89 protein-coding genes, 2 rRNA genes and 4 pseudogenes (2 of these 95 running past the window's edge) are annotated in these 103,143 nt (G+C 74.2%); 61 read left to right on the top strand and 34 right to left on the bottom strand.

Annotation, left to right across the window (positions count from 1 at the left end; translation table 11 throughout):
* Both EMA09_RS03740 and rrf read left to right on the top strand, forming a co-directional pair.
* A 23S ribosomal RNA gene (locus EMA09_RS03740) occupies positions 1-2,935 on the top strand (it extends 165 nt beyond the left edge of the window).
* Between the two features lie 115 nt (positions 2,936-3,050).
* Positions 3,051-3,167, top strand: a 5S ribosomal RNA gene (gene rrf / locus EMA09_RS03735).
* 99 nt (positions 3,168-3,266) lie between these two features.
* On the opposite strand, the gene EMA09_RS29410 is transcribed toward rrf, so the two are convergent.
* Entirely contained in the window at positions 3,267-4,451 is a 1,185-nt protein-coding gene (locus EMA09_RS29410; RefSeq protein WP_168220591.1) for a hypothetical protein, read from the bottom strand.
* Between the two features lie 87 nt (positions 4,452-4,538).
* Here EMA09_RS29410 and EMA09_RS03730 point away from each other — a divergent pair, with 87 nt between their 5' ends.
* Positions 4,539-5,429 (top strand): hypothetical protein, encoded by an 891-nt coding sequence (locus tag EMA09_RS03730; RefSeq protein ID WP_240796619.1) that lies wholly within the window; start codon positions 4,539-4,541, stop codon positions 5,427-5,429.
* Here EMA09_RS03730 and EMA09_RS03725 read toward each other — a convergent pair.
* From EMA09_RS03725 to EMA09_RS03715, 3 genes are read right to left on the bottom strand one after another with little or no spacing between them, the layout of a single operon-like run.
* The gene (locus EMA09_RS03725; protein WP_276324153.1) at positions 5,420-7,234 is read right to left on the bottom strand and encodes an IucA/IucC family siderophore biosynthesis protein; all 1,815 of its coding nucleotides are present in this window, start codon (positions 7,232-7,234) and stop codon (positions 5,420-5,422) included. The two genes, EMA09_RS03730 and EMA09_RS03725, sit on opposite strands and share 10 nt — an antisense overlap.
* A gap of 2 nt (positions 7,235-7,236) precedes the next feature.
* Positions 7,237-7,815, bottom strand: a complete 579-nt coding sequence (locus EMA09_RS03720; protein WP_129838853.1) for a GNAT family N-acetyltransferase — start codon at positions 7,813-7,815, stop codon at positions 7,237-7,239.
* A 52-nt stretch (positions 7,816-7,867) separates the two neighbouring features.
* Positions 7,868-9,142 carry a DUF1015 domain-containing protein gene (locus tag EMA09_RS03715; RefSeq protein WP_129838851.1) on the bottom strand — a complete coding sequence of 425 codons (1,275 nt, stop codon included), beginning with the start codon at positions 9,140-9,142 and terminating at the stop codon, positions 7,868-7,870.
* Between the two features lie 61 nt (positions 9,143-9,203).
* Here EMA09_RS03715 and EMA09_RS03710 point away from each other — a divergent pair, with 61 nt between their 5' ends.
* Together EMA09_RS03710 and EMA09_RS28170 are read left to right on the top strand one after the other, a co-directional pair.
* Complete coding sequence (locus tag EMA09_RS03710) at positions 9,204-10,292, top strand: HAD hydrolase-like protein (protein ID WP_129838849.1); 1,089 nt, start codon at positions 9,204-9,206, stop codon at positions 10,290-10,292.
* Positions 10,293-10,296: 4 nt separating this feature from the next.
* Complete coding sequence (locus EMA09_RS28170; protein ID WP_240796217.1) at positions 10,297-10,452, top strand: hypothetical protein; 156 nt, start codon at positions 10,297-10,299, stop codon at positions 10,450-10,452.
* A gap of 38 nt (positions 10,453-10,490) precedes the next feature.
* On the opposite strand, the gene EMA09_RS03705 is transcribed toward EMA09_RS28170, so the two are convergent.
* Together EMA09_RS03705 and EMA09_RS03700 are read right to left on the bottom strand one after the other, a co-directional pair.
* Positions 10,491-11,348 (bottom strand): aldo/keto reductase, encoded by an 858-nt coding sequence (locus EMA09_RS03705; protein ID WP_129838847.1) that lies wholly within the window; start codon positions 11,346-11,348, stop codon positions 10,491-10,493.
* 72 nt (positions 11,349-11,420) lie between these two features.
* Complete coding sequence (locus tag EMA09_RS03700) at positions 11,421-12,245, bottom strand: siderophore-interacting protein (protein WP_129838845.1); 825 nt, start codon at positions 12,243-12,245, stop codon at positions 11,421-11,423.
* Between the two features lie 265 nt (positions 12,246-12,510).
* Between EMA09_RS03700 and EMA09_RS03695 the strand changes: the two genes are divergently transcribed.
* From EMA09_RS03695 to EMA09_RS03670, 6 genes are all read left to right on the top strand, one after another.
* Complete coding sequence (locus EMA09_RS03695) at positions 12,511-13,353, top strand: ABC transporter ATP-binding protein (RefSeq protein ID WP_129838843.1); 843 nt, start codon at positions 12,511-12,513, stop codon at positions 13,351-13,353.
* 10 nt (positions 13,354-13,363) lie between these two features.
* Positions 13,364-13,651, top strand: coding sequence for a hypothetical protein (locus tag EMA09_RS03690; RefSeq protein WP_129838841.1), 288 nt, complete (start codon positions 13,364-13,366; stop codon positions 13,649-13,651).
* 4 nt (positions 13,652-13,655) lie between these two features.
* On the top strand, positions 13,656-14,477 hold the full coding sequence (locus EMA09_RS03685) for a TlyA family RNA methyltransferase (protein WP_129838839.1): 822 nt from the start codon (positions 13,656-13,658) through the stop codon (positions 14,475-14,477).
* On the top strand, positions 14,474-15,424 hold the full coding sequence (locus EMA09_RS03680; RefSeq protein WP_129838837.1) for an NAD kinase: 951 nt from the start codon (positions 14,474-14,476) through the stop codon (positions 15,422-15,424). The genes EMA09_RS03685 and EMA09_RS03680 overlap by 4 nt, the downstream gene beginning before the upstream one ends.
* A gap of 75 nt (positions 15,425-15,499) precedes the next feature.
* Entirely contained in the window at positions 15,500-17,287 is a 1,788-nt protein-coding gene (recN, locus tag EMA09_RS03675) for a DNA repair protein RecN (protein WP_129838835.1), read from the top strand.
* Between the two features lie 173 nt (positions 17,288-17,460).
* The gene (locus tag EMA09_RS03670; protein ID WP_129838833.1) at positions 17,461-18,576 is read left to right on the top strand and encodes a glycosyltransferase family 4 protein; all 1,116 of its coding nucleotides are present in this window, start codon (positions 17,461-17,463) and stop codon (positions 18,574-18,576) included.
* Positions 18,577-18,681: 105 nt separating this feature from the next.
* Here the strand turns inward: EMA09_RS03670 and EMA09_RS03665 are convergent, their stop codons facing one another.
* Positions 18,682-20,487, bottom strand: coding sequence for a glycoside hydrolase family 15 protein (locus tag EMA09_RS03665; protein WP_129838831.1), 1,806 nt, complete (start codon positions 20,485-20,487; stop codon positions 18,682-18,684).
* A 380-nt stretch (positions 20,488-20,867) separates the two neighbouring features.
* On the opposite strand from EMA09_RS03665, the gene EMA09_RS03660 reads away from it, so the two are divergent.
* The 13 genes from EMA09_RS03660 to der all read left to right on the top strand — a co-directional run bounded on the left by EMA09_RS03660 (position 20,868) and on the right by der (position 35,710).
* A complete protein-coding gene (locus EMA09_RS03660) occupies positions 20,868-22,547 on the top strand; it encodes a CTP synthase (RefSeq protein WP_129843815.1) in 1,680 nt (559 codons plus the stop codon).
* A gap of 13 nt (positions 22,548-22,560) precedes the next feature.
* A complete protein-coding gene (locus tag EMA09_RS03655; RefSeq protein WP_129838829.1) occupies positions 22,561-23,205 on the top strand; it encodes an NUDIX hydrolase in 645 nt (214 codons plus the stop codon).
* A gap of 46 nt (positions 23,206-23,251) precedes the next feature.
* Complete coding sequence (locus EMA09_RS03650; RefSeq protein ID WP_240796216.1) at positions 23,252-25,420, top strand: tetratricopeptide repeat protein; 2,169 nt, start codon at positions 23,252-23,254, stop codon at positions 25,418-25,420.
* A 97-nt stretch (positions 25,421-25,517) separates the two neighbouring features.
* Positions 25,518-26,633 (top strand): alanine dehydrogenase, encoded by a 1,116-nt coding sequence (gene ald / locus EMA09_RS03645; RefSeq protein ID WP_129843813.1) that lies wholly within the window; start codon positions 25,518-25,520, stop codon positions 26,631-26,633.
* A gap of 480 nt (positions 26,634-27,113) precedes the next feature.
* Positions 27,114-28,121, top strand: coding sequence for a ParA family protein (locus EMA09_RS03640; RefSeq protein WP_240796215.1), 1,008 nt, complete (start codon positions 27,114-27,116; stop codon positions 28,119-28,121).
* Positions 28,106-28,711 carry a hypothetical protein gene (locus EMA09_RS03635; RefSeq protein ID WP_240796214.1) on the top strand — a complete coding sequence of 202 codons (606 nt, stop codon included), beginning with the start codon at positions 28,106-28,108 and terminating at the stop codon, positions 28,709-28,711. Before EMA09_RS03640 ends, EMA09_RS03635 begins: the two co-directional genes overlap by 16 nt.
* 77 nt (positions 28,712-28,788) lie before the next feature.
* Positions 28,789-29,868 (top strand): segregation/condensation protein A, encoded by a 1,080-nt coding sequence (locus EMA09_RS03630; protein ID WP_129838827.1) that lies wholly within the window; start codon positions 28,789-28,791, stop codon positions 29,866-29,868.
* Complete coding sequence (gene scpB / locus EMA09_RS03625) at positions 29,865-30,626, top strand: SMC-Scp complex subunit ScpB (protein ID WP_129838825.1); 762 nt, start codon at positions 29,865-29,867, stop codon at positions 30,624-30,626. Before EMA09_RS03630 ends, scpB begins: the two co-directional genes overlap by 4 nt.
* Complete coding sequence (locus EMA09_RS03620) at positions 30,538-31,587, top strand: pseudouridine synthase (protein ID WP_129838823.1); 1,050 nt, start codon at positions 30,538-30,540, stop codon at positions 31,585-31,587. The genes scpB and EMA09_RS03620 overlap by 89 nt, the downstream gene beginning before the upstream one ends.
* A complete protein-coding gene (locus EMA09_RS03615; protein WP_129838821.1) occupies positions 31,587-32,672 on the top strand; it encodes a prephenate dehydrogenase in 1,086 nt (361 codons plus the stop codon). The genes EMA09_RS03620 and EMA09_RS03615 overlap by 1 nt, the downstream gene beginning before the upstream one ends.
* A gap of 103 nt (positions 32,673-32,775) precedes the next feature.
* Positions 32,776-33,474 carry a (d)CMP kinase gene (cmk, locus tag EMA09_RS03610; RefSeq protein ID WP_129838819.1) on the top strand — a complete coding sequence of 233 codons (699 nt, stop codon included), beginning with the start codon at positions 32,776-32,778 and terminating at the stop codon, positions 33,472-33,474.
* Positions 33,471-34,121 (top strand): lysophospholipid acyltransferase family protein, encoded by a 651-nt coding sequence (locus tag EMA09_RS03605; protein ID WP_129838817.1) that lies wholly within the window; start codon positions 33,471-33,473, stop codon positions 34,119-34,121. The genes cmk and EMA09_RS03605 overlap by 4 nt, the downstream gene beginning before the upstream one ends.
* 137 nt (positions 34,122-34,258) lie before the next feature.
* On the top strand, positions 34,259-35,710 hold the full coding sequence (gene der / locus EMA09_RS03600) for a ribosome biogenesis GTPase Der (RefSeq protein WP_129838815.1): 1,452 nt from the start codon (positions 34,259-34,261) through the stop codon (positions 35,708-35,710).
* A 64-nt stretch (positions 35,711-35,774) separates the two neighbouring features.
* Here the strand turns inward: der and EMA09_RS03595 are convergent, their stop codons facing one another.
* Positions 35,775-36,083 (bottom strand): hypothetical protein, encoded by a 309-nt coding sequence (locus EMA09_RS03595; RefSeq protein ID WP_129838813.1) that lies wholly within the window; start codon positions 36,081-36,083, stop codon positions 35,775-35,777.
* A 211-nt stretch (positions 36,084-36,294) separates the two neighbouring features.
* Positions 36,295-37,083, bottom strand: a complete 789-nt coding sequence (locus tag EMA09_RS03590) for a hypothetical protein (RefSeq protein ID WP_129838811.1) — start codon at positions 37,081-37,083, stop codon at positions 36,295-36,297.
* 554 nt (positions 37,084-37,637) lie between these two features.
* Here EMA09_RS03590 and EMA09_RS03585 point away from each other — a divergent pair.
* Positions 37,638-37,742: an I78 family peptidase inhibitor gene (locus tag EMA09_RS03585; protein ID WP_346655803.1), complete on the top strand. Its 105-nt coding sequence runs from the start codon at positions 37,638-37,640 to the stop codon at positions 37,740-37,742.
* 3 nt (positions 37,743-37,745) lie between these two features.
* Here EMA09_RS03585 and EMA09_RS03580 read toward each other — a convergent pair whose 3' ends face one another.
* On the bottom strand, positions 37,746-38,705 hold the full coding sequence (locus EMA09_RS03580; protein ID WP_129838807.1) for a phosphatase PAP2 family protein: 960 nt from the start codon (positions 38,703-38,705) through the stop codon (positions 37,746-37,748).
* Between the two features lie 443 nt (positions 38,706-39,148).
* Here EMA09_RS03580 and EMA09_RS03575 point away from each other — a divergent pair, with 443 nt between their 5' ends.
* Positions 39,149-40,759 carry an MFS transporter gene (locus EMA09_RS03575; RefSeq protein WP_129838805.1) on the top strand — a complete coding sequence of 537 codons (1,611 nt, stop codon included), beginning with the start codon at positions 39,149-39,151 and terminating at the stop codon, positions 40,757-40,759.
* A 161-nt stretch (positions 40,760-40,920) separates the two neighbouring features.
* On the opposite strand, the gene sepF is transcribed toward EMA09_RS03575, so the two are convergent.
* Positions 40,921-41,364 (bottom strand): cell division protein SepF, encoded by a 444-nt coding sequence (gene sepF / locus EMA09_RS03570; RefSeq protein ID WP_129838803.1) that lies wholly within the window; start codon positions 41,362-41,364, stop codon positions 40,921-40,923.
* A gap of 435 nt (positions 41,365-41,799) precedes the next feature.
* Here sepF and EMA09_RS03565 point away from each other — a divergent pair.
* The 3 genes and pseudogenes from EMA09_RS03565 to EMA09_RS03555 all read left to right on the top strand — a co-directional run.
* Positions 41,800-42,684 (top strand): annotated as a pseudogene (locus EMA09_RS03565) (S1 family peptidase); the annotation flags it as partial.
* 479 nt (positions 42,685-43,163) lie between these two features.
* The gene (locus EMA09_RS03560; RefSeq protein ID WP_129838799.1) at positions 43,164-44,255 is read left to right on the top strand and encodes a S1 family peptidase; all 1,092 of its coding nucleotides are present in this window, start codon (positions 43,164-43,166) and stop codon (positions 44,253-44,255) included.
* 88 nt (positions 44,256-44,343) lie between these two features.
* Positions 44,344-45,543 (top strand): DUF5685 family protein, encoded by a 1,200-nt coding sequence (locus EMA09_RS03555; RefSeq protein WP_129838797.1) that lies wholly within the window; start codon positions 44,344-44,346, stop codon positions 45,541-45,543.
* An 87-nt stretch (positions 45,544-45,630) separates the two neighbouring features.
* Here EMA09_RS03555 and EMA09_RS03550 read toward each other — a convergent pair whose 3' ends face one another.
* Both EMA09_RS03550 and EMA09_RS03545 read right to left on the bottom strand, forming a co-directional pair.
* Positions 45,631-46,656, bottom strand: a complete 1,026-nt coding sequence (locus EMA09_RS03550) for an aspartate-semialdehyde dehydrogenase (protein ID WP_129838795.1) — start codon at positions 46,654-46,656, stop codon at positions 45,631-45,633.
* A 117-nt stretch (positions 46,657-46,773) separates the two neighbouring features.
* Positions 46,774-47,460 carry an HAD family hydrolase gene (locus EMA09_RS03545; RefSeq protein ID WP_129838793.1) on the bottom strand — a complete coding sequence of 229 codons (687 nt, stop codon included), beginning with the start codon at positions 47,458-47,460 and terminating at the stop codon, positions 46,774-46,776.
* 196 nt (positions 47,461-47,656) lie between these two features.
* On the opposite strand from EMA09_RS03545, the gene dnaE reads away from it, so the two are divergent.
* The gene (gene dnaE / locus EMA09_RS03540; RefSeq protein WP_129838792.1) at positions 47,657-51,127 is read left to right on the top strand and encodes a DNA polymerase III subunit alpha; all 3,471 of its coding nucleotides are present in this window, start codon (positions 47,657-47,659) and stop codon (positions 51,125-51,127) included.
* Positions 51,124-52,143, top strand: a complete 1,020-nt coding sequence (locus EMA09_RS03535) for a helix-hairpin-helix domain-containing protein (RefSeq protein ID WP_129838790.1) — start codon at positions 51,124-51,126, stop codon at positions 52,141-52,143. Before dnaE ends, EMA09_RS03535 begins: the two co-directional genes overlap by 4 nt.
* A gap of 23 nt (positions 52,144-52,166) precedes the next feature.
* On the opposite strand, the gene EMA09_RS03530 is transcribed toward EMA09_RS03535, so the two are convergent.
* Positions 52,167-52,751, bottom strand: a complete 585-nt coding sequence (locus tag EMA09_RS03530) for a TetR/AcrR family transcriptional regulator (RefSeq protein ID WP_129838788.1) — start codon at positions 52,749-52,751, stop codon at positions 52,167-52,169.
* A gap of 123 nt (positions 52,752-52,874) precedes the next feature.
* Between EMA09_RS03530 and EMA09_RS03525 the strand changes: the two genes are divergently transcribed.
* The 6 genes from EMA09_RS03525 to EMA09_RS03500 all read left to right on the top strand — a co-directional run bounded on the left by EMA09_RS03525 (position 52,875) and on the right by EMA09_RS03500 (position 59,321).
* The gene (locus tag EMA09_RS03525) at positions 52,875-53,858 is read left to right on the top strand and encodes an alpha/beta hydrolase (protein WP_129838786.1); all 984 of its coding nucleotides are present in this window, start codon (positions 52,875-52,877) and stop codon (positions 53,856-53,858) included.
* 10 nt (positions 53,859-53,868) lie between these two features.
* Positions 53,869-54,345, top strand: coding sequence for an Rrf2 family transcriptional regulator (locus tag EMA09_RS03520; RefSeq protein ID WP_129838784.1), 477 nt, complete (start codon positions 53,869-53,871; stop codon positions 54,343-54,345).
* A gap of 64 nt (positions 54,346-54,409) precedes the next feature.
* Complete coding sequence (locus EMA09_RS03515) at positions 54,410-55,612, top strand: MFS transporter (protein WP_129838782.1); 1,203 nt, start codon at positions 54,410-54,412, stop codon at positions 55,610-55,612.
* Positions 55,613-55,969: 357 nt separating this feature from the next.
* Positions 55,970-57,496, top strand: coding sequence for a pyridoxal-dependent decarboxylase (locus tag EMA09_RS03510; RefSeq protein ID WP_206305891.1), 1,527 nt, complete (start codon positions 55,970-55,972; stop codon positions 57,494-57,496).
* Positions 57,493-58,842 (top strand): SidA/IucD/PvdA family monooxygenase, encoded by a 1,350-nt coding sequence (locus tag EMA09_RS03505; RefSeq protein ID WP_129838780.1) that lies wholly within the window; start codon positions 57,493-57,495, stop codon positions 58,840-58,842. Before EMA09_RS03510 ends, EMA09_RS03505 begins: the two co-directional genes overlap by 4 nt.
* Positions 58,843-58,943: 101 nt before the next feature.
* Positions 58,944-59,321 carry a GntR family transcriptional regulator gene (locus tag EMA09_RS03500; protein WP_129843809.1) on the top strand — a complete coding sequence of 126 codons (378 nt, stop codon included), beginning with the start codon at positions 58,944-58,946 and terminating at the stop codon, positions 59,319-59,321.
* An 18-nt stretch (positions 59,322-59,339) separates the two neighbouring features.
* Here EMA09_RS03500 and EMA09_RS03495 read toward each other — a convergent pair whose 3' ends face one another.
* A complete protein-coding gene (locus EMA09_RS03495) occupies positions 59,340-61,004 on the bottom strand; it encodes a glycoside hydrolase family 13 protein (RefSeq protein WP_129843810.1) in 1,665 nt (554 codons plus the stop codon).
* 69 nt (positions 61,005-61,073) lie between these two features.
* A complete protein-coding gene (locus EMA09_RS03490; protein WP_129838778.1) occupies positions 61,074-62,156 on the bottom strand; it encodes a LacI family DNA-binding transcriptional regulator in 1,083 nt (360 codons plus the stop codon).
* 231 nt (positions 62,157-62,387) lie between these two features.
* Between EMA09_RS03490 and EMA09_RS03485 the strand changes: the two genes are divergently transcribed.
* Complete coding sequence (locus tag EMA09_RS03485) at positions 62,388-63,350, top strand: pirin family protein (protein WP_129838776.1); 963 nt, start codon at positions 62,388-62,390, stop codon at positions 63,348-63,350.
* Between the two features lie 117 nt (positions 63,351-63,467).
* Positions 63,468-63,680, top strand: a complete 213-nt coding sequence (locus tag EMA09_RS03480; protein ID WP_129838774.1) for a hypothetical protein — start codon at positions 63,468-63,470, stop codon at positions 63,678-63,680.
* Between the two features lie 86 nt (positions 63,681-63,766).
* Here EMA09_RS03480 and EMA09_RS03475 read toward each other — a convergent pair whose 3' ends face one another.
* Positions 63,767-64,789, bottom strand: coding sequence for a LacI family DNA-binding transcriptional regulator (locus EMA09_RS03475; RefSeq protein ID WP_129838772.1), 1,023 nt, complete (start codon positions 64,787-64,789; stop codon positions 63,767-63,769).
* A gap of 160 nt (positions 64,790-64,949) precedes the next feature.
* On the opposite strand from EMA09_RS03475, the gene EMA09_RS03470 reads away from it, so the two are divergent.
* Positions 64,950-66,974 carry a beta-galactosidase gene (locus tag EMA09_RS03470; RefSeq protein ID WP_129838770.1) on the top strand — a complete coding sequence of 675 codons (2,025 nt, stop codon included), beginning with the start codon at positions 64,950-64,952 and terminating at the stop codon, positions 66,972-66,974.
* A gap of 278 nt (positions 66,975-67,252) precedes the next feature.
* A complete protein-coding gene (locus EMA09_RS03465; RefSeq protein ID WP_129838768.1) occupies positions 67,253-67,519 on the top strand; it encodes a hypothetical protein in 267 nt (88 codons plus the stop codon).
* Positions 67,520-67,604: 85 nt separating this feature from the next.
* On the opposite strand, the gene EMA09_RS03460 is transcribed toward EMA09_RS03465, so the two are convergent.
* Together EMA09_RS03460 and EMA09_RS03455 are read right to left on the bottom strand one after the other, a co-directional pair.
* Positions 67,605-68,966 (bottom strand): hypothetical protein, encoded by a 1,362-nt coding sequence (locus EMA09_RS03460; protein WP_129838766.1) that lies wholly within the window; start codon positions 68,964-68,966, stop codon positions 67,605-67,607.
* A 342-nt stretch (positions 68,967-69,308) separates the two neighbouring features.
* Positions 69,309-69,770, bottom strand: a complete 462-nt coding sequence (locus tag EMA09_RS03455) for a MaoC family dehydratase (protein WP_129838764.1) — start codon at positions 69,768-69,770, stop codon at positions 69,309-69,311.
* A gap of 222 nt (positions 69,771-69,992) precedes the next feature.
* Between EMA09_RS03455 and EMA09_RS03450 the strand changes: the two genes are divergently transcribed.
* Complete coding sequence (locus tag EMA09_RS03450; RefSeq protein ID WP_129838762.1) at positions 69,993-70,868, top strand: alpha/beta hydrolase; 876 nt, start codon at positions 69,993-69,995, stop codon at positions 70,866-70,868.
* Between the two features lie 212 nt (positions 70,869-71,080).
* On the opposite strand, the gene EMA09_RS03445 is transcribed toward EMA09_RS03450, so the two are convergent.
* Together EMA09_RS03445 and EMA09_RS03440 are read right to left on the bottom strand one after the other, a co-directional pair.
* The gene (locus EMA09_RS03445) at positions 71,081-71,383 is read right to left on the bottom strand and encodes a DUF202 domain-containing protein (RefSeq protein ID WP_129838760.1); all 303 of its coding nucleotides are present in this window, start codon (positions 71,381-71,383) and stop codon (positions 71,081-71,083) included.
* On the bottom strand, positions 71,380-71,769 hold the full coding sequence (locus EMA09_RS03440; RefSeq protein WP_129838758.1) for a DUF202 domain-containing protein: 390 nt from the start codon (positions 71,767-71,769) through the stop codon (positions 71,380-71,382). The genes EMA09_RS03445 and EMA09_RS03440 overlap by 4 nt, the downstream gene beginning before the upstream one ends.
* A 207-nt stretch (positions 71,770-71,976) precedes the next feature.
* On the opposite strand from EMA09_RS03440, the pseudogene EMA09_RS03435 reads away from it, so the two are divergent.
* The 6 genes and pseudogenes from EMA09_RS03435 to solA all read left to right on the top strand — a co-directional run bounded on the left by EMA09_RS03435 (position 71,977) and on the right by solA (position 78,633).
* Positions 71,977-73,229, top strand: a pseudogene (locus tag EMA09_RS03435) (SLC13 family permease).
* Between the two features lie 72 nt (positions 73,230-73,301).
* The gene (locus EMA09_RS03430; RefSeq protein ID WP_206305890.1) at positions 73,302-74,072 is read left to right on the top strand and encodes a 5-oxoprolinase subunit PxpA; all 771 of its coding nucleotides are present in this window, start codon (positions 73,302-73,304) and stop codon (positions 74,070-74,072) included.
* Entirely contained in the window at positions 74,069-74,713 is a 645-nt protein-coding gene (locus tag EMA09_RS03425; RefSeq protein ID WP_129838755.1) for an allophanate hydrolase subunit 1, read from the top strand. Before EMA09_RS03430 ends, EMA09_RS03425 begins: the two co-directional genes overlap by 4 nt.
* The gene (locus EMA09_RS03420; protein WP_129838753.1) at positions 74,710-75,585 is read left to right on the top strand and encodes a biotin-dependent carboxyltransferase family protein; all 876 of its coding nucleotides are present in this window, start codon (positions 74,710-74,712) and stop codon (positions 75,583-75,585) included. Before EMA09_RS03425 ends, EMA09_RS03420 begins: the two co-directional genes overlap by 4 nt.
* A 128-nt stretch (positions 75,586-75,713) precedes the next feature.
* Positions 75,714-77,375: an FAD-binding dehydrogenase gene (locus EMA09_RS03415; protein ID WP_129838751.1), complete on the top strand. Its 1,662-nt coding sequence runs from the start codon at positions 75,714-75,716 to the stop codon at positions 77,373-77,375.
* Between the two features lie 79 nt (positions 77,376-77,454).
* The gene (gene solA / locus EMA09_RS03410; RefSeq protein ID WP_129838749.1) at positions 77,455-78,633 is read left to right on the top strand and encodes an N-methyl-L-tryptophan oxidase; all 1,179 of its coding nucleotides are present in this window, start codon (positions 77,455-77,457) and stop codon (positions 78,631-78,633) included.
* 66 nt (positions 78,634-78,699) lie between these two features.
* On the opposite strand, the gene EMA09_RS03405 is transcribed toward solA, so the two are convergent.
* The gene (locus EMA09_RS03405) at positions 78,700-80,403 is read right to left on the bottom strand and encodes a BCCT family transporter (RefSeq protein ID WP_240796616.1); all 1,704 of its coding nucleotides are present in this window, start codon (positions 80,401-80,403) and stop codon (positions 78,700-78,702) included.
* A 303-nt stretch (positions 80,404-80,706) separates the two neighbouring features.
* Between EMA09_RS03405 and EMA09_RS03400 the strand changes: the two genes are divergently transcribed.
* Together EMA09_RS03400 and EMA09_RS03395 are read left to right on the top strand one after the other, a co-directional pair.
* On the top strand, positions 80,707-81,381 hold the full coding sequence (locus EMA09_RS03400) for an O-methyltransferase (protein WP_129838745.1): 675 nt from the start codon (positions 80,707-80,709) through the stop codon (positions 81,379-81,381).
* A gap of 130 nt (positions 81,382-81,511) precedes the next feature.
* A complete protein-coding gene (locus EMA09_RS03395; RefSeq protein WP_129838743.1) occupies positions 81,512-83,170 on the top strand; it encodes a SpoIIE family protein phosphatase in 1,659 nt (552 codons plus the stop codon).
* 171 nt (positions 83,171-83,341) lie between these two features.
* Here the strand turns inward: EMA09_RS03395 and EMA09_RS03390 are convergent, their stop codons facing one another.
* The gene (locus EMA09_RS03390; RefSeq protein WP_168220631.1) at positions 83,342-83,821 is read right to left on the bottom strand and encodes an ATP-binding protein; all 480 of its coding nucleotides are present in this window, start codon (positions 83,819-83,821) and stop codon (positions 83,342-83,344) included.
* Between the two features lie 227 nt (positions 83,822-84,048).
* Here EMA09_RS03390 and EMA09_RS03385 point away from each other — a divergent pair, with 227 nt between their 5' ends.
* Together EMA09_RS03385 and EMA09_RS03380 are read left to right on the top strand one after the other, a co-directional pair.
* Positions 84,049-84,906, top strand: coding sequence for a helix-turn-helix transcriptional regulator (locus tag EMA09_RS03385; protein ID WP_129838739.1), 858 nt, complete (start codon positions 84,049-84,051; stop codon positions 84,904-84,906).
* 5 nt (positions 84,907-84,911) lie between these two features.
* A complete protein-coding gene (locus EMA09_RS03380) occupies positions 84,912-85,172 on the top strand; it encodes a DUF397 domain-containing protein (protein WP_129838737.1) in 261 nt (86 codons plus the stop codon).
* A gap of 93 nt (positions 85,173-85,265) precedes the next feature.
* Here EMA09_RS03380 and EMA09_RS03375 read toward each other — a convergent pair whose 3' ends face one another.
* Both EMA09_RS03375 and EMA09_RS28790 read right to left on the bottom strand, forming a co-directional pair.
* Positions 85,266-86,756: an MDR family MFS transporter gene (locus EMA09_RS03375; protein ID WP_129843808.1), complete on the bottom strand. Its 1,491-nt coding sequence runs from the start codon at positions 86,754-86,756 to the stop codon at positions 85,266-85,268.
* Between the two features lie 214 nt (positions 86,757-86,970).
* Positions 86,971-87,390, bottom strand: coding sequence for a hypothetical protein (locus EMA09_RS28790; RefSeq protein ID WP_240796213.1), 420 nt, complete (start codon positions 87,388-87,390; stop codon positions 86,971-86,973).
* Here EMA09_RS28790 and EMA09_RS03365 point away from each other — a divergent pair.
* Positions 87,389-90,088 (top strand): alpha/beta fold hydrolase, encoded by a 2,700-nt coding sequence (locus tag EMA09_RS03365; RefSeq protein ID WP_129838735.1) that lies wholly within the window; start codon positions 87,389-87,391, stop codon positions 90,086-90,088. The two genes, EMA09_RS28790 and EMA09_RS03365, sit on opposite strands and share 2 nt — an antisense overlap.
* On the top strand, positions 90,085-90,954 hold the full coding sequence (locus EMA09_RS03360; RefSeq protein WP_129838733.1) for an ABC transporter permease subunit: 870 nt from the start codon (positions 90,085-90,087) through the stop codon (positions 90,952-90,954). The genes EMA09_RS03365 and EMA09_RS03360 overlap by 4 nt, the downstream gene beginning before the upstream one ends.
* Before the next feature lie 42 nt (positions 90,955-90,996).
* On the opposite strand, the gene EMA09_RS03355 is transcribed toward EMA09_RS03360, so the two are convergent.
* The 6 genes from EMA09_RS03355 to EMA09_RS03335 form a co-directional block, all read right to left on the bottom strand.
* Positions 90,997-91,350 (bottom strand): hypothetical protein, encoded by a 354-nt coding sequence (locus EMA09_RS03355; protein WP_129838731.1) that lies wholly within the window; start codon positions 91,348-91,350, stop codon positions 90,997-90,999.
* 130 nt (positions 91,351-91,480) lie between these two features.
* Positions 91,481-91,843: a hypothetical protein gene (locus tag EMA09_RS03350; protein ID WP_129838729.1), complete on the bottom strand. Its 363-nt coding sequence runs from the start codon at positions 91,841-91,843 to the stop codon at positions 91,481-91,483.
* Between the two features lie 111 nt (positions 91,844-91,954).
* Positions 91,955-93,193 (bottom strand): glycosyltransferase family 4 protein, encoded by a 1,239-nt coding sequence (locus EMA09_RS03345; protein ID WP_129838727.1) that lies wholly within the window; start codon positions 93,191-93,193, stop codon positions 91,955-91,957.
* Positions 93,190-93,648 (bottom strand): hypothetical protein, encoded by a 459-nt coding sequence (locus tag EMA09_RS28165; RefSeq protein WP_168220630.1) that lies wholly within the window; start codon positions 93,646-93,648, stop codon positions 93,190-93,192. The genes EMA09_RS03345 and EMA09_RS28165 overlap by 4 nt, the downstream gene beginning before the upstream one ends.
* Positions 93,645-94,565, bottom strand: a complete 921-nt coding sequence (locus tag EMA09_RS03340) for a sulfotransferase (RefSeq protein WP_168220629.1) — start codon at positions 94,563-94,565, stop codon at positions 93,645-93,647. Before EMA09_RS03340 ends, EMA09_RS28165 begins: the two co-directional genes overlap by 4 nt.
* A gap of 196 nt (positions 94,566-94,761) precedes the next feature.
* Positions 94,762-95,724, bottom strand: coding sequence for a sporulation protein (locus EMA09_RS03335; protein WP_129838725.1), 963 nt, complete (start codon positions 95,722-95,724; stop codon positions 94,762-94,764).
* Positions 95,725-95,895: 171 nt separating this feature from the next.
* Between EMA09_RS03335 and EMA09_RS03330 the strand changes: the two genes are divergently transcribed.
* From EMA09_RS03330 to EMA09_RS03315, 4 genes are all read left to right on the top strand, one after another.
* Positions 95,896-96,306, top strand: coding sequence for a hypothetical protein (locus tag EMA09_RS03330; RefSeq protein ID WP_129838724.1), 411 nt, complete (start codon positions 95,896-95,898; stop codon positions 96,304-96,306).
* Between the two features lie 76 nt (positions 96,307-96,382).
* Positions 96,383-97,027 (top strand): DUF3105 domain-containing protein, encoded by a 645-nt coding sequence (locus EMA09_RS03325; RefSeq protein ID WP_129838722.1) that lies wholly within the window; start codon positions 96,383-96,385, stop codon positions 97,025-97,027.
* Complete coding sequence (locus tag EMA09_RS03320) at positions 97,024-97,659, top strand: DUF305 domain-containing protein (RefSeq protein WP_240796212.1); 636 nt, start codon at positions 97,024-97,026, stop codon at positions 97,657-97,659. The genes EMA09_RS03325 and EMA09_RS03320 overlap by 4 nt, the downstream gene beginning before the upstream one ends.
* 57 nt (positions 97,660-97,716) lie before the next feature.
* Entirely contained in the window at positions 97,717-98,019 is a 303-nt protein-coding gene (locus EMA09_RS03315; RefSeq protein WP_129838718.1) for a GNAT family N-acetyltransferase, read from the top strand.
* 12 nt (positions 98,020-98,031) lie between these two features.
* On the opposite strand, the pseudogene EMA09_RS03310 reads toward EMA09_RS03315, so the two are convergent.
* Positions 98,032-98,391 (bottom strand): annotated as a pseudogene (locus EMA09_RS03310) (RNA-binding S4 domain-containing protein); the annotation flags it as partial.
* A 216-nt stretch (positions 98,392-98,607) separates the two neighbouring features.
* Between EMA09_RS03310 and EMA09_RS03305 the strand changes: the two are divergent.
* The 3 genes and pseudogenes from EMA09_RS03305 to EMA09_RS03295 form a co-directional block, all read left to right on the top strand.
* Positions 98,608-99,057 carry a hypothetical protein gene (locus EMA09_RS03305; protein ID WP_129838714.1) on the top strand — a complete coding sequence of 150 codons (450 nt, stop codon included), beginning with the start codon at positions 98,608-98,610 and terminating at the stop codon, positions 99,055-99,057.
* Positions 99,058-99,148: 91 nt separating this feature from the next.
* Positions 99,149-99,910: a phytanoyl-CoA dioxygenase family protein gene (locus tag EMA09_RS03300; RefSeq protein WP_129838712.1), complete on the top strand. Its 762-nt coding sequence runs from the start codon at positions 99,149-99,151 to the stop codon at positions 99,908-99,910.
* Between the two features lie 28 nt (positions 99,911-99,938).
* Positions 99,939-100,088: pseudogene (locus tag EMA09_RS03295) on the top strand (DUF397 domain-containing protein); the annotation flags it as partial.
* Between the two features lie 85 nt (positions 100,089-100,173).
* Here the strand turns inward: EMA09_RS03295 and EMA09_RS03290 are convergent.
* The gene (locus EMA09_RS03290; protein WP_129838710.1) at positions 100,174-101,631 is read right to left on the bottom strand and encodes an NAD(P)/FAD-dependent oxidoreductase; all 1,458 of its coding nucleotides are present in this window, start codon (positions 101,629-101,631) and stop codon (positions 100,174-100,176) included.
* A gap of 78 nt (positions 101,632-101,709) precedes the next feature.
* Positions 101,710-103,143, bottom strand: the 3' portion of a protein-coding gene (locus EMA09_RS03285; protein ID WP_129843805.1) for a glycoside hydrolase family 13 protein. It continues 222 nt past the right edge of the window; only the last 1,434 of its 1,656 coding nucleotides appear in the window; its start codon lies off the right edge, out of view; it ends in the stop codon at positions 101,710-101,712.

Raw genomic sequence — 103,143 nt, 5'->3', positions numbered from 1 at the left:
TATAGGCGGTGTGGAGGGAACGCGGGGAAGTGAAACATCTCAGTACCCGCAGGAAGAGAAAACAACCGTGATTCCGGGAGTAGTGGTGAGCGAAACCGGAGGAGGCTAAACCGTTTGTGTGTGATACCCGGCAGGGGTTGCGCAGGCGGGGTTGTGGGAGCGCACTTCAGTTGTCTGCCGGCAGCTGGGGGAGTGAGAAACCATTGTGGTAGTCGAAGGGCATGCGAAAGGCCCGGCGTAGAGGGTAAGACCCCCGTAGGCGAAATCATGATGGCTTCCTTGTGTGTTTCCCAAGTAGCACGGGGCCCGAGAAATCCTGTGTGAATCTGGCGGGACCACCCGTTAAGCCTAAATATTCCCTGGTGACCGATAGTGGATAGTACCGTGAGGGAATGGTGAAAAGTACCGCGGGAGCGGAGTGAAATAGTACCTGAAACCGTGTGCCTACAAGCCGTGGGAGCGTCGCAGCGAGTCACTTGTGGCTTGTTGTCGTGACTGCGTGCCTTTTGAAGAATGAGCCTGCGAGTTTGCGGTGTGTTGCGAGGTTAACCTGTGGTGGGGAGCCGTAGCGAAAGCGAGTCCGAAGAGGGCGTTTGAGTAGCATGCCCTAGACCCGAAGCGGGGTGATCTAGCCATGGGCAGGGTGAAGCGTGGGTAAGACTGCGTGGAGGCCCGAACCCACCAGAGTTGAAAATCTGGGGGATGACCTGTGGTTAGGGGTGAAAGGCCAATCAGACTCCGTGATAGCTGGTTCTCCCCGAAATGCATTTAGGTGCAGCGTCGTTTGTTTCTTGTCGGAGGTAGAGCACTGGATAGGTGATGGGCCTTACCGGGTTACTGACCTTAGCCAAACTCCGAATGCCGGCAAGTGAAGGACGGCAGTGAGACTGTGGGGGATAAGCTCCATGGTCGAGAGGGAAACAGCCCAGAGCATCGACTAAGGCCCCTAAGCGTGTGCTAAGTGGGAAAGGATGTGGAGTCGCAGAGACAGCCAGGAGGTTGGCTTAGAAGCAGCCACCCTTGAAAGAGTGCGTAATAGCTCACTGGTCGAGTGATTCTGCGCCGATAATGTAGCGGGGCTCAAGTACACCGCCGAAGTCGTGTCATCGCGTAAGCGATGGGTAGGGGAGCGTCGTGTGCTGGGTGAAGCGGCCTTGTAAGGGTGTCGTGGACGGTACGCGAGTGAGAATGCAGGCATGAGTAGCGATACGCACGTGAGAAACGTGTGCGCCGATTGACTAAGGGTTCCTGGGTCAAGTTGATCTGCCCAGGGTAAGTCGGGGCCTAAGGCGAGGCCGACAGGCGTAGTCGATGGATAACCGGTTGATATTCCGGTACCCGCTGTGAAGCGCCAGCGCTGAATCTCCTGATGCTAAGCCCGTGAAGCCCCATGTTGCCTTCGGGTGGTGTGGTGGTGGAGCCGGTGGTCCGAGGGGGTAGTAGGTGAGTGATGGGGTGACGCAGGAAGGTAGTCCATCCCGGGCGGTGGTTGTCCCGGGGTAAGGGTGTGGCCCGTCGTGCAGGTAAATCCGTGCGACATACAGGGTGAGGCCTGATGCGGAGCCGATTGTGGTGAAGTGGATGATCCTATGCTGTCGAGAAAAGCCTCTAGCGATGTTTCATGGTGGCCCGTACCCGAAACCGACTCAGGTGGTCAGGTAGAGTATACCGAGGCGTTCGGGTGAACTATGGTTAAGGAACTCGGCAAATTGCCCCCGTAACTTCGGGAGAAGGGGGGCCGCTTCTGGTGAAGACCTTTTCGGTTGGAGCTGGGGGTGGCCGCAGAGACCAGCGAGAAGCGACTGTTTACTAAAAACACAGGTCCGTGCGAAGCTGTAAGGCGATGTATACGGACTGACGCCTGCCCGGTGCTGGAACGTTAAGGGGACCGGTTAGCTCTTTCGGGGGCGAGGCTGGGAACTTAAGCGCCAGTAAACGGCGGTGGTAACTATAACCATCCTAAGGTAGCGAAATTCCTTGTCGGGTAAGTTCCGACCTGCACGAATGGCGTAACGACTTCTCGACTGTCTCAACCATAGGCCCGGTGAAATTGCATTACGAGTAAAGATGCTCGTTTCGCGCAGCAGGACGGAAAGACCCCGGGACCTTTACTATAGCTTGATATTGGTGTTCGGTTCGGCTTGTGTAGGATAGGTGGGAGACTGTGAAGCTTGAGCGCCAGCTTGGGTGGAGTCGTTGTTGAAATACCACTCTGGTCGTGCTGGATGTCTAACCTGGGTCCGTGATCCGGATCGGGGACAGTGTCTGGTGGGTAGTTTAACTGGGGCGGTTGCCTCCTAAAGAGTAACGGAGGCGCCCAAAGGTTCCCTCAGCCTGGTTGGTTATCAGGTGGTGAGTGTAAGTGCACAAGGGAGCTTGACTGTGAGACTGGCGGGTCGAGCAGGTGCGAAAGCAGGGACTAGTGATCCGGCGGTGGCTTGTGGGAGCGCCGTCGCTCATCGGATAAAAGGTACCCCGGGGATAACAGGCTGATCTTCCCCAAGAGTCCGTATCGACGGGATGGTTTGGCACCTCGATGTCGGCTCGTCGCATCCTGGGGCTGGAGTTGGTCCCAAGGGTTGGGCTGTTCGCCCATTAAAGCGGTACGCGAGCTGGGTTTAGAACGTCGTGAGACAGTTCGGTCCCTATCCGCTGTGCGCGTTGGAGTCTTGAGAAGGGCTGTCCCTAGTACGAGAGGACCGGGACGGACGAACCTCTGGTGTGCCAGTTGTCCTGCCAAGGGCATGGCTGGTTGGCTACGTTCGGGAGGGATAACCGCTGAAAGCATCTAAGCGGGAAGCCTGCTTCGAGATGAGGACTCCCACCCACTTTGATGGGGTAAGGCCCCCGTTTGACGAGCGGGTTGATAGGCCGGAGATGGAAGCCCTGTGAGGGGTGGAGTTGACCGGTACTAATAGGCCGAGGGCTTGTCCATAGATGCTCGCGTCCACTGTGCTTTTCGAAGCCGAGTGCTTCGAATCCGAGGGATTGACCTCGGAATTCTTCACAACTGAAGAGTGCGCTTGTTCGCTTTGGAGCACTTTTAGTGTTCCGGTGGTCATGGCGGAGAGGAAACGCCCGGTTACATTCCGAACCCGGAAGCTAAGCTCTCCAGCGCCGATGGTACTGCATGGGGGACCGTGTGGGAGAGTAGGTCACCGCCGGACAATCTGTGATGAGGACCTCTGGTTCTTCAGCGACTTGCTGGAGAACCAGAGGTCCTTTTTTGTTTTTCTCGAAGAGGTAGGAGTCACGTCATGTCGAATTCATCGGAGGACCGGCCGGCACACGCCGACCGAGGTGCGAGGGGACCCAGGCGCGACGATGATCGCGGCGGTTTCCGCCGTGGCGGCGGGAACTGGCGTGACGATCGGCGCGACGACCGGCCCAGGGACGACCGCGGAGGCCGCGACGACCGGCCCCGTGAGGGCGGTTACCGCCGGGACGACCGACCGGGTGGCCGCGACTTCCGTCGCGACGACCGTCCGCGCGGCAGCTACCGCGACGACAACCGGGGCGGCGGCCGGGACTTCCGCCGCGACGACCGCAGGGACGACCGGCCCGGTGGGCGCGACTTCCGTCGTGACGACCGTCCCCGTGAGGGTGGTTACCGTCGCGAGGACAGGCCGCGTGATGACCGGCCGCGTGGTGGGTTCCGTGACGACCACCGGGGTGGCGGCGGTGGCCGCGACTTCCGCCGTGACGACCGTCCCCGTGGCGAGTTCCGTCGTGATGACCGGCCGGGTGGGCGGGAGTTCCGCCGCGACGACCGGGGCGACCGCCCCCGCGAGGGGTTCCGGCGTGACGACCGTCCCCGTGACGGGTTCCGCCGTGACGACCGTCCTCGCGACGGGTTCCGCCGTGACGACCGTCCGGGCGGGCGTGACTTCCGTCGCGACGACCGGCCCAGGGACGACTTCCGCCGCGACGAGCGCCCCCGTGACGGGTTCCGTCGTGACGACAGGCCGCGTGATGACCGGCCGCGTGGTGGGTTCCGTGACGACCACCGGGGTGGCGGCGGTGGCCGCGACTTCCGCCGTGACGACCGTCCCCGTGACGGGTTCCGTCGTGATGACCGGCCGGGTGGGCGGGAGTTCCGCCGCGACGACCGGGGCGACCGCCCCCGCGAGGGGTTCCGGCGTGACGACCGTCCTCGCGACGGGTTCCGCCGTGACGACCGTCCGGGCGGGCGTGACTTCCGTCGCGACGACCGGCCCAGGGACGACTTCCGCCGTGATGACCGTCCCCGTGGCGAGTTCCGTCGTGACGACCGTCCCCGTGGCGAGTTCCGTCGTGATGACCGGCCCGGTGGGCGGGAGTTCCGCCGCGACGACCGGCCGCGGTCCGACCGGCCCGGCGGTGACCGGCGCTGGGGCGACCGGCCCCGGGACGACCGGCGCGGTGGCGGTTTCCGCCACGACGACCGCGGTCCGCGGCGGGAGGGCTTCCACCGCTCCCCGCAGGCCCGCGACGACCGCGAGCGCGTCCGCCGGCTGCCGATCCCGGACGACGTGACCGGCGACGAGATCGACCGCTCCGTGCGGCAGGAGCTGCTGAGCCTGCCGAAGACCCTCGCGGTCGACGTCGCACGGAACCTCGTCATGGTCGCGAAGCTCCTGGACGAGGACCCCGAACGCGCCTACGGCCACTCCCGCGTCGCGCTGCGGCTCGCGTCCCGCGTCGGCGCCGTCCGCGAGGCGGCCGGGTTCGCCTCCTACGGCGTGGAGAAGTACGCCGAGGCGCTGACCGAGTTCCGGGCGGCACGGCGCATGACCGGCTCCGTGCACCTGTGGCCCATCATGGCCGACTGCGAACGCGGCATGGGCCGGCCCGAGCGTGCCCTCACCATGGCCGGTGAACCCGAGGTCCAGCGGCTCGACAGGGCCGGGCAGATCGAGATGCGGCTCGTCGCCGCCGGCGCGCGCCGCGACCTCGGCCAGCCCGACGCCGCCGTCGTCACCCTGGAGTGCCAGGAGCTGGCGTCCACCGCCGTCCACCCGTGGACCGCGAGGCTCAGGTACGCGTACGCCGACGCCCTGCTCGCCGCCGGCCGCGAGGCGGAGGCCCGCACCTGGTTCGCGAAGGCGCTCGACGCCGACCAGGGCGGCGTCACCAACGCCTCCGACCGGCTCGCCGAGCTGGACGGCGTGGAGTTCCTCGACGCCCTCGACCCGGAGGCCGACGACTGGGACGAGCCGGAGACCGCCGGCACCCCGGTGGCCGCGGCGGACGACGGGGACGACGACGGGCAGGAGGACGCGCAGGAGCCGGAGGACGGCGACAGCGCGGACGACCCCGAGGAGCAGGAGGACCACTCCGGTCTCGACGCCGACGACGACGAGCCGGAGGACCGTGACGGCCTCGACGCGGACGGACCCGGTGACGGGGCCGCCGACGCCGAGGACGCCGACGGCCGTGCTCAGGCGTAACGGGCCAGGGGGTTCCTGAGCGACCCGGCGAGCTGCAGTGCGCTCGTCGGGTCGCTCAGGTCCACCATCTGCTTGTTGTCCCGCAGCTGCAGACGGTTCAGGCACGACAGCGGGAACTCGTCCGTGAACAGGTCGAACCGCTTGAACCGGTCGGCCAGGTGCGGCGCCGCGTCCTGGTAGTCCCGCACGCACGCCGCGACCGTCGCCCAGAACGCGTCCTCGCGCAGCACTCCCGTGCCGTCGAGGATGCCGTTCAGGAAGCGCAGGAAGCAGTCGAAGACGTCCGTCAGGACGGCCAGCGGCCACATCTCGTCCGACACCTCGGCCCGTACGCGCTCCACCTCGGGCGGCAGCGGCACGTCCGGGTTCATCACCACGATCTCCTCGGCGATGTCCTTCATCACGACGCGGTTCGGGACGCCGTTCTCCAGCACGAGGATGACGTTCTCCCCGTGCGGCATGAACGCCAGGTCGTGCGCGTACATGCAGTGCACGAGGGGCCGCAGGTACGCGTCGAGGTAGCGGCGCAGCCAGACCTCCGGCGCGAGGCCCGACTCGGCGATCAGCGCCGCCGCGAACGAGCCGCCGTCCTCGTCCACGTGCAGCAGTGACGCCATCGTGGCCAGGCGCTCCCCGGGGCGCAGCATGGGGACCGGGCTCTCGCGCCACAGCGCGGCCAGCATCTTCAGGTAGGGGGAGCCCTTGGCGGTGGCGGCCTCGTAGTGGCGGTGGTGGTAGCCGATGGCGGCGTGCTCGCGGAGGACCGTGAAGCCGGCTCCGGACAGGACGTCGTCGCCCGCGACGAGGTCGGCGAGCCAGTCGTTGATGGCCGGGGTGGCCTCCATGTAGGCGGCGGAGAGGCCGCGTACGAAGCCCATGTTGAGGATGGAGAGTGCCGTCTTCACGTAGTGCCGCCCGGGGTGGGCCGTGTTGAAGAACGTGCGGATGGACTGCTGGGCGCGGTAGGTGTCCTCGCTCTCCCCGAGGAGGACGAGGCGGCGGGCGGCGACCTCGCCGGCGAAGGTGACGGACAGCCGGTTGCGCCACTGCCAGGGATGGACCGGCAGGTAGTAGTGGTCGGCCGGGTCGAGGCCGAGGGCGGTCAGCCGGCCGGCGAACGCGGCGCGGGTCGCGGGGCTCAGCTCCGCCTCGATGAGCCGCTCGTAGTCGATGTCGCTGCAGGCCGTGAACGTGGCGGCGTCGCGGCGCGCGGCCAGCCACAGGAGGCGGACGGGGGCGCCGGTCTCCGGGGCGTAGGCGTGGTACTCCGCCGAGTCGAAGCCGATGCGGCCGTTGTTGGCGACGAAACAGGGATGGCCCTCCGTCATGCCGGCCTCGATAGACTGGAAATCGGCGCGGGCCAGTTCGGCGGCGGTGCGCCGCGGGCGGGCCAGCTTGTAGGCGGCGCCGGCGAGGGTGGAGGTGATCTCCTCCAGGTAGGTGGGCAGGACGGCGTCCGACAGGCCGAGGGTGGCGCGCAGTTCGATGAAGAAGCCGAGGGCGTCCAGGGGCAGCGGGGTGCCGTCCGAGGTGCGTTCGCGACAGACGCGCGCCGCGTCGATGCGCCAGTGGTCGAGGGCGGTGATGTCGGCGGGGAAGCGGTAGGTGACGGTGCCGTCGTCGCTGCGGACGGTGAACCAGCCGTCGCGGCCGTCCGGTTCGGGGGTCAGGAGGCGCTCGTGGGAGAACTCGGCGAGAGCCTTGCGTATGAGGTGGCGTTCGGCGCGTGCCCAGTGCTCGGGGTCCAGGTGGGCGGTGGCGTCGTCGGTGGTGATGGGCTCGGGGGTGAGGGGCGTGGGGCGCATGGTCACTCCTGGGGGACGGCGGCCGTGAATCGCTCGCGGGTGCACAGGCTGAGGAGGGCTTCCTTGCCGGGCAGGCTGACGGTTTCCGCCACCTCGAAGCCGACGGCGGCGTTGAGGGCGTGGACACGGTGGTTGCGGGCGTCCGGCTCGACGACGACGCGGCGGGTCGCCGGATCGTCGAAGAGGAACGCCATGACGGTCGTGATGACGGCGCGCGTGAAGCCGTGGCGCGGTGTGTCGGTGGGTGCGACGAGGAAGTGCATCCCGACGTCGCCGGTGCGGACCTCGTAGGCGGCGCCGACCGGTTCGGCGGCCGGGTCGTAGCGTTCGGTGAGGAACGCGGGGACGCCGTCGTTGAGGCCGATGAACGCGTCGTGCGCCGGGCTGGCTGCGATGCGGCGGTACTCCGCCGCGACGTCGTCGGGGGTGGCCTCGGTCATCAGCCAGAACGCCGACTTCGGGTGGGTGAGCCAGCGGTGCAGCAGCGGCGTGTCCGCGTCCGGGTCGACGGGGCGGAGGGCGAAGGCGCCGAGACGGGGATCGTTCCGGGTGAAGAGCGGTGTGGCGCTCGGTGCGGTCATGACACTCCCAGATACGCGTGGGGGAGAACGGCCGAAGTGAGGTTAGCCTAACCTAAGTGGTCTGCGCGATGCCGTGTGCCGTCTGATCCGCCATCGCACGCAGGACCAGGCCCGACACCGGTTTGGGGCCGAACGACGTCGTCTTCCCCGGCGTGGTGACGCCCTGTCCGGCGAGCGTGCGCACCACGTCCTCCGTGACAGGCCGCAGCAGGACGGCGGTCCCGCCGGACCGCTCCGCCCGGTCGAGCGCCGACGGCGCGTCGTGCAGGTACGAGATGCCGCCCGGCCGGTCGGGCACGCGCCACAGGGCGTTGATCACCGTCGCGTGCAGGACGGTCGTGTCGAGACCGCGCCAGGCGGCGGGGCGGTCGGCCGGGACGGTCCGCGCGATGACGGCGGGGTCGGGGCGGTCGGCGAGGTGGAACGCCCCGCCGCCCCCGATGACGAAGGCCGTGCCGGGTGTCGCGTCCAGGACGCGCAGCGCGGCGCCGGGGTCGGACGCGGGACCGTCCAGGCGCCGTACGCGGAACGCCCCCGCGAGGGCCGCCAGGGCGTCCGCCGGCGGCAGTCCCGGCAGCGCGCGGTGGATGGCCCGGACGTGCAGCGGGTGGCGCGCCGAGTCCACCAGCAGGACCAGCGTCCGGTCCCACGGGGCGCGCCCGCCGTGTTCCCGGCTCACGCGCAGCGCCGTGGCCCACCGGTGGTGGCCGTCCGCGATGAGCGCGCGGTGCGGACGCAGGGCGCGGGCCGCGGTGGCGTGGGCGGCCGGATCGGTGCGGCGCCACAGGCGGTGCGTGATGCCGTCGGCGGCCGTCAGGACCGTGAGCGGCGGGCGGGCCGCCGTGGCGTCGATCAGGGCGGCCAGGGCGGGACCGGCGTCCCGGTAGGACAGGAGGAGGGGTTCGATGTCGGCGGCGGTGGCGCGCAGGAGCGCGGCCCGTTCGGCGACGACGTCGGGCAGCACGTCCTCGTGCGGCAGGACGACGCCCTCGTGCGGCGGCGTGAGCCGCAGCGCGCCGACGAGGCCCCGCTGCAGCACGGCACCGGCCGGGTCGCGCTGCTCGTGGACGTACAGGGCGGGCAGGTCGTCGGGCACGAGGACACCGGTCCGGCGCCAGTCGGCCAGCGTGGCGGCGGCCCGGGCGGGCGTCGGCGGCAGGGTGAGGCGGACGACGTTGTGCGGGTCCGCCGTCTCCAGGGCGCGCTGCCCGTCCGGCCGGACGACGACGTCGTACGGCGGGGAGACGACCCGGGCGGGGCCGGTGATGCGTTCCGCCGCGTACCGCAGGCCGCGGAACGGCGCGAGGTCGAGGCCGGCGGCGTCCATCCCCGCATCGTAGGACGCGGTCGCCGTTCCGCCGAGGTCATGGGGGATGATCGATGGCGAGATGACTGAATCGCTGGCCGGAACCCCGGCACACCCCCCGGCGCCCAGGACGCGCCCCGACGGCTGCGCGCAGGAGCCGCGGGCGGCGTACGACACCGCGCTCCTCGACCTCGACGGCGTCGTCTACGCGGGCGGTGACGCCCTGCCGCACGCCGTCGCCTCGCTGCGCGCCGCCGCGGCGGGCGGCATGCGGCTCGCCTACGTCACCAACAACGCGGCCCGCACGCCCGGCGCCGTCGCCGCCCACCTGACGGAGCTGGGCGTCCCGGCCGACGAGACCGACGTCGTGACCTCCGCGCAGGCCGTGGCGCGGCTCGTCGCCGAGGCGGTGCCCGCCGCGTCGAAGGTGCTGTGCTCGGGCGGTGAGGGGCTGCGTGTCGCGCTGCGGGAGCGCGGCCTCGTGCCGGTGGACTCGGCGGACGACGCGCCCGTCGCCGTCGTGCAGGGGTACGGCGGCCCGGGGATGCCGTGGAGCGTGCTCGCCGAGGCGGCGCTCGCGGTCGGCAGGGGCGCCGTGTGGTTCGCGTCCAACACCGACCTGACCATCCCGAGCGGGCGCGGCATCATGCCGGGCAACGGCGCGGCCGTCGAGGTCGTCCGGATCGCGACGCGGCGCGCGGAGGGGCCGGTCGTCGCCGGGAAGCCGAGGCCGCCCATGCACCGGGAGACGATCCTGCGGACCGGCGCGCGCCGCCCGCTGGTCGTCGGCGACCGGCTCGACACCGACATCGAGGGGGCGCACGCCGGGGGCGTGGACTCGCTGCTGGTTCTCAGCGGGGTGACGGGACCCGCCGAGCTGCTCGCCGCGCGCCCCGACCACCGGCCGTCGTACGTCGCGGCCGACCTGCGGGGGCTGCTCGCGCCGCACCCCGACGTCACGCCGGACGGTGACGGCGGCGCGTACCGCTGCGGGGCGCTGCGTGCCTCGGTGAGCGGGGGGCGTCTCGTGCTGGACGGCGAGGTGCGCGGGCAGGACGACGCGCTCGACGGGCTGCGCGCGCTGTGCGCCGTGGCGTGGACGGAGGCCGGAGAGGGACAGTGCACCCTCGACCCGGCCGACGCGCTGGAGCGGCTGGGGCTCGGCGTCTAGGGCCGTGTGCCTGGGACACACCGCTCGACGTTTCGGGCGTCTCGGCGGTGACGCCCTGGCGCTGGCGGAGTCGCTCGCGGCCGAGGCGGACCCGACGGACGTGGACGGTCGTGCCGTCGACGGCTATGACGACGTCCGGAGCTTCCTGCACCTGTGGTGAGGGCGCCTCCGCCGTCGGTGACGGTGCGGGGGCGGGGCTCAGTCCTCGCCGTCCGTCCGCGTGGTTCCGGAGAGCCGGTCGAGACGGGCGCGCTGTGCCGGGGTGATGACGACGCGTTCCGCCGCCAGGTTCTCCTCCAGGTGATCGATGCGGGCGGTGCCGGGGATCGGCAGGATGACGGGGGAGCGGCCGAGGAGCCAGGCGAGCGCGACCTGCGTGGGACTGGCGCCCAGCTCGGCCGCCACCGCGGCGACCTCCGCACGCGCCCCGGCCCCGCCCCAGGCGACGGGGCGCCACGGCAGGAACGCGATCCCCGCCGCCTCGCAGGCCGCGAGCACGGGCTCGTGCTCGCGGTCGAGGAGGCTGTACCGGTTCTGCACGCTCGCGATGTCGGTGATCCGCCGCGCCCGGTCCAGCTCGGCGACCGTGACCTCGGACAGCCCGATCCGGCCGATCTTGCCCTCGGTCCGCAGGTCCCGCAGCGTGCCGACCTGGTCGGCGAGCGGCGTCTCCGGATCGACGCGGTGCAGCTGCAGAAGCTCGATCCGTTCGACGCGCAGTCGGCGCAGCGCCCGCTCGACCTGGTCCCGCAGCACGGCCGGCCGGCCGTCGAGCCGCCACTCGCCCCCGGGACCCGACTGCTCCACGCCGACCTTCGTGGTGACCACCAGGCCGTCCGGGTAGGGGTGCAGGGCCTCGGCGAGCAGCTCCTCGTTGGCTCCTCCGCCGTACAGGTAGGCCGTGTCGATCAGCGTGATGCCCAGCTCGACGGCCCGCCGGGCGACCGCGACGGACCTCTCGCGGCCGGGGCCCGGGTCCGTGGGCAGGTGCATGGCCCCGAATCCCGACCGCCGCACTGTCAGGTCACCGCCGATGCGGAACACGCTGGACGTCATGGTGTTTCTCCCCCTCGGCCCGTACAGCATTGCCCGTAAGAGTAGTCGGCCGGGAGGAGGCCCTTCGCGCCGTCAGGCGGCCGCGGCGATGGCCTCCTGGATCAGCGTGTCCTCGGACGCGTGCCGGCGCCAGTAGCCGGTGAACGTGATGTGGCGCCTGTCCACGCCCCGTTCGGTGACGAGGTGGCGGCGCAGGGCGCGCACGCAGCTCGCTTCGCCGGCGACCCACGCGTAGGGCGAGGTGCCGGGCAGCGGGTGTGCGCGCAGCGCGGTCAGCAGGGGCTGCGGGTCGTCCGCGGTGGGGGTGAGCCAGGTGGTACGGGCGTCGGCGCGGGTGGCGAGGTCCTGGCGGTCGTCGGGGTGCGTGATCTCGGCGAGGACGGTCACCGGGGTCCCGGCCGGGAGCCAGGCGAGGATGCCGGCGATGGCGGGGAGCGCGGAGGCGTCGCCCGCGAGGAGCACGGAGTCGGTGCCGTCGGGCCGGTGGAAGCCGATGCCCGCGTTCTCGTCCTGCGTGGCGCCGAGGAGGGTGGCCGGATCGCCGGGGCGGACGGTCAGCGCCCAGTCGGCCGCCGGGCCGGGGTGGGGGTGGAGGGCGAAGTCGATGTCGGCCTCCCGCTCCGCGCGGCGCAGCTCACGGATGGTGTAGGTGCGCATGACGGCCCGCTCGGCGGGGTGCATCCGCTGCCAGCCCGTCCACCAGTCGTCGGCGTCGCGCGGCACGGCGATGGCGGAGTGGCCGGCGGCGGGCAGGAACAGCTTGATCCGCTGGTCGCGGCCCCCGTGCCCGAACCCGTCGAGCTGCGGGCCGCCGAGCGTGACGCGGGCGAATCCCGGGCTCAGGGTGGTGGCGCGCACGACGTGCAGGTCGAAGAACGCGAACGGACGGGCGGCCATGGGACGTTTTCCTCTCGGGCGGGGACGGCTGCGGTGCGCTGTGCGTGGGCGGGGGGCCGGCGGGACGGGGGAGGGCCGCGATGCCGTGTTCCGGGGGCGTGCGGAGGAACGCGTGGCGGTACGGCGGCCCTTGGACTCTCATGGACGGTCAAAAACGAGGTTAGGCTAACCTAACCTTAATGTGTGTGGGAGTGCCACCGGGCCTGCCGGCCGTACCGGCGGCACACGGCGCACGTCCACCCGTCGACCCGGAAGGCACAACCCGATGCGCAGCCCCGAGCCCCCGCACGAGACGCCCGGCTCCGGAGCCCGGCTCCTGGCGCGGGACGTCACCCTCGGCTACGAGCGGCGCGTCATCGCGGAACACCTGGACGTCGCGATACCCGACCGCTCGTTCACCGTCATCGTCGGCCCCAACGCCTGCGGCAAGTCCACCCTGCTGCGCGCGCTGTCGCGCATGCTCAAACCGTCCGCGGGGTCCGTCGTCCTGGACGGCCGGGCCATCTCGTCGTATCCGGCGAAGCAGCTCGCCCGCACGCTCGGGCTGCTGCCGCAGTCCCCGATCGCGCCCGACGGCATCACCGTCGGCGACCTCGTGGCGCGCGGCCGGTACCCGCACCAGGGCATGCTGCGCCAGTGGTCGGCCGACGACGAGCGGGTCGTCGAGGAGTCGATGGCCGCCACCGGCGTCGCCCCGCTCGCCGACCGGCTCATCGACGAACTGTCCGGCGGCCAGCGCCAGCGCGTCTGGATCGCCATGGCCCTCGCCCAGGAGACACCGCTGCTCCTGCTGGACGAGCCGACGACGTTCCTCGACATCGCGCACCAGATCGAGGTGCTCGACCTGTGCGCCAGGCTCCACGAGGAGGAGGGCCGCACGCTCGTCGCCGTGCTCCACGACCTCAACCACGCGGCCCGCTACGCCACGCACCTCATCGCGCTGCGGGACGGCCGCGTCGTGGCCGAGGGGGCGCCGGGCGACATCGTCACGGCCGGGCTGGTCGAGGAGGTCTTCGGGCTGCCCTGCCGCGTCATCGACGACCCGGAGACGGGCACCCCGCTCGTCGTTCCGGCGGCGCGGCGGAGAGCGGCGGCGCCCACCGGGTAGCGTCGGGGCCATGCACGAGCCCCGACCGACGCCCGCCGCTCCCGTCCCGCCCGGCCCGCCGCCGGGCGCCGCCCCGTCCCCGCAGGCCCCGGGGCGCCGGCCGCTCGCCGGCGCCGTGCCCGCCGGGGACGACACCGCCCCCGAGCCCACCGGGAACGCCGCCGTCGACGCCGCGCTCGCCCGGCTCGCCGGGACGGAGGGACTCCCCGTGGCCGGCCACACCGCCGTCTACGAGGACGTGCACCGCGCCCTGCGCGACACCCTCGCGGCCCTCGACCGGCCCGCCCCCGGGAAGTGACGCCATGCCTCCCGCCCAGGGCCGTCTCGCCCGCCTCGACGCGGAACTCGTCCGCCGCCGCCTCGCCCGCTCCCGCGAGCACGCCAGGACCCTCATCGAAGCCGGCCGCGTGAGCGTCAACGGCGCGCCCGCCGCCAAGCCGGCGACCCAGGTCGCCACCGGTGCCGCCCTCGTCGTCGCCGAGGACGACGAGGACCCCGGCTACGTCTCCCGCGGCGGCCACAAACTCGCCGGCGCCCTCGCCGCGTTCACCCCGCTCGGGCTGCGCGTCGCCGGCCGCCGCGCCCTCGACGCCGGCGCCTCGACCGGCGGCTTCACCGACGTCCTGCTGCGCGCGGGCGCCGCCCACGTGGTCGCCGTCGACGTCGGCTACGGGCAGCTCGCCTGGTCGCTGCGGGCCGACGCGCGGGTGACCGTCCGCGACCGCACCAACGTCCGTGAGCTGACCCCGGAAGCCCTCGACGGAACGCCGGCCGAACTCGTCGTCGGCGACCTGTCGTTCATCCCCCTCGGCCTCGTCATCCCCGCGCTCGTGCGGTGCAGCGCGCCCGACGCGGACCTCGTCCTCATGGTGAAACCGCAGTTCGAGGTCGGCCGGGAACGCCTCGGCGCCGGCGGCGTGGTGCGCAGCCCGGCGCTGCGCGCCGAGGCGGTCCGCACGGTCGCCGGGCAGGCCGCCGGGCACGGCCTGGGCGTCCGGGGCGTCACGGCAAGCCCGCTGCCGGGTCCCTCGGGCAATGTTGAATACTTCCTGTGGCTGCGCGCCGGGGCACCGCCACTCGACCCGGCCGACCTCGACCGCGCCGTGACAGAGGGACCCCAGTGACCACCAAGCCCACCGACAGCGGCACCCCCGCGGGGCCGCGCACCGTCTTCCTGCTCGCCCACACCGGCAGGCCGGCCGCCATCCGCAGCGCGGAACGCGTCGTCCAAGGGCTCCTCGCGCACGGCATCGGCGTCCGCGTGCTCGCCGAGGAGGCCGCCGACCTCGCCCTGCCCGCTGCCGCCCAGCGCATCGAGAAGGCCGACCACGGCGACGAGCCCGCCGCCCGCGCGGCCGTCGACGGCTGTGAACTCCTCGTCGTCCTCGGCGGCGACGGGACGCTGCTGCGCGGCGCCGAGTTCTCGCACGCGTCCGGCGTCCCCATGCTGGGCGTCAACCTCGGCCGCGTCGGCTTCCTCGCCGAGGCCGAGCGCGACGACCTCGACCAGGTCGTGGACCGCGTCGTGCGCCGCGCCTACGAGGTCGAGGAGCGCATGACGCTCGACGTCGTCGTCCTGGTGGACGGCGACCGCCGGCACACCGACTGGGCACTGAACGAGGTGTCCGTCGAGAAGGCGGCGCGCGAACGCATGCTGGAGGTCGTCACCGAGGTGGACGGCCGCCCCGTCTCCGGATTCGGCGGCGACGGCGTGGTCTGCGCGACGCCGACCGGCTCCACGGCGTACGCGTTCTCCTCCGGCGGCCCCGTCGTGTGGCCCGAGGTCGAGGCGCTGCTGATGGTCCCGATCAGCGCGCACGCCCTCTTCGCGAAGCCCCTGGTCACCGCGCCCGACTCGGTGCTGGCCGTCGAGATCGTGCCGCAGACGAGGCCCGGCGTGCTGTGGGCCGACGGCCGCCGCATGGTCGAGCTGCCGGCCGGCGCCCGCGTCGAAGTGAGACGGGGAACCGTTCCGGTGCGGCTCGCCCGTCTCCACCACGCCCCGTTCACCGACAGGCTGGTGGCCAAGTTCGCGCTGCCGGTGGCGGGTTGGCGCGGCGCACCGCGCTGATCCGGCACCCGCGCCCCACCTGATTTCGTACGCGTGTTCGGGTGGCGACGTCCCCACGCCGCCCGCGAACCTCGTATGGTCGTATCCGTGTTGGAGGAGATGCGGATCAAGGACCTCGGCGTGATCGGTGACGCCGTGGTCGAGCTGTCCACCGGGTTCACCGCCGTCACGGGCGAGACCGGGGCCGGCAAGACCATGGTCGTCACCAGTCTCGGCCTGCTGCTCGGCGGGCGCGCGGACGCCGGCTACGTACGGGCCGGCGCCGCCTCGGCGGTGGTCGAGGGCCGCGTCGCCGTGGACCCGGACGGCCCCGCCGCCCGCCGCGCGGCCGACGCCGGCGCGGAGCTCGACGACGGCGCGCTGCTCATCAGCCGCACCGTCTCGGCCGAGGGCAGGTCCCGCGCCCACGTGGGCGGCCGCTCCGTGCCGGCCGGGCTGCTCGCCGAACTCGGCGAGGAACTCGTCGCCGTCCACGGGCAGACCGACCAGCAGGGCCTGCTGCGGCCCGCCCGGCAGCGCGAGGCGCTCGACCGGTACGCGGGTGACGCCGTCGCCGTACCGCTGGCCGCCTACCGCGCCACCCACCGGCGGCTGCGCGAGGTCGACACCACCCTCGCCGAACTCACCACCCGCGCCAGGGAACGCGCCCAGGAGGCCGACCTCCTCCGCTTCGGCCTCGACGAGATCGCCGCCGCCGCACCCCGCGCCGGCGAGGACACCGACCTCGCCGCCGAGGCCGCGCGGCTCGGCCACGCCGAGTCCCTCGCGTCCGCCGCCGCCCTCGCGCACGGCGCGCTGGCCGGCGACCCGGCCGACCCCGAGGGCGTGGACGCCGGCACCCTCGTCGCCGGAGCCCACCGCGCGCTGAGCGCCGTCAGCGCCCACGACACCGTCCTCGCCGCACTCGCCGACCGCCTCGGCGAGGTCGGCATCCTCCTCGCCGACATCGCCCAGGAACTGGCCGGGTACGCCGACGGCCTGGAGGCCGACCCGCTGCGGCTGGCCGCCGTCGAGGAACGCCGCGCCGCCCTCGCCCACCTCGTCCGCAAGTACGCCGACCCCGCCGCGGCCGGCGAGGACGGCGCCGCCGCCGTCCTCGCCTGGGCCGAACGCGGCGCCACCCGCCTCGCCGAACTCGACGGCGACGACGACCGCGTCGGCGAACTCACTGCCCTCCGCGACAGCCTGCGCGCCGACCTCACCGCCTCCGCGCGCGACCTCACCGCCGCCCGGGCCGAGGCGGCCGAGCGGTTCGCCGACGCCGTCACGGAGGAGCTGGCCCACCTCGCCATGCCCCACGCGCGCGTCCAGGTCGACGTCCGGCAGACCGACGCCGCCCCCGGCGACGACCCGGCCGGCGTCATCGACCTCGACGGACGCGCCGTCACCTTCGGCCCGCACGGTGCCGACGACGTCGAACTCCTCCTCGCCCCCCACCCCGGCGCGCCCGCCCGGCCCATCGCGAAGGGCGCGTCCGGCGGCGAGCTGTCCCGCGTCATGCTCGCCGTCGAGGTGGTGTTCGCCGGCACCGCGCCGGTGCCGACGTACCTGTTCGACGAGGTGGACGCGGGCGTCGGCGGGAAGGCCGCCGTCGAGGTCGGCCGGCGCCTCGCGAAGCTCGCCGAGACGGCACAGGTCGTCGTCGTCACCCATCTGCCGCAGGTCGCCGCGTTCGCGGACCGGCACCTCGTCGTCGAGAAGACCAGCGACGGTTCGGTCACCCGCAGCGGCGTGCGGACCGTCCACGGCGAGGGGCGCGTCCGTGAGCTGTCCCGCATGCTCGCAGGTCAGGAGGACTCCCGGCTCGCCCGCGCCCACGCCGAGGAGCTGCTGGCCACCGCCGCCCGCCTCGGCCGGGAATAGTCCGTGCGAGTGGCCGCGCTACCGCGCCCGCCGTCCGGGCTGGCATCCTGGAGGCCCGGTCCCACCGGCGCCACGGCCCCGGAGACCCCTGCGAACCACACCGGAAGACGAGAGGCCGCCGTGATCCACGCGCGCCCGCGAGCGCGGCTCGACCCCGGCCGGCGGGACACGCCGTGAGCGGCCCGCACGGCCCCGGGCCGCTGCACGTCGTCCAGGTCCTCGGCGGCGGCAGCGCCGGCACCGGCGCCCATGTGCGGTCCCTGTCCGCCGGACTCGTCGCGCGCGGCGTGGACGTCACCGTGTGCGCCCCGCAGTCCGCCCAGCGCCGCTACGACTTCACCGGCGCGGGCGCGCGCTTCGTCCCCCTGCCCGTCGCGACGCGGCGGGCGGGCGTCGGCATCCTGCGGTCCGTCTGCGCGGGCGCCGACCTCGTGCACGCCCACGGCATGCGCGCCGGCCTGCTCGCCACCCTCGCCCGGCGCCGCAGGGACACCCTTCCCCTCGTCGTGAGCTGGCACACACGCTCCACCGCCCCCGGTGTCCGCGCGCGGGTCCGACACGTCACCGAGAGCTGGGTCGCCCGGGCCGCCACCGTCGTCCTCGGCGCCACCTCCGACCTCGTGGACCGGGCACGCCTGCGGGGCGCCCGCGACGCCAGGCTCGCCCCCGTCGGCCTGCCGGGACCGCGGCCGGCCGAACCCGACCCCGCCGACCCGGCGTCCCACAAACTGCGCGCCGAACTCGGCGTCATCGACCGGCCGCTGCTCGTCACCGCGACGCGCCTCGACCGCGACCGCGCGCTCGACGTCCTCCTCACCGCGTCCCGCGCCTGGCGCGGCCGCGCGCCCCGGCCCCTGCTCCTCATCGCGGGGGACGGGCCGGGCCGCACCGCCATCCAGCGCCGCATCGACAGGGAACGCCTGCCCGTCCGGCTCCTCGGCCCCTGCCAGGACCCCGTGGAACTCCTCGGGGCCGCCGACGCCGCGCTCCTCGTCGTCGAGTGGGCGGGCCGCGCGCCGCTCGCGCAGGAGGCGCTGCGGCGGGGCGTGCCCCTCGTCGCCACGGCCGTCGGCGGCGTCCCCGAACTGGTCGGCGAGGCGGCCGTCCTCGTCCCCTACGGCGACGCCGTGGCGCTCGGTGCCGCCGTGCGCGCCCTGCTGGGCGACCCGGACCGCCGCGCCGCGCTGGCCGCCGCCGGCCGGGCGCGCGCGGGGAGCTGGCCGACCGAGGACACGACGGTCGCGCAGGTTCTCAGCGTCTATGACGAACTCGTCCCGCGCACCCAGTGATCCGCCGCTGAACCACGCCGAGGTGACCGGCGCGAGTCACCCCCGGGGGAGCCGTACCACCCGGCCGTGAACCACCCGATCGGGTGACTTCGGCCGGGAGCCGGATCAGCCGCCGTACGCGCCGGACGCCGTCAGGCGCAGCGCCGTGTCGATGAGCGGGACATGGCTGAACGCCTGCGGGAAGTTCCCCACCTGCCGCATCCGGCGCGGGTCCCACTCCTCGGCCAGCAGCCCCAGGTCGTTGCGCAGGGCGAGGAGCTTCTCGAAGAGCTTCCGCGCCTCGTCCACCCGGCCGATCATCGCCAGGTCGTCCGCCAGCCAGAACGAACACGCGAGGAACGCGCCCTCGTCCCCCTCCAGACCGTCCACACCGGCCTGGTCGCCGTTGGTCGGGTAGCGCAGGATGAAGCCGTCCAGCGTCGACAGCTCCCGCTGGATCGCCTCGATCGTGCCGATGACCCGCTTGTCGTCCGGCGGCAGGAACCCCATCTGCGGGATCAGCAGCAGCGAGGCGTCCAGCTCCTTCGAGCCGTACGACTGGGTGAACGTGTTCCGTTCCTTGTCGTAGCCGCGCTCGCACACCTCGCGGTGGATCTCGTCGCGCAGGTCGCGCCACCGCTCCAGCGGCCCGTCCACCTCACCCGACTCGATCAGCCGCACCGTGCGGTCCACCGCGACCCACGCCATCACCTTGGAGTGGACGAAGTGCCGGCGCGGCCCGCGGACCTCCCAGATGCCCTCGTCCGGCTCGGTCCAGTGGTCCTCCAGGTAGCGGATCAGCTTGAGCTGGAGGAGATTGGCGTGATCGTTGCGCGCGAGGCCGGTCATGTGCGCCAGGTGCAGCGCCTCCGTCACCTCGCCGTACACGTCGAGCTGGAGCTGGGCCGCCGCGCCGTTGCCGACGCGCACCGGCTGCGAGTTCTCGTAGCCGGGGAGCCAGCTCAGCTCCGCCTCGGACAGCTCGCGGTCACCCGCGATGCTGTACATGATCTGGAGGTTCTGCGGGTCGCCCGCGACGGCGCGCAGCAGCCACTCGCGCCACGCGCTGGCCTCCTCGCGGTAGCCGGTGCGCAGCAGCGACGACAGGGTGATCGCGGCGTCGCGCAGCCAGGTGAAGCGGTAGTCCCAGTTGCGGGAGCCGCCGATCTCCTCCGGCAGGGACGTCGTCGGGGCGGCGACGATGCCGCCGGTCGGCGCGTAGGTGAGCGCCTTCAGCGTGATGAGGGAGCGGACCACCGCCTCGCGGTACGGCCCGTGGTAGGTGCACTGCGCCACCCAGTCGCGCCAGAACTCCTCCGTCGTGGCGAGGGCCTCCTCCGGCCGGGGCACCGGCGGCGGCTGCTTGTGGGACGGCTGCCAGCTGATCGTGAACGCCACCCGGTCACCGGGCGCGACTGTGAAGTCGGAGTACGTCGTGAGGTTCTTGCCGTACGTCTCCACGCTCGTGTCGAGCCACACGGAGTCGGGGCCGGCGACCGCCACCGTGCGGTCGTCCACCTTGTGCACCCACGGGACGACCCAGCCGTACGAGAAGCGCATCCGCAGCGCCGACCGCATCGGGACGCGGCCGCTCACACCCTCCACGATGCGCACGACCTGCGGCGCGTCCACGCCGCGCGGCGGCATGAAGTCGGTCACCCTGACCGTGCCGCGCGGGGTGTCCCACTCGGACTCCAGGATCAGGGAGTCGCCCCGGTAGCGGCGGCGGCTGGCCGGCGGGGGCGGGGCGTCCTTGCCGTGCGCGGGCCCCAGCCGCCAGAAGCCGTGCTCCTCCGTCCCGAGGAGGCCGGCGAACACGGCATGGGAGTCGAAGCGCGGCAGGCACAACCAGTCGACCGACCCGTCCCGGCAGATCAGCGCGGCGGTCTGCATGTCCCCGACGAGTGCGTAATCCTCGATACGCCCGGCCACTTGCGTCTCCAGTCGAACAGCGCCTCGCCCCCCGTGGGACGTGCGGATTTCCGTCGCCCATTCGAGCGTCCGAGCAGAATACGACGGAGCGGCACCCGGCGCGCGTCGAGCGACGGAGGATGGCCTGAGCCGGTGGGGTGAGCTTGTTCACGTTGCGTGCGATACGCCGGAAACGGGTTCAGCGGACCTTCAGCGGGACGTCAGCGACCGTCCCGGCCCGTCGCCCCGCGCCGTCCGCTGTTACCCTGGTAGCCCGTGGAGCGGAGGGCCGCCGAACCCCCGAATTCCAGCGACCGCACCCCCGGCGAGGGCACGACCCCCGCCGTCCGGGAGCTGTCCCACGCATCCGACCTCGCGACCACGGGAGCCCTCTTTTGGCCATTCCGCCCAGTACCACGACGACCAAGCACATCTTCGTCACCGGCGGGGTCGCCTCCTCGCTGGGCAAGGGGCTCACCGCGTCCAGCCTGGGCGCGCTGCTCAAGGCGCGCGGGTTGCGCGTCACCATGCAGAAGCTCGACCCGTACCTCAACGTCGACCCCGGCACGATGAACCCGTTCCAGCACGGCGAGGTCTTCGTGACCGACGACGGCGCCGAGACCGACCTGGACATCGGGCACTACGAGCGCTTCCTCGACGTCGACCTCGACGGCAGCGCCAACGTCACCACCGGCCAGGTCTACTCCACCGTGATCGCCAAAGAGCGCCGCGGCGAGTACCTGGGCGACACCGTGCAGGTCATCCCGCACATCACCAACGAGATCAAGCACCGCATCCGCCGCATGGCGACCGACGACGTCGACGTCGTGATCACCGAGGTCGGCGGCACGGTCGGCGACATCGAGTCGCTGCCGTTCCTCGAATCCGTGCGGCAGGTGCGGCACGAGGTCGGCCGCGACAACGTCTTCGTCGTCCACATCTCGCTGCTGCCCTACATCGGCCCGTCCGGCGAGCTGAAGACCAAGCCGACCCAGCACTCGGTCGCCGCCCTGCGCAACATCGGCATCCAGCCCGACGCCATCGTGCTGCGCGCCGACCGCGAGGTGCCGGACTCCATCAAGCGCAAGATCTCCCTCATGTGCGACGTGGACGACGCCGCCGTCGTCGCCTGCATCGACGCCAAGTCGATCTACGACATCCCGCGCGTCCTGCACGGCGAGGGCCTCGACGCCTACGTCGTGCGCCGCCTCGACCTGCCCTTCCGCGACGTGGACTGGACCCAGTGGGACGACCTGCTGCGCCGCGTCCACCACCCCGAGCACGAGGTGACGGTCGCGCTGGTCGGCAAGTACATCGACCTGCCCGACGCCTACCTGTCGGTCACGGAGGCGCTGCGGGCCGGCGGCTTCGCGAACAACGCGCGCGTCCGCGTCAAGTGGGTCACCTCCGACGACTGCCGCACCCAGGCCGGCGCCGCCGAGCAGCTCGGCGACGTCGACGCCATCTGCGTGCCCGGCGGCTTCGGCGAGCGCGGTGTCGAGGGCAAGATCTCCGCCATCCGCTTCGCCCGCGAGAACCGCGTCCCGCTGCTCGGCCTGTGCCTCGGCCTGCAGTGCATCGTCATCGAAGCCGCGCGCAACCTCGCCGGCATCGAAGGGGCGGGCTCCACCGAGTTCGACCCGGCGGCGCCGCACCCGGTCATCTCCACGATGGAGGAGCAGCTCGACATCGTCGAGGGCGAGGGCGACATGGGCGGCACCATGCGCCTCGGCCTGTACCCGGCGCGCCTCGCGGAGGGGTCCGTCGTGCGCGAGGCGTACGACGGGGCCGAGATGGTGCACGAGCGCCACCGCCACCGCTACGAGGTGAACAACTCCTACCGCGCCGAGCTGGAGAAGGCGGGCCTCGTGTTCTCCGGCACCTCGCCCGACAACCAGCTCGTCGAGTACGTCGAGTACCCGCGCGAGGTCCACCCCTACCTGGTCGCGACGCAGGCCCACCCCGAGCTGCGGTCGCGCCCGACCCGGCCGCACCCGCTGTTCGCGGGCCTGGTCCGGGCGGCCGTGGTGGCCCGTGGCGCGACGGCCGTGACCGGTCCCGACCGGGCGGAGCAGGCGTAGGAGACTGGGTGCCATGAGCGAGCAGACCGGCGACTTCCTCGCCGACACCCCGGCGCACTGGCCCGTCGCCGCCACGGAGACGCCGTTCACCGGCGCCAAGACCAGCGTCCGCGCCGACGACGTGGTGATGCCCGACGGGTCGACGGCCCGCCGGGACTACCAGGTGCACCCCGGCTCGGTCGCGATCCTGGCCCTGGACGAGCGGGACCAGGTGGTCGTGATCGAGCAGTACCGCCACCCCGTGCGGCACAGGCTGTGGGAGATCCCCGCCGGGCTCCTCGACGTCCCCGGCGAGAACCCGCTGCACGCCGCGCAGCGCGAGCTGTACGAGGAGGCGCACATCAAGGCCGAGGAGTGGCGCGTCCTCGTGGACGTGTACACCTCGCCCGGCGGCTCGGACGAGGCGGTGCGGATCTTCCTCGCGACCGAGCTGTCCGCCGCGCCGGGGGAGCGGTTCGCCGCCGGTGAGGAGGAGGCGGACATGCGGCACGCCCGCGTCCCGGTGGCCGACCTCGTCCGCGCCGTCCTCGCCGGGCGGCTGCACAACTCGTGCCTGACCTACGGGGTGCTCGCGCTCCAGGCCGCCAGGGCGGGGGACGGTGTCGCGGCGCTGCGCCCGGCGGACGCGCCCTGGCCGGCCCGCCCGTTCCCCGCCTGACGTGTCCTGACCTGCCGGTGCCCGGCGCGTGGCATACGCTCGGCCCGTGACGGACGTGACGCACCCAACAGTCACCGACAGGCCACACGCACCCGAGTTCCTGGGGCGCCGCCGCGAGCTGGCGGCGCTCCGTTCCGACATCGACCGGGCCGGTCTCGACACGCTGGCCGGCCGTCCGGCACCGCGCTGCCGCGTCCTGCTCGTCGCGGGCCGGCCGGGCACCGGGCGCAGCGCGCTGGCCGACAAGTTCGCCCGCGACCTGGCCGGCTCCGGCGCGTACCCGGACGGCGCGGTGCGCGCGTGCCTCTCGGAGCCCGGGGGCGTGCCGGTGCCGAGCGGGCGCGCGGCCCGTGAGCTGCTCGACGCCCTGGGCGAGCGGCCGCCGGCCGGCGCGTCGGACGACGAGCTGTGCGATCTCCTGCGCGAGGCCCTCGACCGGTGCCGCGCGGTCGTCGTCCTGGACGACGTGCGCACGGCCGGACAGCTCGCCGACCTCATCCCCGACAGCCGGACCAGCCTGGTCGTCGCTGTGGCACGCGGCCCCCTCACCGGGGTGCCGGACGTGCGGCCGTGCACGCTCGCCGGCCTCGACCGGCCGACGGCGCTGCGGCTGCTCGCGCGCGGCGCGGGGCCGGTGCGGATCACGGTGGACCCGATCGCCGCCGAGAGCCTCGCGGAGGCGTGCGGCGACCTGCCGGCCGCGCTCGTCCTGGCGGCGGGCTGGCTCGCCGCCCACCCGGAGGCCACCGTCTCCGACGCCCTGCACCGCATGGCGGACGACCCGGTCGGCGATCTGCTCGCGCGGCACGTCGCGCCGCCGGCGCCGCCCGCGCCCCGCGCGGGAGGCGGCGACGCCCCCGCGCCGGACGGGGCGGGGGACGACGGGGGTGAGCCGGGCGCCGGCGCGGGGCGGGCGCGCGCCCGCGACACGGCGGACGGCCCGCTGCGCCGCGCGTTCGGCCTCGTCCACTCCGCCCTCCCCGCGCCCGCCGCGCGCATGCTGCGGCTGCTGTCCCTCGCGCCCGCCGGCGTCGTCGACCCCCACACGGCCGCCGCGCTCGCGGGCTGCCCGGTCCCCGCCGCCCGCGCGGCACTCGCGGGGTTCGCGTCCCTCGGACTGCTGCGGGTCACCCCCGATCCGGACCGGTACCGGATCCCGGGCTGTCTCGAGGACATCGTCGGGGCGCTCCTGGACACCCAGGAGCGTCCGGCGGAGGTCGTCCTCGCCCGCGCCCGCATGCTGGAGCGGACCGTGCGCCGGCTGCGGGCCGCCGAGGCCATCGCCGAGCCGCCCGGCAGCCCCGCGCGCAAGTGGCTCTCCCGGCTGCCCGGTGCCCTCCGGTTCGAGACCCGGGCGGCTGCCGCCGACTGGCTGGCCGTCAGTCGTGCCGAGCTGCTGGCCGCCGCCCGCGCCGCCGTCGCCGACGGCGGCCTCGACACCCTCGCCCGCCGCCTCCTCGCCGCCCTCACCCGCGCGCTGGTCGCCCACCGGGGCGCCGCCGGGGCCGCCGTGGACCTCTACCGGCTCCACGAACTCGTCATCGAGGTCGCCCGCCGCCAGCGGCTGCCCCGCGAACTCGCCGCGGCCCACCTGAACCTCGGCGACATCGACGCACGCGCCGGCCGCCACACCGCCGCCCTCGGCCGCTACCGCGCCGCCCTGGAGGCGGCCCGCGGGGAGCGGGACGGCGCCGACCGCGAGACCGTGGGCCGCGCCCTCGCCTCCCTGGGCGACACGTACGCCGAACTCGACGACTGGCAGCGTGCCGCCGACTGGTACGGGCGCGCCCTGTCCCTCGCCCAGGCCCGCGGCGACCTCGCCGACATCGCCCGCCTCCACGCCCGCGTCGGCGACGCCCTGGAGCGCACCGACCAGTTCACCGACGCCCTGCGCGCCTGGCGTGCCGCCGCGGCGGCGCACCGGCGGCTGGGCGACGTGCCCGCGCAGGCCCGCGCGCTCGCCGACGCGGCCCGCGTGCTGGAGCGCGCCGACCGTACGGAGGACGCCGCCCGTACGGCGAGGGACGCCCTGCGGCTCGCGGAACGCGCCGGCGACCCGCGGCTCCAGGCCGCGCTGCGGCTGCGGCTCGCCGAGTGCGCGGACCGGCTCGGCGACACCGCGGCCGCCGACCGCCACCGCGCCGTGGCCGACACGCTCCTGGCCGGGGAGGCCCCCGCCCTGCCGTCCGCCCCGGCTTTCGAAACTCAGACGTAACGACGAATACGCTGGCTGAAACAAAGGCTGCATCAGGTAACGACCTTCAATAGACTGGTTCGCGCAGTGTTTTTCCGAACCGAGGAACGTGATCCCCTTGAAGGTCGGCATCCCCCGCGAGGTCAAGAACAACGAGTTCCGCGTCGCCATCACCCCCGCCGGTGTCCACGAGCTGACCGGCCGGGGCCACACCGTCCTCGTGGAGCGCGGCGCCGGCCTCGGCTCGGCCCTTCCCGACACGGAGTACGCCGCGGCCGGCGCGACCCTGGTGCCGGCGGCCGACGACGTGTGGGCCGACGCCGAACTGCTCCTCAAGGTCAAGGAGCCCGTCGCCGAGGAGTACCACCGCCTGTGCGACGGCCAGACCCTCTTCACCTACCTCCACCTCGCCGCCTCCCGTGCCTGCACCGACGCGCTCCTCGCGGCCAGGACCACGGCGATCGCGTACGAGACCGTGCAGACCGCCGACCGTGCGCTCCCGCTGCTCGCCCCCATGTCCGAGGTGGCGGGCCGCATCGCCCCCCAGGTCGGCGCGTACCACCTCATGCGGTCGGCGGGCGGGCGCGGCGTCCTGCCGGGCGGCGTCCCCGGCACCCCGGCGGCGCGCGCCGTCGTCATCGGCGGCGGGGTCTCCGGGTTCAACGCGACGCAGATCGCCGTCGGCATGGGCTTCGACGTCACGCTGCTTGACACCGACGCGGCCAAGCTGCGGGAGGCCGACCGGATCTTCGGCAACCGCGTGCGGACCAGCGCGTCCAACGCCTACGCCCTGGAGCGCGCCGTGCTCGACGCCGACCTCGTCATCGGCGCGGTCCTGGTGCCCGGCGCCCGCGCGCCGAAGCTGGTGGGCGACGACCTCGTGGCCCGGATGCGCCCCGGAAGTGTCCTTGTCGACATCGCGATCGACCAGGGCGGCTGTTTCGCCGATTCACGCCCCACCACCCACGCCGAGCCGACGTTCCCGGTGCACGGATCGGTCTTCTACTGCGTAGCGAACATGCCGGGAGTCGTCCCGAACACCTCGACCTGGGCGCTGACGAACGCGACCCTGCCGTACGTCGTCCGGCTCGCCGACCGCGGGTGGCGCGACGCGCTGCGCGCCGATCCGTCGCTGGTCAGCGGCCTGAACACCCATGCCGGCGCGGTGTTCTCGGCCCCCGTCGCCGAGGCCCACGGCCTGCCGTGCGCCGAACCGCGTTCCGTGCTCGGGTGACCCGGCGCGGCGCCGGGTCAACTCCCGGCGTCAACATCGGGAATGTCACACACCGCGTGCGGCGCGTCGGCGCGCCGCACGGCGGGTCGTGTTCAGGCCACCTCCCGACACATGGTCAACTCGCCGTGATGATGGCCCTTTGAGCGGTTCGCGGGCCGGTGAAACGTCCCACTGGTGAGCCTTGCGCCGTTGACAGGCGAATGTTCGACGGCCGACACATCCGTGCCGGTCCGGCGGATTGTGTTGCTGTGGACCGCCGACACGCCATAGAGTCGCCAATCGTCGGCATGGTGCAACGCTGACTCTGTCCAGATGTTTCCTGGTCCCCAAGGAGGTAAGACGACTTGTGAATGAGTCGATAATTACTCCCGGGGAGGGCAACCAGAGGTCCCGGCAGGACGACATGGCGCCACGGATCGTCCCGGCGCCCCGGGCTCCGTCGCCGTCCACACCTTCGCAACCCACCAGAGCCAACCGAGCATGACTGCGCATCAGAGCACGGAAGACCGCACGGGCGGCGATGCCGACCGTTTCCCCGACTACGAGGAGCTGCCCGACGGGCAGTTCTACGACCCCGACGCGGAGTACGAGCCGGACCCGGAGTACGCGGCCACCATCGCGCCCGACGCTGCGCGCCAGCGCCGCGAGCGCATCGGCCCCACCGGCCGGCCGCTCCCGTACTTCCCGATTCCCGGCCCCCTCACCGAGCGCGGCCCGGCGAAGATCATCGCCATGTGCAACCAGAAGGGCGGCGTCGGCAAGACCACGTCGGCCATCAACCTGGGCGCCGCCCTCGCCGAGTACGGACGCCGCGTCCTGCTGGTGGACTTCGACCCGCAGGGCGCCCTCTCGGTCGGCCTCGGCGTCAACCCGATGGAGCTCGACCTCACCATCTACAACCTGCTGATGGAGCGGGGCATGGCCCCCGACGAGGTGCTGCTGAAGACCGCCGTCGCCGGCATGGACCTGCTCCCCAGCAACATCGACCTCTCCGCGGCCGAGGTCCAGCTCGTCAGCGAGGTCGCCCGCGAGTCGACGCTCCAGCGCGCCCTCCAGCCGCTGCTCGCCGACTACGACTTCATCATCATCGACTGCCAGCCGTCCCTCGGCCTGCTCACGGTGAACGCGCTGACCGCGGCGCACAAGGTGATCGTGCCGCTGGAGTGCGAGTTCTTCGCGCTGCGCGGTGTCGCGCTGCTGACCGAGACGATCGAGAAGGTCCAGGAGCGGCTGAACCCGCAGCTCAGCCTCGACGGCATCCTGGCGACGATGTACGACTCCCGGACGGTGCACAGCCGCGAGGTCCTCGCCCGGGTGGTCGAGGCGTTCGACGACAACGTGTACCACACCGTCATCGGCCGGACCGTCCGCTTCCCGGAGACCACGGTCGCCGGCGAGCCCATCACCACCTACGCCTCGAACTCCGTCGGTGCCGCCGCCTACCGCCAGCTCGCAAGGGAGGTGCTCGCCCGGTGCCACGCCGAGTGAGTCTCCCGGCGGCTGACGAACTCTTCCGTACCACCGGTGGGGCCGGTGTCCAGTCCTCGACGCCGCAGGAGAGCGGCGGCGCGGCCCAGGAACGCGGCACCGCCGCCCGGCTCCCCGCCCCGGCGGCCGAGCAGCCCGCCGGCCCGGGGACGGACGGCGACGACGGCGCGGCCGGCACCAGTCCCGGCGCGGGCACGTCCGGGCCGGCCCAGGGGACCGGCGACGACGCGCGGGGGCGCCGCCCGGGGCAGGAGCGCGCGTCCGGCGGCGCCGCGGTCCCCGGCCAGCCGAAGCGGGAAGCCGCCGGCGGCAAGGCCGCCCCGGCCCGGAGCACCGCCGCCTCCTCCTCCCGCCGGGGCCGCGCCGCGCGCCGCCCCAGCGGCCGGGAGCGGCACGACGAGAAGATCACGGTCTACGTCTCCGCCGAGGAGCTGATGGACCTCGAACACGCCCGGCTCGTCCTGCGCGGGGAGCACGGCCTCGCCGTCGATCGCGGCCGCATCGTGCGGGAGGCCGTGGCGGTCGTCCTCGCGGACCTGGAGTCCCGGGGCGACGCGAGCATCCTCGTCCGGCGCCTGCGCGGCCGCTGACCCGCGGCGCGGGGACCCGTACGACGCGCGGTGCGGCATGTCCCCGCGCGGGGGCATGAGGGGTAATCTGCCCCGCGATGACCCCGTCCGTTCCCGACCCCCGTCCCCGCCGCCCCCTGGGCCGAGGCCCCGGCGCGGCGCCGGCGCTGCCACGGGACGAGGACGGCGGCGGTACGGGAGAGGCGCCCGCGTCGCCGCCGGAGGGGTCCCCGGCCACCCCCGCGCCCGCGGCCCCGCCACCCGGCCCGTCGGTGGACGGTTCCCCCGACACCCCGAGGGACGCGACGGCCGGCGGGCGCGTGCCGGGCGCCCGCGGCGGCGACGGCGGTTTCACCGTGGTCCTGGAGAACTTCGAGGGGCCGTTCGACCTGCTGCTCCAGCTCATCTCCCGGCACAAGCTCGATGTCACCGAGGTCGCGCTCTCCCGCGTCACCGACGACTTCATGGCGCACATCCGCGCCATGGGACCCGATCTCGACCTGGACCGCACGACCGAGTTCCTCGTCGTCGCCGCCACCCTGCTCGACCTCAAGGCCGCCCGGCTCCTGCCCGCCGCCGAGGTCGAGGACGAGGCCGACCTCGCCCTGCTCGAAGCCCGCGACCTGCTGTTCGCGCGGCTGCTCCAGTACCGGGCGTACAAGAGGGTGGCCGACATCCTCGCCGACCGGATGGCGGCCGAGAGCCTGCGCCACCCCAGGACCGTCGGCCTCGAACCGCACCACGCCGCGCTGCTGCCCGAGGTCGTCATCAGCGTCGGTCCCGAGGGATTCGCCCGGCTCGCGGTGAAGGCGATGCAGCCGAAGCCGAAGCCGCAGGTGTACGTCGACCACATCCACGCCCCGCTGGTCAGCGTCAGGGAGCAGGCCGAGATCGTCGTGGCGCGGCTGCGGGAGCGCGGGCGGGCGGCGTTCACCGAGCTGACCGCCGACGCCCCCGACACCCTCACCGTCGTCGCCCGCTTCCTCGCCCTGCTGGAGCTGTACCGTGAGCGCGCCGTCGCCCTCGACCAGGACGAGGCGCTCGGTCCCCTGCTCGTGCGCTGGACCGGCGGCGCCGAGGACAGCGGCGGCGCCCTGGTCAGCGGCGAGTTCGACCCCGAGCGCGAGGGCCGGGCCGCCGGCCGCGACACCGCACCGCAGGAGGAGCCCGCCCCATGAGCGCCGACGCATCCGCGACCGACACCGCGCCCGCACCGGAGGCCGGGGGCAAAGCCGCCCCCGGAGCGCCGGCCCTCAAGCCCGCGCTCGAAGCGGTCCTCATGGTCGTGGACGAACCCGCCCGCGAGGACCACCTCGCCCGTGTCCTCGGTCACCCCCGCCGCGCGGTGGCCGCCGCCCTGCGGGAGCTGGCCGACGAGTACACCGCCCAGGACCGCGGCTTCGAGCTGCGGCTCGTCGCCGGCGGCTGGCGCTTCTACACGCGGCCCGCGTACGCCGAGGCCGTCGAGGCGTTCGTCCTGGACGGCCAGCACGCCCGCCTCACCCAGGCCGCCCTGGAGACCCTCGCAGTCGTCGCGTACCGGCAGCCCGTCAGCCGCTCGCGGGTGTCCGCGGTGCGCGGTGTCAACTGCGACGGCGTCATGCGGACCCTGCTCCAGCGCGGACTGGTGACCGAGGCGGGCACCGAACCCGAAACAGGTGCGATCCTGTACGGGACGACGCACTACTTCCTGGAACGCATGGGCCTTCGCGACCTGGGGGAGCTCCCCGAGCTCGCGCCCTTCCTCCCCGAGGCGGACCAGGTGGAGGGTGAGAGCCGGGAGGGAGTGCCGTCGTTCAGCGTGGACGAAGATGCAGACGACAGCGGCGACTCCCAACGGATCATTGATGCGAAGCAGCGGCAGGAACAGCGGCAGGAACGGCCAGAGTGGCCAGGGCGGCCGGAACAACCGGGACGACCGGAGCAACCGGAATGACCGGGGCGCCGGCAGCGGCCGGGACGACAGACGGCAGGGCACGGGCCGCCCCCGGCCCGAGGAGCGCCGTCACGGCCGCCCCGGCAGCCCGGCCGGCGGCGGCCGGGGCTCCGGCGGCCGGCGCCCGGGCTCGGGGGGCGGTCCCGTCCGGTCGCGCGAGTACGAGGCGATGATCGAGGAGCGCAACCGGGAACGCCACGACAAGCCCGCCGTCCGCGTCCCCAGGACGTTCGGCGAGCCCGACGGCGAGCGCCTGCAGAAGGTGCTCGCCCGCGCCGGCCTCGGCTCGCGCCGCGCCTGCGAGGAGCTGATCGAGCAGGGCCGCGTCGAGGTCAACGGCAAGCGTGTCACCTCGCAGGGCCGCCGCGTCGACCCCGAGAAGGACGAGATCAAGGTCGACGGGCTGACGGTGGCCGCCCAGACGTACCTCTTCTTCGCGCTGAACAAGCCGGCCGGCGTCGTCTCCTCCATGGAGGACCCCGAGGGCCGCCAGTGCCTCGGCGACTACGTGACGAACCGCGAGACCCGCCTCTTCCACGTCGGCCGGCTCGACACCGAGACGGAGGGCCTCATCCTCCTCACCAACCACGGTGAGCTGGCCCACCGCCTCACCCACCCCCGGTACGGCGTCACCAAGACGTACCTCGCCGCCATCCGCGGCCCCATCCCGCGCGACCTCGGCAAGCGCCTCAAGGACGGCGTGCAGCTGGAGGACGGGTACGCCCGCGCCGACCACTTCCGCGTCGTGGAGAACACCGGCCGCGACTACCTGGTCGAGGTCACCCTGCACGAGGGCCGCAAGCACATCGTCCGCCGGATGCTCGCCGAGACGGGCTTCCCCGTGGACCGGCTCGTGCGCACGCACTTCGGCCCCATCGCGCTCGGCGACCAGAAGTCGGGCTGGCTGCGCCGCATGACGCACACCGAGGTCGGCCGCCTCATGAAGGAGGTCGGCCTGTAATGCGCACCGCACTCGTCGCCGGCACCGGCCTCATCGGCACCTCGATCGCCCTCGCGCTGTCCGCGCGCGGCGTCCGCGTGCACCTGGAGGACCACGACCCCGACCAGCCGAAGACCGCGGCCGCCCTCGGCGCCGGCACCGACGAGCCGCCCGCGGGGCCCGTCGACCTCGCGGTGATCGCCGTCCCGCCCGCGTTCATCGCCGGTGTCACCGCCGCCCTCCAGCGGCGCGGCGCGGCCCGCGGCTACGTGGACGTCGGCAGCGTCAAGGGCGGTCCACGCCGCGAGCTGGCCGACCTGGGCGGCGACCTGGACACCTACCTGGGCACGCACCCGCTGTCCGGGAAGGAACGCTCCGGGCCGCTCGCCGCGACCGCCGACCTCTTCGAGGGCAGGCCGTGGGTCCTCACCCCCACCGCCGGCTGCGACACGGAGGTCCTGAACCTCGCGCTCGAACTGATCGCCCTGTGCCGCGCCGTCCCGATCGTCATGGACGCCGACGCCCACGACCGGGCCGTCGCGCTCGTCTCGCACACCCCGCAGATCGTCTCCAGCCTGGTCGCGGCCCGCCTCGAGTCCGCGCCCGAGTCCGCCGTGCGGCTGTGCGGGCAGGGCATCGGCGACGTCACGCGGATCGCCGCCTCCGACCCCCGCATGTGGCTCGACATCCTCGGCGCCAACCCCGGCCCCGTCGCCGACGTGCTCGCGGAGGTGGCCGCCGACCTGGAGGAGACCGTACGGTCCCTGCGCGCCCTGGAGGCCGCCGACGAGGCCAAGCGCGACGCCGGGATGGCCGGCGTCGAGGACCTCCTGCGGCGCGGCCGCGCGGGCCGGGACCGGGTCCCGGGCAAGCACGGCGCCGCGCCCGCCGCGTACGAGACGGTGTCCGTGCACATCACCGACCGGCCCGGCGAGCTGGCGCGGATCTTCGCCGACGCGGGCGAGGCCGGCGTCAACGTGGAGGACGTCCGCATCGAGCACGCGACCGGCCAGCAGGCGGGGCTCGTCCAGCTCATGGTGGACCCGGGCGCAGCGCCCGGCCTCATCGCCGCGCTCCGCCAGCGGGGCTGGTCCATCCGGCAGTAGGGCACGGGGGCGGGACCGGTACCCTTCTTCCCCGGGGGCGGCCGGTCCCGTCCCCCCGCGCTGTACGACACGCTGGTCGTCCGGGTGGAAAACCGTGAGAAAGGTGCGCACCGCCGTGGCTGAAACCCCTGTCATCGTCGCCATCGATGGCCCTTCCGGCACGGGCAAGTCGAGCACCTCCAAGGCCGTCGCCGACCGCCTCGGCCTCGCGTTCCTCGACACCGGGGCGCAGTACCGCGCGATGACGTGGTGGATGCTGGCCAACGGCGTGGACACCGGTGACCCGGCGGCCGTCGCCGCCGCCGCGGCGAAGCCCGTGATCGTCTCAGGGACCGACCCGCTCGCCCCCACCATCACGGTGGACGGCACGGACGTCGCGGGGCCGATCCGGGAGGAGGCCGTCACCTCCGCCGTCAGCGCCGTGAGCGCCGTCCCCGAGGTGCGCACCCGCATCACCGGACTGCAGCGGACCATCGCGGCCGAGGCGGGCGCCGGCATCGTGGTGGAGGGCCGCGACATCGGCACCACGGTCCTCCCGGACGCCGATGTGAAGATCTTCCTCACCGCGTCCGCCGAGGCCAGGGCCGCGCGCCGGAGCGCCGAGCTGACGGGCGCGGCGGCCGCCGACGTGGCCGCCACCCGGGAGGCGCTCGTGCGCCGTGACACGGCCGACTCGGCCCGCAAGACCTCCCCGCTCGCCAAGGCCGCCGACGCCGTCGAGGTGGACACCACCCACCTCACCCTCGAACAGGTCATCGAGCGCGTCGTCGGCCTGGTCAACGAGAAGCGGCACGATCGGTGACCGAACCCGGCGCCAGGGGCGCGGCGACCGGCCGGCGGATCGCCATCGGTCTCATCAGGGGCGCGTTCAGGCCCCGTGTGCTGGGGGCGTGGCGCGTCCCCGAGCGCGGTCCGGCGATACTGGCCATCAACCACACGCACAACGTCGACGGTCCGGTGCTCATGGGCACGTCCCCCAGGCCCGTGCACTTCCTCATCAAGAAGGAGGCGTTCGTCGGCCCGGTCGGCAGCTTCCTCCGGGGCATCGGACAGGTGCGGGTCGACCGGCAGAGCACCGACCGCGCGGCCGTCACCGGCGCCCTCGACATACTGGCCGGGGGCGGCGTCCTCGGGATATTCCCCGAGGGCACCAGGACGGAGGGGGACTTCGCCGCGCTGCGCGCCGGGCTCGCGTACTTCGCGCTGCGTTCGGCGGCGCCGGTCGTGCCGGTCGCCGTCCTCGGCAGCAACGAGCGGCGCGGGCGGCTCGTGCCCGCGCTGCCGCCGCTGCGGGGGCGGATCGACGTGGTGTTCGGCGACCCGTTCACCGTCGCCGGCGAGGGTCCCGGCGGGCGGCGCACCCGGTCCGCGCTGGACGGCGCGACCGTGCGCATACAGGAGCGGCTGACCGCCCACCTGAAGGACGCCCGCCGGCTCACCGGCCGCTGAGCGACACTGGAGCGACGGGGGCGCGCCGCACGGTGCCTCCCCGCCGCCCCGACCCCGTACCGCACGGGCCGGCCGGCCGCGCGCGGACACCCGCAGACCCGCAGAACGACAGACCCATTAACGAGGTACAGAACTCCATGACCGACCCGAACGAACCGCACGGCGCGCTCGGCGGCGCCGAGTACGAGGAGTTCATGGCCCTCGCCGCCGAGGAGGGGTTCGACGCCGACGAGATCGCCGGGGACCTCGACGCCGCCGCCGCGGGCCCGCTGCCCGTCCTGGCCGTCGTCGGCCGCCCCAATGTCGGCAAGTCGACGCTCGTCAACCGCATCCTCGGCCGCCGTGAGGCCGTCGTCGAGGACCGTCCCGGTGTCACCCGTGACCGCGTCACGTACGAGGCCGAGTGGGCGGGCCGCCGCTTCAAGGTCGTGGACACCGGCGGCTGGGAGCAGGACGTCCTCGGCATCCAGGCGTCCGTCGCGGCGCAGGCCGAGTTCGCGATCGAGGCGGCCGACGCCGTGGTCCTCGTCGTGGACGCGACGGTGGGCGCCACCGACACCGACGAGGCCGTCGTCAAGCTGCTGCGCCGCTCGGGCAAGCCCGTCGTGCTGTGCGCCAACAAGGTCGACGGCTTCTCCATGGAGGGCGAGGCCGCCTATCTGTGGTCCCTCGGCCTCGGCGAGCCGCACCCCGTCTCCGCGCTGCACGGCCGGGGCACGGGCGACATGCTGGACGCCGTCCTCGAGGTCATGCCGGAGGCGCCCCGCGAGACGTTCGGCACGACGCTCGGCGGCCCCCGCAGGATCGCGCTCATCGGCCGCCCCAACGTCGGCAAGTCGTCCCTGCTCAACAAGGTCGCGGGCGAGGACCGGGTCGTCGTGGACGCCACCGCGGGCACCACCCGCGACCCGGTGGACGAGCTGATCGACCTCGGCGGCACGACCTGGCGCTTCGTCGACACCGCCGGCATCAGGCGCCGCGTCCACCTCCAGGACGGCGCCGACTACTACGCGTCCCTGCGGACGGCCGCCGCGCTGGAGAAGGCGGAGGCGGCGATCGTCCTCATCGACGTCACGGAGCCGATCAGCGTCCAGGACACCCGCATCATCACCATGGCGGTGGACGCCGGCCGTGCGCTCGTCATCGCCTACAACAAGTGGGACCAGATCGACGACGAGCGCCGCTTCTACCTGGAGCGCGAGATCGAGCAGGAGCTCGTCCAGGTCCAGTGGGCGCCCCGGGTCAACATCTCGGCGCGCACCGGCCGTCACATGGAGAAGCTGGTGCCCGCCCTGGAGACGGCGCTCGCCGGCTGGGAGAGCCGCGTGCCCACGGGCAAGCTGAACAGCTTCCTCGGCGAGATCGTCGCGTCCAACCCGCACCCGGTGCGGGGCGGCAAGCAGCCGCGCATCCTGTTCGGCACGCAGGCGGGGACGCGGCCGCCGCGGTTCGTGCTGTTCGCCTCCGGCTTCCTGGAGGCCGGCTACCGGCGGTTCGTGGAACGCAGGCTGCGCGAGGAGTTCGGCTTCGAGGGGACCCCGATCCACGTCTCCGTGCGGGTGCGGGAGAAGCGCGGCCGCAAGAAGTGACCACGGCGGGGGCGGGGGCCGCGGACGACGCGCGGTCCCCGCCCCCGGTGCGCCCGCCGCCGGATCAGTGGGCGGTGGAGTGGCCGGACGGTCCTGTGCGCGGCGGGCCTTCCTGGGCACCGCGCACGGGCCGCAGAACGGCCGGGACGAGGACCGCCGGCGCGTGCAGCGCACCCGCGTACCCGTAGCCGTAGGCCGGGAACGCCGTGCCGGAGCCGGTGCCGCGGAACGTGCCGAACGCGACGAAACCCAGATGCTCCTCACCCGAGCGATCCCCCGGCAGCGTCAGGAACAGCCGCCGGTACTCGGCGCACAGCGCGTCGTAGATCGGCGTCTCCGAGCCGGTGGCCGCGTGATCGTACGGCGCGCGCATGGCGGGGATGCCCGCGGGAACCGTGGTGTGCCGGGACGGGTGCTGCGGTCGGGAAGGCTCATAAGGGTGCACGCCAGTCCAACGAGCGGACCGGCCGACGGATGCGGCCCGCGCCGGCCGGGGTCGGGCGGCACGGGCCGCCCGCCGCGTCGCGGCGTGCCCGGCTCCGCCTCCGGACGGCGCGGGGAGCGGTCGTCGGGAGAGCGCCCGATCAGGTGCCCGCGAGCGGCATGGCGGCGGCCACCAGGAGCCCGCCGGCCGCCGCCTTCTCCAGCGCGTCCCGCATCAGGTCCTCGCGCGGCTGCTGCCCGATCGCGCCGGCCGGCGCGCAGTAGACGAGCACGGTGTGCCGCTGGTTGGCGCTGGCACGCCAGCCGTCGGTGACGGCCAGCGGCTGGTGGGCCTGCCACCACGCGCTCGGCGCGCCGCCGGCCGGGGAGCCCTGGAGGACCGCGTGGAGCTGGCCCATGGCGAGCAGCACGGACCAGCCGGGCAGCGTGGCCGGCATCTCCGACACGTCCGTCACCGGCATGAACCCGGCCTCGATCAGCAGCGGCAGGAAGTCGTCGCCCGGACCGTCGGAGCCGGGGCGGGCGATCGGCCCGGTGGGCTCGACCACGATCGCCGGGTACAGGTCGTCCTTGACCAGGATCTGCCCGCAGGTGACGCCGAGGACGGCCTGCTCGGCCTGCTCCGTCCGCCCGTCCGCCCCGGCGGGGCCGTCGCCGACGCCGTCGGAGGTCAGGGAGCGGACGGCGCCCTGGAGCTGCTCCTCGGACACGGACACGACCTGCGAGGGGATGCACGAGGCGTGGGCGAACGCGAGCACGGCCGTCTCCTCGCCCACGAACAGCACGGTGCTGGTGCGCTCCTGCTCGGTGTGGCCCGGGGTGCGGCAGGAGGTGCAGTCGTAGCTGCCCGGGGCGTTCTCGCCGGCGAGCAACCGGTCGGCTTCTTCGTCGCCGATCTCGGCGCGTACGTCGTCGCTGACGTCGAGCAAGGGGACACTGTCGCTCCTCGGTTCGGGCTCTTGTATCGGGGCCACCGGGCCGCGGGGGGCGCGGTGGCCCCGTGCACAACGCCCAAGGCGCCGTTCGGGTCACGCCCGCCGGGCGGCCAATCCCGCGCGCCGTGCCGGGGTGACAGGCGGCGGGGGCGCCCGGGGAGCGGCCCGGAGCAATGTCCGGTCGTTCACCGGCGTTCACCTGGCAGGTGAATCGGCGGTGTTCCGATTCCGCGGGGAAAAGCCTTCCCGGGGGCCGGGAAAAACGGCCGGGAATTCCGTCCGCCGGGCGCCGGCGGGAATGCGGGAAGGGCGCGTCGTCACAGAATGCTCACGTTCGGCCGAACGGGTGGCGCGGCCCTCCGCTGTGACAGAAGCGTGACAGTTCCCCGGCCCGGACGGGACTTCACGGTGGTCCCGCGCCGGCCGTACCGTGGCCGCATGGCACCTCTCCCGCAGCCTCCCAGGACCCCCGGGACGACCCCGACTCCTACCTCGGCCTGCCCGCCGACACCGCCGAACGGCGCGCCCGCGAGCGCGGCTGGTCCCGGGTGCGGTGCCTCGCGCCCGACGCGGTGGTCACCATGGAGTTCATGCCGGGCAGGCTGAACCTCGCCGTCCGGGACGGCGAGGTGGTCCGCTGCTGGCAGGGCTGACGCTCAGCGGCTGCCCACGGGGCGCACGGGTCGCTCGGGGCGCCCCGGCTGGTGCGGACGGCCGGCGGGGGCGTGCGTCCTGACCTTGGCGGCGCGCGCTGGCACCGGGTCGTCCTCCGCGAGCGCGGTCGCGCTCGCGGTGACCGGGCGCGGCGCGAGGTCGGCCTGCGGGACCGGTACCGGCTGGGTCACCGGCCCGGTGCGGCCGGCGGCGGGGCGCGGCCTGCCGGGGGCGCCGAGGACGCGGTCCCACAGCGTCAGCAGCACCGTCTCCACGCGGGTGATGAGCGGCTCGCACCACGGCAGGGCGAGCAGGATCAGCAGCCCCGCGGCCCAGCCGAGCAGTACGTCGCTCACCCAGTGGGTGCCGAGGTAGACGGTGGTGGCGCCCACGCCCAGGGCGCACACGGACGCGATGACCGACAGGGCGCGGCGGGCGCGGTGCGTGGTGGCGAGGTAGGCGAGGATGCCCCAGGTCACGACGGCGTTCGCGGTGTGGCCCGAGGGAAATATGTCGCCGGTGAGCCACATCTCGTTCGAGCCCATGACGGTGGCGTAGTGCGGGCCTTCGCGCCCCATCCCGATCTTCGCGGCGCCGACCGTGAGGTTCAGCAGGAGCAGGGAGCAGCACATCACCAGCAGCGGGCGGGGTGTGCGCTGGCGCCAGGAGCGCCAGCCGAGCCAGGCCGCCACCAGCGCGGCGGTCGGGCCGCGCTGCCCGAGGACGACGAAGTAGTCGAGGAACGCGTGCAGCTCCGGCCACTGCTTGTACGGCCGGAACAGCATCACCTGCCAGTCCAGCCGGACGAGCCAGGAGGTGCTCAGGACCGCCGCCACGACGGCCGCGTAGAACGCCAGGGTCGCGCCCAGCAGTCCGACGCGCACACGGCTCATCACAGGAGCCGGCACGTCGGGTGGCTGAGGCTCCTGTTCGAGGCGGGCGAGGAGTCGGTCGGTACGCACTTTTTCAAGATTACAGCCCGTGATAGCAGGGCTCCCTCGCGGCCCCGTCTTCGTAATGGCGATGTGATGTATGGCGGTTCAATTCACTCGCCCGGTCGGGGTGTGCTTCACGGAATGTACGCGGTCCCGGAATTGCCGTCCGGTGGAATCGCGGCCGCCCGCGGGGAGAATTCCCGGGGAGCGGCCGGCAGGTGAACACCGCCCCGCGGGGGCGCCGCCGGGCTGCCGTAGTCTGTCAGACCACTGTTCGAACGTGAGCGGGTCGCGGCCGTCCGTCCGGGCGCCGGCGCAGGATCGGCCGGGCGTTCGAAGGTCGAATCCGCCACCGGGCAGATCCCCGCCCGCTCCCGTCACCGCGTCCGGCGCCAGCGCACCGCCGGAAGTCCCCCGCGGCGGCGGGGGACCACCGCCGTGCGCAGCCCGACCGGGCAGGAGGTGCGACGATGCCCGGGGCCGTCCCGCCCGGCACCCCGACCGCCGGAACCCCCGCTCCCGCCGGACCACGCAACCGCTGGGTCGTCCTCGTCGTGCTCTGCGTGAGCCTGCTGGTGGTCGCGATCGACGCGACCGTGCTCCATGTCGCCGTCCCCGCGGTCAGCGAGGACCTGCGTCCCGGCGCCGCCGAACTGCTGTGGATCGTCGACGCGTACCCGCTGGTCTGTGCCTCGCTGCTCGTCCTGTTCGGCACGCTCGGCGACCGGGCCGGGCGCCGGCGCGTCCTGCTGATCGGGTACGGCTGCTTCGCGCTCGCCTCGGCCGTCGCCGCGTACGCGCCGGGGCCGGCGGTCCTCATCGGCGCCCGCGCGGCCCTGGGCGCCGCCGGCGCCATGATCATGCCGGCCACGCTCTCCCTGCTGCGGCACGTGTTCCCCGACCGCAGGGAGCGGGCGGTCGCGATCGGGGTGTGGAGCGCCGTCGCCGCCGTCGGCGCGGCGATCGGCCCGCTGGCCGGCGGGCTCCTGCTCGAACACTTCTGGTGGGGGTCGGTCTTCCTCGCCAACCTGCCGCTGATGGCCGTGTGCCTGCCCGCCGGGCGGCTGCTGCTGCCCGAGTCCAGGGGGGACGGTTCGGGGCCGTGGGACGTGGGCGGCGCGGTCCTCGCGGCGGCCGGCCTGTTCGGGGTGATCCTCGCCGTGAAACGGGTGGGCGGCGGGCACCTCATGACGCCCGGGACCGTGCTCGCGGCCGGGGGCGGCGTGCTGCTGCTGTGGCTCTTCGCCCGGCGGCAGTGCCGGCTGGCGGAGCCGCTGATCGATCTGACGGCGTGCCTGCGGCCCGCGTTCGGCACCGCGCTGGCCTGCATCGTGCTGACGGTGCTCGCGCTCGTGGGCCTCGCGCTGGTCGCCGCCCAGTACCTGCAGCTCGTCCTCGACCTGAGCCCGCTGGAGACGGGGCTGCGGCTGCTGCCGCTGAGCGCGGCCGCCGTCGCGGCGGGACTGGCCGGGGCACGCGTGCTGGCCCGGCTCGGGCCGCGCCGCATGGTGACGGCCGGGTTCGTGCTCACGGCGGCCGCCGTCCTCGCGCTGACGGGGCTGCACGGCCACGACAGGCCGGTGCTGATGGCGGCCGGGTTCGTCGCGCTGGGGTTCGGCCTGGAGACGGTGCTGTTCGCGTCGTACGAGTCGATGCTGAGCGATGTCCCCGAGGGGCGGGCCGGCGGGGCGGCCGCGATGGGGGAGACGGCGTACCAGTTCGGCGCGGGGCTCGGGACGGCGGTGCTCGGCAGCGTCATGAACGCGCTCTACGCGCCGGGCGTCCACCGGTTCACGGGGGTGCCGCCCGAGGACCGCGCGGCGGCCGGCCACTCGCTGGGGGAGGCGTACACCGTGGCCGAGCGTGTCGGGGGCGGCGCCGGGGAGGCGCTGCGGCGGACGGCGCGGGACGCGTATGTGCACGCCATGACGGTGACGCTGCTGGTCAGTGCCGCGCTGCTCGTCCTCGGCGCGGTCGCGGCCCGCCGGCTGCCGCGCGGTCCCGTGCGCGGCGGGGAGGGCGGGGCCGGGCATGAGGTGGCCGGCACGCGGGTCCCGCCGGGCGGGAGCGCGGGGGCCTGACGCGGGCGGTGGCGCGGGGAGGGGGCACGGTCCGTCGGCCGGGGTGCCCCGGGAGGCGCGCGGGCGGAAGGCCCGCCGCCTCGGCGCGTTCCGCGGCCGGGTGGTCGGCGGCGCGGACGGACCGGCGGCCGGGGAGCGGATCCCGGCGGCCGCGGAACGCGTCAGCTCTGGTTGAAGAAGCCGCCGTCGGCCGTGCGGTCGTGGTGGGCGGTCACGACCTGGTAGTCGGCGGGCGTGAGGAGGAACACACGGTTGGCCACCCGGTCGATGGTCCCGCGCAGGCCGAAGATCAGGCCGGCGGCGAAGTCCACGACGCGCTTGGCGTCGCCCGAGTCGAGGACCGTGAGGTTCACGACGACGGGGATGCCGTCGCGGAACAGCTCACCGATGCGCCGCGCGTCCCGGAAGCCGTCCGGCGTGACCATGGCGATACGGCCGCCCTGGTCCTGCGCGACCTCGGCGGCCACCCGCACCCTCGGGTCGGTGGCCCACGGTCCCGCGCTGTCGCCCGGCTCGGGGCCTTCCGCGTACTCGTCGTCGTAGTAGCGCATCTCGCGGTCCTCGACGAGACCGAGCCAGGCGCTCGCCTTTCGAACCGATCCCATGGATGCCTCCTCTCTCTCACTCACTTGTGATGCGGCTGGTACCTGACCGCATCCCCCCTATGGTCGTCCATCATGCGGATGAAGCGCCAAGGGAATGCCCATCGGTTCGCGGATTCGTGACGGTTCTGGTGCATTCGATGTGGCCGTTCATCAGCGGCGATGTGGTAGCGGAGTGCTGACGCACAGTAAGTTGCCCGCGCGCGGCCGAACGGGTGATGCCGGGCGGGCGGTGTCCTGAAGGCGTTCTTTCCGCCATGTCCGCCGGTGGGGAGACTCGGAGCAGCGCTTGTCAGGGTCATGGCCATGTGGGGGAACCGCGGCCCCCGCCACGGACACGCTCCTGACCACGCCGCCTCAGCCCACCAGCCGTGGGCTCCGGATTCTCCGACTGGAGGAACAAGTGGGAATGAAGCGCACCGACCCCCACCCCGCACGTCCCGCCGGCTCCGGCTCCTCGCCGCCGCCTCCGGCCTGCTGGCCGCCGTCGCGTTCGCCCTGCCGAACAGCGCGTCGGCCGAACCCGCGGCCGACTACACCACCGCGCAGCTCAGGACCGCCAGTGACGCGGTGCTCGCCGCCGATGTCTCCGGCACCGCGTGGACCGTGGACAAGGCCACGGGCCAGGTCGTCGTGACGGCCGACGAGACCGTCTCGGACGCCGACATCGACCGCATCCGCGGCGGCGCCGGCTCGCTGTCCGGCGCGATCACCGTGGAGCGCGTCGAAGGCAGCTTCGAGCAGTACCTGGCCGGTGGTGACGCCATCTACGCCGACGCCGGGTGGCGCTGCTCCGTCGGCTTCAACGTCCAGATCTCCGGGGCGTACTACTTCCTGACCGCTGGTCACTGCACCGAGGGGTACCCGAACTGGTACACGAACTCCTCGCTCACCGAGTACGTGGGGCCGACCGCCCACAGCAGCTTCCCGGGCAACGACTACGGCCTCGTGCGGTACGCGAACAGCTCCGTCCCGCACCCGGGCACGGTCAACCTGTACAACGGCACCTCCCGTGACATCACCGGCGCCGCGAACGCGACCGTCGGCCTGCGGGTGGAGCGCAGCGGCAGCACCACGGGGCTGCACAGCGGTTCGGTCACCGGGCTCAACTACACGGTGAACTACGGCAACGGCGACATCGTCTCCGGTCTGATCCGCACCAACGTGTGCGCCGAGCCGGGTGACAGCGGCGGTGCGCTCTTCTCGGGGAACACGGCGATCGGGCTCACCTCGGGCGGCAGCGGCAACTGCACCTCGGGCGGCACGACGTTCTTCCAGCCCGTCGTCGAGGCCCTGAACGCCTATGGGGCGACCATCCTCTGACGGTCCGTCCCCAGCCGGGGCCGCCGCGCCCCGTCCGCTCCGCCCCGCCGGTCCGCCGGCGGGGCGGAGTGCTGTGCGGGGCGGGTGGGGTGCCTGTGTGTGACACGGGCCACCGGACATGCGTTCGCCCTGGCGGGGAGGTGGGTGAAAACGGTGGAGCGAACGGTGATTTCCAGACAGGTCCAGACCAGTTGGAACGGTGTCCGCCGGAGCCGGCGGGCGGGTGGGCCGCCGGCCGCCCGGGTGTTCCCCTGTCCGCCCCGCGCGGGAAAGGCCGGAGTGTTCCGGATGGTTTACGCGCATTACGTTTACCGGTGTGTTCATATGTCCGGGGCAAGTTCTCGGTCTTGTGCGGTCCCGGGCCACCTCGGATACTCGCCGGTACCGCTTGGCATGAACGTGACCGGCCCACCGATGGACTGGCCGGGTTCGTGCTCTCTCCGGAGCGCAGGCTCCATCCCCCACAGGAGGAAACGAGCGTGACACACCGACGTACGTCCCACCGGCGGCGGTCCGCGGCAGCGGCGACCGCCGCCGCCGCGCTCCTCGCCGGCCCCCTGGCCGTCCAGGAGGCGACCGCCGACCCGGTGACGGCACCGGCCGCCGCTCCCCGGGTCATGTCGTCCACCGAGGCCGGCACCCTGGCCGCCTCGCTCTCCACCCGCCTCGGCCCCGACACCACCGGCGGCACCTACTACGACGCCGACTCCGGCACCCTCGTCGTCACGGTCGTGGACGAGGCCGCGCTCACCACCGTCCGCGAGGCGGGCGCCGACGCCCGGCTCGTACAGCACAGCCTGACCGAACTCGGCGAGGTCAGGGCGGCGGTCGACGCCCTCGCCGTCCCCGGCACCGCCTGGGCCGTCGACCCGGTGGCCAACGCCGTCCGCGTCACGACGGACGCCACCGTGCGCGGCGCGGCCCTCACCGACCTGCGCACCGCCGTCGCGGAACTCGGCGACGCCGCGACCCTCGACTCCGTCGAGGGCGAGTTCCGCCCGTACCTCGCGGGCGGCGACGCCATCCACAGCTCGGGCTCACGCTGCTCGCTCGGCTTCAACGTGTCCGTGGGCGACACCCCCGCGTTCCTCACCGCCGGGCACTGCGGCAGCGTCGGCAGCACCTGGTCCGACACGGCGGGCGGCGAGGGGGTCGGCACCATGACGCGGGGCGAGTTCCCCGAGTCCGACTACGCGCTCGTCGAGTACGCCGACGCCTCGGCCGAGCACCCGAGCGAGGTGAACCTGTACGACGGCACCGCGCAGGAGATCACCGGTGCCGCCGAGGCGGTCGTCGGCCAGTCGGTGCGGCGCAGCGGCAGCACGACCGGTGTGCACGGCGGCGAGGTGACCGCGGTCGACGTCTCCGTCAGCTATCCGCAGGGCACGGTGTACGGCGTCATCGAGACGACCGTGTGCGCGGAACCCGGCGACAGCGGCGGCGCCCTGTTCGCCGACGGCGACGCGGTCGGCCTCACGTCCGGCGGCAGCGGCGACTGCACGTCCGGCGGCACGACGTTCTTCTACCCCGTGACGGACGCCCTGGAGGCGACGGGAGCTACGATCCCGTAGCCGAGAAGCAGTCAGATCATCGGATGGCGCGGCAGCCCCCGGACCTCCCGGCCGGGGGCTGCCGCGCTGTCCGGGACGGGGAGTGATCGTGTTCGGAATCGTCCGGCCCTGCCGGCACCACCTGCCGGACGGCCTGTTCGCCGAGTGGATGGGGCACCTGTGCGGGCTCTGTCTCGCGCTGCGGAAGGAACGGGGGCAGGCGGCCCGCGTCGCCACCAACTACGACGGCCTGCTGATATCCGTCCTGTACGCCGCCCAGGCGCCCGAGGAGGCACGGGTACGGCGCACGGCGGGTCCCTGCGCGCTGCGCGGCATGCGGACCGCATCGGTCGCGGCCGACCGGGGCGCGCGGCTGGCCGCCGTCGTCTCGCTGGTCCTGGCGTCGGCGAAGCTGCGCGACCACGTCGCCGACCGCGACGGCGTGTGGGCGCGGCCCGTCCTCGCGGGCGCGGCGCGGCGGGTGGCGTCCGGGTGGGACACGGTGGGCACGCGGTCCGGCGCCGACATGGGGTTCGACACGGCCGTGCTGCTCGACGCGGTCGCACGGCAGCCCGGGATCGAACGGCTCGCCGGCCCCGGGACCCCCCTCCTGGTGGTCACCGAGCCCGTCGAGACCGCGACGGCCGCGGCGTTCGCCCACACCGCCGAGCTGGCGGGACGGCCGGGCAACGCCGCGCACCTGACCGAGGCCGGCCGCCTCTTCGGCCGGCTCGCGCACCTCCTCGACGCGGTCGAGGACCTGCGCGAGGACCGGCGCACCGGCGCCTGGAACCCGATCGACGCCACCGGCACCCCGCTGCCCGAGGTGCGGCGGCTGTGCGGCGAGGCCGTCACCGGCATCCGGCTGGCGCTGAAGGACACGGAGTTCACCGACGGCAGGCTCGTGCACCGGCTCCTCGTGCACGAGGTGGAACGGTCCGTCGGGCGGGTGTTCGGCGAGGGCGGGCACCGCCACGGACACGGCGGGGAGCCCGCCCACCTCGGCCCCGGCCCCGACATCGACCCCGACCTGCTGCCCGATCCCGCATGGCTGCCCGACCGCAAGGACAAGAACAAGAAGCGGGGCCTCATCGCCGGCTGCGCCGTGTGGGCCACGATGCTGTGCACCTGCCAGATCTGCTGCCGCGAGGACTACGCCGACCCGTGGACCGGCAAGCAGCGGCACGGCTGCTGCCACTACGGGGACTGCTGCGACTGCGGCTGCAACTGCTGCCAGTGCTGCAGCAGCGGTGACGGTGGCGGTGGCGACGGCGGCTGCTGCGACTGCAACTGCGGCTGCGACTGCTGAGGCCACCGGGCTCCGGCGGACAGGCCGAGGGGGGCGCGGAACCGGGCGTCCGCGCCCCCCTCGTGCGGCTCGTGCCGCTGTGGTGCCTCAGCGTTCGGCCGCGACCAGCTCCGCGATCTGGACGGCGTTCAGCGCGGCGCCCTTGCGGAGGTTGTCGTTGGAGACGAACAGGGCGAGACCGTTCTCCGCGGTCTCGTCCGCCCGGATGCGGCCGACGTAGCTCGCGTCACGGCCGGCGGCCTGCTGCGGCGTCGGGATGTCGGACAGCTCGACGCCCTCGGCGCCGGCCAGCAGCTCGCGGGCGCGCGCCGGGCCGATGGGGCGCTCGAAGCGCGCGTTGATCTGGAGCGAGTGGCCGCTGAAGACGGGGACGCGGACACACGTCCCGGAGACCTTGAGGTCGGGGATCTCCAGGATCTTGCGGCTCTCGTTGCGCAGCTTCTGCTCCTCGTCCGTCTCCTCCAGGCCGTCGTCCACGAGGGAGCCGGCCATCGGCAGGACGTTGAACGCGATGGGGCGCACGTACTGCTTCGGCGCGGGGAAGTCCACGGCCTGGCCGTCGAAGGTGAGGCGCGCCAGATCCTGCCCGACCGCGGAGCGGACCTGGTCCTCCAGTTCGGCGACACCGCTCAGGCCGCTGCCGGACACCGCCTGGTAGGTGGCGACGACGAGCGCCGTCAGCCCCGCCTCCCGGTGAAGGGGGCGCAGCACGGGCATGGCGGCCATCGTGGTGCAGTTGGGGTTGGCGATGATGCCCTTGGGGCGCTGTGCGACGGCGTGCGGGTTGACCTCGGAGACGACGAGCGGGACATCGGGGTCCATGCGCCAGGCGGAGGAGTTGTCGATCACGACGGCGCCGGCGGCCGCGACCTTCTCGGCCAGGGCCTTGGAGGTGCCCTTGCCGGCGGAGAACAGCACGATGTCGAGACCGGAGAAGTCGGCCGTCGCCGCGTCCTCGACGGTCACCGTGCCGTCCTGCCAGGGCAGGACGCTGCCCGCCGAGCGGGCCGAGGCGAACAGCCGGAGCTGGTCGACCGGGAACTTCCGCTCGGCCAGTACGCCGCGCATCACTCCGCCGACCTGTCCGGTGGCTCCGACGATCCCGATCTTCATGAGGCTCCTCACTTGCTCGTGGCGGGGGCGGGGACGCCCCGCCGTCCCGCACCAACCCTGCCCCGTCCGGAGCGCCGGAAGCGAATTCTTTGTCCTGATGATACTTCCGGACGAATGTCACGCCACGGGGCGAGTCCCCGGCCCGGGGAGGCCGAGCAGGGCGGGCAGCTCCCGCATGTCGGAGAAGACCACGGTGTCCCCGCCCGCCAGCCAGGCGGCGGGGGTGAGGCCGCCCGCGTAGCCGAAGGACCGCATCCCGGCCGCGCGCGCGGCGCGGACGCCGTACTGGCTGTCCTCGACGACGGCGCAGCGCTCCGGGGGGACGCCCATGCTCGCCGCGGCGTGGAGGAAGAGGTCGGGTTCCGGTTTGCCGCGCGCGACCTCCGACGCGCTGAAGATGCGGCCGGCGAACCGTTCGTACAGGCCGGTGCGGGTCAGGGTGCGGCGCATCTTCCCGTGGCTGCCGCTTGAGGCGATGCAGTGAAGGAGGGGGCCGTGCGCGTCGAGGGCGTCGAGGACCTCCACGACGCCCTCGACCCCGGCCAGCTCGGTCTCGATGATCCCGGCCAGCCGCAGCCGGTACTGCTCGCTCCAGCGCTCGGCCGCCGCCTCGCCGAGCCGGTCCGCGATCTGGGCGCGGACGGCGCGCTCCGAACGGCCGAGGAAGCGGTCGACGACCTCGTGCTCGGTCAGGGGCCAGCCGAGTTCGGCACCGAGGCCGACGCAGACGCGCAGCGCGAGGGGCTCGCTGTCCACCAGCACGCCGTCGCAGTCGAAGATCACCAGATCAGGGGGGAGCGCCACCCGGGCAGCGTAACGCGTCCCGGGAGGGGCGTGGGGTGGGTTTCGGCCAGTCCCCGGCCAGGTGCGGACGCCCGGGAGCCGCTGACCTGCGCCCAAAAGAGTCGTACGCATGTTCGATGGCTGGTTTATGGTGGACCCGGACCAGTGGTCGCCGGGGGACAGGGGAAGTCGTGACAGGTGTGACGGGAGGTGCGCGATGGCCCCGCGGTTCACGCACCTGCGGGTCGCGTCCGGATTCTCGGTCCGGTACGGCGCCTCGCACCCCGAACGCCTCGCGGAGCGGGCCGCCGAGCGCGGCATGGACGCCATGGCCCTGACCGACCGCGACACCCTCGCGGGCGCCGTCCGGTTCACCCGCGCCTGCGCCGCCGCCGGCGTCCGTCCGCTCTACGGCACCGACCTCGCGGTCGCGCCGGTCACGGGCGGCCCGGCGGCGGGCGGCGCGCACCGGGATGCCGCGAGCCGTCGCCGCACCCCCGTGCGCGGGGGCGCGTTCACCGACGAGTCCGCTCCCCGCGCGGTCTTCCTCGCCCGGGACGGCGCCGCCGGCTGGGCGGCGCTGTGCCGCCTCGTCACCGCCGCCCACGCCGGGACCGGCGGCGCGGGCGGCCGCCCCCTGCTGCCCTGGGCCGAGGTGGCGGCCGGCGGCACGGACGGCCTGACCGTCCTCCTCGGCCCCGACTCGGAGACCGGCCGCGCCCTGGCCGCCGGCCGCCCCGACCTGGCCGCCCGCCTCGTCGCCCCCTGGCGCGAGGTCTGCGGCGACGCCCTCCGCCTCGCCGTGGACGCGAGCGGTCCGCTCCGTACGGCCGCCCGTACGCTCGGCCTCGCCGCCGAGAGCGGGATCACGCCGGTCCTCACGGGCGCCGTCCGGTACGCGGACCCGGGCCAGGGGCCGGTCGCCGACGTCCTGGACGCCGCGCGCCGCCTCGTGCCCATCGACCCGCGCGGCCCGCACGACAGCGGTGAGCGCTGGGTCAAGGACCCCGGGGCCATGGCCCGCGCCGCGCACGCAGCCGCCGAGGCCGCCGGCCTCGGCGCCGGTGCCGCGCGCCGCCTGCTCGACCGCACCGAGGAGACGGCGGCGGCCTGCCGCGTCGATCCGGGCCGCGACCTCGGCATCGGCGGCGTCCACTTCCCCGAGGCCCGCCTCGTCGGCGCGGCCGACCGCACCGCCGACCGCGTGCTGCGCTCCCGCTGCGCGGCGGGGCTGGTCGCCCGCCGCCTCGACCGCGACCGCGCGCGCTGGGACCGCCTGGAGGAGGAGCTGGACGTCATCGCGCGCCTCGGCTACGCCTCGTACTTCCTCACCGTCGCGCAGGTCGTCGGGGACATCCGGGACCTCGGCATCCGGGTCGCGGCGCGCGGATCGGGCGCCGGCTCCCTCGTCAACCACCTCCTCGGCATCGCGCACGCCGACCCGGTCGAGCACGGCCTGCTCATGGAGCGGTTCCTCTCGCCGCGCCGCGCCGTGCTGCCGGACATCGACATCGACGTGGAGTCCGCCCGCCGCCTCGACGCCTACCGGGCGATCTTCGACCGGTTCGGCGAGCGGCGGGTCGCGACCCTCGCGATGCCCGAGACGTACCGCGTGCGGCACGCCGTCCGGGACGTCGGCCTCGCGCTCGGCCTCGACCCGGACCGGACCGGGCGGCTGGCCACGGCGTTCCCGCACATCAGGGCCAGGGACGCGCGCGCCGCCCTCGCCGAGCTGCCCGAGCTGCGCGGCCTGGACACCGGCGCGCTCGACCCGCGCATGTGGGACCTGGTCGAGGCCCTGGACGCCCTGCCGCGCGGCGTGGCCATGCACCCCTGCGGCGTGCTGCTGTCGGACACGTCGCTGCGCGCCCGTACGCCCGTGGTGCCGACGAGCGGCGAGGGGTTCGCCATGTCGCAGTTCGACAAGGAGGACGTGGAGGAGCTCGGCCTCCTCAAGCTGGACGTGCTGGGCGTGCGGATGCAGTCGGCGATGGCGCACGCGGTCGCCGAGACCCGGCGGGCCGGGGCCGGGACGGTCGACCTCGACCGCCTGCCGCCCGGCGACCCCGCCACCTACCGGCTGATCAGGTCGTCCGGGACGCTCGGCTGCTTCCAGATCGAGTCGCCGGGCCAGCGCGACCTGATCGCGCGGCTCCAGCCGGAGACGTTCCACGACCTCGTTGTCGACATATCGCTGTTCCGGCCCGGGCCGGTCGGCGCCGACATGGTGCGCCCGTTCATCGAGGGCAGGTCGGGCCGCCGCCCCCGCTACCCGCACCCCCACCTGGAGCCGATCCTGCGGGAGACCCATGGCGTCGTCGTCTTCCACGAGCAGGTCATCGGCGTCGTGGCCACCCTCACCGGCTGCGACCGCGCGCTGGCCGACGAGGCGCGGCGCGCGCTGTCCGATCCCGAGCGGCGCGAGCGGGTCCGCGACTGGTTCACGGCGGAGGCGGAACGGCGCGGGTACGAGCCCGGCGTGGTGTCCGAGACGTGGGAGATCGTGGCGTCGTTCGGGTCGTTCGGCTTCTGCAAGGCGCACGCCGTCGCGTTCGCCGTGCCGACGTACCAGTCGGCGTGGCTGAAGGCGCACCACCCGGCCGCGTTCTACGCAGGGCTGCTCACCCACGACCCGGGCATGTACCCGAAGCGGCTGCTGCTCGCCGACGCGCGGCGGCGCGGCGTCCCCGTGCTGCCCCTCGACGTCAACGCGTCGGACACCGCCTATCGAATCGAACTGGAGTCCGATTCGAAAGGGGATGGGGGCCGGTGGGGCGTCCGGCTCGGGCTCCAGGACGTCCGGGGCATCAGCGAGGAGGAGGCCGGCCGCATCGCCGCCGGCCGCCCGTACGCCTCCCTGACCGACTTCCTCCACCGTGCCGCGCCCTCCCGCCCGGTCGCGGAACGGCTGGCCACGGTCGGTGCCCTCGACGCCTTCGGCGCCAACCGCCGCGACCTGCTCCTCCACATCGCCGAACTCCACCGGCGCCCCGCCGGCGGCAGCGGCGGCCGGCAGCTCCCCCTCGGCGGCGCCGGCGGCACACCGCCCGCCGGGCTGCCCGACCTCGACGCCGGGGAGCGGGTCGACGCCGAACTCGACGTCCTCGGCATGGAGACCGCGCACCACCTGCTGACCGGCCACCGCGCGTTCCTCCGCGAACTCGGCGTGGTCCCGGCCCACCGGCTGCGCGACGCCGCGCACGGCGAGACCGTCCTCGTCGCCGGGGCCAAGGCCGCCACCCAGACACCGCCGATCCGGTCCGGCAGGCGCGTCATCTTCGCCACCCTGGACGACATGACGGGCCTGGTCGACCTGGCGTTCTTCGAGGACAGCCACGCCGCCTGCGCCCACACCGTGTTCCACTCCTGGCTGCTGCTGGTGCGCGGCACCGTCCAGCGGCGCGGGCCGCGCGCGTTCAGCGTGGTCGGCCGGGCCGCCTGGGACCTCGCCGAACTGGCTGAACTGCGCGGCACCGGCGGCCTCGACGCGGTCGCCGAACGCCTCGCCGCCGGCCCCGGGACGCCCGGCGGCGCCGGGGACGACGGGGCCGGCGACGGCACCGCGCGCCGGATCGAGCTGCCCACCGGCTACGCCCTCCACCCCTGGGCCGACCTCAAGCCCGCCGGCGGCCCGGCCGGGACCCCGCCGCGCAAGCTGTGGCACGCGAGCCCCGGGAGCGCGGGATGACGACGCGACGGCACATCCTCTACGTGCGCGGCCTCTCCGTACGCGCCCTCCCCGGTCACCGCGCCGCCGGGTCCGCGGGCGACCACGACGGGATCCTGGACGTCCTGCGCGACATCACCCCCGTCGTCCAGGCACTGCCGCCCGACGCCGCGCTGGCCGACGTCGGCGGCGCCCTGCGCTACTTCGGCCTCGACGCCGAACGCCTCGCCCGCCTCTTCCGCGTCCGCTGCCTCGCCCTGCACGGCATCGACTGTGCCGTCGGCGTCGCCCCCAATCCGCTGCTCGCCCGGCTCGCCGCGGGACCGGCGGACGCGGGCCCCGGCGTGACGGCGGTCCCCGACGACCCGGCGGCGATCACCGCGTTCCTCGCCGACCGTCCCCCCGCCGCCCTGCACGGCATCGGCCCCGCCACGGCCCGCGCCCTGACCGCGTACGGCCTGGACACCGCCGCACGCGTCGCCGCCGCGCCGCCCGCCACGCTCCAGCGCATCCTGGGCGCGCGGACCGCCCGCCGCGTGCGGGACCTGGTGCGCGGCATCGACCCGACGCCGGTCGTCCCGGGGGCGCCGGCCCGCTCCGCAGCGGCGGAACACCGCTTCGGCCACGACGAACTGGACCCCGGCGTCCGCCGCCGCGCCCTCCTCACCCTGGCCGACGACCTCGGCCACCGTCTGCGCGGCACCGGGCAGTGCGCCCGTGCCCTCACCCTCACCGTCCGGTACGCCGACCGCAGCGTGACCACCCGTCACCGCACCCTGCGCGAACCGACCGCGCACACACCGGTCCTGGTCACGGCCGCCTACGCCCTGCACGACGCCCTGGGGCTCCAGCGCGCCCGCGTCCGGTCGCTCGCGCTGCGCGCCGAGGACCTGGCGGACGCCGCGGACGCGGCGCGCCAGCTCTCGCTCGACCCGTCCGACGACCGGCGCCGCAGGGCCGAGGCGGCGGTGGACCTGGCCCGCGCACGCTTCGGCCCGGACGCCGCCGGTCCCGCCGCCCACCTGCGCGCCGCCTGATCCGGGCTGCGGTACCGGCCTCGTTACGCGCGCACCGTCTGCGACAGAGCGTCGAGGGTCACGCCCACGACGGCCAGGAGCTGTTCCGAATCCGCCCCTGCCCTGCTCATGACGGCGAGCGACTGGTTCACGGCCGCCGCGTGCACGGCGAAGGACTCGGCGTCCCGGTCCGTCAGCCCGCCGGCCTTGAACGCGGCGCGCAGGCGCAGGCACTGGAGGCCGAGCGCCCGCTCGGCGTGCGCCGCGACGTTCGGGCTCAGCACGGGAATCGCCATGGCCGACTGGGCGATCAGACATCCATCGGGCAGTCCGGGATCGGCGATGCGTTCCAGGGTGACGTCGAAGAACGCGCGAAGAGCGGCGACGGGGTCCGAGGCGGCGCACGACAGGGCGGCGTCGTACTTCTCGCCGTAGCGCGCGGTGTAGCGATCCAGGCAGCGCAGGAAGAGCGTGTCCTTGTCGCCGAGGGAGGAGTAGATGGAACTGCGGTTCAGGCCGGTCGCCCGTGACAGGTCGTCCAATGAGGTGTCGGCGTAGCCGTCGCGCCAGAACTGGGTCATCGCGGCGTCGAGCGCTGTATCCATGTCGAACTGCTTCTTGCCTGCCACGCGGGACTTCCTTGCCGATGCGTCGATGGTTCGGTCCGTGCCGCTCGCCATCCTATCTTGAACCAATCGGTCCAAGATGTGTTAGCGTTCGGGACCGCACACCCGACACCGACGGAGGCCCCCGTGACCGGCTCGGCGACCAGCGCTCTCCACGCCTCGGAAGGCAACCCCGTCCGCGGCCTGCCGCTGCGGCACCTGCCCGGATTCACCCACCGCTGGGTCGACGCGGACGGCGTCCGCCTCCACGCCGTCGAGGGCGGACGGCCGGGCGGACCGGCCGTCGTCCTGCTCGCGGGCTTCCCGCAGACCTGGTGGGCCTGGCGCAAGGTGATGCCCGGCCTCGCCCGCCGGTTCCACGTCATCGCGATCGACCTGCCGGGCCAGGGCCATTCCGAGCGTCCGGAGCGCGGCTACGACACGCACACGGTCGCCGCGCACGTCCACGCCGCCGTGAAGGCCCTCGGAGTGCCGGTCTACTCCCTGGTCGCCCACGACATCGGCGCCTGGGTCGCCTTCTCCCTCGCCCTCGGCTTCGGGGGCGACCTGCGCGGGGTCGCGCTGCTCGACGCCGGGATTCCCGGGATCACTCTCCCGGAGGCGATCCCCACCGACCCGGAACGGGCGTGGAAGACCTGGCATTTCGCGTTCCACGTCGTGCCCGGCCTGCCCGAGACGCTGCTCGCAGGCCGCGAGCGCGCGTACGTCGGCTGGTTCCTGAAGGCGAAGGCCCTGTCGCCCGACACGTTCGACGACGCCGAAATCGACCACTACGCGGCCGCCGTCGCCGCCGACGGCGGCCTGCGCGCTTCCCTCGCGTACTACCGGGACGCCGCGGAGTCGGCGCGCAGGAACCGCGAGGCGCTCGAACGGGGGCGCCTCGCCGTGCCCGTCCTCGGGATCTCCAGCAGTCACGGCTCCGTTCCGGACATGGCCGCATCCATCGGTCCCTGGGCCGACGACGTCACCGGGATCGTCGTGCCCGGCGCCGGTCACTTCATCCCCGACGAGCAGCCCGAGGCCGTCGCCGCCGCGGTGACGGACTTCGTCACCGGCGCCGGTCGGCCCCACCGGACCCGGCCGGGCGGGCCACCCAATCGGGAGGTGTAGTATCCCGGATATGCGCATGACCGAAGGCGTGGAGTGGGGTCTGCACTGCTGCCTCGTCCTCGCCTGGCTCGACGACCTGGCACCCCTCCCCGTCGGCCGGCTCGCGGAGGTGTTCGACCTGCCCCCGGAGTACCTGAAGAAGCAGTTGCAACCCCTCGCCAAAGCGGGCATCCTCCGCTCGGAGGCAGGCGCACGCGGCGGCTACCGGCTCGGCCGCGCCCCCGAGGCCATCAGCCTCATGGACGTCGTGACCGCGATCGAGGGCGGCACCGACCCGTTCCAGTGCACCGAGATCCGCCGGCGCGGAGCCGGACGGACCGGGGCACCCGAGGAGTTCGCACACCCCTGCGGCATCTCGATGGCCATGCGGAAGGCCGAACTCGCCTGGCAGCGCCAACTCGCGAACCAGACGCTCGCCGACGTCATCGCCACCACCCCCGCCACGGCCGAGCGGCGCACACGCCGCTTCGTCGAACGCATCGCCTGACTCCGCCCGCACCGCCCGACGCCTTCTGTCGCGTCGGGCTTTTCTTGAAAGGAGAATCGGGACATTGACTATCTCGATAACGGGCAGTGACGCACCGCCGACCGCTCCACGGCGCTCCGGCAGCCAGGTCTCCCTCCTGGCGCTCGGCACGTTCGCCGTGGGGACCGACGCTTTCGTCGTCGCCGGGTTCCTGCCGCAGATGGCGGACGAACTCGGTGTGACCGAGGCGGCGGCGGGCTACTCGGTGACGGTCTTCGCGATCTGCTACGCGGTGTTCTCCCCGCTGCTCGCGACCGTCACCGCCACCGTGCCACGCCGACGCCTGCTGGTGGCGGCGCTGGTCGTTCTCGGTCTCGCCAACCTGGGCACCGCGGTCGCCCCGAACTTCGCGCTCCTGATGACCTCGCGTGTGCTGGCCGCGCTCGGGGCGGCGGCCTATACCCCGAACGCGGGCGCGGTCGCATCGTCGCTCGTGACCGCGGAACGACGCGGACGCGCCCTCGCGCTGGTCGTCAGCGGCCTGACCGTGGCGACGGCGATCGGCGTGCCGCTCGGAAACCTCGCCTCCCGCGTCATGGGGTGGCGGAGCGCCCTCGGGCTGGTCGCGCTGCTGTGCCTGCTGATCGGCGCGGGGCTCGCGGTCCTGCTGTCGAAGCTCCCCGGAGGGAACCGGGTGCCGCTGGCGGCGCGGCTGTCGGTGCTGCGCAATCCCGGCGTGCGGCTGATCCTGCCCGTCACGGTGCTCGGGATGGCCGCCGCGTACACGGCCTACGCCTACGCGATCCCCGCGTTCGACGCCGTCGGGATCTCACCGGACGCGGCTCAGTGGATGCTGTTCCTCTATGGGGTCGGGGCTGTCGCGGGCGCCCAGTCGTCGGGCAGGCTGACCGACAGGTTCGGCGGGACGAGGGTGCTCGTCGTCGGATACGCGGTGATGACGTGCACGCTCGTCGCGTTCGGCACGCTGACCCTGACGAGTGCCGTGCTGCCGGTCCCGGTCGGCGTGCTCGCCTTCGCCTGGGGCGCGAGCAGTTGGTGCCAGACCCCGCCCCAGCAGCACCGCCTCATCGCCGCCGCGCCGAACGAGGCACCGCTCGTGATCGCGCTGAACTCCTCCGGCATCTACATCGGCATCGGGGTCGGCACCCTCGTCGGCGGACTCGCCGGAGCCGGTGACGCGACCTGGATGTTCTTCTCCGGGGCCGTGATCGCCGTGATCGCGGCCGTGCTCCTGGTGGCGACGGGACGAGTCGCACGTCACGGGTGAACGCAGGGTGGTGGCGGACGGGGCTCCCGGGCCGGGGTCGCGCGCCTTCCCCGGGGCGTTCGGTCCTGGTGGGACGGGCCGGACGAACCCCGCGCCCGGTCACGGCACTTCCCCCGTGCCGTCGGCGGGTGATCACGGACGTTCCCGGACAGACTCTCGAACGACCCTCGAACATCCGGTGGATGATCATCGGGCGCTGTTGACATGGTTAGGTATGCCTAACCTAAATTGTTCCGGGTGAACGGCCCGCCGGCCCCACGACGGCGGCCGTCCACCGGTCATCGCGCGCGCCTTTCCCTGTCAGCGACCCGCCACCCCCACACCCACCCACGACACCAAGGGACAGCCACAGAACCCATGAGCATGCCCGGTCACGCACCACTCGCGTCCGCGCCCTCGTCCCTCCTGGAGCCCGACCTCCTGGCCGCCGCACCGGCCGGCCTCACCGAGGTCGGACGGCTCGTCACCGACCTCACCGGAGAAGCCGCGCGCGCCCTGCGGCGGCGCAACGGCCCCCTGCCGCCCCTCAGCCCCGACGAACTGGCACGCCGGATGGACGCCGACCTGCCCGAAGGGCCGCTGCCCGAGACCGGGCGGGGCCGCGCCGCCGTACTGGCCCTGGCCCGCTCGTACGCCGCCGGCACCGTGGACCTGGCCGACCCGCGCGCCGCCGCGCACCTCCAGCCGCCGTCCCTGAGCGTCGCCGCGGCCGCCGACGTCCTCGCCTCCGTGTTCAACGCCTCCGTCGACACCTGGGACAGCGGCCCCTCCGCGGTCGAGCTCGAACGCCGCGTCGTCCGCGCCCTCACCGACCTCGCCGGCTACGGACCGGGCGCCGGCGGCGTCCTCACGCCCGGCGGCAGCACGTCCAACCTCCAGGCACTGCTGATCGCCCGCGACGCCGCGCTGCGCGCCCGCGCGGACATCCGCGGCGCGGGCCTCACCGGGCTCGCCGTCCGGCCCGTCGTCTACTGCTCGGAACTCGCCCACTTCTCCGTCGCCCGCGCCTGCGCGCTGCTCGGCCTCGGCGAGGAAGCCGTCCGCGCCGTGCCCGCCGACGCCGCGCACCGCATGGACCCGGCCGCCCTCGACCGCGCCCTCGCCGCCAGGGCCGCCGACGAGATCCCCGTCGCGGTCGTCGCCACCGCGGGCACCACGGACTACGGCTCCATCGACCCCCTCCCCGAACTCGCCGCCATCGCCCACCGCGAGGGCATCCGGCTGCACGTGGACGCGGCCTACGGCGGCGGCGCCCTGTTCTCCGACCGGCTCCGACCCCTCCTCGGCGGGCTCGACGCGGCCGACAGCATCACGATCGACCTGCACAAGACGGCCTGGCAGCCCGCGGCGGCCAGCGCCCTGCTGGTCCGCGACGCACGCGACTTCGCCGCCACCACGGGACTGCGCGTCGCCTACCTCAACCCCGACGACGACGGCGCCGCCGGCTACGACGGCCTCCTCGGCAACTCCCTCGCCACCACCCGCCGCGCCGACGCCCTCCGGGTCGCCGCCACCTTCCTCGCGCTCGGCCGCCAGGGCATCGGCGCCATGCTCGACGCCTGCCACGACCTCGCCCGCCACGCCGCGGCGGCCGTCACCGCCCACCCCGACCTCGAACTCACCGCCGAACCCGTCCTCACCACGGTCGTGTTCCGCTACCTCCCCGCCCGGCGGGCCGAAGCGGACACCGTGAACGGCGCGCTCCGCCGCCGCCTGCTGCGGCAGGGCACCGCCCTCGTCGGCCGCACCGACCTGCGGGACGGCTCCGTCCGCCTCAAACTCACCCTGCTCAACCCCCAGGCGACCAAGACCGACGTGGACGACCTGTTCGCCGCGGTCATCGCCGCGGGCCGCGCCGTCGAGACCGATGGAGAACCCCAGTGACGCAAGCCCAGGCACCAGGACCGACGGCCCCCGACCCCACCGGCCAGGTCCTCGACCTCGCCGCCATCGGCATCGGCCCGTTCAACCTCGCCCTCACCGCGCTCGCCGACGAGGTGGACGGCCTCGCCCACGCCGCGTACGACCGCCGCCCCGCCTACGACTGGCACCCCGGCCTGATGTTCGACTGGGCGTCCCTCCAGGTCGGGTTCCTCGCCGACCTCGTCACCCTGGTCCGCCCCACCAGCCGCTGGTCGTTCCTCAACTACCTGGCGGAACACGACCGGATGTACCCCTTCTACATCGCCGAACGCTTCCACGTCCCCCGCCGCGAGTACGCCGACTACTGCGCCTGGGCCGCGTCCCGCCTGCCCGGCTGCCACTTCGGCACCGACGTGCCCGCCGTCCACTGGGACGCCGACCGCGCCCTGTGGCGGCTCACGCTCCGCACGCCCGGCACCGGCGCCACCACCACCCGCCACGCACGCAACATCGCCGTCGGCATCGGCACCGAACCCCACGTCCCGCCCGCCCTCGCCCCCCTCGCCGACAGCGCCCCCGACCGCGTCTACCACTCCGGCGACCACCTCCACCGCGTGGACGCCCTCGCCCGCGACGGCGTGCGCGACATCACCGTCGTCGGCTCGGGCCAGTCCGGCGCCGAGGTCTTCCTCGACCTCCTGCGCCGCCAGCGCGACACCGGCTGGTCCCTGACCTGGCTCACCCGCTCCTGGGGCTTCGCGCCCCTCGACTACTCCAAGCTCGTCCTGGAGTACACCACCCCCGCGTACATGCGGTACTTCAACGCCCTCGCCCCCGACGTCCGCGACCGCCTCATCGCCTCGCAGTGGCAGCTCTACAAGGGCATCGACAGCGAGACCATCGACCTCATCCACGCCGAGCTGTACGACCACATGCTCGACGGCGACCGCCCCCCGGTCGCCCTGCACCCCGGCACGGCCCTCCTCGACGCCCGCAGGGACACGGACGGCGCGATCCGCCTCACCACCTCCCACGCCGACACCGGCCGGGAGAGCGAGCGCGCCACCGGCGCCGTCATCGCCGCCACCGGGTACGCCGCCCGCCGCCCCGCCTGCCTCGACCCGGTCGAGAAGCTCATCGCCTGGGACGACAAGGGCCGCTACGACGTGGACGCCGACCACCGCGTACGGACCGTGCCCGAGGTGACCGGCGGCCTGTTCGTCCAGAACGCCGAACTCCACACCCACGGCGCCGCCGCGCCCGACCTCGGCATCGGCGCCTACCGCAGCGCCCTCATCCTCAACCAGGTCACGGGACGGCCGGTGTTCCGCATCCCGCGGCGCACCGCCTTCCAGACCTTCGGCTGACCCACCGGACCACCACCGGCCCCCTGCGGCACAATCGGGACGTGACACCGGACCCGACCCACCGCACCGGACGCGACGGCGCCGCGGACCCCGCCGCCCTCCTGGCGGCACTCGCCGTCGACGCCGCGTCGCCCCTCCCGCCCTACGAGCAGCTCCGCGCCGCCGTCGCCGCCCTGGCGACGGGCGGCGAGCTGCCCGTGGGACACCGGCTGCCGACCGTCCGCGCCCTCGCGGCGGACCTCGGCCTGGCCGCCAACACCGTCGCCAAGGCGTACCGCGCCCTGGAGAGCGACGGGGTCGTCGAGACCCGCGGGCGGCACGGCACCTTCATCGCCGCCGCCGGGGACGCCGCCGCGCGGGAGGCGGCGGCCGCCGCCCACGCCTTCGCCGAACGCGCCCGCCGGCTCGGCCTGGACCGGGACGCGGCCCAGGCCGCCGTGGCGGAGGCGCTGCGGGCCGTCTACGGCACCCGCGCGTGACCGCGCGCCGCGCACGGCCTACCGCGCCGCCGCGCCGCCGCCCCACAGCCAGGCCGCGGTGTCCGGCGGCAGCAGCCCGCCCGTGATGCGGTCACTGGTCAGCAGCACCCCCCAGTCGCGCGGCAACGGCATCGGATCGCCCGAGAAGTTGACCGCGCACCGCAGCACCGGGGAGCGCTCGAACGCCAGCACGCCCTCGGGCGCCTCCAGCCACGTCAGCCGGCCGCCGTCGAACCCGGGCTGCTCGCGCCGCAGCCGCAGCGCGGCCCGGTACAGCTCCAGCATCGACCCCGGCGTCCCCGACTGGACCTGCGCGCTCATGTGCTCCCACGCGGCGGGCTGCGGCAGCCACGGCGCCTCGCCGTCCTTGGGACCGAACCCGAACGGCGATTCGGAACCCGACCACGGCAGCGGCACGCGGCAGCCGTCGCGCCCCCGGACCGTACGGCCGCTGCGCGCCCACGCCGGGTCGCGCAGCACCTCCCCGGGCAGGTCCTCGACCTCCCACAGACCGAGCTCCTCACCCTGGTAGAGGTACGCGCCGCCCGGCAGCGCCAGCATCAGCAGCGCCGCGGCGCGCGCCCGCCGCGTCCCGAGACCGCGGTCGGTCGCCGCGCCCCCGCCGTCCCACCGGCCGAACGCCGTGTCCCCGCGCCCGAACCGTGTGACGTGCCGCGGCACGTCGTGGTTGGACAGCACCCACGTCGGCGGCGCGCCGACCTCCGCGTGCGTGCGCACCGTACGGTCGACGACCTCGCGCAGCGCCCCCGGCTCCCACGCCGAGCGGAGGAAGGCGAAGCTGAACGCCGTGTGCAGCTCGTCGCCGCGCAGGTACAGCGGCAGCCGGTCCTCCCGCACGTGCGCCTCGGCGACGAACACCCGGTCGCCCGCGTATGACTCGGCGACCTTGCGCCACGTCTGGTAGATCTCGTGGACGCCCTCCTGGTCCCAGTGCGGATGGTCCTCCGCGCCGGCCCCGTCCGCGAAGACGGCGTCGTCGGCGATGCCGAGGTCGGGCAGGGCGCGGTCCTTCACCAGGCCGTGCGCCACATCCACACGGAACCCGTCGACGCCCCGGTCGAACCAGAACTGGAGCGTCGACTCGAAGTCGGACCGCACCTCGCGGCTGACCCAGTTGAGGTCCGGCTGCTCGGGCGCGAACAGGTGCAGGTACCACTGGCCGGGCGTGCCGTCCGGCTCCGTGACCCGGGTCCACGCCCGGCCGCCGAACTCGCTGCGCCAGTCGTTCGGCGGCAGGGCGCCGTCCGGGCCCCGGCCGTCGCGGAACACGTACCGGTCGCGCTCGGGCGACCCCGGCGGCGCGGCCAGCGCCTCGGCGAACCAGCGGTGCCGGACGGAGGTGTGGTTCGGGACGATGTCGAGGATGACGCGGACGCCCAGCGCGTGCGCCTCGGCGATCATCTCCTCCGCCTCGGCCAGCGTGCCGAAGACGGGATCGATCGCGCGGTGGTCGGCCACGTCGTAGCCGCCGTCCGCCATGGGGGACGGGTACCAGGGGGTGATCCAGACGGCGTCCACCCCCAGCTCCCGGAGGTAGGGGAGACGGGCGCGGAGACCGGCGATGTCACCGACGCCGTCCCCGTTGCCGTCGGCGAAGCTCCGGAGATAGACCTGATAGACGACCGCGGTGCTCCACCAGGGCGCGGCCGGTTCGTGATGCATGCGGGTGCGGGGCACGTATCTTCCATTCCTCTTGCGAGTTGACCCTGGAAAATGCGCGGCAGGGGCGGCTCACCGCGCGATGGTGCGGCTGTGCTGGTCCGGTTCGGGTCCCGGCCGGTGTGAGGAGGAGTGATACAGGGAGCGCGCGGCACGGGCCGCGCCGGTGGTGCCCCGGACGACGAGCCGGGTCGGCACCACCACCCGGGTCGGCTCCTCGCCCGCCCCGGACAGCGCGTCCAGGATCTGGCGTGCGAGCAGCTCCCCCTGGTGGGCCACGGGTTGGGCGATGGTGGTGAGATCGAGCAGCTCGGCGGCCTCGTGATCGTCGAACCCGATCACGGACACGTCGTCGGGCGCCCTGAGCCCCATCCGGTTCAGCGTGCGCAGCGCGCCGAACGCCATCTGGTCCGACTCGGCGAACACGGCGGTCGGCGGATCGGGCAGGCTGAGCAGCTTGGCCATCGCGGAGGCGCCCTCCTCGATCCCGAGATGGCCGGGGACCTCGAGCCGCGGGTCGTACGCCACGCCGGCCTGCGACAGCACGGTGCGGTACGCGTGCTGCCGCACGATCGGCGTGGTGAACCCCCGCGGGTCCGCCGGGGCACCGGTGATCATCCCGATGCGCCGGTGCCCCAGGTTGACGAGGTGGCGCACGGCGGTGCTCGCCCCCTCGGCGTTGTCGATGGAGACGTGCCAGCAGCCGGGTATGCGGGTGCCGAGCACGGCCATCGGCACCTCCATCGACACCAGCGCCTCGCACTCGGCCGCCGACAGCGGCAGGTTGAGCACGATCAGCGCGTCCACACGGCGGCGCAGCGGCATCCGGGCGAAGAACCGCTCGTGGACCCGCTCGTCGCCGAGGTTGTACAGCAGGACGTCCAGGTCGTTGGCGCGCAGCACCGAGTCGATGCCGGCGACGACCTGGCTGTAGAACCACCGGTTGACGAAGGGCAGGACGACCCCGACCGTGCCGGTACGGCCCGACGCGAGACGCGAGGCGTGCGGCGACGCGGTGTACTGCAGCTCCTCGGCGGCGCGCAGGACCCGTTCCCTGGTCGCGTCCGAGACGTTGGGCAGTCCACGCAGGGCACGGGACACCGTCGCGGTGGACACTTCCGCGCGCCGGGCCACGTCGTTGATGCTGGCGGCCATAACCCTCCGATCACGGCGGTGCGCCGAACGTACTGCCGACCGCGGCGGTGGTGCAATCGCTTACAGGAAAGAATCTTGCGAATGCGCCGAAAAGCGCAGGGAGTTGACCGGTGAGCCGATGGAACCGCAGGTCAGCGCGGTGCGGCACGCGATGTAAACGCATACATCGATTTTTGATGGATCCCGCCCATTGACAGACCCGGCCGCCGGGCGGTGCGGCAGGATCGGGGCATGAGCAATCTCGACACCGCGCCGGTGCCCACCCGCTGCGGCGGTGCGCACGGCCCGGGCCCCGTCCGCGAACTGCACCCCGGCAAGGAGGTGCCGCTCGGGGAGAGCACCGTGGTGCGCCGGCTCCTGCCGAACCTCGGCCGCCGCACGGTCGGCGCCTGGTGCTTCGTCGACCACTACGGCCCCGACGACATCACGGACGAGCCGGGCATGCAGGTGCCCCCGCACCCCCACATGGGCCTCCAGACCGTGAGCTGGCTGCACGCGGGGGAGGTGCTGCACCGCGACAGCCTCGGCAGCCTCCAGACCGTTCGCCCGCGCGAACTCGGCCTCATGACCTCGGGCCACGCGATCGCGCACTCCGAGGAGTCGCCCCGCACGCACAGCTCCGTCCTGCACGGCGCGCAACTGTGGGTCGCGCTCCCCGGCGGGCGCCGGCACGGCCCGGCCGCGTTCGAGCACCACACGGACCTCCCGGTCGTCACCGGCGGCGGCGGGCTGCGCGCCACCGTCATCCTCGGCACCCTCGACGGCGCGACCTCGCCAGGCACCGTCCACACCCCGCTGACCGGCGCCGACGTCGCCCTGGCCGCCGGCACGGACGCCCGTCTCCCGCTGGAGGAGGACTTCGAGTACGCGGCCCTGTCGATGGCCGGCTCCTGCACGGTCGACGGCGTCCCCCTCGGCCCCGGCGCGATGCTGTACCTCGGCACCGGGCGCCGTGAACTGCCCGTCCGCGCCGACACCGACGCCGCGTTCATGCTCCTGGGCGGCACCCCGTTCGAGGAGCGGCTCGTCATGTGGTGGAACTTCGTGGGCCGTTCGCACGAGGAGATCGCACAGGCCCGCGCCGACTGGAACGACGGCACGCGGTTCGGCGAGGTGCGCGGCTACGACGGGCCGCGCCTGACGGCGCCCGCCCTGCCGCCGACGGTCCTGCGGCCGCGGGGCCGCACCCGCTGAACGGCGCGGAGCGCACCCGTGACCGGCCGTAACCAACGGCGGGATCCGGCCGTTCACCCCGGTGACAGTCCCGACCGGCACCACCGTCCGTGCCCGGTCCCGTGACGAGGAGATCCCATGAAGCAGCACACCGCCGCCCGCGCCCGCCGCGCCGTCCGCCGCGCGGTCCCGGCCGCCGCGCTCCTGATGATGGCCGCCGCGGCCACCGCCGCCCACGCCGACCCGCTGCAGGACATCAACGACACCGTCGGCAACGTGAACACGGCCATCGGCAACGTCAACGGCACCGTCGGCAACGTCAACAGCGTCCTGGGCAAGACCGTCAACTAGGCGGGCCGTCAGGCCGCGCCGCACGGCGCCCGCCTCTCCGGCCGGCCCGCGCCCCCGCCCTCCTCGGGGACGCGGGCCGGCGCCGGTCAGGCCGACGCGCGGCGGACCAGCTCGGTGGGCAGGACGACACCCGCCGGCTCCTGCCCGCCGAGCAGGGCCAGCAGCAGCCGCACCATCTCGTGGCTGATGCGGTCCCACGGCTGCCGGACGGTCGTCAGCGGCGGCCGGGACGCCGCGGCGACCGCCGAGTCGTCGAACCCGCCGACCGCCACGTCGTGCGGCACCCGGCGGCCGGCCCGCTCCAGTACCTCCAGAGCGCCCTGGGCCATCAGGTCCGATGCGACGAACAGCGCGTCGACGCCGGGCCGGCGCGCCAGCAGCCGTGCCGTCGCCGCCGCGCCGCCCTCCCGCGTGAAGTCGCCCGTCGCCACGAGCCCCGGGTCCTCGGCGATCCCCGCCTCGGCGAGGACATCGCGGTATCCGGCGAGCCGGTCTACCCCGCCCGGGCTGGCCGGCGGCCCGGTGACCGTGCCGATCCGCCGGCGCCCGCCGGCCAGCAGGTGCCGCACCATGCGCCGCGCGCCGTCCCGGTCGTCCGCCGCCACGTGCGCGAGCCGGCCCGTGAGCCGCCCCATCGGCTTGCCGCACGCCACGACCGGCACGCCCGCCTCGACCAGCCGCGCCGCCACCGGGTCGCCCGCGTGGCTGGAGACCAGCAGCACGCCGTCCACGTGCCCGGCCGTCAGGTAGCGCGTGGTGCGTCGTCCCTCCTCGCGCGAGCCGGCCGTCATGAGCAGCAGCGGGATGTCGTGGACGGCGAGCGCCTGCGTGCAGCCGCGCAGCAGGACGCCGAGGTTCGGATCCTCGAAGAACCGTTCCTGTGGTTCGGACAGCAGGAACGCCACCGACCCCGAGCGGCCCGTGATCAGGCTGCGGGCGTGCCGGTTCACGATGTAGCCGGTGGAGCGGACGGCCGCCCGCACCGCCTCGGCGGCGGCCGGGCTGACGTGGTGGCCGCCGTTCAGGAAGCGGGAGACCGTGCCCCGGGAGACGCCGGCCACCCGTGCGACGTCGTGGATCGTCGGGCGCCGCGGCGCCGGGTTGCTCATGCGGAGGACTCTACGGGCCGTCGCCGCCGGCTGTGCACGCTCACGGCAGCGGCCGGATCTCGCCCGCGTACCCGTCTTGTCAATGCGCGATGTTGTGCGGTTATGTGGGGGCGCAGCACTGTGCACGTGCACAGTCCCGTCCCGCAGAAAGCCGGAGCCCATGCCGAACGCCGCCACCGCCCGCCTCGCCTACGGCGGGGACTACAACCCCGAGCAGTGGCCCGAGGAGGTCTGGCACGAGGACGTCGCCCTCATGCGCGAGGCCGGCGTGACGCTGGTCAGCCTCGGCATCTTCTCCTGGGCGAGACTGGAGCCGCGCGAGGGCGAGTTCGACTTCGCCTGGCTCGACCGCGTCATCGAGCTGCTGCACGCGGCCGGCATCGGCGTCGACCTCGCCACGCCCACCGTCGTGCCGCCCGCCTGGTTCTACCGCGCCCACCCCGAGGCGCTGCCCGTCAGCCGCGAGGGCGTGCGCTGGGAGTTCGGCTCGCGCGGCGCGATATGCCACAGCTCACCCGCCTACCAGCGGGCCGCGGCCCGCATCACCCGCGCCCTCGGCGAACGGTACGGCCGGCACCCCGCCGTCGAGATGTGGCACGTCCACAACGAGTACGGCGTCCCCGTCCTGGAGTGCTACTGCGACACCTCGGCGGCCGACTTCCGCCGCTGGCTGCGCGACACGTACGGCACCCTCGACGCCCTGAACGCCGCCTGGGGCACCGCCTTCTGGGGCCAGGCGTACGGCGAGTGGTCCGAGATCCAGCCGCCCCGCGCCGCCCCCACCACGACCAACCCCGCGCAGCGCCTTGACTTCGCCCGCTTCGCCAGCGACAGCGCCCTCGCCAACTTCCGCCGCGAGCGCGACATCCTGCACGAGCTGTCCCCCGGCGTCCCCGTCACCACCAACTTCATGGTCTCGCCCACCCAGTGCGACACCATCGACTACTGGGCGTGGGGCCGCGAGGTCGACATCGTGACCAACGACCACTACCTCGTCGCCGAGGACGACCGCAACCACATCAACCTGTCCATGGCCGCCGACCTCACCCGGTCCGTCGGCGGCGGCAAGCCGTGGCTGCTCCTGGAGCACTCGACCAGTGCCGTCAACTGGCAGCCGCGGGGCATCGCCAAGCGCCCCGGCGAGATGGCGCGCAACAGCCTCGCGCACGTCGCGCGCGGCTCCGAGGGCGCCATGTTCTTCCAGTGGCGGGCCTCCCGGGCCGGCGCCGAGAAGTTCCACTCCGCGATGGTCCCGCACGCGGGCACGGACAGCCGGATCTGGCGCGAGGCGGTCGACCTCGGCGCGCACCTCGGCGCGCTCGCCGGCGTGCGCGGCACCAGGACCGCCGCCGACGTCGCCATGGTGTGGGACTGGCAGTCCTGGTGGGCGCAGAAGCTCGAGTGGCGCCCGAGCGAGGACCTGGACACCCGGGAGCGGGCCGAGGCGTTCTACGCGGCCCTGTTCGACCGCCATTTCACCGTCGACTTCGCGCACCCCGAGGCGGACCTCACCGCCCATCCGCTCGCCGTCGTGCCCGCGCTCTACCTCACGACCGCCCGCGCCGGGGAGAACCTGCGCCGCTACGTCGAGGCCGGCGGCACCCTCGTCGTCTCGTACTTCTCCGGCATCGTGGACGAGCACGACGCCGTCCACCCCGGCCCGCACCCGGGCGCGCTGCGCGATGTGCTCGGTCTCACAGTGGAGGAGTTCCAGCCGCTCCGCGCGGGGCGCACCGTGACGCTCGACGGGGCGGCCGGTCCGCTGACGGGCGACGTGTGGGCCGAGACGCTGCGGCCCGCCGGCGCCGAGACCGTGTGGAGCTACGCGGACGGGCCGGCGGCCGGCGGTCCCGCGATCACCCGGCACCGGCTCGGCGACGGCACCGCCTGGTACGTGTCCTGCCGCCTCGGCGCCGACGGCCTGGACGCCGTGCTCGCCGCCGCCGGCGCCGACGCGGGCCTGGCGCCGCGCGACGGACTGCCGCGCGACCTGGAACTCGTGCGCCGCGACGGTGAGGGCGGCCGCTACCTGTTCGCCATCAACCACGCGGACGCCGACGCCTCGTTCGACCTGCCCGCGGGCACGGCTGACGGCGCGGCCGAACTCCTCGCCGGCGCGCCCCTCACCGGCGGCCGGCTCACCGTCCCCGCGGGCGCCGTACGGGTCGTGCGCCTCGGCGGCTGAGCGCGCGCGGGCGCGCGGCCGCACCGCCGCCGCGCGCCCGCGGGCCGCTGCCGTGCGCCGGGCCGTGATTCCGCCATGTGGGTGGATGGCGGCCGGGTGCGCCGGGCGCCGGCGCGGCGCTCTGCGCTGCGGCTTTTCGAGGTGAAGGGGTGTCTTGCCGCGTTCGTCAACCCCGTTGCGGGGAAAGGTGAATCATGGGGCCGGGATACCCACGCGCTCTTGTGGGGCGTTAGGGTTACTCTGCCCGGACCGGGTGTCGTTGTACGGGTGGGAGAGTCATGGAGCAGATAACAGCGCGCAGCAGGCCGCCCCGCGTGCCTGCGATCAACTGCGGGAGCGGCGCCAACAGTGCGCGGCTCGACCGTCACCTGAGTGTGCTCTCCGGCCCCGCCGTGCCCCAGCACGAGGCGGAGGAGGCCCAGGTGCTCATGCGGGAGCTGACCCGGCGCGACGAGTCCGCCGCGCGGGCCGGCCGCGGGCCGCGGGTGCGCCTGTTCACGCCGCTGCGGCGGCTGCGGCGCACGCTGTTCGGCGGGCGCGGCTGACGACCGCCGCGGGCGCGGCCACCCCGCGAGGGGCGGCGGCGCACGCGCCGGCGCACGCCGCACCGCCGCGGGACCCCGCTCGACGTCACCCGGGTCGGGCCGTGGTCCTCTCCTCCGCTCCGCCCGTGCCGCCCCTGGGCATCGGCACGGTGCGGGCGAGCAGTTCGGCGGCGGGCTTGCGGTTGCGGTAGGGCCGCAGCGCCTGCCGCATGTCGCGCAGGGCGCGCTCGGCGTCCGCGGAGCGCAGCCGCCCCTGGGCGGCCACGAAGCCGTCCCACACGGCGCACGCCTCCTCCAGGTGCCCCGTGCGCAGCAGCAGTTGGCCGAAGCGCGCCTGGCTCAGCGCACGGCCGCGGAGGTCGCCCGGCGCGCGTTCCGCCGTGGCCCTGCGCAACGCGGCGAGGGCCGGGGACAGTTCCCCGAGGGCCTCCAGCATCGCGGACGTCTGGAAGTGCAGCGCCGCCGCCGGGTAGGTGTCGAACGACGCGCCGCCGCCCGCGCCGTGCGAGCGCTCCGCCGCCTTCTCCGCCCGCTCCATGGCGGCCAGCGCCCCGCGCCGGTCCCCGCCCCGCCCCAGCACGACCGCGAGCTGCGCCTGCACGAACGCCTGGTGCGCCGGGGGAGCGGACCGCGCCCCGGCCGTCGCCGCCTCGGCGAGCTGCAGCGCGGGCGCCAGGTGGCCGAGCCGCAGCGCCTGGGCGCTCATCGCGCGCAGGACGACGCTCCAGGCCGTGCGGTCCCCCGACTCGCCGGCCAGCCGGTGGGCGTACGTGTAGTAGCGCTGGGCGATGCCGTGGAGGAGGCCGTCCTCGTACATCCTGGCCATGAGGAACGCCAGCCGTGACGCGAGGACGAACAGGTCGGCCCGGTGCCGGGCCGGGTGGGGGGCGGCGAGCAGCGGCACCACGTCGTCCGCGAGATAGGCGGTGAGGGCGGTGCGCGCGTGCCGTCCGCCGTGTGCGTCGAGGGAGGCGGTGAAGAAGCCGACGGCGTCGTGCAGGGCGGCCGTCCGTTCGGTGCGGGCGCCCAGGGGCCGCGGGGGGCCGGGGACCTCGGGCCGCGGGGGCGGCGCGGCGTCGGCCACCCGGTAGGGGCGCTGCCGCAGGACGAGGCGGCGGCCCGGGTCGGTGTCGGAACGGCACAGCGCGGCGAACCCGCTGATGACGTCGGCCGGCGCGGGCGCCGGCCCGCTGTGCGGGAAGCCCGCGCCCGCGGGCGTCACGGTGCGGCCGATGCGCCGGGACAGTGCCTCGGCCGCGAGCTGGGGGACGGGATGCCTCGGCCGGGTCCCGGACAGCCAGTGGGCCACGGAGGTGCGGTCGTAGCGCAGGACCGCGCCTATCTCGGTGCCGAGGGTGTTCACGGCACGGGCCAGCGCCTCCTGCGTCCAGCCGGCCTCGATGAGCAGCGCCCGCAACTGGTGGTTCGGGCCGCGCCGGTTCGTCATGCGTCCTGTGGTCTCACGCCGGACGGCGGGCCGACAGGGCGCATGGGGGCGTCGGAGCGCCCGCCTCTGCGCCCGTGTCACACGATCGAGTTGGTTTTCACCCGGTTACGCCATGTCAAGTGGCGTTGTGCGACCGCGTGGTTGACGGTGAGCACATGAATGATCCCTTTGCGTATGCCGCAGTTGTGTTTCCTCCGCGCACGCCGGCGCACACGGCGCACGCGCCGTACCGCACGCGCGAGACGGTCCCCGCGCGCCACCCCGGTGACAGCCCGCAGACGGGCGGGGGAGGTGTGCGCGCGGACGTGATCGCCGGCACGTAGGGCCTGCCGGCCGGCGCGGTCAGAGGTAGTGGCGCGTGACCGTCTCGGCGACGCAGACGGGCTTGTCGCCGCCCTCGCGCTCGACCGTGACGGCCAGCGTGACCTGCACCCCGCCCGGTACGTCGTCCGCCGCGACGATGTGCCCGCCGGCCCGCACGCGCGCGCCCGCGGGCAGCGGGGCGGGGAAACGGACGCGGTTCAGGCCGTAGTTCACGGCCATGCGGGTGCCGGTGACGGTCAGCAGGCCGGGGGAGAGCGCGGGCAGCAGCGCCAGGGTCAGGTGGCCGTGGGCGATCGTCGTCCCGAACGGCCCGTCCGCCGCCCGCGCCGGATCGACGTGCAGCCACTGGTGGTCGCCGGTGGACTCGGCGAAGAGGTCGATGCGGTCCTGCCCGACCGTGAGCCACCCGGTGGGACCCAGGGGTTCGCCGACCGCGGCGCGCAGGGCGGCGGGCGACGCGAAGACACGGGGATCGGCCACCGGCCCACCGTACCGCCGCCTCGACGCCACGCACCCACCCGTGCGTCCCCGCGCCCGGTCGTGGGCGCTGTCACCGCACCGGGACGCCGCCGGCTGACGCGGAGCACTCGTCCGGCGCGACTCGGTGACAGGCGTGGACACATGGCCGCCACCGGGCGGGGCAGAGGAGTCCTGGTGCCACGGGCGTCGGACGCGGCACGTGAGCCGCCACGGGGAGGCCGGGTGTTCGAAGGGTTCGAGACCGCGCGGATCGATGTCGGCGAGGCGTCCGTTTTCGTCCGCTTCGGCGGGGACGGTCCGCCGGTGGTGCTGCTGCACGGGCACCCCCGCACATCGGCGACGTGGCACCGGGTCGCTCCGTTGCTCGTGCGCGCCGGTCACACGGTGGTGTGCCCCGACCTGAGGGGATACGGGCGATCCAGGGGGCCGCGCTTCACGGCGGATCACGCCGGCTATGCGAAGCGCGCGGTGGCCGGGGACGTGGTGGCCGTGATGCGTCATCTCGGACATCGCCGGTTCGCGCTCGTCGGACACGACCGCGGCGGGGCCGTGGCCCTCCGTCTCGCGCTCGACCACCCCGACATCGTCTCCCGGGCGGTGTTCGCGGACTGCCTGCCGCTGACGGAACATCTGTCGCGGATCACCGCCGAGTTCGCCACCCGGTGGTGGCACTGGTTCTTCTTCGCGCAGCCGGGCGTGCCCGAGCGGGTCATCAACGCCGATCCCGACAGCTGGTACCGCGGCGACCCCGGGGCGATGGGACGGGAGAACCACGACGAATGGCGGCGGGCCACACGCGATCCCGATGTGGTGCGGGCGATGCTCGAGGACTACCGCGCCGGCCTCACCGTCGACCGGCGACATGAGGAGGCCGACCGCGCGGCCGGTGCGCGCGTCGCCTGTCCGACGCTGGTCCTCTGGTCGCTCCGGGACGACCTGGAGGATCTGTACGGGGATCCCCGCGTGATCTGGCGCCGGTGGGCGCACGACGTCCGCGGTCACGGCATCGACTCCGGGCACCACGTCGCCGAAGAGGCGCCCGAAGCACTGGCCTCCGCCCTTGCCGGCTTCCTCCGGCCGGGCACGGACCTCTCGTAACGGCCGCCCGCGGAGCACGGCCACGAGGGGTGGGGGCGGGGACACGGATCACCACTCCAGTCCCGAGCCGGCTGCCGGCGGTGCGGTCGGTGGCGTACGCCGGACGTCCCGGTCCGCGCACGACGTGCCTGTGGACGGCCGGGCTTCCATGGCCGGTCGCGGGCACGCCTCGCCGGTGGCCGGCTCGCCGGGTTGGGCCACCGGCCGGCCGGTCAGAGCAGCATCAGGCCCGCGCACACCGCCGTCGCCATGACGGCGCCCGCCGCCGTCACGACCAGTGCGCCGGCCGGTGGGGCCGGGCGGCGGGCGGTGAGGGCGAGCAGCCGCCGGTGCGCCAGTGCGAGGAAACCGACCCACAGCAGCGCGGCCAGCGCCGCCGGCACCCATCCCCGGCCCGTCCTGAGCGCCTCGCGGGCGGCCAGGGCGACGACCACCGCGAACGCCAGGGTGGTGCGGCGCCACGCGAGGCGGGTGCGTTCCGGCTGGGCGCCCGGCGGGGTGGGTGGCGGCGTCACCCGTGCACCACCACGGCCACGATGACGACACCGGCCGTCACGGCCGTGGCGACCGCGAGCACGGCGGGGAAGCGGCTGGCGGGCAGGTCCTCGCCCCGGCGCATCGCGCGCTCGACCCGCGCCCAGTGGTTCACGGCCCGCAGCGCGCACACGGCACCGCCCACCAGGAGGACGACCGCCACGGCCACCCGCAGCGGCCCCGGCAGGCCGGTCAGAAACTGGTCCACCGCTATACCGCCCGCCAGCAGCGCGAGCGCGGTCCGCAGCCACGCGAGGAACGTCCGCTCGTTCGCCAGGGAGAACCGGTAGTCCGGCTGTGTCCCCCCGGCACGCACCGCGTGCGGCGAGAACCACAGCCGCACCGCCTCCCTGGTTCGTCGGATCATGTGACGAGCCTAGGCGCAGGTCGGGGCACGGGCCTGGCAGACTGCCGCCATGCCGGCGCGGCGCACCCGCCGCGCACCGGCGCGTGGCCGCGGGCGCCGGGGCGGTGCCCGCCGGCGGCCGTCGCCGTGCGCCCCCGTCCGTCCCCTCCTCCGTCCGCCTCCGACCGACCCCGCTCCCCGTCACCGCCCAGGGAAGGCCGCCGTCCCCTGAACACCGCGCTCGCCGAAACGATCTCCGCCGTCCTCCTGGCCGCCGTCCTCTTCGGCGCCGTCTTCCGGCCCCGGGGCTGGAGCGAGGCGGTCATCGCCGTGCCCGCGGCCGTCCTCGTGGTCGCCATCGGCGCCGTCCCCGCCGATCACGCGGCCGACGAACTGGCCCGTCTCGGCCCCGTCGTCGGCTTCCTCGCCGCCGTCCTGGTCCTCGCCACGCTCTGCGACGCCGAGGGCCTCTTCCGGGCCTGCGGCGCCTGGATGGCCAGGACGTCGGCGGGCAGCCCGCACCGGCTCCTCGCCCACGTCTTCGCCGCCGCGTCCGTCATCACGGCCGTCCTCAGCCTCGACGCCACGATCGTGCTGCTGACCCCGGTCGTCTTCGCGACGGCGGCCCGCGCCGGCACCGGCGCGCGGCCCCACGCGTACGCCTGCGCCCACCTGGCGAACACCGCCTCCCTCCTGCTGCCGGTCTCCAACCTGACGAACCTGCTCGCCTTCACCGCGAGCGGCCTCGGGTTCGCCCGCTTCGCCGCCCTCATGGCCCTGCCCTGGCTGGCCGCCATCGCCGTCGAGTACGCCGTCCTGCGCCACTTCTTCGCCGCCGACCTCGCCGCGCCCGCCCGCCCGGGGACGCAGGAGGACCCGCGGTGCCGGTCTTCGCGCTCGTCACCGTCCTCGCGACCCTGGCCGGCTTCGTGGCCGGGTCCGCCGTGGGCCTCGAACCGGTGTGGGCCGCCACCGCCGGCGCCGCCGTCATGGCCGTGCGCGCCCTGGCCCGCCGCCGTACGACGCCCGCCGACCTCGTCCGCTCGGCGAGCCCCGCGTTCCTCGCCTTCGTGCTCGCCCTCGGTGTCGTCGTGCGTGCGGTCGTCGACAACGGGCTCGCCGACGCCCTCGGCCACGTCGTCCCCGACGGCTCGTCGCTGCCCGCCCTCCTCGGCCTCGCGGCCCTCGCGGCGCTGCTCGCCAACCTCGTCAACAACCTCCCCGCCGTCCTCGTGCTGCTTCCCCTGGCAGCGCCCGGCGGCCCCGGCGCGATCCTCGCCGTGCTCATCGGCGTCAACATCGGCCCCAACCTCACCTACGCCGGCTCCCTCGCCACCCTCCTGTGGCGCCGCGGCCTGCGCGCGCACGGCACCGACGTGCGGCTCGGCGAGTTCACCCGGCTCGGGCTCCTCACCGTGCCCGCCACGCTCCTGGTGTCGGTGCTCGCCCTGTGGCTCTCCCTCCGCGTCATCGGCACCTGAATCCCGGCTCCCGCCCGGCCGCGCGGCATCATGAACGCGCGCCCCACGCCCCCGCAGAGAACGGCACCGCCCATGCCAGAGCAGCGCCCCGCCATCGACCTCAACGCCGACCTCGGTGAGGGCTTCGGCCGCTGGAGCCTCACCGACGACGACGCCCTCCTCACCGTCGTCACCAGCGCCAACGTCGCCTGCGGCTTCCACGCCGGCGACCCCGCCACCATGCGCCGCGTGTGCGAACTCGCCGCCGCCAGGGGGGTCGCCATCGGCGCCCAGGTCGGCTACCGGGACCTCGCCGGCTTCGGCCGCCGCGCCATGGACGTCCCCGCGCCGGAGCTGGCCGCCGACGTCGCCTACCAGATCGGTGCCCTCGACCTCTTCGCCCGGGCCGCCGGCGCCGGGGTGGCCTATGTGAAACCCCACGGCGCCCTCTACAACCGCGCCGTGCACGACGCCGGACAGGCCGCGGCCGTCGTCGAGGGCATCACCCTGGCGGGCCGGCCCCTGCCCGTCCTCGGCCTGCCGGGCTCCCGCCTCCACGAAGCCGCGGCCGCCGCCGGACTCCCCACGGTGGCCGAGGCGTTCGCCGACCGCGCCTACACCGCCGCCGGCACCCTCGTGCCCCGCACCGAGCCCGGCGCCGTCGTCACCGACCCGGACACCGTCGTCGAACGCTCCATCGGCATCGCGCGTGACCATGTGATCACCTCCCGTGACGGTCAACGGATCGCCGTCCGCGCGGGTTCCCTGTGCCTCCACGGGGACACCGACAGCGCCACCGACCTCGCCCGCCGCGTCCGCGCCGCCCTCACCGCGGCCGGGATCACCCTGGAACGCTTCGCATGAACATCATCCCCTTCGGCGACCACGCCCTCCTCGTCGAACTCGCCACCGCCGGGGAGACGCGCGCCCTCCACGCCGAACTCCTCCGCCGCCGCGCCGCCGGCACCCTGCCGCCCGTCACCGAGATCGTCCCCGCCGCCCGCACCGTCCTCATCGACGGCCTCGCCGACCCCGCCGCCCTCGCGCGCGACCTGCCCCGCCACCCCGTCCCGCCGCACAGCCCGTCCGCCGCCCGCACCGTCGAGATCCCCGTCCGCTACACAGGACCCGACCTCGAAACCGTCGCCGAACTGTGGGGCATGCGCCCGGACGAGGCCGCACGCCGCCACGCCGAGACGGTCCACACCGTCGACTTCTGCGGCTTCGCCCCCGGCTTCGGATACCTCACCGGCCTCCCCGAGCGGTACGCCGTACCCCGCCGCGCCACGCCCAGGACCTCCGTCCCCGCCGGTTCCGTCGCCCTCGCCGGCCCCTACACCGGCGTCTACCCCTCGGCGTCCCCCGGCGGCTGGCAGCTCATCGGCACCACCGACGCCGTCCTGTGGGACACCGGCCGCGACCCGGCCGCCCTCCTCACCCCCGGCACCCGCGTCCGCTTCGTCCCCGTCACGACGCCCGGACAGCACGGAAAGGACGCCGCGTGACTCCGCCCCCAGACCGCTCCTGCACCGTCGTACGCCCCGGCGCCCTCACCACCGTCCAGGACCTCGGCCGCCCCGGCTTCGCCCACCTCGGCGTCCCCCGCTCCGGAGCCCTCGACACGCCCGCCCACCGCCTCGCCAACCGCCTCACCGGCAACCCGCCCGAAGCCGCCACCCTGGAGACCACCCTCACCGGCTGCGCCCTCCGCCCCCACCACCCCGTCACCGCCGCCGTCACCGGCGCCCCCTGCCCCGTCAGCGTCGACGGACGGCCCGCGCCCTGGGGCCTGCCCGTCCACGTCCCCGCCGGCGCGCTGCTCGACATCGGCCCGGCCACCGGCGGCGTACGGTCCTACGTCGCCCTCGCCGGCGGCGTCACGTGCCCGCCGGTCCTCGGCAGCCGCTCCACCGACCTGCTCTCCGGCCTCGGCCCCGCCCCGCTCACCGCCGGAGCGGTCCTGCCCCTCGGCACCCCGGCCGCCCCGCCACCGCCCGCCGACGCCGTCCCGCAGCCCGCGCCGCCCGCCGAACTCGTCCTCCCCCTGCGCCTCGGCCCCCGCGACGACTGGTTCACCCCCGACGCACCCCGCGTCCTCGCCACCGGCCGCTACCGCGTCGCCCCCGCCTCCAACCGGGTCGGCCTGCGCACCGAGGGCCCCGCCCTCACCCGTGCCCGGACCGGTGAACTCCCCAGCGAGCCCATGGTCCTCGGCGCCGTCCAGGTCCCGCCCGACGGCCTGCCCGTCGTCTTCCTCGCCGACCACCCCACCACCGGCGGCTACCCCGTCGTCGGCACCGTCCCGCCCGCCGCACTCGCCGCCGCCGCGCAGGCACCGCCCGGCACCCCGGTCCGCTTCGCGCCGTACCGCCGCTGACCCGCACACCGCACGAACCCGCGTCACGCCCGTTGACGCGGCGCCGCCCGCCCCCCAGGATCGGGTCACGACAGCGCCCCGGCGGGACGGGCACGGGCGGCGGCGGGGGAGAGGGGCGGACGACGGGCATGGCGTACGACGCCGACGTGATCGTGATCGGAGCCGGCCTCGCCGGTCTCGCCGCCACCGCGGAACTCACCGACGCCGGCCGCCGCGTCATCCTCGTCGACCAGGAGCCCGAGGCGTCCCTCGGCGGCCAGGCCCACTGGTCGTTCGGCGGCCTCTTCCTCGTCGGCACGCCCGAACAGCGCCGCCTCGGCGTCCGCGACAGCCACGCCCTCGCCTGGCGCGACTGGCTCGGCACCGCCGGCTTCGACCGCCCCGAGGACCACTGGCCGCGCCGATGGGCCGAGGCCTACGTCGACTTCGCCGCCGGCGAGAAACGCGCCTGGCTGCGCGGCCTCGGCATCCGCTTCTTCCCCGTCGTCGGCTGGGCGGAGCGCGGCGCCGGGGACGCCACCGGACCCGGCAACTCCGTCCCCAGGTTCCACATCACCTGGGGCACGGGGCCCGGCGTCCTCGCGCCGTTCGTCCGCCGCGTCCGCCGGGCCGCCGGCGCCGGCCTCGCCGACCTGCGGTTCCGGCACCGCGTCACCGGCCTCGCGCGGAACGCCGACGGCTCCGTGGACACCGTCACCGGCGACGTCCTCGCGCCCAGCGCCGCCCGCCGCGGCACGGCCAGCAACCGCCGCACCACCGGCGCGTTCGCCCTCCGCGCGCAGGCCGTGATCATCGCCTCGGGCGGCATCGGCGGCAACCACGACCTCGTGCGCGCCCACTGGCCGGCCCGCCTCGGCAGCCCGCCCGCCGACCTGCTCTCCGGCGTGCCAGCGCACGTGGACGGCCGCATGCTCGGCACCGCGGAGGCCGCCGGCGCCCACCTCGTCAACCGCGACCGCATGTGGCACTACACCGAGGGCATCGCCAACTGGGACCCCGTCTGGTCCCACCACGGCATCCGCATCCTGCCCGGCCCGTCGTCCCTGTGGCTCGACGCGGCGGGCAGCCCGCTGCCGCCGCCGCTCTTCCCCGGCTTCGACACCCTCGGGACGCTGGCGCACATCACCCGTACCGGGTGGGACCACACGTGGTTCGTCCTCACCCGCCGCGTGGTCGAGCGGGAATTCGCGCTCTCCGGCTCCGAGCAGAACCCGGATCTGACCGGGAAGCGCATACGAGACGTACTGGGCCGGGCGCGTTCCGGGGCGCCCGGCCCGGTGCGGGCCTTCCTCGACCGGGGCGCCGACTTCGTGGTCGAACGCGACCCCGAGGCCCTCGTCCGCGGCATGAACGCCCTCACCGGCGACCGTCCCCACCTCGACGCCGCCGCCCTGCGCCGCACCCTGGAGGCCCGCGACCGCGGACTCGCCCACCCGTTCGGCAAGGACCTCCAGCTCACCGCCGTCCGCGCCGCCCGCCGCTACCTCGGCGACCGCCTCGTCCGTGTCGCCGCCCCGCACCGGATGCTCGACCCCGCCGCGGGGCCGCTCATCGCGGTCCGCCTGCGCGTCCTCACCCGCAAGACCCTCGGAGGCCTGCACACCGACCTGTCCGGCCGGGTCCTGACACCCGCGGGCGAGCCGCTGCCCGGTCTCTACGCCGCCGGCGAGGCCGCCGGGTTCGGCGGGGGCGGGATGCACGGCTACCGCTCCCTCGAAGGCACGTTCCTCGGCGGCTGCCTCTTCTCCGGACGCATCGCGGGACGCGCCGCCGCACGCGCCGTCTCCTGACCCCGCCCCGCGCGCGCCGGGACCCATCGGCGACCCTGGTGGTCGAACCCCACCCCCGATCACCAGGGAGAACGCCCCGATGGCCCCCGCATCCACCGTCCACGACGTCATCGTGCTGGGCCTCGGCGGCATGGGCAGCGCCGCCGCGGACCACCTCGCCTCCCGGGGCGCCCGCGTCCTCGGCCTCGAACAGTACGAACCGGCGCACGCCCGCGGTTCGAGCCACGGCGGCTCCCGCATGACCCGTCAGTCCTACTTCGAGGGCGCCGCGTACGTCCCCCTCCTCCTGCGTGCCTACGAGTTGTACGAGCGCCTCGAACGCGCCACGGGCCGCTCCATCGCCACACTCTGCGGCGGCCTCATGATCGGCCGCCCCGACAGCCGCACCGTCAGCGGCAGCCGCCACGCCGCCGAGACCTGGGACCTGCCGCACGAGATCCTCGACGCCGGGCAGCTGCGCCGCCGCTTCCCCACCTTCACCCCCCACGACGACGACGTGGCCCTCCTCGAACCGCGCGCGGGCCTGCTGCGTCCCGAGGAGACCGTCCTGGCCCAGCTCGAACACGCCGGCGCGGCCGGCGCCGACCTGCGCTTCGGCGAACCGGTCACCTCCTGGGAATCCCTCTCCGGCGGCCGGGGCGTACGGGTCACCACCCCGCTCGCCACGTACACGGCGGGGCACCTCGTCGTCTGCCCCGGTGCCTGGGCGCCGGACGTCCTCGCCGACCTCGGCGTGCCGCTGACCGTGGAGCGCCAGGTCATGTACTGGTTCCGCCCGTCGGGCGGCACCGCCCCGTACACGCCGGACCGCCACCCCGTCTGGATCCGGGAGGACACCGGAGGCACCCACCTCTACGGCTTCCCCGCCGTCGACGGCCCCGACGGCGGCGCGAAGACCGCCTTCTTCCGCACGGGACCCGTCCGGGCCTGCTCGCCAGGGACGATCGACCGCGCGGTCCACCCGGAGGAGACCGCGGCCATCGCCGCCCACGCGGCCCGGATCCTGCCCACCCTCCCGGGCGGCGGCCTCCTGCGCGCCGCCACCTGCATGTACACGACCACCCCGGACGAGGACTTCGTCATCGCGCCGCATCCCGGCCACCCCGACACCACGGTGGCCTGCGGGTTCTCCGGGCACGGGTTCAAGTTCGTCCCCGTCGTCGGCGAGATCCTGGCCGACCTCGCCCTCACCGGCGGCACGGACCACCCCATCGACCTGTTCCGCCCCGACCGGTTCCGCACCGCACCGGACGCCTGATGGGAGCGGCGCGGCCCCGCGCCCCCTCGCCGGAGGGGACGCGGGGCCGCGCCGTGCCCGGGGGGTTCAGCTCCCCGCAGGCTGCGTCGGGCGGGTGCCCACGCCGGGCGACCCCTCGTCCCCGGTGGTGGGGCCGATGCGGATCTCGAAGTCGCCGTCGTACTTCTCGTTGCCGGCGATCACCGCCATCTCGACGGCCTCCTCGCCCCGCATGCCGCGCACGATCAGCGGATCGTGCCGCAGGTCGCGCATCAGCGCCGCGCACAGTCCGACCATCACGATGGCGAACGGCACGGCGGCCAGGATCGTGAGGTTCTGCAAGCCGTCGAGCGCCGTGGATCCGCCGCCGCCGACCATGAGCATGACCGCGCCGACGGCGCCCGTCAGCACGCCCCAGAAGACGACGACCATGCGGCCGGGCTCCAGCGTGCCGCGCTGCGACAGGGTGCCCATCACGATGGACGCGGCGTCGGCGCCCGACACGAAGAAGATGCCGACCAGGATCATCACGAGGATCGTCGTGAAGCCGGCGATCGGGTACTCGCGCAGGACGGCGAAGAGCTGGCCCTCGGTCGTCGACTCGTCGGTGAGCCCCGCGCCGTTCTCCTCCAGGCGCATCGCCGTGCCGCCGAAGATCACGAACCACACGAGGCTGACGGCGCTCGGCACCAGGATCACGCCGCCGACGAACTGCCGGATCGTGCGGCCCCGGCTGATCCGCGCGATGAACAGGCCGACGAAGGGCGTCCAGGAGATCCACCACGCCCAGTAGAAGACCGTCCAGCCGGACAGCCAGCCGGCCACGCCCTCACCGCCGCTGGCCTCCGTGCGGGCGGCCATCCCCGGCAGGTCGTCGATGAACGACCCGATCGAGGTGGGCAGCAGGTCCAGCATCAGCACGGTCGGGCCGACGACGAACACGAACAGGGCGAGCAGCCCGGCCAGAACCATGTTGATGTTGGACAGCCACTGGATGCCCTTCGCGACACCCGAGACCGCGGACAGGATGAACGCCGCCGTCAGCACCGCGATCAGCGCGACCAGCAGGCCCGTGCCGACGTTGTCGAGCCATCCGAGCTCCTCGATGCCGCTGCCGATCTGCAGCGCGCCGAGACCGAGCGACGCCGCCGACCCGAACAGGGTGGCGAAGATCGCGAGGATGTCGATGACGCGGCCGACCGCGCCGTTCGCGTGCTTCTCGCCGATCAGGGGCGTGAACACGGCGCTGATCGTCTGCCTGCGCTTGCGCCGGTAGGTGCTGTACGCGATGGCCATGCCGACGACCGCGTAGATGGCCCAGGGGTGCAGCGTCCAGTGGAACAGCGTCGTGGCCATGGCGGTGGCCATGCCCTCGCCCGCGTCGTTCGGCGACGTGCCGGGCGGCGGGGACGTGAAGTGGCTCAGCGGCTCGTTCACGCCGTAGAACATCAGCCCGATGCCCATGCCGGCGCTGAACATCATCGCGACCCACGACACGGTCTTGAACTCGGGCTTCTCGCCCTCGGAGCCCAGGGTGATCCGCCCGTACTTGCTGATGGCGAGCCACAGCGCGAACACGACGAACGCCGAGGCGGCGAGCACGAACGCCCACCCGGCGTTGTGGATGATGCTGTCCAGCGCCGACGACGACGCGTCGGCCAGCGAGTCCGTCCCGATCGCCCCCCACAGGACGAACGCGAGCGTGATCGCGGCCGTCACACCGAAGACCACGGGGTCCGTCCGCGGAGTGGTCAGGGACGGACGCCGCGACGACGTCGCAGGACCCCGGATCTCTCTGTCGCCTGGCACGCTGTGGGACCTTTCTCTCGGCCCGTACCGCCACGGATAGCTGTACGGGGAAACGACCTAACGCGTCGCGGCTACCCCGGATCACACGGATCATGCGTGCCAATGCATCGGCCGTTCACCTGCCCTTCTCGCCCAGCGTAGTCACTCGATCGCCCAACGCGTTCGAGGGCCGCGCCGTTCCCGGGCGCCGGAGCGCGCGTTCGGCGGACCACCGCCGGGGCCGTCCGGGGCCGCGCTCGTTAGCCTGGGCGGCGGCAGCCGCACGATCGAGGGAGATGATTCCCGGTGTACGCATCCGAAGAGTCGTGGCGCGAGGTCGACGCCTATTTCGCCGACACCCTCGTCGCCGAGGACGCGGCGCTCGCCGAGGCCCGGGCCTCCGGGGCGCGGACCACGCTCCCGCGGGGCGAGGTGTCCCCGGTCCAGGGCGGGCTGCTCTCCCTCCTGTGCCGCACGGCGGGCGCGACCCGCGTCCTGGAGTTCGGCACCCTGGCCGGCTACAGCACCATCTGGATGGCGCGCGCGGTGGGGGAGGGCGGCCGCGTGACGACGCTGGAGCTGACGGAGCAGAACGCCGCCATAGCCCGCGCCAACCTGGAGCGCGCCGGGGTCGCCGACCGCGTGGAGATCCTCCTCGGCCCGGCGGCCGGGACGGCGCAGCGGCTGATCGAGGCCGGCACGGAGCCGTACGACTTCGTGTTCATCGACGCGGACAAGCCGAGCAACCCGGTCTATCTCCGGGCGGCCCTGGCGCTGACGCGTCCCGGCAGCCTCATCGTCATCGACAACGTCGTGCGCAACGGCGCCGTCACCGACCCCGACACGACGGACGACCGGGTCAGGGGCGTCCGCCAGGCCCTTGCGGACATCGCGGCGAACCCGGACCTGGAGGCGACGGCGCTGCAGACGGTGGGCGTGAAGGGCTGGGACGGCTTCACACTGATCCGCCGCCGCGCCTGACCACCGCACACCGCCTCCCGGCCCCGGACACCCCCGCACAACGGCGGCACCGGGGCCGGTTCCGTACGAGTCGTAGAGCGTCGCGAAACGTGCAAAAGTGGGAGACAAGCCGTCACCCCGAGGTCGCGACATGAGCGAGAGCAGGCGCAATCCGACGTCCCCACCGGCGCCGCTGCCCAAGGACTGGCCGGTCCATCCCGACACCTCCCTCGCCCTCAACCGCATGGGCAGCTTCGACTGGGACCTCGACGCCCACCGCCTGCACCTCGACGACGCGGCCCTCGACGTCTTCGACCTGCGGCCCGAGGAGTACGACTCGCACCCCCAGTCCCTCGCCGGCCGCGTCCCGCGGGCCGAGGCGGAACGGCTCGACGCGCTCCTGCGGCAGGCCATCAGCCAGGGCGACAGCGGTTACGGAGCGTACTTCCGCATCCGGCGCCGTACCGGCGTCACCCAGTGGACCCACACGCAGGGCCACATCGAACGCGACCGCGACGGCCGCCCCCGCCGCATCATCGGGATCGTCCGCGACGCCACCGCCGAGCTGTCCCACGCCGTGGACCGCGAGGCGATCTCCATGCAGCGGCGCAAGCAGACCAGCGTCGTGGAGGAGACGACCCGCGCCATCGCCAACGCCCGCACGGTGCGCGACGTCACCGACATCCTCACCGGCCCGCACGGCCTCGGGCGCATGGGCGACCTGCGGCTGCGGCTCGGCCTCGTCGAGTCGGGCCGGCTGCGCATGGTCGCCGGCGGCCTCGACTCGCCGCCCGAGCTGGAGCACCAGCGGCTGGAGGACGACCTGCCGATGAGCGAGGTCACGCGGAGCCGCGCGCCGCTGTTCCTCTCCTCGCGCGCCGAGTTCGCCACCCGCTTCCCGCGCCTGCGCGACGGCCTGGCCAGGTACAACGTGTCGGCCGCCGCCTATCTGCCGCTCACCGCCCAGGGCACGGCCCTCGGCGGTCTCGGCCTGCTGTTCCACGGGCAGCGCGACTTCCCGCCCGAGGAGCGCAACCTGCTCGTCGCCCTGAGCAGCGGCATCGCGCAGAGCCTCCAGCGCGCCGTCCTGTACGAGCAGGAGCACGACCTGGCCGCCGACCTCCAGCGGGCGATGCTCCCGCGCACGGTGCCCCGCGTGCCGGGTGCCGGAGTCGCCGTCCGCTACCGCTCCGCCCGCATCGGACGCGACATCGGCGGCGACTGGTACGACGTGATCCCCCTGCCCGGCGGGCGCGTCGCCACCGTCATCGGCGACGTCGAGGGCCACGACACCCATGCGACGACCGTCATGGGCCAGGTACGGACCGTCCTGCGCGCCTACGCCGCCGAGGGCCACCCGGCGGGCGTCGTGATGGCACGCGCCTCCGCCTTCCTGAACGGCCTCGACACCGACCGGTTCGCGACGTGCGTGTACGCCGAACTCGCCCCCGCCACCGGCCGCCTGCGCCTCGTCCGGGCCGGGCACCTCGCCCCCGCCCTGCGCACGGCCACGGGCGACTGCACGCTGCTCGACGTCCCCGGCGCCCTGCCCCTCGGGATGGACCTCACCGGCACCGAGACCGAGCACCCCGTGCAGGAACGCGTGCTGGAACGCGGCGAGACCCTGCTCCTGTACACGGACGGCCTCATCGAGCGGCCCGGCTGGGACCTGGACGAGGGCATGGAGCTGCTGACCGACTCCCTGCGCGAGGGGCCGGAGGACCTGCAGGAGCTGGCCGACCACATGTCGGGGATCCACCCGGGACCCGAGGAGGACGACATGGCGCTCGTGCTGCTGCGCCGGCAGTGAACCGGCCCTCAGGGTCTGTCCGGCGGATCCTGCCTGTCTCGCGACGCCGGCCACGGCACCTCGCTGTGGTTGCCGTATCGCGCGAACACGACGGGTATGAACTGCGATCCGGCGCCTTGCGATGCACCGCGTCCGACGCCGCGAGCCGCGCCAGGACCCGCCGGACAGACCCTAGACGCCCCGTACGGCGCCCGCGCCGCGCGTGATCTCGGACCAGACGGTGCAGCCGCCCGCCGCGTCGGGCGACAGGATGCCCCAGCGGTGCGCGAGGGCGTCCAGGAGCAGCAGGCCGCGCCCGCACTCGTCGTCGGCCGGCGGGTGGTGCGGCGCGCGCTCCTCCGGCTCGGGGCCGGCCCCCTCGTCCGTGACCTCGATGCGCAGGGTGTCACCGCGTGTCGCGATGCGGCACACGACCCAGTTGCCCCCCGAGTGCAGGACCGCGTTCGTCACCAGCTCGGAGATGACGAGCAGCGCCGTGTCCCGCGTGTCGCCCCCGATGCCCCACAGCGACAGCCGCTCACCGGCCCGGCCCCGCGCGGCGGCGACGGCGACGGGGAGCGCGGGGAGTTCGAACCGGTCTCTGCGTTCCCGCAGGTCCGCGAGGGGTCCGCGCGGATGCGGAAGCTGCGTCGTGCCGAGCGAAGGGTGCACGGGCGGGTCGCCTTCCAGGAGGCCCGGGGGAGAGCCGGTGTGGACGGGGAGCGGTGTGGGTGTTAACTATGCGCAATGCTGTGGGCAGAGCGCAAGAGGAGTTCTGCAATTCGCAGAGCGCGAAATCACATCTGTCGATGCCGCTACGGGGTGTGGCAAACTTTGCCCGGAACCGGGAGCTGACCACCCGGTGGCACAGGACGCGAACGGGCCGCAGGGGAGGCGACGTGGCAGAAGCACGGTCGGGGCCGACGGTCGGGCAGATCGTCCTCGGACTGCGCCTGCGGGACCTGCGCGAGCGCGCGGGCTGCACCTTCGCCGACGCCGCGAACGCCCTCAGCGTCAACACGACGACGGTCCGGCGCATGGAGAAGGCGGAGGTCGGCCTCAAGCCGCTGTACGTCAAGGCCCTTCTGGAGCGCTACGGCGTCCCCGCCGACGAGGCCGCGTCCTTCCTGCGCCTCGTGGAGGAGGCCAACAGGCCGGGCTGGTGGCACCGCTTCCGCGACGTCCTGCCCGACTGGTTCAGCCTGTACGTGAGCCTGGAGAACGAGGCGAGCCTCATCCGGGCCTACGAGCCGCACTGTGTCCCCGGTCTCCTGCAGACCCCCGACTACGCGCGTGCCCTCCTGCGCACCGGTTTCGCCGGCGCGCCCGACAAGGAGATCGAACGCCGGGTCGACCTGCGCATGGAGCGTCAGGACCTCCTCGACCGCCCCCGCGCACCGCTGCTGTGGGCCGTCATCGAGGAGCACGTCCTGCGCCGCCGCGTCGGGTCGCCCGCGATCATGCGCGCGCAGATCGACCGGCTGATCGCGGCGACGGCGCTGCCGAACGTCACGCTGCAGGTCATGCCTCTCAACGCGGGTCCGCATCCCGGCATGTTCGGGCCGTTCCAGCTCTTCAGGTTCGAGATCCCGGAGCTGCCCGACATCATCTACGCCGAGAGCCTGACCGGCGCGGTCTACCTCGACGAACGGCCCGACACCGTGGCCTACCTCGAGGTGCTCGACCGCATGGGTGCGCAGGCCGCACCCGTACAGGACACCGAGGCCCTCCTCGGTGCGATTCGCAAGGAGCTCTGACACCCATGGGTCATGAGAAACGCCGCTCGGCGGTGGGCATATACAACGGCATGCCGGCGAGGGAGCTGGGCAGCGAGGGCTGGCACAAGCCGTGGAGCGGCCCCAACGGCGGCAACTGCGTCGAGGCCATGAAGCTGGCCGACGGGCGCGTGGCCCTGCGCCAGTCCACCGATCCGGACGGGCCGGCGCTGATCTACACCCTCCGCGAGATCGAGACGTTCATCCGTGGCGCGAAGCGCGGCGAGGCGGACTTCCTGCTCGCCTGACGCGGGCACGGCGCCGCGCCACCGCGGACGAGACGTGACGGACCCCCCGGCCCGAAGGAGGCCGGGGGGTCCGTCGCTGTCCGCGCCCGCCGCTCAGTGGTGCGTGCGGAGCGCCACTTCCCGCACGAACAGGGTGAGCAGCAGCGCCACGAGCGCCGCGGGGGCGGCGAACAGGAAGATGTCCGCCACGCCGTGCCCGTACGCGCTCTCCAGGACGGTGCGCACCGGCCCGGGCAGCGTGTCCATGTCGGGGATGCTGCCGCCGGTGCCCGACTGCGCCGGGTTGATGCCCAGGGTGCGCAGGCCGTCCTCGCTGTAGGAGGTGACACGGTTGGCCAGCAGCGCGCCGAGCGCCGAGACGCCGATCGCGCCGCCGAAGGAGCGGAAGAACGCGACGACGGAGCTGGCGACGCCGAGGTCCTTCGGCTCGACCTGGTTCTGCGTGGCGAGGACGAGGTTCTGCATCATCATGCCGACGCCGAGCCCCATCAGGGCCATGAACAGCGCGACGTGCCAGTACGGGGTGTCGTAGCGGATCGAGCTGAGCAGGCCGAGGGCGGCGGTCAGGAACACGCCGCCGGTGACGAGCCAGTACTTCCACCGGCCGGTGCGGGTGATGACCTGCCCGGAGACGGTGGAGGAGACGAACAGGCCGGCGATCATCGGGATCGTCATCACGCCGGACATCGTCGCGCTCTGGTCACGGGCGAGCTGGAAGAACTGCCCGAAGAACACGGTGCCGCTGAACATCGCTACACCCACGAACAGCGAGGCGACCGACGTCAGCGTGATCGTGCGGACGCGGAACAGCCGCAGCGGGATGATCGGGTCGCTCGCCCTGCTCTCCACGACGAGGAACAGCACGGCCAGCGCGATCGACCCGCCGACCATCAGCGCGGTCTCCACGGACGCCCACGCGTACTGGTCACCGGCCAGCGTGACCCAGATCAGCAGCAGCGAGACGGCGGCGGTGATCAGCAGCGCGCCCGCCCAGTCGATCCGGACCTCGCGGCGGACCGTGGGGAGCCGCAGCGTGCGGTGCAGCACGATGAGGGCGAGGACGGCGAACGGCACGCCGATGTAGAAGCACCAGCGCCATCCGAGACCGGGCGTGTCCGTGAGCACACCGCCGATCAGCGGGCCGCTGACCGTCGCGACGGCGAACGTGGCGCCGAGGTAGCCGCTGTACCGGCCGCGCTCGCGGGGCGGAATCATCGCGGCGAGGATGATCTGCGACAGCCCCGTCAGCCCGCCGACGCCGAGACCCTGCACGACCCGGACCGCGATGAGCATGCCGGAGTTCTGCGAGAGACCGGCGACGATCGATCCGGCCACGTAGATGATCAGCGAGATCTGGATCAGCGTCTTCTTGCTGTACAGGTCAGCGAGCTTGCCCCAGATCGGCATCGACGCGGTCATCGACAGCAGCGTGGCGGTGACGACCCAAGTGTAGGCGGACTGGCTGCCACCCAGGTCGCTCACGATCTGCGGCAGCGCGTTGGTGACGATCGTCGAGGAGAGGATGGCGGTGAACATGCCGAGCAGCAGCCCGGACAGTGCCCGCATGATCTCCGAGTGCGTCATCGCCACCGCACCGCTCGGAGGCGTACGGGCTATGTCGGCCGGCGTGGTGGCATCCTTACTGTGCGTGGTCACTTTCTCCCAATCGGTAGCAATCCCGGCTCCGACGATACGACAAGGTGCTTACTACACGTAAACGAATTGGGGAAAGCTTTAGTCAACGTGAACGCGGGTGTTGAATAACCGGCGCCACTCGGCTACGGTCCGCGCCGCCCGGTCACGCTTCGAAGAACGTCGCCGAGAGCACCGCCGCCACCTTGCGCGCCTGCTCCTCCGACAGCTCCACGACGGCCGTCGGCTCGGCCTCCGCCGACGCGAAGACGTACAGGTCCCGCGTGCCCCCGTTCCTGACCACCACGGCGATCCGCCGCTGCGGACCGGCCAGCTCGATGTCGTACCGCTTGCCCACGCCCGGCAGGTCCTCGACCCGCACCTCGTCGCCCGCACCGCCCACGACCGGCTCCTCTCCACCGCCCGCCGGGACGACCCGCTCGTCCCGGAACGCCCCGATTCTGCCGCGCGACGCCGCCGGATCCCCGTCGCGCCGCGCCCCCCTGACGGTCCGCCGGCCGGGCGCGTCGTACCCCTTCGATACGGTGGGACCCCGGTCACCGCCCAGGAAGGACGGTCCGCCCATGCGACTCCCACGCCCCCGGCGGCGCGTACGGCTCCTCGCGGCCGTCGGCGCGCTGCTGGTCCTCGCGGGCGCCGCCACCTGGGCCGTCCGCAGCGGGGACGCACCCGCCGTGCACCGGGCCGACCGGGTCATGGAGCTGCCGGAGAGCCCGGGCAGCGACCGCACCGTCCGTATCGACACCTCCTTCTTCACCGCGGGGGACGACGGCGCCCGCCGGCCCGCCGTCCTCATCGGCCACGGCCTCGGCGGCAGCAAGGACGACGTGCGGGAGGAGGCCGAGGACCTCGCCCGCGCCGGCTACGCCGTGCTCACCTGGTCCGCCCGCGGCTTCGGCGACTCCACCGGCCGCATCGGCCTGAACGACCCGGACGCCGAGGTCGCCGACGTCCGTCACCTCATCGACTGGCTCGCCGGCCGGCCCGAGGTCGGGCTCGACGGCGAGGGCGACCCGCGCGTCGGCATCACCGGCTCCTCCTACGGCGGCGCCGTCGCCCTCCTCGCCGCCGGCCACGACGACCGCGTCGACGCCATCGCCCCCCGCGTCACGTACTGGGACCTCGCCGACGCCCTCTTCCCCGGCGGCGTCTTCAAACGTCTGTGGGCCGGCATCCTCTTCACCACCGGGACCACCGACACCACCACCGACCCCGACACCGCCGGCGACTCCGGCACCGACCCCGGCTGCGGCCGCTTCACCGACGAGCTGTGCGCCCTCTACGAACGCGTCGCCACCGCCGGCGCTCCCGACCGGGAGGCCACCGACCTCCTCACCGCCCGGAGCCCCGCCGCCGTCGCCGACCGCATCGACGTCCCCACACTCATCACCCAGGGCCAGCACGACTCCCTCTTCCCGCTCGACCAGGCGGACGCCATGGCCGACGCCATCGCTGCCAACGGCGCGCCCGTCGCCGTGGACTGGGTGTGGGCCGGACACGACGGCGGCGTCTCCGAGGCCGACCGCACCGAGGGCCGCGTCACCGACTGGTTCGACCGCTACCTGCGCGACGACCCCGGGGCCGACACCGGCCCCGCGTTCCGCGTCACCCGCGTCACCGGCTTCGACTCCACCAACGGGGACACGCTCCTGCGCAGCGCGTCCGCCGACACCTACCCCGGGCTCGCCGGCACCGACAGCGTGACGATCCCCCTCACCGGCGACGCCCGCACCATCGCCACCCCGCCCGGCGGCGCACCGCCCGCCGTCTCCGCCGTCCCCGGCCTCACCGGCGCGCTCGGCCGCCTCGCCGCACCTGGCCTCGGCATCACCCTCGACTTCCCCGGCCAGTACGCCAAGTTCGACTCCGAGCCGCTCACCGAGGCCGTCCGCGTCACCGGCGCCCCCACGGTCCGCGTCCGCGTCACCTCCGACGCGCCGTCCGCCGTCCTGTTCGCCAAGGTCTACGACGTGGCGCCCGACGGCGGCGCCGAATCCCTGCCGGCCCAGCTCGTCGCCCCCGTCCGCCTCGACGGCACCGACACCGGCCGCACCGCCGAGATCACTCTCCCCGCCATCGACCACCCCTTCGAGGCCGGCCACCGCATGCGCCTCGTCATCGCCACCACGGACATGGGGTACGCGTCGCCCGCCGAACCCGCCACCCACACGGTCGCCCTCGCCGGCGACGGCCTCACCGTCCCCACCGCATCGGCCGTCACCACCACCGGCACCGGCCTCCCAGCGTGGACCTGGGGCCTCCCCCTCGCCGGCGCCGCGCTCGCCGCCGCGCTGCTGCTCACCGGCCGCCGCCCCACCGCCGCGCCCGCGCCCGACCCGCTCCTCGCCGGCACACCGCTGCGCATCACCGGCCTCACCAAGCGGTACGCGGGCTCCGCCGACCGGTACGCCGTGCACGACGTGTCGTTCGAGGTCGCCCGCGGCCAGATCCTCGGCCTCCTCGGCCCGAACGGCGCGGGCAAGACCACCACGCTGCGCATGCTCATGGGCCTCATCACCCCCGACGCCGGGGAGATCCGGATCTTCGGGCAGGCGGTGCGCCCCGGCGCGCCCGTCCTCTCACGGGTCGGCGCGTTCGTCGAGGGAGCCGGCTTCCTGCCGCACCTCACCGGCCGCGCCAACCTGGAGCTGTACTGGCGCGCCACGGGCCGCCCGGCCGCCGACGCCCACCTGGCGGAGGCCCTGGAGATCGCGGGGCTCGGCGGCGCGCTGGAGCGCCCCGTCCGCACCTACTCGCAGGGGATGCGTCAGCGGCTGGCCATCGCGCAGGCCATGCTGGGCCTGCCGGACCTCCTCATCCTCGACGAGCCGACGAACGGCCTCGACCCGCCCCAGATCCGCGCCATGCGCGAGGTGATGACCCGGTACGCCGCCGGCGGCCGCACCGTCATCGTCTCCAGCCACCTCCTCGCCGAGGTCGAGCAGACCTGCACGCACCTGGTCGTCATGGACGGCGGACGGCTCGTGCAGGCCGGGCCGGCCGGCGAGATCGCGGGCTCGGGCGACACCCTCCTCATCGGCACGGACGAGCCCGTCACCGGGGAGCTGACCGCGCGGGTGCGGGAGCTGCCCGGTGTCGCCGCCGCCGAGCCGGTGGACGAGGGGCTCGTCGTCACCCTCGACGGCCTGTCCGCCGCCGGCCTCGTCGCGAAACTGGTCGGGCTCGGCGTCCCCGTCCGCAGCGCGGGGCCGTACCGCCGCCTGGAGGACGCGTTCCTCACACTGATCGGAGGTGCCGGGTGACGCCCCCGCCCGCCGCCACGTCCGTGCCGGACGCCGCCCCGGGGTACGTGCCCCGGCGGACCCTGCCGGTACGGGTCGAGGCCGTGCGGCAGCTCCGGCGCCGCCGCACCCTCGTCATCGGCGCCCTGCTGGTGCTGCTGCCCGCTGTCGTGGCCGTCGCGTTCGCCGTGGGCGGCGGCCCGGACGACACCGGCGCGACCTCGCTGGTCGACACCGGCACCGTCTCCGGCCTCAACTTCGCCGCGACCTGCGTGTTCCTGTCCGCGGGATTCCTGCTCGTCGTGCCCGTCGCCCTGTTCTGCGGGGACACCGTCGCCGCTGAGGCGGGGTGGTCGTCGCTGCGTTACCTGCTCGCCGCGCCCGTGCCCCGGTCCCGGCTCCTGCTGGTCAAGCTGTGGGTGGCGCTGCTGTTCAGCCTCGCCGCCATGGTCCTGCTGCCGTTGTCCGCCCTCGCCGTCGGGACCGCCGCGTACGGCTGGGGTCCTCTCGACCTGCCCACCGGCGGCGGCCTGCCGCCCGGCGAGGCCATCGGCCGCCTGGCCGTCACCGTCGCGTACGTGTTCGTCTCGCAACTGGTGACCGCCGGACTGGCCTTCTGGCTCTCGACCGTGACCGACGCGCCGCTCGGCGCGGTCGGCGGTGCGCTGGGCCTCACCATCGTGGGGTCCATCCTCGACGCCGTCACGGCGCTGGGGGAGTGGCGGGAGTTCCTGCCCGCCCACTGGCAGTTCGCGTGGACCGACGCCTTCGGGTCACAGCCGGAGTGGGGCGCCATGACGCGGGGCGCCGCCGTGTCGGTCGCGTACGCGCTGGTGCTGTTCGCCCTCGCGTTCCGGAGCTTCCGCACCAAGGACATCGTGTCGTGAGCGCGCCGCCCCCGGCGCCGCGCGGGACGGCCCGGCCGGCCGTCAGTCCACCCGGCCGCCACCGGCCTCGATGAGTTCGAGCAGCTCCTCCGCTGCCTGCTCCACCGCCTCGGGACGCCCCGGCCGCACGAGCTTGCCGGCGCGGTCGCCGTACTTCGGGGAGACGTTGTAGCGGGAGCCGTTGACCCGCATCGCGAGCGTCATCCCGCCGGAGAAGCGGGCCTTGCTCGCCTTGACCCGCTCCACGGGCGCGCTCTCGATCAGGTGGCGGTCGGACCCCAGCAGGTTCAGGACGCCGTCGTCGACGGTGACGTATCCGTGCTGCGCGACCGGCCGGATGCCCTTGCCGATCTGCACCTCGTCGAAGACCCGTTCACTCGTTCCGTTGGTGGTCATACCCTTTCTCCGATCTTCCGTCGCGTGGAACTACGGTTACCCGGGTCCACGCCGCACAACCGGTACGAAAGGGCATCCACCGTACGCGCGCCGCCGCTTGATGTCGGATCAGTCCGGTCGGCCGCGCCCGTCACAGCAGGGCGTGTCCGCCCTCCTGGTCCTCCTGACCGGGCTCGACGGGCGGCCGGAACGCCCCCGACAGCTCCCGCCCGCCGCCGGACAGCGTGAACGACCCGTCCGCGTGCACCGTCACATCCACCACGAGCCGCCCGTCCGCCGGGTACGCCCAGGTCTCCTGCGCCGTCCCCGCCTGGATCTCCAGCACGCCGCGACCGTCCACCAGGTGCACGACCCCGAGCGTGCCGACCGCGAGCCGCGCGAGCCCGCCGCCCGTCCCGAGCCCGTCCCCGCGCACCCGCGTCCCGGCCGCCACCGGGAACTGGACGACGAGGGGGAACCGCGCGTGGTTGCTGATCGTCCCGAAAGCCCACATGCCGTATCGCCTCCTGCCCCCGACCGGTCCCGCACCGGCGGGCAGCGACCAGCCTGCCCGGCCCGCGCGGCCCGGCCGCGGCCCCGTGCGCGCCCGCCGCGCCGGATCACCTCACCGGCCGTACGCGGGACCCGTCCGGCCGATCACCGGCGGCGCCGGTTCCGCCGCCCGCGCGCCGGCGAGCAGCTCCGTGAACAGGTCGGCCCAGCGCCGCCCGACGACCTCGGGCGCGTACTCGCGCACGGTGGCCAGCGCCGCGTCGCCCATCCGCGCCCGCAGCGCCTCGTCCGCCATGAGGCGGCGCAGCGCGTCCGTGAGCCCCTCGGTGTCCCCGGTCGGCACGAGCAGCCCGTCCCGGCCGTGCGTCAGCACCTCGCCAGGACCGGTCGGGCAGTCGAAGCTGACCACGGGAAGGCCGTGCGACATGGCCTCCAGCATCACCATCGGAAGACCTTCGGCCCGGGAACTCAGCACATAGACGGACGCTTTCGCGAGTTCGTCGTCGAGCCGGTCGCTGCGGCCCATGAGAAGCACGTGGTTGTACAGATGGTGTTCCTCGACGAGGCGGCGCAGTTGGCGTTTCCGGTCGCCCGTGCCGTAAATGCGGAGCTGCCAGTCCGGGAATTCGTCGACGAGCCGCCCGAAGGCCGGGATCAGGAGGTCGAATCCCTTCTGCGGCCGCAGTCTCCCGGCCGCCACGACGACGTGCTGTGCGCAGGAGGACGGTTTCTGCCGCAGAGAATGCACCGCGTTGGGAATGCGCACGACGCGCGCGCCCGGGGCGGCCTCGCGGTAGTCGTCCTCGTCCTGCCGCGTGAGGACGCCGATCGCCTCCACACGCGGGTACCAGCGGGCGATCGCGGCGCGCACGTCGGGCTGGTGGACGTGCAGGTTCATGTGCTCCTGGGCGACGCGCACCACGCCGCGGGTGGCGAAGCGGGCGGACAGGAGGTTCAGCGAGGGGCGGGTCGTGACGAGCACCCCGTCCGTGAGCTGCCCGAGGTAGGCGATGAGGGTGCGCTCCAGCGCCCGGCTGATCGCGGCGCGGCCGCTCTCGCCCTCCGGCACGTGGCGGGGCGGCCGGCCGGCGAGCCACGTCTCGTGCCGGGCGCGCAGTCGCCCCGCGAGGCCCCGGCGGCGCGCCGGCGGTTCCGTGCCGGGCCGCAGGTCGGCGAGCGCGGTGAGCCGTACGCGCGGGTCGAGGGGGAAGTACGGGCGGTCCGCGCGCCGTACGGCGCTCACGACGCGCACGTCGTGGCCCGCGGCGGCGAGGGCGTTGGCCTGGGTGAAGACGGTGCGGATCGTGCCGCCCATTCCGTAGGCGTGCAGCAGCAGGTAGCGGATCTTCATCGTGCGGGCAGCACCTCGACCGACAGGTTGTCGTTGACCGTGTAGTACGGGCGCACGAGGACCGACGACCTGCCGCGTGGCACCGGCTGGCCGGGGAAGACCATGACGTGCTTCTTGTCCGGCACGCCGTCGAGCCGCCGGCCGGCGCGCAGCCGTCCTTCCCCGCAGGACAGCCACACGTCCCAGTACGCCGGGACGTGAAGGCCGTCCGGCGCCAGGTCCGTCACGGGCAGCGACACGTCGAAACGGGTGTCGCGCAGGTCGGCCGGACAGCGCAGGCGCCAGGGCCGGCCGCGGTCGTTGCGCAGGATCAGGAGGAGGGACCAGCCGGCGGGGGCCGGGGCGCGCAGGCGGCCGACGAGCCCGCCCGCGCGCCGGTGGCCGTGCAGGTCGCCGACGAGCCGCAGCCGCCCGTCGCGCGGCCAGACCTGCGCGATCTCGGCGTGTCCCCTCACCGCGCGGCTTCCCTGGCGGCGTACGGGTAGCCCCAGGCTTCGCAGATGTCGTGCAGGACGGCCGGGACGCGGCCGGGCTCGGGGGCGTCCCGGCCGGGCTGCACGCGACCGGAGCGGATCTTGTCCTTCCAGTCGCCGAGCCCCTTCTCCAGCCGGTCGAGGTCGCGGGCGCGGCCGCTGCCGTAGTCGATCATGCCGGGCTCGAAGCCGACGCCGAGGAACGCGCACAGGTCGCGCAGCGCGGCCTCGGGGTCGCCGGTCAGCTCCTCGTAGCGGACGGTGTGGCCGGGCAGGGCGCGGCGGGCGCGCTCGACGGCGCGGAGATAGCGCAGGGCGTCGTGGGCGGCCTGGTCGGGGTCGCGCTTCACCGGGTCCGCCTCGTGCCAGGAACGGGCGACGGCGGCCGGGTGGCGCAGCAGGAAGACGAACTGCGCGTCCGGCCAGCAGGCGGCGATCCGCTCGTGGACGAACGCGTTGCTCGGCGTCTTCTCGATGATGCGGGACTTGCCCGACCTGACCAGCTCGCGGTGCAGGACCCGGTCCCACAGGAGATGTTCGAGGTCGCCGCGCTCCAGGCCGAGGACGGAGATCGCGCGTTCGGCGAGGCGGGTGGAGCAGTGGACCTCCAGGCGGCGGAAGTGCAGCTCGTGCGGCGCGTGGAGGGCGGAGTGGGCGTTCAGCGTCATGCGCAGCAGCGTGGAGCCCGAACGCACGGGCGCGATGATGAACACGGGGCGCCGCAGGAGCCGGTCGCGCGCCGGATCGGCGGGGGGCCGGTACTCCGGGGGAGCGGGCCGCCGGTCGGCGGGGCGCGCGCGGACCGGGGCGGGCTTCGGGGCCTGCCGGGGTACGGCCCGGCGCACCTGGAATCCGGTCGCTGAACCGAGGGCGTTGTTGATTTTCCGGAGGAGTCTCATCGAAGACCGAACACCAACTGGGGCCGGGAACAAGGAATGTGATGCAGGGTTTGTTCATACACCAGAAATAGTTCCGGCCGGAAATCGCCGAGCCGTCCGGCGCGTTGGGGCGGACGTTTCCGGTACGAAAAAAAGCTCACTCGCGCGAGTGTTTCCTCGCGCGAGTGAGCGGTGTTCCCGGGGGTCCGGGGCGGGGTCAGTCGTCGCCCTCGAACGCGTCGCCGATCTCGTCGATGATCTCCGCCGCGACGAAACCGCCGACGACGCCGGCCGCCACACCGGCGACCACGGCACCGGCGCCGATGCCGCCGTGGCCGTGGTGGTCGTCGTGGTCACCGTGCCCGTGGTGGTGGCCGCCGTGCCCGTACGCCGCGCCGTGATCGCCGCGCCTGCTGCCGGTGAGCTGCGCCACCCAGGAGTCCACGAGGCCCGTGAAGTCCGCGCGCCCGACGTCCCCGTGCGCGACGGTGTGCCGGTGCACCACGTCGTGGCCGGACGAGAAGATGCCGCCGCGCTTGTCCGCCTCAAGCACGACCTCGAGGCCCGAGGGGGACGCGATCAGCGACACCTCGACCTCGTTCATCACGTGCCCGTACTGCGGCGGCGGGATCAGCTCGATCTCCTGGTAGAACGGCAGCGTCTGCCCCGTCCCGGAGATCCGGCCCAGCTCCAGGTCGGCCGACCTGAAGCCGAACCCGAGCTGCCCGAACGCCTCGAGGACGGCCTCCTGCACCGGCATCGGACGCACCAGCAGCGGATCCAGGTCGCCCTTGTCCACCGCGCTCGCGACCGCAAGCTCCGTCCGCACGCCCAGCGCGATGCCGAGCGGCTGCCCGTACAGCTCGGTGATGGGCGTCTCCCACGGCACCGGCACGGAGAACGGCACCTCGAACCGCTCGCCCTCGGCCAGCCGGAACGCCCCGCCCACCTGGGCGCGGTGGAACGCGACCGTGCCGTCGCTCTCGCCCTCCTCGTGCTCCCGCTCGACGCGGGCGATGAAGTCGAGGGTGATGCGCTCGATCTCCACGTCCATCGAGCCGCCCTCGACCAGCACCCGGCCGGTCAGCACGCCGCCTGGGACGACGGCCCCGCCGTCGAGCACCGTGTCCACCGAGGGGCCGCCGACCCCGAGGGCACCCAGAAACCGTTTGAACACCACTGCGGTGTCTCCTTCACGTCGTCGCTGTGCGTTCCGCCGTCACTGCACCGTCGCAACGTCCGGGCGGCGCACGGCGGTTCCCACGCTACCCGCGTACGGCCCCGGCGCCCCGGCCCGGCACCGTGCGCGCGGGGCTCCCCGGAGCATCGCGCATGAGTACGATGACGCTCGATGAGCCGAACGGGTGACGGACGGGAGCGGTGCGCCGCGGGTGACGGCGACAGCCGCGCCCGCGGTGCCGCCGCCGTGCGCGTCCTGCTCGCCCTGGTCGTCCTCCTGCTGTCCGCCGCGGGTGTCTGCGCGCCCGCGGCCCACGCCCTGGCGGACGCCCCCAGGGCCGCCGTCGCAGAGGAGACGCGCGACCTGCCGCCGACCGACTGGGACGCCCCGGGCGACACCTGCCGCAGTGGCCCCGTCACCGGGGTCAACTCGCTGCCCCCCGTCCCCGTCGCGCTGCACGTCCCGCCCGACGACCCGCCGCCGCCGGCCGTCCGGCCGGCGGCGCCGCGCGGCATCGGCGGCCCGCTCCACGACGCGGCCCCCGCCGTGGACCTGCACCGGCTCCAGGTGCACCGGACGTGACGGGCGGCCGCGCGCCGTCCCCGACCGGGCCGGCGCGGAAGCCGTTCCCCCCGACTCCCCGTCACAAGGACTTTTCATGGGCACCAGCAAGACGAAGAAGGGCGCCGCCGCCGACCGGCGCGCCAAGATAGCCGAGGCGCGCCGCCTCGAACGCGCGCGCGACCGCCGCTACCGGATCATCACGATCACCGCCTGCACGGTCATCCTCGCCGCCATCGTCGGCGGCGGCGCGTGGTTCGTCGTCACGAGCGACGACGACGACTCCGGCGCCACGGTCGAGGCGGCCGTCGACGGCGAGCGCACGTACGCCGACCTGTCCAGCACGCACGTCTCGGAGACCGTGGACTACCCGCAGACCCCGCCCGTCGGCGGCAACCACAACCCGGTGTGGATGAACTGCGACGGCGACGTCTACACCGAGGCCATCCCCAACGAGAACGCCGTCCACTCCCTGGAGCACGGCGCGGTCTGGGTCACCTACAACGACGCCGCCGCCGGCGAGGACATCGACGTCCTCGCCGAGCGCGTCAGCACCACCCCCTACTCGCTGATGAGCCCGGTCGCCGAGCAGGCGAGCCCGATCACCCTCACCGCCTGGGGCCACCAGCTCGCCCTCGACAGCGCGTCGGACCCGCGGGTCGCCCAGTTCTTCGAGGAGTACGTGCAGGGGCCGCAGACCCTGGAGCCGGGCGCCGCGTGCAGCGGCGGAATGGCCCAGTGACGTTCACCGGACGGCGTCTGCTGGCGGTGGCGAGCGGCCTGCTCGCCACCGCCGCCCTCCTGCTGCTCGCCGTCACCGCGTTCGCCCGCGCGGAGTCGGGGGACGACACCCCGGGGAAGGGCTCGGCGGACGTCGGGTTCGCCCAGGACATGGCCGTGCACCACCAGCAGGCGGTGGAGATGTCGTTCATCGTCCGCGACCGCACCGACGACGAGGCCGTGCGGCTGCTCGCGTACGACATCATCAACACACAGGCCAACCAGCGCGGCATGATGCTCGGCTGGCTGCGGAGCTGGGACGCCCCCGTCACCCCGGGCGGCCCGCCGATGACCTGGATGCCCGGGGACCACGCCCACGGGACGCCGGACGGCGCGCTCATGCCCGGCATGGCCACCGACGAGCAGGTGGCCGAGCTCGGCGCCGCGTCCGGGCGCAACGCCGAGATCCTCTACCTGCGGCTCATGACGACGCACCACCGCGCCGGCGCCGAGATGGCCGACGCGGGCGCCGAGCTGGCGGCGACCGACGAGATCCGGGACCTCGCCGCCGGCATGGCCGAGGCGCAGCGCGCCGAGATCGAGCTGATGACGGACATGCTCGCCGAACGCGGCGCCGAACCCCCGCCCGCCTGACCCGGCCGGTCCGCGTCCTGCCCCCGGGCGCCGTGCTCCCGGGGGCAGGATGGTGTCATGAGCATCACGGTCACGGACAACGGTGCCGCCCGCCGCTTCGAGGCGCGGGACGGCGACACGGTGGCGGGGTTCGCCGACTACCTGCGGGACGACCGGCAGGTGATCTACCCGCACACCCAGGTGGACCACGCCTACGAGGGACGCGGTGTCGGCAGCGCGCTCGCCCGCGCCGCCCTGGACGACGCGCGCGAACGGGGCCTCACGGCGATCGCCGCCTGCCCGTTCATCGCGGCATGGCTGGACCGGCACCCCGAGTACGCCGACACCGCGCGACGGCCCGACAGCGACGTGACGGACTGACCGCCCGGCCGGTCAGGCGCCGCGCAGCCGGTCGAGCTGGCGGCGCTCCCGCTTGGTCGGACGGCCCGCGCCCCGGTCGCGCAGCCCGACCGGGGCGGGCGCCTCGACGCGGGGCGGGGGCGGCGGGCTGTTGTCCACGTACGCCTCGACCGCGACCGGGGCGCCGACCCGCTTGCTGAGCAGCCGCTTCACGAACACGATCCGCTCCCGCTCGCCCTGCCGGACGCGGACCTCGTCGCCGACCCGGACGGGCTGCGCGGGCTTGACCCGCTCCCCGTTGACCTTGACGTGTCCGCCACGGCAGGCGGAGGCGGCGGCGGAACGGGTCTTCGCCAGGCGTACGGACCAGACCCAGCTGTCGACCCGCACGCTGCTCGCATCGGTGTGCCCCGGCTCGGGGCGCGGACGGTCCGCGGGAGCTGCCATGCGTCCGACTCTAAGCGGTGCCACCGACAACCGGCGCCCGGAGCGCATGCTCTCCCGCCGGTGCGGTCCGCGTGGATGTCCTGTGGGGGCGGCGGACGTGGGGCGCGCCGTCTGACAGAGTGACGTGCGGACAGATGATCCGACCCCGCGCGGAGGGATCGTATGCGCACGCGCACAAGGACGTTGGGGCTGGCGACGGCCCTCCTGCTGGGCACAGCCGCCTGCGGTGGCGTGGCCGCGCAGGACCCGGACGGCGGGGACGCCGCTCCCGCGCCGTCGGCCGGGGTCGACGCCCCGGAGCCGGACACGGACCTCACCCGGCCGTCGCCCGACGCCGGCCTGACCGACCCGCTGCCCACCGGCGACGAGGTCCCGTCCGGCGGGACCACCGACCAGGTCCCGGGCACGGACGACCTCCGCGACGACAGCGAGGACGGCGGCGGCGCGGAAACGGAGGACCCCGGCGGCGACGTGCTCCCCGAACTCCCGACGATCCCGCCCGACTCGGACGCAGGGGAGGCGATGCAGACGTTCTGCGAGATCGCCCGGCTGTACGGGGACGACCTGGACGACACGGTCGAGGACCTGTGCGCGCCCTACCTGGACGAGTGACGCTCGGCCGCCCGTACGAAAAACCGTTGCGCCGCCCCCGCCACGGCGTCACGCTCGCGGGTACGTATCCCCACCCGCGCGAGGAGCGCCGATGCTGACGGACGACGACGTCGAGACGTTCGTTCGGGACGGTTTCGTCCATCTGCCGGGGGCCGTCCCGGCCGACCTCGTCGACGCGTGCCGCGCCGAGCTGTGGCACGCGACCGGCTGCGACCCGGACGATCCCGCCACCTGGACGGAACCCGTCGTCCGGCTCGGCGGGTTCGCCACCCCGCCGTTCCGCGCCGCGGCCAACATGCCGGTCCTGCACGCGGCGTTCGACCGGCTCGTCGGCCCGGGCCGGTGGGTGGCGCCCGGCGGGATCGGCACGTTCCCCGTCCGCTTCCCCAGCGCACAGCCGCCGGGCGACGACGGCTGGCACCTGGAGGGCAGCTTCGCCGGCGACGCGGGGGAGCCGCGCGTGAGCATCGACTCGCGCGGCCGGGCGCTGCTGATGCTGTTCCTGTTCTCCGACGTCGGCCCGGACGACGCCCCGACCCGCGTCAGGGTCGGCTCCCACCTGGACGTCCCGCCGTTCCTCGCGGACGCGGGCACGGCGGGACGGCCGTGGTTCCCGCTGTGCGGCGACGTGGTGCCCGCGACCGAGGGCCGACCCGAGGTGACGGCCACCGGCGCGGCGGGCGACGTGTTCCTGTGCCACCCCTTCCTGGTGCACGCGGCACAGCCGCACCACGGCACGGTGCCACGCTTCATGGGCCAGCCACCCCTGCTGCCGACGGGCACACTCGACCTGTCCGGAACCGACCCGACCCCCATCGAACGCGCGATCCTCCTCGGCCTGCAGCCCTCCTGACGACCCGCTCACCACGTACACGGAGTGGCTGTACGGGAACGCCGGTGGTCAGGGCGACAGTTGCGTCGATGTCGCGTTCGCCGCGCGGGCTGTCCATGTGCGGGATTCCAAGGACGTGGGTCGCCCGGCCTTCGTGGTCGGTCGCGCGGACTGGTCGGCGTTCGTGCGGTTCGCCTCGCGGCACGGCGGGTGCACGCTTCCGCCGGCGGCCCCCTTCCCGACCGCGTGGATGCGGTGAGGAAGAGGGCCGGCGGGCTTGGCGGTCAGGAGTCGCGGTAGGTCTCCAGCAGGCGCAGCCACACCTCGTTCACCGTCGGGAATGCCGGGACCGCGTGCCACAGGTCGTCGATCGTCACCTCGCCGACGATCGCGATCGTCGCCGCGTGCAGCAGTTCGCCCGCGTCCGGGCCGGTGAAGGTCGCGCCGATCAGCACCTCGTGGTCCTCGTCCACCACGATGCGCGCCCGGCCCGTGTAGCCGTCGGCGCGCAGGGCGGCGCCCGAGACGCTGCCGAGGTCGTAGTCCACACACCGGAACCGGCGGCCCGCCGCCTTCGCCGCCTCGGCCGTCAGGCCCACGGACGCCACCTCCGGCTCGGTGAAGACGACCTGCGGCACCGCGAACGCGTCGGCCCGCGCCGTCGCCGGGACCGGACGGCCCTGCGCGCGGGCCGCGATCGCGTCACCCGCGATCCGGGCCTGGTACTTGCCCTGGTGGGTGAGGAGCGCGCGGTGGTTCACGTCGCCCGCCGCGTACAGCCAGGTGCCGTCCACGCCGTCCACGAGGAGCGTGTCGTCCACCGTCAGCCAGGATCCCGGTTCGAGGCCGACGCTCTCCAGCCCGAGCGTGCCGGTGCGCGGCGCCCGGCCGGTCGCGAACAGCACCTCGTCGGCGACCAGTTCGCCGCCGTCCCCGCCGTCCCCGCTGTCCAGGATCAGCGTCACCGGCCCCGCCGGGTCGGGGCGGCGCACCTCCGTCACCGACGTGCCGGGCCGCACGTCCACGCCGCGCGCCGTCAGCCCGCCGGCCACCAGGTCGCCGGCGAACCGCTCCATGCGCGGCAGCGGGCGCTCACCGCGCATCAGCAGCGTCACCTTCGACCCGAGGCCGGCCCACGCGGCGGCCATCTCCGCGCCGACGACACCCCCGCCGACGACGGCGAGCCGGCCCGGGACGTCCTTCGCCGACGTCGCCTCGCGGCTCGTCCACGGCCGCGCGTCCGCGAGCCCCGGGATCGACGGGAGCCGCGCCTCGCTGCCCGGGCAGACGGCCACGGCGTGCCGGGCCGTCAGCGTCCGGTCGCCCACGACGACCCGGCGCGGGCCGGCCAGCCGCGCCTCGCCCCGGATCAGCTCGATCCCGGCCGAGCCGAGCCACTCGACCTGCCCGTCGTCACGCCACCCGCTGGTGAAGCTGTCGCGCCGGGCCAGGACCGCCGCCGCGTCGAGCCGCCCGTCGCCCACCGCCTCCCGCGCACCTGGCACGGCGCGGGCCGCGTCCAGGGCGGCCGAGGGCCGCAGCAGCGCCTTGCTCGGGATGCACGCCCAGTACGAGCACTCGCCGCCGACCAGCTCGCGTTCCACGATCGCCGTGCGCAGGCCGGCGGCGCTCGTGCGGTCGGCCACGTTCTCCCCGACCGGGCCGGCGCCGACGACGATCACGTCCCACGTGTCGCCGTCACCGCCCCCGCCGCGTTCCGTGTGACTGTCCCTGTCGCTCATCCGGCTCTCCCGCGCTGTCGCTCACTTGTGCTGACGGACCGTCCCCACCGTAGGCGAGACGGCCCGCCGGCGCGCGGCTCAGCGGGCGGGGTGCTGCCCCTCGGCAAGCCAAACGGCCGTGTCCGGCGGCAGCTCGGGACCGCCCGGGCCGTCCGCGAGCGGCCCGCTGGCCAGCAGCGGACGCTCGCCGGCGGGCAGCGGCAGGGGCGCCGCGCCGAAGTTGACCCGGCACACGAGCCAGGCGCCCTTGCGGAACGCCAGCTCCCCGTCCCGCGCGGGCAGCCAGGTGAACGACACGTCGCCGCGCGCCGCACGCCGCAGCCGCAGCGCCTCCCGGTACAGCTCCAGGAACGACCCGTCCCGCCCGGTCTGCGCGGCCACCGACCGCTCGCCCCAGCCCGGGGGCTGCGGCAGCCAGCTCACCGCGCCGGGACCGAAGCCGTACGACGGGCCGTCCGCCGTCCACGGCAGCGGTACGCGGCAGCCGTCGCGCCCCTTCACCCGGTGGCCGGTGCGCTCCCACATCGGGTCGCGCAGGGCGTCCGGCGGGAGGTCGGTGACCTCCGGCAGCCCCAGTTCCTCGCCCTGGTAGAGGTAGCCGGTGCCGGGCAGCGCGAGGCACAGCAGCGCGGCGGCGCGCGCCCGGCGCTCCCCGAGGGCCGTGTCGGGGGCCGGCTCCCGCCCGCCGTTCGCCAGCCACGCCGCGTGGTCGGTGCCCGCGGGGAGGGCGTAGCGGGAGGTGTGGCGGACCACGTCGTGGTTGGACAGGACCCAGGTGGGCAGCGTCCCGACGGCGCGGGCGCCGTCGAGGGACGTCCCGATGACCTCGCGGAAGTCGTCGGCGCCCCAGGGACAGCGCAGGAAGAAGAAATTGAACGCCTGGTGCAGCTCGTCCTGCCGGGTGTACAGGGGCAGCCGCCGCGCGCTCACCCCGGCCTCGGCGACCATGATCCGCTCGGGCTCGTAGGTGTCGGTGAGCTTGCGCCAGGCGCGGTAGATCTCGTGCACCTCGTCGCGGTCCCAGAACGGGTGGTCGCCGCCCTCCGGCGGGGCGTTGAGCGGCGCGCTGTCCCGGCCGTACGTGTCGCGCAGCGGCGGTACGAGGTCCTTGCGCAGGCCGTGCGCCACATCGACGCGGAACCCGTCGACGCCGAGGTCGAGCCAGAACCGCAGGATGTCGGCGAACTCGGCGGCGACGTCCGGGTTCTCCCAGTTCAGGTCGGGCTGCTCGGCGGCGAAGATGTGCAGGTACCACTGGCCGTCGGGCACACGGGTCCACGCGGGGCCGCCGAACTTGGACTGCCAGTCGGCCGGCGGCAGTTCACCGTGCTCGCCGCGGCCGTCGCGGAACACGAACCGGTCGCGCGCGGGCGAGCCGGGCGGCGCGGCCAGCGCCTCGCGGAACCACGGATGCCGGTCGGAACAGTGGTTGGGCACGATGTCGACGATGACGCGCAGCCCCAGGTCGTGCGCCCGCGCGAGGAGGGCGCGGAAGTCGTCCAGCGTGCCGTG

Source organism: Streptomyces sp. RFCAC02 (genome assembly GCF_004193175.1).
Classification (GTDB): Bacteria; Actinomycetota; Actinomycetes; order Streptomycetales; family Streptomycetaceae; genus Streptomyces.
The sequence above is the reverse complement of the archived record's forward strand: the minus strand, read 5'-3'. Positions and strand labels throughout refer to the sequence as shown.

Bases quoted from the DNA above. Each gene is read 5' to 3' on its own strand.
- EMA09_RS03480 (WP_129838774.1), top strand. From the start codon at position 63,468: ATGAAGCAGCACACCGCCGCCCGCGCCCGCCGCGCCGTCCGCCGCGCG.
- EMA09_RS03325 (WP_129838722.1), top strand. From the start codon at position 96,383: ATGGGCACCAGCAAGACGAAGAAGGGCGCCGCCGCCGACCGGCGCGCC.
- EMA09_RS03355 (WP_129838731.1), bottom strand. From the start codon at position 91,350: ATGACCACCAACGGAACGAGTGAACGGGTCTTCGACGAGGTGCAGATC.
- EMA09_RS03490 (WP_129838778.1), bottom strand. From the start codon at position 62,156: ATGGCCGCCAGCATCAACGACGTGGCCCGGCGCGCGGAAGTGTCCACC.
- EMA09_RS03305 (WP_129838714.1), top strand. From the start codon at position 98,608: ATGCGCACGCGCACAAGGACGTTGGGGCTGGCGACGGCCCTCCTGCTG.
- EMA09_RS03290 (WP_129838710.1), bottom strand. From the start codon at position 101,631: ATGAGCGACAGGGACAGTCACACGGAACGCGGCGGGGGCGGTGACGGC.
- EMA09_RS03300 (WP_129838712.1), top strand. From the start codon at position 99,149: ATGCTGACGGACGACGACGTCGAGACGTTCGTTCGGGACGGTTTCGTC.
- EMA09_RS03595 (WP_129838813.1), bottom strand. From the start codon at position 36,083: ATGCGCGCGCCGTACGATCACGCGGCCACCGGCTCGGAGACGCCGATC.
- EMA09_RS03495 (WP_129843810.1), bottom strand. From the start codon at position 61,004: ATGCATCACGAACCGGCCGCGCCCTGGTGGAGCACCGCGGTCGTCTAT.
- sepF (WP_129838803.1), bottom strand. From the start codon at position 41,364: ATGGGATCGGTTCGAAAGGCGAGCGCCTGGCTCGGTCTCGTCGAGGAC.
- EMA09_RS03440 (WP_129838758.1), bottom strand. From the start codon at position 71,769: ATGATCCGACGAACCAGGGAGGCGGTGCGGCTGTGGTTCTCGCCGCAC.
- EMA09_RS03375 (WP_129843808.1), bottom strand. From the start codon at position 86,756: ATGACGCACTCGGAGATCATGCGGGCACTGTCCGGGCTGCTGCTCGGC.
- EMA09_RS03395 (WP_129838743.1), top strand. From the start codon at position 81,512: ATGAGCGAGAGCAGGCGCAATCCGACGTCCCCACCGGCGCCGCTGCCC.
- EMA09_RS03630 (WP_129838827.1), top strand. From the start codon at position 28,789: ATGACCCCGTCCGTTCCCGACCCCCGTCCCCGCCGCCCCCTGGGCCGA.
- EMA09_RS03520 (WP_129838784.1), top strand. From the start codon at position 53,869: ATGCGCATGACCGAAGGCGTGGAGTGGGGTCTGCACTGCTGCCTCGTC.
- EMA09_RS03655 (WP_129838829.1), top strand. From the start codon at position 22,561: ATGAGCGAGCAGACCGGCGACTTCCTCGCCGACACCCCGGCGCACTGG.
- EMA09_RS03550 (WP_129838795.1), bottom strand. From the start codon at position 46,656: ATGAAGATCGGGATCGTCGGAGCCACCGGACAGGTCGGCGGAGTGATG.
- EMA09_RS28790 (WP_240796213.1), bottom strand. From the start codon at position 87,390: ATGGGCGGACCGTCCTTCCTGGGCGGTGACCGGGGTCCCACCGTATCG.
- scpB (WP_129838825.1), top strand. From the start codon at position 29,865: ATGAGCGCCGACGCATCCGCGACCGACACCGCGCCCGCACCGGAGGCC.
- EMA09_RS03695 (WP_129838843.1), top strand. From the start codon at position 12,511: ATGCGCAGCCCCGAGCCCCCGCACGAGACGCCCGGCTCCGGAGCCCGG.
- EMA09_RS03620 (WP_129838823.1), top strand. From the start codon at position 30,538: ATGCGAAGCAGCGGCAGGAACAGCGGCAGGAACGGCCAGAGTGGCCAG.
- EMA09_RS03475 (WP_129838772.1), bottom strand. From the start codon at position 64,789: ATGAGCAACCCGGCGCCGCGGCGCCCGACGATCCACGACGTCGCACGG.
- EMA09_RS03330 (WP_129838724.1), top strand. From the start codon at position 95,896: ATGAGCCGAACGGGTGACGGACGGGAGCGGTGCGCCGCGGGTGACGGC.
- EMA09_RS03685 (WP_129838839.1), top strand. From the start codon at position 13,656: ATGCCTCCCGCCCAGGGCCGTCTCGCCCGCCTCGACGCGGAACTCGTC.
- EMA09_RS03720 (WP_129838853.1), bottom strand. From the start codon at position 7,815: ATGACCGCACCGAGCGCCACACCGCTCTTCACCCGGAACGATCCCCGT.
- EMA09_RS03365 (WP_129838735.1), top strand. From the start codon at position 87,389: ATGCGACTCCCACGCCCCCGGCGGCGCGTACGGCTCCTCGCGGCCGTC.
- EMA09_RS03350 (WP_129838729.1), bottom strand. From the start codon at position 91,843: ATGTGGGCTTTCGGGACGATCAGCAACCACGCGCGGTTCCCCCTCGTC.
- EMA09_RS03510 (WP_206305891.1), top strand. From the start codon at position 55,970: ATGAGCATGCCCGGTCACGCACCACTCGCGTCCGCGCCCTCGTCCCTC.
- EMA09_RS03700 (WP_129838845.1), bottom strand. From the start codon at position 12,245: ATGGCCGCCCGTCCGTTCGCGTTCTTCGACCTGCACGTCGTGCGCGCC.
- EMA09_RS03380 (WP_129838737.1), top strand. From the start codon at position 84,912: ATGGGTCATGAGAAACGCCGCTCGGCGGTGGGCATATACAACGGCATG.
- solA (WP_129838749.1), top strand. From the start codon at position 77,455: ATGGCCCCCGCATCCACCGTCCACGACGTCATCGTGCTGGGCCTCGGC.
- recN (WP_129838835.1), top strand. From the start codon at position 15,500: ATGGTCGTATCCGTGTTGGAGGAGATGCGGATCAAGGACCTCGGCGTG.
- EMA09_RS03430 (WP_206305890.1), top strand. From the start codon at position 73,302: ATGCCAGAGCAGCGCCCCGCCATCGACCTCAACGCCGACCTCGGTGAG.
- EMA09_RS03415 (WP_129838751.1), top strand. From the start codon at position 75,714: ATGGCGTACGACGCCGACGTGATCGTGATCGGAGCCGGCCTCGCCGGT.
- EMA09_RS03705 (WP_129838847.1), bottom strand. From the start codon at position 11,348: ATGACGTCCAGCGTGTTCCGCATCGGCGGTGACCTGACAGTGCGGCGG.
- EMA09_RS03470 (WP_129838770.1), top strand. From the start codon at position 64,950: ATGCCGAACGCCGCCACCGCCCGCCTCGCCTACGGCGGGGACTACAAC.
- EMA09_RS03575 (WP_129838805.1), top strand. From the start codon at position 39,149: ATGCCCGGGGCCGTCCCGCCCGGCACCCCGACCGCCGGAACCCCCGCT.
- EMA09_RS03640 (WP_240796215.1), top strand. From the start codon at position 27,114: ATGACTGCGCATCAGAGCACGGAAGACCGCACGGGCGGCGATGCCGAC.
- EMA09_RS03535 (WP_129838790.1), top strand. From the start codon at position 51,124: ATGACGACGCGACGGCACATCCTCTACGTGCGCGGCCTCTCCGTACGC.
- EMA09_RS03340 (WP_168220629.1), bottom strand. From the start codon at position 94,565: ATGAGACTCCTCCGGAAAATCAACAACGCCCTCGGTTCAGCGACCGGA.
- der (WP_129838815.1), top strand. From the start codon at position 34,259: ATGACCGACCCGAACGAACCGCACGGCGCGCTCGGCGGCGCCGAGTAC.
- EMA09_RS03710 (WP_129838849.1), top strand. From the start codon at position 9,204: ATGACTGAATCGCTGGCCGGAACCCCGGCACACCCCCCGGCGCCCAGG.
- dnaE (WP_129838792.1), top strand. From the start codon at position 47,657: ATGGCCCCGCGGTTCACGCACCTGCGGGTCGCGTCCGGATTCTCGGTC.
- EMA09_RS03485 (WP_129838776.1), top strand. From the start codon at position 62,388: ATGAGCAATCTCGACACCGCGCCGGTGCCCACCCGCTGCGGCGGTGCG.
- EMA09_RS03425 (WP_129838755.1), top strand. From the start codon at position 74,069: ATGAACATCATCCCCTTCGGCGACCACGCCCTCCTCGTCGAACTCGCC.
- EMA09_RS03725 (WP_276324153.1), bottom strand. From the start codon at position 7,234: ATGCGCCCCACGCCCCTCACCCCCGAGCCCATCACCACCGACGACGCC.
- EMA09_RS03715 (WP_129838851.1), bottom strand. From the start codon at position 9,142: ATGGACGCCGCCGGCCTCGACCTCGCGCCGTTCCGCGGCCTGCGGTAC.
- EMA09_RS03345 (WP_129838727.1), bottom strand. From the start codon at position 93,193: ATGAAGATCCGCTACCTGCTGCTGCACGCCTACGGAATGGGCGGCACG.
- EMA09_RS03315 (WP_129838718.1), top strand. From the start codon at position 97,717: ATGAGCATCACGGTCACGGACAACGGTGCCGCCCGCCGCTTCGAGGCG.
- EMA09_RS03615 (WP_129838821.1), top strand. From the start codon at position 31,587: ATGCGCACCGCACTCGTCGCCGGCACCGGCCTCATCGGCACCTCGATC.
- EMA09_RS03690 (WP_129838841.1), top strand. From the start codon at position 13,364: ATGCACGAGCCCCGACCGACGCCCGCCGCTCCCGTCCCGCCCGGCCCG.
- EMA09_RS03460 (WP_129838766.1), bottom strand. From the start codon at position 68,966: ATGACGAACCGGCGCGGCCCGAACCACCAGTTGCGGGCGCTGCTCATC.
- EMA09_RS03465 (WP_129838768.1), top strand. From the start codon at position 67,253: ATGGAGCAGATAACAGCGCGCAGCAGGCCGCCCCGCGTGCCTGCGATC.